The 103,635-nt window shown below is 69.2% G+C and carries 94 protein-coding genes and 1 riboswitch (1 of these 95 cut by a window edge); of the genes, 29 read left to right on the top strand and 65 right to left on the bottom strand.

All coding sequences use genetic code 11. The features are described from left to right. The 4 genes from Y710_RS11235 to Y710_RS11250 form a co-directional block, all read right to left on the bottom strand. Nucleotides 1-82: the 5' end (the start) of a DUF58 domain-containing protein gene (locus Y710_RS11235; protein WP_062367491.1), read on the bottom strand. The gene continues 857 nt to the left of window position 1, outside the view; the window shows 82 of its 939 coding nt (coding positions 1-82); its start codon is at nucleotides 80-82; its stop codon lies off the left edge, out of view. Then, nucleotides 69-1,208 (bottom strand): AAA family ATPase, encoded by a 1,140-nt coding sequence (locus Y710_RS11240; RefSeq protein WP_045539276.1) that lies wholly within the window; start codon nucleotides 1,206-1,208, stop codon nucleotides 69-71. The genes Y710_RS11235 and Y710_RS11240 overlap by 14 nt, the downstream gene beginning before the upstream one ends. A gap of 149 nt (nucleotides 1,209-1,357) precedes the next feature. Further along, entirely contained in the window at nucleotides 1,358-2,788 is a 1,431-nt protein-coding gene (locus Y710_RS11245) for an NlpC/P60 family protein (RefSeq protein ID WP_081598057.1), read from the bottom strand. Between the two features lie 313 nt (nucleotides 2,789-3,101). Continuing rightward, nucleotides 3,102-3,719, bottom strand: coding sequence for an Rv1476 family membrane protein (locus tag Y710_RS11250; protein WP_062367492.1), 618 nt, complete (start codon nucleotides 3,717-3,719; stop codon nucleotides 3,102-3,104). Between the two features lie 273 nt (nucleotides 3,720-3,992). Between Y710_RS11250 and acnA the strand changes: the two genes are divergently transcribed. The 6 genes from acnA to Y710_RS11280 all read left to right on the top strand — a co-directional run bounded on the left by acnA (nucleotide 3,993) and on the right by Y710_RS11280 (nucleotide 12,503). After that, a complete protein-coding gene (gene acnA, locus Y710_RS11255; RefSeq protein ID WP_006894881.1) occupies nucleotides 3,993-6,791 on the top strand; it encodes an aconitate hydratase AcnA in 2,799 nt (932 codons plus the stop codon). Between the two features lie 3 nt (nucleotides 6,792-6,794). Then, nucleotides 6,795-7,367 carry a TetR/AcrR family transcriptional regulator gene (locus Y710_RS11260; RefSeq protein ID WP_006894880.1) on the top strand — a complete coding sequence of 191 codons (573 nt, stop codon included), beginning with the start codon at nucleotides 6,795-6,797 and terminating at the stop codon, nucleotides 7,365-7,367. A gap of 200 nt (nucleotides 7,368-7,567) precedes the next feature. Further along, complete coding sequence (locus Y710_RS11265) at nucleotides 7,568-9,217, top strand: substrate-binding domain-containing protein (protein ID WP_006894879.1); 1,650 nt, start codon at nucleotides 7,568-7,570, stop codon at nucleotides 9,215-9,217. Nucleotides 9,218-9,290: 73 nt separating this feature from the next. After that, nucleotides 9,291-10,838, top strand: a complete 1,548-nt coding sequence (locus Y710_RS11270; protein ID WP_062367493.1) for an acyl-CoA synthetase — start codon at nucleotides 9,291-9,293, stop codon at nucleotides 10,836-10,838. A 115-nt stretch (nucleotides 10,839-10,953) separates the two neighbouring features. Continuing rightward, nucleotides 10,954-11,559 carry a class F sortase gene (locus Y710_RS11275; protein ID WP_006894877.1) on the top strand — a complete coding sequence of 202 codons (606 nt, stop codon included), beginning with the start codon at nucleotides 10,954-10,956 and terminating at the stop codon, nucleotides 11,557-11,559. 44 nt (nucleotides 11,560-11,603) lie between these two features. Continuing rightward, a complete protein-coding gene (locus Y710_RS11280; RefSeq protein ID WP_062367494.1) occupies nucleotides 11,604-12,503 on the top strand; it encodes an MSCRAMM family protein in 900 nt (299 codons plus the stop codon). A gap of 26 nt (nucleotides 12,504-12,529) precedes the next feature. Here the strand turns inward: Y710_RS11280 and Y710_RS11285 are convergent, their stop codons facing one another. Beyond that, nucleotides 12,530-14,158, bottom strand: coding sequence for an ABC-F family ATP-binding cassette domain-containing protein (locus tag Y710_RS11285; protein WP_045540187.1), 1,629 nt, complete (start codon nucleotides 14,156-14,158; stop codon nucleotides 12,530-12,532). A gap of 98 nt (nucleotides 14,159-14,256) precedes the next feature. Here Y710_RS11285 and Y710_RS11290 point away from each other — a divergent pair, with 98 nt between their 5' ends. Together Y710_RS11290 and Y710_RS11295 are read left to right on the top strand one after the other, a co-directional pair. Continuing rightward, on the top strand, nucleotides 14,257-15,030 hold the full coding sequence (locus tag Y710_RS11290; RefSeq protein WP_062367495.1) for an SDR family oxidoreductase: 774 nt from the start codon (nucleotides 14,257-14,259) through the stop codon (nucleotides 15,028-15,030). Continuing rightward, nucleotides 15,027-16,238, top strand: coding sequence for a lycopene cyclase family protein (locus Y710_RS11295; protein ID WP_062367496.1), 1,212 nt, complete (start codon nucleotides 15,027-15,029; stop codon nucleotides 16,236-16,238). Before Y710_RS11290 ends, Y710_RS11295 begins: the two co-directional genes overlap by 4 nt. Nucleotides 16,239-16,261: 23 nt before the next feature. On the opposite strand, the gene Y710_RS11300 is transcribed toward Y710_RS11295, so the two are convergent. The 3 genes from Y710_RS11300 to Y710_RS11310 form a co-directional block, all read right to left on the bottom strand. Continuing rightward, nucleotides 16,262-17,428, bottom strand: coding sequence for a DUF7373 family lipoprotein (locus tag Y710_RS11300; protein WP_062367497.1), 1,167 nt, complete (start codon nucleotides 17,426-17,428; stop codon nucleotides 16,262-16,264). A gap of 102 nt (nucleotides 17,429-17,530) precedes the next feature. Beyond that, nucleotides 17,531-17,887, bottom strand: a complete 357-nt coding sequence (gene trxA, locus Y710_RS11305) for a thioredoxin (RefSeq protein ID WP_062367498.1) — start codon at nucleotides 17,885-17,887, stop codon at nucleotides 17,531-17,533. Nucleotides 17,888-17,916: 29 nt separating this feature from the next. Then, the gene (locus Y710_RS11310) at nucleotides 17,917-18,894 is read right to left on the bottom strand and encodes an NAD(P)/FAD-dependent oxidoreductase (protein ID WP_062367499.1); all 978 of its coding nucleotides are present in this window, start codon (nucleotides 18,892-18,894) and stop codon (nucleotides 17,917-17,919) included. A gap of 48 nt (nucleotides 18,895-18,942) precedes the next feature. On the opposite strand from Y710_RS11310, the gene Y710_RS11315 reads away from it, so the two are divergent. Further along, complete coding sequence (locus tag Y710_RS11315; protein WP_045539139.1) at nucleotides 18,943-19,524, top strand: helix-turn-helix domain-containing protein; 582 nt, start codon at nucleotides 18,943-18,945, stop codon at nucleotides 19,522-19,524. Here the strand turns inward: Y710_RS11315 and Y710_RS11320 are convergent. The 8 genes from Y710_RS11320 to Y710_RS11355 are packed head-to-tail and all read right to left on the bottom strand — an operon-like array spanning nucleotide 19,509 to nucleotide 26,928. Then, nucleotides 19,509-20,603: an FUSC family protein gene (locus tag Y710_RS11320; RefSeq protein ID WP_062367500.1), complete on the bottom strand. Its 1,095-nt coding sequence runs from the start codon at nucleotides 20,601-20,603 to the stop codon at nucleotides 19,509-19,511. The genes Y710_RS11315 and Y710_RS11320 overlap by 16 nt on opposite strands. A 20-nt stretch (nucleotides 20,604-20,623) precedes the next feature. Then, a complete protein-coding gene (locus Y710_RS11325) occupies nucleotides 20,624-20,992 on the bottom strand; it encodes a metal-sulfur cluster assembly factor (RefSeq protein WP_006894867.1) in 369 nt (122 codons plus the stop codon). 9 nt (nucleotides 20,993-21,001) lie between these two features. Continuing rightward, nucleotides 21,002-21,457, bottom strand: coding sequence for a Fe-S cluster assembly sulfur transfer protein SufU (sufU, locus tag Y710_RS11330; RefSeq protein WP_006894866.1), 456 nt, complete (start codon nucleotides 21,455-21,457; stop codon nucleotides 21,002-21,004). After that, on the bottom strand, nucleotides 21,457-22,722 hold the full coding sequence (locus Y710_RS11335) for a cysteine desulfurase (RefSeq protein ID WP_062367501.1): 1,266 nt from the start codon (nucleotides 22,720-22,722) through the stop codon (nucleotides 21,457-21,459). Before Y710_RS11335 ends, sufU begins: the two co-directional genes overlap by 1 nt. Nucleotides 22,723-22,761: 39 nt before the next feature. After that, the gene (gene sufC / locus Y710_RS11340) at nucleotides 22,762-23,532 is read right to left on the bottom strand and encodes a Fe-S cluster assembly ATPase SufC (protein ID WP_006894864.1); all 771 of its coding nucleotides are present in this window, start codon (nucleotides 23,530-23,532) and stop codon (nucleotides 22,762-22,764) included. A 35-nt stretch (nucleotides 23,533-23,567) separates the two neighbouring features. Beyond that, the gene (sufD, locus tag Y710_RS11345; RefSeq protein WP_045539145.1) at nucleotides 23,568-24,743 is read right to left on the bottom strand and encodes a Fe-S cluster assembly protein SufD; all 1,176 of its coding nucleotides are present in this window, start codon (nucleotides 24,741-24,743) and stop codon (nucleotides 23,568-23,570) included. Beyond that, nucleotides 24,743-26,179 carry a Fe-S cluster assembly protein SufB gene (gene sufB / locus Y710_RS11350; RefSeq protein ID WP_006894862.1) on the bottom strand — a complete coding sequence of 479 codons (1,437 nt, stop codon included), beginning with the start codon at nucleotides 26,177-26,179 and terminating at the stop codon, nucleotides 24,743-24,745. The genes sufD and sufB overlap by 1 nt, the downstream gene beginning before the upstream one ends. Beyond that, a complete protein-coding gene (locus Y710_RS11355) occupies nucleotides 26,176-26,928 on the bottom strand; it encodes a helix-turn-helix transcriptional regulator (protein WP_006894861.1) in 753 nt (250 codons plus the stop codon). The genes sufB and Y710_RS11355 overlap by 4 nt, the downstream gene beginning before the upstream one ends. A 125-nt stretch (nucleotides 26,929-27,053) precedes the next feature. Here Y710_RS11355 and mptB point away from each other — a divergent pair, with 125 nt between their 5' ends. From mptB to Y710_RS11375, 4 genes are all read left to right on the top strand, one after another. Then, nucleotides 27,054-28,808, top strand: coding sequence for a polyprenol phosphomannose-dependent alpha 1,6 mannosyltransferase MptB (gene mptB, locus Y710_RS11360; RefSeq protein WP_062367502.1), 1,755 nt, complete (start codon nucleotides 27,054-27,056; stop codon nucleotides 28,806-28,808). A 98-nt stretch (nucleotides 28,809-28,906) separates the two neighbouring features. Then, complete coding sequence (locus tag Y710_RS11365; RefSeq protein ID WP_045539147.1) at nucleotides 28,907-29,887, top strand: ABC transporter ATP-binding protein; 981 nt, start codon at nucleotides 28,907-28,909, stop codon at nucleotides 29,885-29,887. Further along, complete coding sequence (locus Y710_RS11370; RefSeq protein ID WP_006894858.1) at nucleotides 29,884-30,687, top strand: ABC transporter permease; 804 nt, start codon at nucleotides 29,884-29,886, stop codon at nucleotides 30,685-30,687. Before Y710_RS11365 ends, Y710_RS11370 begins: the two co-directional genes overlap by 4 nt. Continuing rightward, nucleotides 30,684-31,604 carry a COX15/CtaA family protein gene (locus Y710_RS11375; protein WP_006894857.1) on the top strand — a complete coding sequence of 307 codons (921 nt, stop codon included), beginning with the start codon at nucleotides 30,684-30,686 and terminating at the stop codon, nucleotides 31,602-31,604. Before Y710_RS11370 ends, Y710_RS11375 begins: the two co-directional genes overlap by 4 nt. A gap of 87 nt (nucleotides 31,605-31,691) precedes the next feature. Here Y710_RS11375 and Y710_RS11380 read toward each other — a convergent pair whose 3' ends face one another. Further along, nucleotides 31,692-32,072, bottom strand: a complete 381-nt coding sequence (locus tag Y710_RS11380) for a hypothetical protein (RefSeq protein ID WP_006894856.1) — start codon at nucleotides 32,070-32,072, stop codon at nucleotides 31,692-31,694. 35 nt (nucleotides 32,073-32,107) lie between these two features. On the opposite strand from Y710_RS11380, the gene Y710_RS11385 reads away from it, so the two are divergent. Further along, nucleotides 32,108-33,085, top strand: a complete 978-nt coding sequence (locus Y710_RS11385) for a quinone oxidoreductase family protein (protein WP_006894855.1) — start codon at nucleotides 32,108-32,110, stop codon at nucleotides 33,083-33,085. Further along, nucleotides 33,078-33,794: a hypothetical protein gene (locus Y710_RS11390; RefSeq protein ID WP_006894854.1), complete on the top strand. Its 717-nt coding sequence runs from the start codon at nucleotides 33,078-33,080 to the stop codon at nucleotides 33,792-33,794. Before Y710_RS11385 ends, Y710_RS11390 begins: the two co-directional genes overlap by 8 nt. A gap of 36 nt (nucleotides 33,795-33,830) precedes the next feature. Here Y710_RS11390 and Y710_RS11395 read toward each other — a convergent pair whose 3' ends face one another. Both Y710_RS11395 and Y710_RS11400 read right to left on the bottom strand, forming a co-directional pair. Beyond that, on the bottom strand, nucleotides 33,831-35,075 hold the full coding sequence (locus Y710_RS11395) for a hypothetical protein (protein ID WP_231875728.1): 1,245 nt from the start codon (nucleotides 35,073-35,075) through the stop codon (nucleotides 33,831-33,833). 38 nt (nucleotides 35,076-35,113) lie between these two features. After that, nucleotides 35,114-36,070, bottom strand: a complete 957-nt coding sequence (locus tag Y710_RS11400; protein WP_006894852.1) for a heme o synthase — start codon at nucleotides 36,068-36,070, stop codon at nucleotides 35,114-35,116. Nucleotides 36,071-36,431: 361 nt separating this feature from the next. Here Y710_RS11400 and tkt point away from each other — a divergent pair, with 361 nt between their 5' ends. The 9 genes from tkt to ehuA all read left to right on the top strand — a co-directional run bounded on the left by tkt (nucleotide 36,432) and on the right by ehuA (nucleotide 46,276). Continuing rightward, nucleotides 36,432-38,507, top strand: a complete 2,076-nt coding sequence (gene tkt / locus Y710_RS11405; RefSeq protein WP_062367503.1) for a transketolase — start codon at nucleotides 36,432-36,434, stop codon at nucleotides 38,505-38,507. Between the two features lie 83 nt (nucleotides 38,508-38,590). Then, nucleotides 38,591-39,709: a transaldolase gene (gene tal, locus Y710_RS11410; RefSeq protein WP_062367504.1), complete on the top strand. Its 1,119-nt coding sequence runs from the start codon at nucleotides 38,591-38,593 to the stop codon at nucleotides 39,707-39,709. 39 nt (nucleotides 39,710-39,748) lie between these two features. Then, a complete protein-coding gene (zwf, locus tag Y710_RS11415) occupies nucleotides 39,749-41,290 on the top strand; it encodes a glucose-6-phosphate dehydrogenase (RefSeq protein ID WP_006894849.1) in 1,542 nt (513 codons plus the stop codon). Next, nucleotides 41,287-42,231 carry a glucose-6-phosphate dehydrogenase assembly protein OpcA gene (locus tag Y710_RS11420; protein ID WP_082781297.1) on the top strand — a complete coding sequence of 315 codons (945 nt, stop codon included), beginning with the start codon at nucleotides 41,287-41,289 and terminating at the stop codon, nucleotides 42,229-42,231. The genes zwf and Y710_RS11420 overlap by 4 nt, the downstream gene beginning before the upstream one ends. Further along, the gene (pgl, locus tag Y710_RS11425) at nucleotides 42,228-42,953 is read left to right on the top strand and encodes a 6-phosphogluconolactonase (protein WP_062367505.1); all 726 of its coding nucleotides are present in this window, start codon (nucleotides 42,228-42,230) and stop codon (nucleotides 42,951-42,953) included. Before Y710_RS11420 ends, pgl begins: the two co-directional genes overlap by 4 nt. 301 nt (nucleotides 42,954-43,254) lie before the next feature. Then, nucleotides 43,255-44,088, top strand: coding sequence for an ectoine/hydroxyectoine ABC transporter substrate-binding protein EhuB (gene ehuB / locus Y710_RS11430; RefSeq protein ID WP_085950733.1), 834 nt, complete (start codon nucleotides 43,255-43,257; stop codon nucleotides 44,086-44,088). A gap of 16 nt (nucleotides 44,089-44,104) precedes the next feature. Next, nucleotides 44,105-44,833: an ectoine/hydroxyectoine ABC transporter permease subunit EhuC gene (gene ehuC / locus Y710_RS11435; protein ID WP_006894845.1), complete on the top strand. Its 729-nt coding sequence runs from the start codon at nucleotides 44,105-44,107 to the stop codon at nucleotides 44,831-44,833. After that, a complete protein-coding gene (ehuD, locus tag Y710_RS11440) occupies nucleotides 44,830-45,471 on the top strand; it encodes an ectoine/hydroxyectoine ABC transporter permease subunit EhuD (RefSeq protein WP_062367506.1) in 642 nt (213 codons plus the stop codon). The genes ehuC and ehuD overlap by 4 nt, the downstream gene beginning before the upstream one ends. A gap of 49 nt (nucleotides 45,472-45,520) precedes the next feature. Then, the gene (gene ehuA, locus Y710_RS11445; protein ID WP_062367507.1) at nucleotides 45,521-46,276 is read left to right on the top strand and encodes an ectoine/hydroxyectoine ABC transporter ATP-binding protein EhuA; all 756 of its coding nucleotides are present in this window, start codon (nucleotides 45,521-45,523) and stop codon (nucleotides 46,274-46,276) included. A 4-nt stretch (nucleotides 46,277-46,280) separates the two neighbouring features. Here ehuA and ppc read toward each other — a convergent pair whose 3' ends face one another. From ppc to uvrC, 9 genes are all read right to left on the bottom strand, one after another. Further along, complete coding sequence (gene ppc, locus Y710_RS11450) at nucleotides 46,281-49,133, bottom strand: phosphoenolpyruvate carboxylase (RefSeq protein ID WP_062367532.1); 2,853 nt, start codon at nucleotides 49,131-49,133, stop codon at nucleotides 46,281-46,283. 50 nt (nucleotides 49,134-49,183) lie between these two features. After that, complete coding sequence (gene secG / locus Y710_RS11455) at nucleotides 49,184-49,417, bottom strand: preprotein translocase subunit SecG (protein ID WP_006894841.1); 234 nt, start codon at nucleotides 49,415-49,417, stop codon at nucleotides 49,184-49,186. Between the two features lie 123 nt (nucleotides 49,418-49,540). Beyond that, nucleotides 49,541-50,338, bottom strand: coding sequence for a triose-phosphate isomerase (gene tpiA, locus Y710_RS11460; RefSeq protein WP_006894840.1), 798 nt, complete (start codon nucleotides 50,336-50,338; stop codon nucleotides 49,541-49,543). Further along, a complete protein-coding gene (locus Y710_RS11465) occupies nucleotides 50,335-51,552 on the bottom strand; it encodes a phosphoglycerate kinase (RefSeq protein ID WP_006894839.1) in 1,218 nt (405 codons plus the stop codon). The genes tpiA and Y710_RS11465 overlap by 4 nt, the downstream gene beginning before the upstream one ends. Nucleotides 51,553-51,557: 5 nt before the next feature. Continuing rightward, nucleotides 51,558-52,577, bottom strand: a complete 1,020-nt coding sequence (gene gap / locus Y710_RS11470; protein ID WP_006894838.1) for a type I glyceraldehyde-3-phosphate dehydrogenase — start codon at nucleotides 52,575-52,577, stop codon at nucleotides 51,558-51,560. A 141-nt stretch (nucleotides 52,578-52,718) separates the two neighbouring features. Then, nucleotides 52,719-53,702: a DNA-binding protein WhiA gene (gene whiA / locus Y710_RS11475; protein WP_039866771.1), complete on the bottom strand. Its 984-nt coding sequence runs from the start codon at nucleotides 53,700-53,702 to the stop codon at nucleotides 52,719-52,721. A 110-nt stretch (nucleotides 53,703-53,812) separates the two neighbouring features. After that, nucleotides 53,813-54,841, bottom strand: coding sequence for a gluconeogenesis factor YvcK family protein (gene yvcK, locus Y710_RS11480; protein WP_006894834.1), 1,029 nt, complete (start codon nucleotides 54,839-54,841; stop codon nucleotides 53,813-53,815). After that, nucleotides 54,838-55,689, bottom strand: a complete 852-nt coding sequence (rapZ, locus tag Y710_RS11485) for an RNase adapter RapZ (protein ID WP_051999592.1) — start codon at nucleotides 55,687-55,689, stop codon at nucleotides 54,838-54,840. The genes yvcK and rapZ overlap by 4 nt, the downstream gene beginning before the upstream one ends. A gap of 41 nt (nucleotides 55,690-55,730) precedes the next feature. Beyond that, nucleotides 55,731-57,731 carry an excinuclease ABC subunit UvrC gene (uvrC, locus tag Y710_RS11490; protein WP_045540110.1) on the bottom strand — a complete coding sequence of 667 codons (2,001 nt, stop codon included), beginning with the start codon at nucleotides 57,729-57,731 and terminating at the stop codon, nucleotides 55,731-55,733. A gap of 108 nt (nucleotides 57,732-57,839) precedes the next feature. Here uvrC and Y710_RS11495 point away from each other — a divergent pair, with 108 nt between their 5' ends. Then, nucleotides 57,840-58,682, top strand: a complete 843-nt coding sequence (locus Y710_RS11495) for a hypothetical protein (RefSeq protein WP_062367508.1) — start codon at nucleotides 57,840-57,842, stop codon at nucleotides 58,680-58,682. Between the two features lie 42 nt (nucleotides 58,683-58,724). On the opposite strand, the gene Y710_RS11500 is transcribed toward Y710_RS11495, so the two are convergent. From Y710_RS11500 to mihF, 14 genes are all read right to left on the bottom strand, one after another. Further along, a complete protein-coding gene (locus Y710_RS11500; protein ID WP_006894825.1) occupies nucleotides 58,725-59,195 on the bottom strand; it encodes a PH domain-containing protein in 471 nt (156 codons plus the stop codon). Continuing rightward, nucleotides 59,192-59,662, bottom strand: a complete 471-nt coding sequence (gene ribH, locus Y710_RS11505) for a 6,7-dimethyl-8-ribityllumazine synthase (protein ID WP_006894824.1) — start codon at nucleotides 59,660-59,662, stop codon at nucleotides 59,192-59,194. The genes Y710_RS11500 and ribH overlap by 4 nt, the downstream gene beginning before the upstream one ends. Further along, complete coding sequence (locus tag Y710_RS11510; RefSeq protein WP_006894823.1) at nucleotides 59,659-60,996, bottom strand: bifunctional 3,4-dihydroxy-2-butanone-4-phosphate synthase/GTP cyclohydrolase II; 1,338 nt, start codon at nucleotides 60,994-60,996, stop codon at nucleotides 59,659-59,661. Before Y710_RS11510 ends, ribH begins: the two co-directional genes overlap by 4 nt. Further along, a complete protein-coding gene (locus tag Y710_RS11515) occupies nucleotides 60,989-61,636 on the bottom strand; it encodes a riboflavin synthase (protein ID WP_006894822.1) in 648 nt (215 codons plus the stop codon). Before Y710_RS11515 ends, Y710_RS11510 begins: the two co-directional genes overlap by 8 nt. Before the next feature lie 56 nt (nucleotides 61,637-61,692). Next, nucleotides 61,693-61,842: riboswitch (FMN riboswitch) on the bottom strand. Nucleotides 61,843-61,961: 119 nt separating this feature from the next. Next, the gene (gene ribD, locus Y710_RS11520; protein WP_062367533.1) at nucleotides 61,962-62,948 is read right to left on the bottom strand and encodes a bifunctional diaminohydroxyphosphoribosylaminopyrimidine deaminase/5-amino-6-(5-phosphoribosylamino)uracil reductase RibD; all 987 of its coding nucleotides are present in this window, start codon (nucleotides 62,946-62,948) and stop codon (nucleotides 61,962-61,964) included. Nucleotides 62,949-62,982: 34 nt separating this feature from the next. Continuing rightward, nucleotides 62,983-63,687 (bottom strand): ribulose-phosphate 3-epimerase, encoded by a 705-nt coding sequence (gene rpe, locus Y710_RS11525; protein ID WP_006894820.1) that lies wholly within the window; start codon nucleotides 63,685-63,687, stop codon nucleotides 62,983-62,985. 46 nt (nucleotides 63,688-63,733) lie between these two features. Further along, complete coding sequence (locus Y710_RS11530) at nucleotides 63,734-65,146, bottom strand: RsmB/NOP family class I SAM-dependent RNA methyltransferase (RefSeq protein WP_062367509.1); 1,413 nt, start codon at nucleotides 65,144-65,146, stop codon at nucleotides 63,734-63,736. Further along, nucleotides 65,143-66,084 carry a methionyl-tRNA formyltransferase gene (fmt, locus tag Y710_RS11535; protein WP_006894818.1) on the bottom strand — a complete coding sequence of 314 codons (942 nt, stop codon included), beginning with the start codon at nucleotides 66,082-66,084 and terminating at the stop codon, nucleotides 65,143-65,145. The genes Y710_RS11530 and fmt overlap by 4 nt, the downstream gene beginning before the upstream one ends. 1 nt (nucleotide 66,085) lies before the next feature. Beyond that, nucleotides 66,086-68,026 (bottom strand): primosomal protein N', encoded by a 1,941-nt coding sequence (locus tag Y710_RS11540; protein WP_039866785.1) that lies wholly within the window; start codon nucleotides 68,024-68,026, stop codon nucleotides 66,086-66,088. 161 nt (nucleotides 68,027-68,187) lie between these two features. Beyond that, nucleotides 68,188-69,402, bottom strand: coding sequence for a methionine adenosyltransferase (gene metK, locus Y710_RS11545; protein WP_006894816.1), 1,215 nt, complete (start codon nucleotides 69,400-69,402; stop codon nucleotides 68,188-68,190). Then, nucleotides 69,399-70,706 (bottom strand): bifunctional phosphopantothenoylcysteine decarboxylase/phosphopantothenate--cysteine ligase CoaBC, encoded by a 1,308-nt coding sequence (gene coaBC / locus Y710_RS11550; RefSeq protein WP_062367510.1) that lies wholly within the window; start codon nucleotides 70,704-70,706, stop codon nucleotides 69,399-69,401. Before coaBC ends, metK begins: the two co-directional genes overlap by 4 nt. Nucleotides 70,707-70,715: 9 nt before the next feature. Then, entirely contained in the window at nucleotides 70,716-71,015 is a 300-nt protein-coding gene (gene rpoZ, locus Y710_RS11555; protein ID WP_006894814.1) for a DNA-directed RNA polymerase subunit omega, read from the bottom strand. Further along, nucleotides 71,016-71,636, bottom strand: a complete 621-nt coding sequence (gene gmk / locus Y710_RS11560; RefSeq protein WP_082084000.1) for a guanylate kinase — start codon at nucleotides 71,634-71,636, stop codon at nucleotides 71,016-71,018. Nucleotides 71,637-71,638: 2 nt separating this feature from the next. Continuing rightward, complete coding sequence (gene mihF / locus Y710_RS11565) at nucleotides 71,639-71,953, bottom strand: integration host factor, actinobacterial type (RefSeq protein WP_006894812.1); 315 nt, start codon at nucleotides 71,951-71,953, stop codon at nucleotides 71,639-71,641. A 325-nt stretch (nucleotides 71,954-72,278) separates the two neighbouring features. Between mihF and Y710_RS11570 the strand changes: the two genes are divergently transcribed. Then, nucleotides 72,279-73,346: an alpha/beta hydrolase gene (locus Y710_RS11570; protein WP_062367511.1), complete on the top strand. Its 1,068-nt coding sequence runs from the start codon at nucleotides 72,279-72,281 to the stop codon at nucleotides 73,344-73,346. 123 nt (nucleotides 73,347-73,469) lie between these two features. Here the strand turns inward: Y710_RS11570 and pyrF are convergent, their stop codons facing one another. The 10 genes from pyrF to Y710_RS11620 all read right to left on the bottom strand — a co-directional run bounded on the left by pyrF (nucleotide 73,470) and on the right by Y710_RS11620 (nucleotide 84,697). Then, nucleotides 73,470-74,312 (bottom strand): orotidine-5'-phosphate decarboxylase, encoded by an 843-nt coding sequence (gene pyrF, locus Y710_RS11575; protein ID WP_062367512.1) that lies wholly within the window; start codon nucleotides 74,310-74,312, stop codon nucleotides 73,470-73,472. A 13-nt stretch (nucleotides 74,313-74,325) separates the two neighbouring features. Further along, on the bottom strand, nucleotides 74,326-77,655 hold the full coding sequence (gene carB / locus Y710_RS11580) for a carbamoyl-phosphate synthase large subunit (RefSeq protein WP_062367513.1): 3,330 nt from the start codon (nucleotides 77,653-77,655) through the stop codon (nucleotides 74,326-74,328). After that, nucleotides 77,655-78,848, bottom strand: coding sequence for a glutamine-hydrolyzing carbamoyl-phosphate synthase small subunit (gene carA, locus Y710_RS11585; RefSeq protein WP_006894808.1), 1,194 nt, complete (start codon nucleotides 78,846-78,848; stop codon nucleotides 77,655-77,657). Before carA ends, carB begins: the two co-directional genes overlap by 1 nt. Next, nucleotides 78,848-79,426 (bottom strand): PH-like domain-containing protein, encoded by a 579-nt coding sequence (locus tag Y710_RS11590; protein ID WP_062367534.1) that lies wholly within the window; start codon nucleotides 79,424-79,426, stop codon nucleotides 78,848-78,850. The genes carA and Y710_RS11590 overlap by 1 nt, the downstream gene beginning before the upstream one ends. Beyond that, nucleotides 79,423-80,778, bottom strand: a complete 1,356-nt coding sequence (locus Y710_RS11595; protein WP_062367514.1) for a dihydroorotase — start codon at nucleotides 80,776-80,778, stop codon at nucleotides 79,423-79,425. The genes Y710_RS11590 and Y710_RS11595 overlap by 4 nt, the downstream gene beginning before the upstream one ends. Then, nucleotides 80,778-81,812, bottom strand: coding sequence for an aspartate carbamoyltransferase catalytic subunit (locus Y710_RS11600; protein ID WP_062367515.1), 1,035 nt, complete (start codon nucleotides 81,810-81,812; stop codon nucleotides 80,778-80,780). Before Y710_RS11600 ends, Y710_RS11595 begins: the two co-directional genes overlap by 1 nt. Further along, nucleotides 81,809-82,372, bottom strand: coding sequence for a bifunctional pyr operon transcriptional regulator/uracil phosphoribosyltransferase PyrR (pyrR, locus tag Y710_RS11605; protein ID WP_006894804.1), 564 nt, complete (start codon nucleotides 82,370-82,372; stop codon nucleotides 81,809-81,811). Before pyrR ends, Y710_RS11600 begins: the two co-directional genes overlap by 4 nt. Nucleotides 82,373-82,455: 83 nt before the next feature. Then, the gene (gene nusB / locus Y710_RS11610; RefSeq protein ID WP_062367516.1) at nucleotides 82,456-82,905 is read right to left on the bottom strand and encodes a transcription antitermination factor NusB; all 450 of its coding nucleotides are present in this window, start codon (nucleotides 82,903-82,905) and stop codon (nucleotides 82,456-82,458) included. A 49-nt stretch (nucleotides 82,906-82,954) separates the two neighbouring features. Beyond that, nucleotides 82,955-83,521, bottom strand: a complete 567-nt coding sequence (gene efp / locus Y710_RS11615; protein WP_006894802.1) for an elongation factor P — start codon at nucleotides 83,519-83,521, stop codon at nucleotides 82,955-82,957. Nucleotides 83,522-83,542: 21 nt separating this feature from the next. Beyond that, on the bottom strand, nucleotides 83,543-84,697 hold the full coding sequence (locus Y710_RS11620) for an aminopeptidase P family protein (protein WP_231875729.1): 1,155 nt from the start codon (nucleotides 84,695-84,697) through the stop codon (nucleotides 83,543-83,545). A gap of 24 nt (nucleotides 84,698-84,721) precedes the next feature. On the opposite strand from Y710_RS11620, the gene Y710_RS11625 reads away from it, so the two are divergent. Next, nucleotides 84,722-85,213, top strand: a complete 492-nt coding sequence (locus tag Y710_RS11625; RefSeq protein ID WP_006894800.1) for a B-4DMT family transporter — start codon at nucleotides 84,722-84,724, stop codon at nucleotides 85,211-85,213. Between the two features lie 275 nt (nucleotides 85,214-85,488). On the opposite strand, the gene aroB is transcribed toward Y710_RS11625, so the two are convergent. The 11 genes from aroB to aspS form a co-directional block, all read right to left on the bottom strand. Continuing rightward, entirely contained in the window at nucleotides 85,489-86,598 is a 1,110-nt protein-coding gene (gene aroB / locus Y710_RS11630) for a 3-dehydroquinate synthase (RefSeq protein WP_045540468.1), read from the bottom strand. 30 nt (nucleotides 86,599-86,628) lie between these two features. Continuing rightward, entirely contained in the window at nucleotides 86,629-87,162 is a 534-nt protein-coding gene (locus tag Y710_RS11635) for a shikimate kinase (RefSeq protein ID WP_062367517.1), read from the bottom strand. Continuing rightward, nucleotides 87,159-88,373: a chorismate synthase gene (gene aroC, locus Y710_RS11640; protein ID WP_039866780.1), complete on the bottom strand. Its 1,215-nt coding sequence runs from the start codon at nucleotides 88,371-88,373 to the stop codon at nucleotides 87,159-87,161. The genes Y710_RS11635 and aroC overlap by 4 nt, the downstream gene beginning before the upstream one ends. 57 nt (nucleotides 88,374-88,430) lie before the next feature. Next, nucleotides 88,431-88,814: a prepilin peptidase gene (locus Y710_RS11645; RefSeq protein WP_006894794.1), complete on the bottom strand. Its 384-nt coding sequence runs from the start codon at nucleotides 88,812-88,814 to the stop codon at nucleotides 88,431-88,433. Nucleotides 88,815-88,889: 75 nt separating this feature from the next. Next, entirely contained in the window at nucleotides 88,890-89,735 is an 846-nt protein-coding gene (locus Y710_RS11650) for a shikimate dehydrogenase (RefSeq protein WP_062367518.1), read from the bottom strand. Further along, nucleotides 89,732-91,621, bottom strand: coding sequence for an endolytic transglycosylase MltG (gene mltG, locus Y710_RS11655; protein WP_062367519.1), 1,890 nt, complete (start codon nucleotides 91,619-91,621; stop codon nucleotides 89,732-89,734). The genes Y710_RS11650 and mltG overlap by 4 nt, the downstream gene beginning before the upstream one ends. 30 nt (nucleotides 91,622-91,651) lie before the next feature. Continuing rightward, nucleotides 91,652-92,080, bottom strand: coding sequence for a Holliday junction resolvase RuvX (ruvX, locus tag Y710_RS11660; RefSeq protein WP_006894791.1), 429 nt, complete (start codon nucleotides 92,078-92,080; stop codon nucleotides 91,652-91,654). Next, on the bottom strand, nucleotides 92,077-94,758 hold the full coding sequence (alaS, locus tag Y710_RS11665) for an alanine--tRNA ligase (RefSeq protein ID WP_045539257.1): 2,682 nt from the start codon (nucleotides 94,756-94,758) through the stop codon (nucleotides 92,077-92,079). The genes ruvX and alaS overlap by 4 nt, the downstream gene beginning before the upstream one ends. Nucleotides 94,759-94,824: 66 nt before the next feature. Further along, nucleotides 94,825-96,189 (bottom strand): replication-associated recombination protein A, encoded by a 1,365-nt coding sequence (locus Y710_RS11670; RefSeq protein ID WP_062367520.1) that lies wholly within the window; start codon nucleotides 96,187-96,189, stop codon nucleotides 94,825-94,827. A gap of 9 nt (nucleotides 96,190-96,198) precedes the next feature. Next, a complete protein-coding gene (locus tag Y710_RS11675) occupies nucleotides 96,199-97,344 on the bottom strand; it encodes a phosphotransferase (protein ID WP_006894787.1) in 1,146 nt (381 codons plus the stop codon). Nucleotides 97,345-97,351: 7 nt separating this feature from the next. Further along, complete coding sequence (gene aspS, locus Y710_RS11680; RefSeq protein WP_006894786.1) at nucleotides 97,352-99,187, bottom strand: aspartate--tRNA ligase; 1,836 nt, start codon at nucleotides 99,185-99,187, stop codon at nucleotides 97,352-97,354. A gap of 136 nt (nucleotides 99,188-99,323) precedes the next feature. Here aspS and Y710_RS11685 point away from each other — a divergent pair, with 136 nt between their 5' ends. Then, nucleotides 99,324-100,196, top strand: a complete 873-nt coding sequence (locus Y710_RS11685; protein WP_062367521.1) for a KPN_02809 family neutral zinc metallopeptidase — start codon at nucleotides 99,324-99,326, stop codon at nucleotides 100,194-100,196. Between the two features lie 10 nt (nucleotides 100,197-100,206). Here the strand turns inward: Y710_RS11685 and hisS are convergent, their stop codons facing one another. Then, on the bottom strand, nucleotides 100,207-101,472 hold the full coding sequence (gene hisS, locus Y710_RS11690) for a histidine--tRNA ligase (protein ID WP_062367522.1): 1,266 nt from the start codon (nucleotides 101,470-101,472) through the stop codon (nucleotides 100,207-100,209). Beyond that, on the bottom strand, nucleotides 101,469-102,152 hold the full coding sequence (locus tag Y710_RS11695) for an MBL fold metallo-hydrolase (protein ID WP_006894783.1): 684 nt from the start codon (nucleotides 102,150-102,152) through the stop codon (nucleotides 101,469-101,471). The genes hisS and Y710_RS11695 overlap by 4 nt, the downstream gene beginning before the upstream one ends. Nucleotides 102,153-102,303: 151 nt before the next feature. Here Y710_RS11695 and Y710_RS11700 point away from each other — a divergent pair, with 151 nt between their 5' ends. After that, a complete protein-coding gene (locus Y710_RS11700) occupies nucleotides 102,304-103,233 on the top strand; it encodes a peptidylprolyl isomerase (RefSeq protein WP_006894782.1) in 930 nt (309 codons plus the stop codon). The last annotated feature ends 402 nt before the right edge of the window (nucleotides 103,234-103,635 follow it).

Genomic DNA, 103,635 nt, shown 5'->3' on the forward strand with positions numbered 1-103,635 from the left:
CGAGAGACTTCAGCGCAGCCGTCAGCTCGGGGTCGGTCAGTGTTCCCGCCGCGAACGACGGCAGCCCGTCAGTGGCCGGCATTGCCCGGCTGAACCGTCGGCGACTGCTGGGCGGCCGGGGCCTGCGCCGCGGGAGCCTGCGGACCCGACTGCTGCTGGACGTGCGGCTGCTGCACGGGTTGCTGCGCCGCATGCGGCTGCTGGACCGGCGGGCTCTGGACCGGCTGGGCCGGCGCCGCGGAGACCTGCGGGAGACCGATGGTCTGCAGCACCCGAGTGATGATGTGATCGGGCGACACCTCGTCCGCCAGCGCGTCGTACGACAGCACGAGGCGATGCCGCAGGACGTCGGGAATCACCTCGACGACATCCTGCGGGATCACGTAGTCGCGCCCGTGGATCAGCGCGAGGGCGCGAGCGGCGGCGACGATGCCGAGCGTCGCGCGCGGGGACGCACCGTAGGCCAGCCACTGGTCGACCTCGCCGAGCCCGACCTCCGCGGGCCGCCGGGTGGCGTTGATGACCCGGACCACGTAGTCGACGAGCGCATGATGAACGAAGACGTTGGCCGCGAGCTGCTGCAGTCGGATGGTCGCCGCCGGGTCGAGGATCTGCGACGCCGTCGGCGGGACGTTGCCCATCCGATAGACGATCTCGCGCTCCTCCTCCACCGACGGGTAGTCGACGAGGACCTTGAACAGGAAGCGGTCGCGCTGCGCCTCCGGCAGCGGATAGACGCCCTCGTTCTCGATGGGGTTCTGCGTCGCCATCACCAGGAACGGATCGGGCATGGGGTAGGTGGAGCCGCCGATCGACACGTGCCGCTCGGCCATCACCTCGAGCAGCGCCGACTGCACCTTGGCCGGGGCGCGGTTGATCTCGTCGGCCAAGACGAAGTTGGCGTCCACCGGGCCGAGCTCGGTGTCGAACTCCTCGCGTCCCTGCCGGTAGATGCGAGTACCGATCAGGTCGGAGGGCACCAGGTCGGGAGTGAACTGCACGCGGGAGAAGCTGCCGCCGATCACCGTGGCGAAGGTCTCGACCGCCAGCGTCTTCGCGACGCCGGGCACCCCCTCGAGCAGGATGTGGCCGCGGGCCAGCAGACCGGTGAGGATGCGCTCGACCAGCTTGTCCTGGCCGACGATCACCCGCTTGACCTCGAACAGAGCGCGTTCGATCAGTTTCGCGTCTTCCGGGGTGAAAGACAGTGTCCCGGCGGCGGATCCCTCCGTCGCCGCGCCGCTGCGGTCCTGTCCGCTGCTGCCTGGTGAAGTCAAGCCGATGCTCCTACCGGTCGAGGCCTGCGATGTACCGACACCCACACTAGCGGGCGGGGAGTATCGGGACCGCGCACGTGTCAGAGGAGCCGGACCACGTACGGCATGGCGCCCGCGGTCCGCACCGGCGAGATCTTCACGACGTCGCCGGACTGCGGCGCCTCGATCATGGTCCCGTCACCGAGGATGAGCGCCACGTGCTGGCTGGCGTTGGGCCCGTAGAAGATCATGTCGCCGCGCCGCATCTGCGACAGCGGCACCTGCGGTCCCGAGGTGTACTGGTAGCCGGTGTAGTGCGGAAGGTCGATGCCCACTCCCGCGAAGCCGTAGATCATCAGACCCGAGCAGTCGAAGCCGACCTTGCGGTAATCGCCGTAGCTGTCGGCGACGCCGCCGTCGCGGATGCCGAGGGTGGGGCCGTTCGCGTCGCCGCCGCCCCAGGCGTACGTGACGCCCAGCTGCGACTTCATCCGGTTGACCACGAGTTCGACGGCCGCCGGGCCGCGCAGCCCGGGCTGCGAGGGCCCTCCGCCACCGCCGGGGACCCCGGACTCGGGATTGGTCAGCAGCGGACCGAGCGAGCCGTTCTGGAGTCGGCCGTAGGTGCTGTCCTGGCCCTCACCGAACGGATACGACCCGCCGATGCCGAGCAGGTCGAACAGTTCCGAATGCGGAATCTGGAGTTTGCCGATGGCGCCGGCCAACAGCGCCTGACCGGTCTCCATCGCGAGCTTCGCGGCCGCCTGGGCGGCCTGGGCCACCAGATCATCGCCCTCCACGGGCTTGGCCGGAATGCGGTCGAGCACCTTGCCCGCCACGTCGGCGACGGTGCCCGGCGAGGCCTGGGCGTCCACCTCGCTCTTGGGGGCCGACTTGCGCAGTTTCTCGAGCTTCGACGCCAGCGACGTGCGCTGGGAGACCAATTCGTTGCGTTTGGTCTGCTGAGTGCGGACCGCGTCCTGGGCGGCCTTGACCGCGGCGATCGCCTCATCGCGCCGGGCCGACGCGTCCTTGGCGGCCATCGCCGTCTGCTGGCGGGTGGCCTCGGTGGCCGCCACCCGGTTGGCCTGCTGGTTGCGTGCCACCTGGAGTTTGCGAATGGTCGCCTGCTGCTGTCGCGTGACCTGGTCGACGGCAGACATCTGGTCCAGGACCTTCTCCGGATCGTCGGACGCGACGTACTTGGTCATCGCCCCGCGATTGTTGCCCTGCCGGTACACCGACCGGACGAAGGCGTCGAAGTCCTTCTGCGCTGCCTCGACCTTCGCGCTCACCTCGCCGAGCGAGTCCTTGGCGCTTCGGCTGGCCGCGGCTGCGACCTGCTGAGCCGCGAGCGCGTTCTGGAAGTCCACCAGCGTGCGGTTGACGTTCTCCTGCTTCGCCGCGACCGCGCTCGCGAGGTCGGACAGATTCTGATCGACGTCGGCGATCTGGTTGATCAGCGATGCCACGGGATTGGCGTTGTTGGGGTCACCGAGGGCCGGACCGGCTCCGAGAACGCTCACGAGCATCACGGCACCCACGGTGGTACCTCGCGCCGCCCAACGTGCGCCGTTCTTAGCTGGCTTCAAGTCGAGAACTCCCTCGCAACATCTATCCCCCGTACACCATAAAGTGTCTTCTGCACCGTACGTCACATCAGTCTCTGTGAGAACCTGAAGCCCTGAATTACAAATAGGTGATTACCTGCGGAAACACGCGTCAGCAGCGCAAAGACGGAACCTTAGAGTCCTGTCACAGTTGGATAACGCACGAATCGTGACGCGTCAGAAGAAAGCGGCGTCCGCGACGAGCGCGGACGCCGGACGGCGGGACCCCGAGGGGTCAGTCAGTCCCGGCCGGACGGCGGCCGTCAGGATCCTCGTCGCCCTCCGCAGTCGCCGGGCCGGAGGCGTCGCCGTTCTGCCCGACCGCGGCCGGCTCGGCCGTCGTCCGCCGGCGCTTCATCCGCCAGCGGGCGATCACCGCGCCGATCACCACGAGGACGATGAGGCCGATGGTGACGCCGTTCCAGTTCACGTTGGGATCGACGGCCTTGTGGTACATCTGCGCGGCGGCCTGGGAGGCCGTGGCCCCCTTGGAGACGTCGTTCGAGGCGTCTTCGAGCTGAACTCGGCTGAACTCGTCGGACGCGGTGCCGCTGCCGGACGGGCCGAAGACCAGCACCGTCCCGCCGACCTCCGACTGCAGGTGGGTCGCGATGTCCCGGTAGGCGGTGAACTTCGGGTACGACTGGTCCAGTACCACCACGTGCAGGCTGTGCCCGTCGGCCGCCGCCTGCTTCACCAGCTGCTTGAGCGCGGGCTGCTGGTCGGCGGGGGCCCACACTCCGGAGCCGGTGAGCGCGTCGGTGATCGCAGCCATGTCGAGGTTCGACCACACGTCGGCCGGCGGCTGGGACGCGGGCTCGGCGAGAACGAACGCGGATGGGCCCGGATTCATCAGATGTGGCTCCCTGAACGGTTGCTGACTCGACATGGCGGGGTGCGCGCAGAAGCCGGCTGGCCGCTGGCGACGGGTGGCACTCGGCGCCCAGGATACGACAGCCGCACGCCGATACGGCCGAGCGACCCGTACCGCCCAACCAGTACGCGCGTACTGCTATGCTGGAGAGGTAGCACCGCGGCCGCAGCCCGCCGCATGCTGCGACGCTTCTGACGAACTCCCGTCGGCGCAGCCCGTCGGCGGAACTTGCACGAAACGAGTGGAGCACACGTGAGCATCAATTCCTTTGACTCCCGCGGCACCCTGCAGGTCGGTGAGAACTCCTACGAGATCTTCCGCCTGTCGGCAGTGCCCGGCACCGAGAAGCTGCCGTACGCGCTGAAGGTCCTCGCCGAGAACCTCCTGCGCACCGAAGACGGCGCCAACATCACCGAAGATCACATCAACGCCCTCGCGAACTGGGATCCGTCGGCCGACCCGAGCATCGAGATCCAGTTCACCCCGGCCCGCGTCCTGATGCAGGACTTCACCGGTGTGCCCTGCGTGGTCGACCTCGCCACCATGCGCGAGGCCATCACCGCCCTCGGCGGCGACCCCAACAAGGTGAACCCGCTCTCCCCCGCCGAGATGGTCATCGACCACTCGGTGATCCTCGACGTCTTCGGCCGCGCCGACGCCTTCGAGCGCAACGTGGAACTCGAGTACGAGCGCAACGGCGAGCGTTACCAGTTCCTCCGCTGGGGCCAGGGCGCCTTCGACGACTTCAAGGTGGTGCCCCCGGGCACCGGCATCGTGCACCAGGTCAACATCGAGTACCTCGCCCGCTCGATCATGGTCCGGAACGGCCAGGCGTACCCCGACACCTGCGTCGGCACCGACTCGCACACCACGATGGAGAACGGCCTGGGCGTCCTGGGCTGGGGCGTCGGCGGCATCGAGGCCGAGGCCGCGATGCTCGGCCAGCCGGTCTCCATGCTGATCCCGCGCGTCGTCGGCTTCAAGCTGACCGGCGAGATCAAGCCGGGTGTCACCGCCACCGACGTGGTGCTCACTGTGACCGACATGCTCCGTCAGCACGGTGTGGTCGGCAAGTTCGTCGAGTTCTACGGCAAGGGCGTCGCCGAGGTCCCCCTCGCCAACCGCGCCACCCTGGGCAACATGAGCCCCGAGTTCGGTTCCACCTGCGCGATCTTCCCGATCGACTCCGAGACCATCAACTACCTGCGCCTGACCGGCCGCGACGACGACCAGCTCGCGCTGGTCGAGGCCTACGCCAAGGAACAGGGCATGTGGCACGACCCGGACCACGAGCCGGCCTACTCCGAGTACCTGGAGTTGGACCTGGGCACCGTGGTCCCGTCGATCGCCGGCCCGAAGCGTCCGCAGGACCGCATCCTGCTGTCGGAGTCGAAGGTGGCCTTCCGCAAGGACATCCACAACTACGTCGAAGAGCAGCATCCCGCCGCGCACACGCAGCTCGACGAGGCCGTCGAGGAGTCGTTCCCGGCGTCCGATCCGGCCGCGCTGTCCTTCGCCGACGACGGAGCGGTGAAGGTCCAGTCGGCGGCCAACGGCGCCGAGGGACGCCCGAGCAAGCCGATCAAGATCGTCAGCGAGGAGCGCGGCGAGTTCGTCCTCGATCACGGCGCCGTCGCCGTCGCGGGCATCACCTCGTGCACCAACACCTCGAACCCGTCGGTCATGATCGGCGCCGGCCTCCTCGCCCGCAACGCGGTCGAGAAGGGTCTCACCAGCAAGCCGTGGGTCAAGACCAACATGGCCCCCGGTTCGCAGGTCGTCACCGACTACTACGAGAAGGCCGGCCTGTGGCCGTACCTCGAGAAGCTCGGCTTCTACCTCGGCGGTTACGGCTGCACCACGTGCATCGGCAACACCGGTCCGCTGCCGGAGGAGATCAGCAAGGCGGTCAACGACAACGATCTGACCGTCACCGCGGTCCTCTCGGGCAACCGCAACTTCGAGGGACGCATCTCCCCCGACGTGAAGATGAACTACCTGGCGTCGCCGCCGCTGGTCATCGCCTACGCGCTCGCGGGCACCATGGACTTCGACTTCGAGACCCAGCCGCTCGGCCAGGACACCGACGGCAACGACGTCTTCCTGAAGGACATCTGGCCGTCGGCCCAGGAGATCGACGACACCATCAAGACCGCCATCAGCCAGGACATGTTCCGCAAGTCCTACGCCGACGTCTTCGCGGGCGACGAGCGGTGGCGCGGACTGAGCACGCCGGAGGGCGACACCTTCGCGTGGGACGAGAAGTCCACCTACGTTCGCAAGGCACCGTACTTCGACGGCATGACCCCCGAGCCGGCGCCGGTCGAGGACATCAAGGGCGCCCGCGTCCTGGCGCTGCTGGGCGACTCGGTCACCACCGACCACATCAGCCCGGCCGGACCCATCAAGCCCGGCACCCCCGCCGCGCAGTACCTCGACGCCAACGGTGTGGCCCGCAAGGACTACAACTCGCTGGGCAGCCGTCGCGGCAACCACGAGGTGATGATCCGCGGCACCTTCGCGAACATCCGCCTGCAGAACCAGCTGCTGGACGGCGTCTCGGGCGGTTACACCCGTGACTTCACCCAGGAGGGCGGTCCGCAGTCGTTCATCTACGACGCCTCGGTCAACTACAAGAAGGCCGGCATCCCGCTGGTCGTCCTCGGCGGCAAGGAGTACGGCTCCGGCAGCTCGCGCGACTGGGCGGCGAAGGGCACGGTGCTGCTGGGTGTCAAGGCCGTCATCACCGAGTCGTTCGAGCGCATCCACCGCTCCAACCTCATCGGCATGGGCGTGGTCCCGCTGCAGTTCCCGGAGGGCGAGAGCGCCAAGACGCTGGGACTGGACGGCACCGAGGTCTTCGACATCGAGGGCATCACTGCGCTCAACGAGGGCGTGACCCCGAAGACGCTGAAGGTCACCGCGACCAAGGAGAACGGCGACAAGGTCGTCTTCGACGCCGTGGTGCGCATCGACACGCCCGGTGAGGCCGACTACTACCGCAACGGCGGCATCCTGCAGTACGTCCTGCGGAACATGATCAAGAGCTGATTCATGCCACGGGTCAGCGATGACCGTCTTGCCGCGCGTCGTCGAGAGATCCTCGACGGCGCGCGGCATTGTTTCGCCGAATACGGTTACGACGGAGCGACGGTCAAACGTCTCGAAGAGGCGACCGGCCTCTCCCGCGGTGCGATCTTCCACCACTTCAAGGACAAGGAAGCCCTGTTCTTGGCGCTGGCACGCGAAGACGCGGAGCGGATGGCCGAGGTCGCCTCGCACGAGGGTCTGGTCCAGGTGATGCGCGACATCCTCGCGCGGCCGAAGGACTTCGACTGGCTGAGCACGCGGCTGGAGATCGTGCGGAAGATCCGCACCGATCCCGGCTTCCGTGAGGCCTGGGAGGCGCAGAGCGCCGACCGCGAGGCCGCCACCCTCGCCCGCCTGGAGCGCAAGCGCCGTGCGGGCAGTCTCCGCAAGGACGTCCCCCCGGAGGTGCTCGTCACCTACCTGGACGTCATCCTCGACGGCCTGGTCACACGGTTGGCCTCGGGTCAGTCGACCGACGATCTGCATGCCGTCCTCGACCTCGTCGAGGCCTCGGTCCGCGTACCCGCGGGCGAGTGACCGGCGCAACGGGCCCGGACCTTCGACCGCCGAAGGTCCGGGCCCGTTGCTGTGCGCGGCCGTGGTGCTCATGACGTCCGTGCCCGTCGCGCCGACGGGCGTAATCGGCGGTACTCGGCACCCCCGACGTGTCCCATCTCACGCATGGGCTAGCCTTCTCTCGCACTCTCGAGGAATTCACAAGGAGGGGTCGACCCGACATGGGCCAACACCGAAACGCCGCGCGTCCCGCTTCCGATCCACCGCGGGAGTCCGCCGGGAGCCGCCGGCGACGGCGCCCCGGCACCCGCGCGCGGGTCGGGCTCTCCCTGGTGCTGGCCGCGCTGCTGGCGGGCGGAGTGTACGCGGTCTGGCGGGGCGGGCACGGCGGCTGTTCTCAGGTGCGACCGGTGTCGGTCATCGCCGACCAGGACGTCGCCGACTACGTCACCGCCCTGTCGAAGCAGACCGAGGCGGACAGCTGTTTCGACTTCACCGTGCAGGCCGTGCCGCCGAGCCACACCTCCGAACGCCTCACCGACCGGAACGCACCGCAGATCTGGATCGCTGAGTCGCAGGCGCGCGTCCGGCAGGTGCGCGCCGCACTCGGCCGGACGTGGGCCGACGTCGGACCGTCGCTCGGCGTCTCCCCGGTGGTGGTGGCCGGCCGTGAACTCCCGGCGATGCCCGCGTGGACCGACGTGCTCACCTCGCCCGGACTGCGAGTGGCTCCGCCGGCCCGCAGCGACGTCAGCAACGCCGCGGTGATCGGAGCGCTCTCCGAGGTGTCGTCGGGCTCGCTGACGCACCGGGAGCTGGTGGAGTTCCTGACCAAGCGGGCCCTGATGATGAACGACAACGACGCCTCCCCCGATCTCGCGCAGACCGCCGCCGCTCCCGCGCCGACGGCCACCCTCACCACCGAACGCGCCTACACCGAGTTCAAGCGCGCCCATCCCGCGTCCGATCTCGAGGTGGCCGTGCCGCGGTCCGGCACGGTGGCCCTGGACTATCGGGCCGCCAATGTCGCGCAACCCGACGATCAAGCGCTGGCCGGCGACGCGATCGACGCGCTGGTGGCCACCCTGCAGACCGACAGTGGTCGCCGGATCCGGGAGGAGATGGGCATCCGCTCTCCGGACGGCGAGCCGCCGGCCGACGGAACCGGCGTCCAGGACGTCACCGTGATCAAGCAGCCGGCCAGGGAACTCGTCGACAACATCCTGCGGAAGTGGACCGCACTCACCCAGCCGATCCGGGCGCTCGTGGTGCAGGACGTGTCCGGCTCGATGGCGCTCGACGCCGGAGGCCGTTCGCGCGCGGCCTTCCTCCGGGAGGCCTCGCTGTTCGGACTGGGCCGGTTCCCCAAGAACACCGCGCTGGGCTACTGGGAGTTCAGCATCGACCGCGGCGGCCCCGGCCAGGACTATCGGGAGGTGATGCCGATCGCGCCGATCTCCGAGATCGAGGGAGGCCGTACCAACCGCGACCGCCTCGCCGACTCCATCCGCGACACGCTGGGGCACGTCGGCGGCGGCACCGGTCTCTACGACACCGCGCTCGCGGCGTTCAAGACCGTGTACGACTCATACGACCCCGCTTACTCCAACAGCGTGATCATCATGACCGACGGCCGCAACGAGGATCGCGACAGCATCACGCTGGGGCATCTGGTGTCGGAGCTGAACATCATGAAGAACCCCGCGCGGCGCATCCCGATCATCGCGGTCGGCATCTCGGAGGACGCCGACGCCGGTGCGCTCAAGCAGATCGCCGAGGCCACCGGCGGCAGCTCGTTCATCGCACGCGACCCCAAGGATGTGGGCGCGATCCTGCTGCAGGCGGTCTCCTACCGCGTGGAAGCGGCGTGACGGCAAAGCACTCCTGAGCGAGCGATTACTCGGTACGGTCGTCGGTGAGACGTCCCTCACTTCAGGAGTGCCCGTGTACCCAGGAACCTTCGCCGCGACCACACCGGACAAGCCTGCGCTGATCCGCCCGTCGACGGGTGAGCGCGTCACCTATCGAGAGCTCACGGACAACTCCACCAGAATCGCCAATCACCTGCACGACCTGGGAATCGGTCGGGGCGACACCATAGCGATCGTCTCCGACAACGATCTGCGCGTCTTCGACGTGTACTGGGCCGCGGTCCGCTCCGGCATGTACGTCACCGCCGTGAACCACCACCTCACCCCGGCGGAGGTGAACTACATCCTCGACGACTGCGATGCGCGCGCGGTCTTCGCCTCGGCCGCGGTGGCGGGCGCCGTCTCCGAGGCCCACCGCATCGAGGCCCTGTCCGACGATTCCCGGCGGGTGGCCTGGGGCGGGCCGGTCGACGGTTTCCTCGACTACCCGGAGGTGCTGGCCGCTGCGTCGGACGCCCCGCTGACCGACCAGCCCCGCGGCGCCGACATGCTTTACTCCTCGGGAACCACCGGGCGGCCCAAGGGAATCAAGCCGTCGCTGCCCGGCGTCCAGGTCGACGAGGCCCCCGACCTCATATCGCAGGTGTTCGGCCCGGTGTACGGATTCGGCCCCGACACCGTCTACCTGTCGCCGGCGCCGCTGTACCACGCCGCTCCCCTTCGGTACTGCGCGATGACGAACGCTCTGGGCGGGACGGTGATCGTGATGGACCACTTCGAGCCGGAGACGGCCCTGCGGTACATCGACGAATACTCCGTGACGCACAGTCAGTGGGTGCCCACCATGTTCGTCCGGATGCTGAAGCTGCCGGACGAGGTCCGCGACCGGTACGACGTCTCGAGCATGAAGGTCGCCATTCACGCCGCCGCTCCGTGTCCGGCGGAGGTGAAGCGCAGAATGATCGACTGGTGGGGACCGGTGATCAACGAGTACTACGCGGCCACCGAAGCCGCGGGCGTCACGCTGATCGGATCGGCGGACTCGTCGACCCACCCCGGCTCGGTCGGCAGAGCCGTCCTCGGAGTGGTGCACATCTGTGGTCCCGACGGTGAACCGCTGCCCGCCGGAGAGGTCGGGACCGTCTATTTCGAGCGCGACGAGATGCCCTTCGTCTATCACAACGATCCGGCGAAGACGGCGCAGGCGCAGCACCCGGGGCGTGCGAACTGGGCGACCACCGGCGACCTCGGTTACGTGGACGACGAGGGCTTCCTCTACCTCACCGACCGCCAGGCCTTCACGATCATCTCCGGCGGCGTCAACATCTACCCGCAGGAGTCGGAGAACGTCCTCATCAACCACCCGGCGGTATACGACGTCGGCGTGATCGGCCTGCCCGACGACGATCTCGGAGAGCGACCGGTGGGCTTCGTCCAACTGGTCGACGGCGCCGAGGCCTCCGATCGCCTCGCCGCCGAACTCGTCGACTTCGCGAAGGCCGAACTCGCGTCGTTCAAGGTCCCCAAGGAGATCCGCTTCGTGGACGACCTGCCGCGGACCCCGACCGGCAAGCTGGTCAAGGGCGAACTCCGGAAGCGGGTACTGGAGTCATTCAGCTGAACGACTGACGTCTGATCCTCGTTAACGCCGCGTGCGCGGACCCGATCTCACCAGTGTCGGGGCACGCACAGCGGCCGCACAGCAGGTGCGGCCACGCGCACAGCGAGGAGCCCACATGAAGATCCATCGGGCGGCGGCCGCAGTCGCGGTCGCCGCCGCGCTCGCCCTCTCGTCCGGATGCTCGGCGACCTCCGACCGGCAGGCGCCCACATCCGGCAGTGCTCAGGCCAATCTGCCCGCTCCGGTGTCCGCCCGCTCGGACGAACCGTCGTCGCCGATCCGGGTCACCGTCGACGGTGCGACGGTGCCGACCGACGCGGTGGCCACCGACACGGCAGGGGTTCTCCTGCCTCCCCAGGACGTCCACCGCCTCGGCTGGTGGGTCGACTCGTCGCTGCCCGGGTCCGGCTCCGGGACCGTGGTGATGACCGGGCACGTCGACGACGTGAAGCAGGGAAAGGGCTTCGCCGCACGGTTCTCCGGCCTCAAAACCGGTGACGCCGTCGACGTCACCACCGCGGACGGACACCGGCACGTCTACCACGTCACCCGGTCGGTGCTCGCCGACAAGGAGTCCACCGGCCGCGACGGACTGCCGGTGGACGAACTCAATCGACGGACCGGCCCGGAGACTCTCGCACTCATCACCTGCGGCGGCCCGTTCATCGGCCCGCCCCTCGGTTACCGCGACAACGTCGTCGTCTTCGCCGCACCCGCGTGACGCGGACCGCTACCGACCATTCACACACTCGTCAGGAGACCACCATGAAGATCAACCGCCGCGGAGTACCCGCGATCCTCGCCGCCGCCGTGATGTGCGCGGCTCTCACCCCGGCCGCCGCCTGGGCGGACGTTCCCGCCACGGAGTCCGCGCCCACCACGGCGCAGACCACTGCCGAGACGGCCGCTCCGACCGAGGTGACGTCGAGCCCCACGGAGACCGCGACCCCCACCGGCAGCCCGACCGAGAGTACGACGCCGCCCTCGTCCGACACCGGGACGCCGCCCAGTGAGACGAGCACCGCGCCCCCGACCACCCGGCCCGAGAAGAAGACCGGGGTGCTGGTGGTCTGGGCCGACGACGTGCAGGCCGGACTGATGGTCCCGGGCGCCGTCATCCGGTTCGACGCCCCGCCGCACCATCCCGGCACCGTCACCACCCCCGCGCAGGTGACTCTGTCCGAGGGCTACTACCGGTTCACCGTCGTGGCGCCACCGGCCGGCTACCATCTGCTCGAGCCCGCCGACGACTTCGACGGCGTGATCGTCGCCGGTCGCAATCTGGAGCGCCGGATCCGCGTCGCCAAGGACCAGCAGGAACCGACCAACGGTGTCCTCGGGGTCACCAAGCGCGACCGCGTCACCGGGGAACCGTTGCAGGGAGCGAAGTTCCGGGTCGTCACGTGCAGCGGTAACTATGTCGCGGCACTCACCTCCGGCGATCAGGGAACAGCGTTCCGCGGTCTGGATCCCGGCTGCTACGACCTCCTCGAGGACGCGGCCCCCGCGGGATACCAGCTCGACCTGACACCGCACCGGGTGTGGATCAAGAAGGGCGAGGAGACCGACCTCACCGTGTACGACATCCCCGTCGACTATGTGGCACCGCGGAACCCCGCCGACCGGGTGCCCCTGCGGTCGGTCCCCTCGGGCCGCATCGACTGAACCCGGCGCACCGGGGGCGCGTCCGCTCAGGCGAGCTCGATGAGCTCCTGGTATTCGTCGGACCAGTGGTCCTCGGTGCCGTCGGGCAGGAGGATCACCCGCTGAGGCTCCAGAGCCTCCGCGGCACCGGGGTCGTGTGTCACCAGAACCACGGCCCCGGTGTAACTGCGCAGTGCCTCCAGCACCTGCTCTCGGGAGACCGGATCGAGGTTGTTCGTCGGCTCGTCGAGCAGCAGGACGTTGGCGGCCGAGGACACCAGCCCGGCGAGCGCCAGACGGGTCTTCTCACCGCCCGAGAGCGTCCCGGCCGGCTGGTCCAGCTGCGGACCGGTGAACATGAACGCTCCGAGCAGCCCCCGCAGATCCTGTTCACCGGCGTCGGGCGCCGCGTGCCGGATGTTCTCCCAGACCGTCGCGTCGTCGTCGAGGGTGTCGTGCTCCTGTGCGAAGTACCCGATCTTGAGGCCGCGACCCGGCTCCAGTTCACCGAGGTCGGGTTTCTCCACACCGGCGAGCAACTTGAGCAGCGTGGTCTTGCCCGCGCCGTTGAGGCCGAGGATCACCACCCGGCTCCCCTTGTCGATCGCGAGGTCGACGCCGGTGAAGATCTCCAGCGAGCCGTACACCTTGGTCAGATTCGACGCCATCAGCGGCGTCTTGCCGCACGCCGCCGGCTCCGGGAACCGGATGTGCGCGGTCTTGTCGGCCACCCGCACCTCGTCGAGCTCGTCCATCATGCGCTCGGCACGTTTGAGCATCTGCTGCGCCGCGGTGGCCTTGGTCGCCTTCGCCCCCAGCTTGGCCGCCTGCACGCGCAGCGCCCCGGCCTTCTTCTCGGCGTTGGCCCGCTCGCGCTTGCGGCGCTGCTCGTCGGTCGCGCGGGCGTCCAGGTACCGCTTCCAGCCCATGTTGTAGACGTCGGCCTCACCGCGGACCGCATCGAGGAACCACACACGGTTCACCACGTCGGCCAGCAGGTCGACGTCGTGGCTGATGACGACGAGGCCGCCCTCGTGGTTCTGCAGGAACGTCCGCAGCCAGGCGATCGAGTCGGCGTCGAGGTGGTTGGTCGGCTCGTCGAGGAGCAGCGTGGTATCCGACTTGCCCGAGCCGTCCGACGCCGCGAACAGGATGCGCGCCAACTCGATCCGGCGACGCTGACCGCCGGAGAGGGTACGCAGCGGTTGCCCGAGCACACGGTCGGGCAGACCGAGGCTGTTGCAGATGCGGGCGGCGTCGCTTTCGGCCTCGTAACCGCCGAGCGCCGAGAACCTCTCCTCGAGACGGGCGTACTTGGCGATCGCACGGTCGCGGACCCTGTCGTCCGCGGCCTCCTCCATCAGCGCCTGCTGCTTGCCCATCGAGGCGAGGATCTCGTCCAGTCCGCGCGCGGACAGCACGCGGTCCTTCGCGAGGACGTCGAGGTCGCCCTCCTTGGGATCCTGCGGCAGGTAACCGACCGGGCCGGAGGTGCGGACGGTTCCGGCGTACGGCTGCGTCTCGCCGGCGAGGATGCGCAGCGAGGTGGTCTTGCCCGCGCCGTTCCGGCCGACCAGCCCGATGCGGTCGCCCGGCTGAATGCGCAGGTGGTCTCCGGGCGCCGAAAGAAGAGTCCTCGCGCCCGCTCGTACTTCCAGGTCGGTCGCGGTGATCACGTCGATCCAGTCTACCGATGACGGGCCCGGTCCCCGAATCGGTTCTCGGCGCATGGACGGCCGCGGACTCGGACCCGCGCCCGGACTACCGTTGAGCCATGACTGATACAGCCTCCACCGATCTCACCGGCCGTTCCGCGCTCGTCACCGGCGGCAGCCGAGGCATCGGGTACGCCATCGCCCTCGAACTCGCGCGCCGAGGTGCCGCGGTGGTCGTCACCGGCCGCAAACCCGAGCCCCTCGACGAGGCTGCGGCAGCGCTGCGCGACGCGGTCCCCGGTTCGGTGGTCACCGCGGTCGCGGGCAACACCGGCGATCCCGAGCACCGCGCGGACGCGGTCGCGGCGGCCGTGGCGAACGGCGGTATCGACATCCTCGTCAACAACACGGGGATCAATCCGACCGCGGGTCCGCTCATGGACGCCGATCTCGGGGCGGTGCGCAAGACCTTCGACACCAACGTCGTCGCGGCTCTCGGCTATGTCCAGGAGGCGTACCGAGCGGGAATGAAGGACTCGGGCGGTGCCGTCGTCAACATCGCGTCGATCGCGGGCCTGCGGCCGACCGGGTTGATCGCGGCCTACGGCGCGTCCAAGGCCGCGCTGATCCACCTCACCGAGGAGCTCGCGTGGCAGCTCGGTCCGTCGATCCGGGTGAACGCCGTCGCCCCCGGCGTGGTGAAGACCAAGTTCGCCGACGTCCTTCTCGCGGCCGGTGAGGACGTCGTGGGGCAGACCTACCCGATGAACCGGGTGGGCACTCCCGAGGACATCGCGGCCACGGTGGCCTTCCTGGTGAGCGACGCGGCGTCGTGGATCACCGGTGAGACGATCCGCGTCGACGGCGGCAAGCTGGCCACCGGCGGGATGTGACCGCGCCCGTCGAGGGGCCCGCCGCCGACGTCATCGTCGTGGGCGCCGGGCCCGCGGGGCGCTCGCTCGCGTACCGCGCCGCCGCGGCGGGGCTGCGCGCGACGCTCGTCGACCCGGCGCCGCACCGAGTGTGGCGGCAGACCTTCGGCATGTACGCCGACGACGCACCGGCCTGGCTCGACCCCGGGACGGTGGCCGCCCGCAGCACTGAGTTCTGCGTCTTCACCCCGCAGCGGCGGGTGGTGGACCGCGGGTACCTGGTGCTCCACTCGGAGCGGTTCCAGCAGTCCCTGTCGCTGTCGGAGGTGACGGTCGTGGCCTCGTCGGCGACCGCTCTCACCGCGACGTCGGTCACGCTCGCCGACGGCTCCGTACTCGCCGGCCGACATGTGGTCGACGCCCGCGGCACCGCCGGGCACCGCCGAGCCGACACGCCGCGCCAGACCGCCGTCGGAATCCTCGCGGGCCGGGTCGGGGCGACGGACGGCGGCGACGACCCCGACGCCACCGTGCTGATGGACTGGCGGCCCGCCGATACCGGGCCGAACGCCGTCTCATCGAACCTCACCTCATCGGACCCGGCCTCGTTCAGCTACCGGATCGACACCGCTCGCGGACGCCTCGTCGAGGAGACCTGCCTGGCCGCCCGCCCGCCCCTGGGCATCTCCGAACTGGCCCGTCGAGCGCGCCTGCGCCTGCGTCTGTCCGCGCCGACCGGCGACGAGGAGGTTCAGCACGGCGGGATGGACGAGATCGTCGATTTTCCGATGTACCCGAACGCACGACCGTGGCGTGGCGACGGCGCCCTGGCGATCGGCGCGGTCGGCGGTCTGATGAATCCGGCGACCGGATACAGCGTCGCGCAGTCTCTGCGCGCCGCCGATCTGGTCGTCGAGGCTGTCGCCGGCCGTCGGGATCCACGCGCCGCGTTGTGGCCTCGCGCCGCTCGTATCGCGTTCGCGCTCCGACTGCTGGGACTGCTGGTCCTCATCCGGCTCAGACCGGCCGAACTCGTCGGCTTCTTCGACGCCTTCTTCGGCGTCCCGGTTCCGCTGCAGCGCGCCTATGTGTCGTCGCACGCCGACGCCCCCGGCGTGCTGCGCGCGATGGCGGCGGTGTTCCGGCGGTCCCCGCCGCGGCTGAAGGCCCGCGTCGCCGTCGCCTCGGCCCGCGCCGCCGTCGAAGTGGTCCGCCTCATGGTCGTCTGAGCGTCGGGGTCGGCTGAGGAGGGCTAGAGCTGTTTCAGCAGCAGGTACTGCGCCGAGATCTTCTGCTGCGCCTCATGCAGATCGGAGCCGTCCGCCTGGGCCGCGTAGCTGCCGTAGGCGACGAAGCAGGTCGCTTGATCGTCGCCGAACGAGGACTTGCTGGTCTGACACACCGCCGACGGCAGATCCTGCGGGCTGTCGGCCTTCTTGGCGGTCGGATCGTCGGAGTCGTCGGAGAGGGTTTTGAGCAGTTCTGCGGCCTGGTCGTCGCCGCCGGCGCGGAAGACCAGGGAGCCCCCGACCGCGGCCTCGGTGACGCCGGTCTTCTGCAAGTCGGCGAAGGTGGCGGTCGACTTGCTCGCCAGCTGCGAGATGGCCCGCGGTCCGGCGACCGAGCCGGAGAAGGCGGAACCGCCGTTCGACTCCGTCGGCAGCACGGCGCGCAACAGGCCGTCCGGGTCGATCCGCTTGTCGTCGCTGATCGGTTTCATCGCATCGAGCAGGGCTTTCTGCTTCGTGAAGGCAGACCGCACCGCGGCGAGAGTCCATCCGCCGTCGTCGGCGTCGGCCCAGGTGTAGACCACCTTCTCTGCCACCGGGGTGAACGCCACGGTGATCTGACCGCCGCCGCTCGACTTCCCCGTGAGCGCCACCGTCTCGGCGGGCATCCCCGGGACGTCGGTGCGCCGCATCGGTGAACCGTAGGTCTTCTTGAGCATCTGGCCGGACATCGCCGACACGGCCTCGCCGGCCGTCTCCGCATCGGGATACACCAGCACGGCATGATTGAGCCCCTGATGCAGGTTCTTACCGTCGCTGTCGTCCGGCGCCCCGCCGGCCATGGTGAAGCCGTAACGCAGCTTCTGCGAGACCGGCAGGTCGGCCGCATCGGAGAAGACGCCCCGCAGTCCGCTCGCGCCGGAGATCGGGTAGGTCGGCATGCTGAACTTGGTCAGCACCGGATCGACCTCGTCACGGAACGCGATGTCTTCGCCCAGCCGCATGGCCCGCAGCCGGTTCATCTCCGACTCCGTATCAGCGGTCCCCGCAGCAGGCTGCAGACTGGTCGCATACTTCCCCGTATCGAGCTGGATCGGTCCGCGCGTCGCGGTGCCGTCCACGGTGCACGCGGTGACCGCCGAGAGGCTTACGACTGCTCCGGCGGCCGCGGCCGCTCGTTTCCACTGCATAGGCAGATCCTAAAGGGCCCGGCCCGGACCCACGAACAGCACTACGCCCGGCGAATGACACCGTCACTCGCCGGGCGTGGCACCCGTGTCAGTCCCGACCGGTCACTCCTGGCCGCTCTCCTTGAGGGCCTGCTCGACGTCGAGTGCCTTCACCTGGTCGATCAGGCTGTCGAGCGCCTGGGGAGGCAGCGCACCGGCCTCGTTGAAGACCAACCGACCCTGCTTGAACGCCATGATGGTCGGGATGGAGCGGATGCTCGCGGCCGCCGCCAACTGCTGCTCGGCCTCGGTGTCGACCTTGCCGAAGACGATGTCGTCGTGCTTTTCGGAGGCCGCTTTGTACGTGGGTGCGAACTGCCGGCACGGGCCGCACCAGCTCGCCCAGAAGTCCACGAGGACGATGTCGTTGTCGACGATCGTCTGCTCGAAGTCGTCACCGGTCAGATCAATTGTTGCCATGTCTGTATCTAACCGGATCCGCCGCCGTGCTATTCCTGCACGCGGCACTTCTCCACGCGGGGTTCCGCGCCGACGGCCCGCCGGACCGCCTCGTCCACGAGGTCGGCGTTGATCGCCGCACCCGCCGCCACCCCGGACGCGGCGGCCGCGCCCACCATCGCCATCGGGTCGCGCGCGTTGCCCGCCGCCCACACTCCGTCGACTGCCGTCCGGCCCGTCGCATCGGTCTCGATGTACGTTCCGAACGGGTGGTCCGACACGCGGCCGCCCAGGGTCTGGAACAGCTCTCCCCGCGCGTGTACGCGGGTCGCCACCGCGACGGCGTCCACCTCGTACGCCGCACCCGCGACACGGACGGACCGGACTCGGTCGCCGTCGGTCAGCACCCGGTCGACGCGGCCGTCGACGACCGGGACGTCCATCGCCGTCAAGCGTTCACGCGCTTGCGCACCGAGGACGGACTCGTGATCGAAGACCGTCACATGCTCGCTGAGTTGCCGGAACAGCAGCGCCTGGTGTTCAGCCATCGGGCTCGTCGCGACCACGCCGATGCGCCGTCCGCGAACCTCCCAACCGTGGCAGTACGGACAGTGCAGCACTGTCCGCCCCCAACCAGCGGCCAGTCCCTCGATCGCGGGCAGTTCGTCCACCGCTCCGGTCGCCAGGAGCACCCGGCACGCACCGACCGTCTCCCCGGACGAGAGGCTCAGCGTGAACCCGCCGGAGATGCGCTCGGCACTGAGCACGGTTCCCTCGAATATCTCGGCGCCGTACCCGGCCGCCTCGGCTCGACCGGCCGCCAGCAGATCGGTGGGTGCCGTACCCTCGCGGCCCAGCACGTTGTGCGCAGCCTCGGCGGGCCGATTGCGCTGTTCACCCGCGTCCACCACGAGGACGGTCCGCAGTGAGCGGCCCAGGGTCACCGCGGCGCCGAGTCCCGCCGGTCCCCCGCCCGCGATGAGCACGTCGTACTGCCGGTTCGGGCCGGCCTCCCGTGAATTCGTCATGGATCGACCGTATGCGCGGTATTGCAGATAACGCATACACTCTTGCGCATGACGCAAGAACTCGATCGCCGTTCCGATCCCGACCTGGACGCCCTGGTGCGGAGCCGGATTCGGAGTCTTCGGCTCGCCCGCGGATGGACCCTCGACTCACTCGCCCGCCGATGCGACATGAGCGCGTCGACGCTCTCCCGGATCGAGACCGGCGGGCGCCGCGTAGCCCTCGACCAACTGGTGCCGATCGCCCGTGCGCTCGGGGTGTCTCTCGACCAGCTCGTCGAACCCGTCTCCGATGAAGACGTGGTCATCCGGCCGGAAGCCCACTCCTCCGGAGACGCGATCACGTGGCTCCTCTCGCGCGATCGCGCCGATGCCGGCGTCGTCGTCGCCAAGATGCGGCTCCAACCGCCGGCGGAGTGGCCCACACCTCGCGTGCATCCCGGTCATGAGTGGTTCACCGTGCTCTCCGGCAGCGTGCGGCTGGCTCTCGGTGAGCGGATCATCTACGTCCAGGCCGGCGAGGCGGCCGAGTTCTCGACGATGACGCCGCACGCCTTCGTCGCCCACGGGACCACCGCCGAGATTCTGACGATCTTCGACCGGGACGGCGAACGCGCTCACCTTCCCGAGTGACCGTCTCGCTCCGGCCGATCGAGCCCGACGGGATCGAGGAGGACGTCGAAGGCGGGCAGTCTGCTTCGTCGGTCGGGCAGGCGGATCACCAGGGCGACGAGAACGCCGACGGCCACGCCGATCAACGTGTCCACGGCGCGGAAGGTGAGCATCCGCAGCGGCGGCGACGGAGCGGTGAGCTCGGTCGTCAGCATGATGAGCGGCGTGAAGAACCCGATGGCGACCGCATAGTGGCGCGTCATGAACAACTCTGTCGGCCAGAGCAGAAGGACCGCGATCACCGCCACCGCACCGGCACCCAGATCCAGTGCCAGGAGCGCCGCCGCCAGCAGGAGTCCGGCCATCGTGCCGACTGTCCGATGCGCGGCCCGGGTGAGGACTCGGCGTACCTCCGCATCGCCCGGGCGGCCGGTGTCGATCACAGCGAGCGGAACGGCCGCGGCGGCCATCGCCCAATTCGCGTGCTCGAAGCCCATCGCCAATCCGATGGACCCGGCCGTCCCCACGGCCACGCCGTACCGGACCGCGTGCAGGCGCACCCCGGCAGGCGGACGGCGCACCACCGAGCGGACTCCGGCGAACCACCCGTGCCTGCCCCGCAACGGCGCCGGGGTACCGACCGTTCCGATCGCCACGGCGAGCAGTGCCGTGCCTGCGCAGATCGCCACGGCCGCCCCGGGAGCCACCAGCCCCGCCGGGACAGTCGCGGTGGCGCCCAGCGCGAAGATGAAGAAGAACGGGCCCGCCGGACGCAGCCGCACCGCGTCGGCGAGCAGCGAGCCCACGACCGCGAACGCCGTCTCGGCCACCACGAGTGCCCAGACGGGCGCGGAGACTGCGGAGAGACCGACGCCGATCGCACTGCCCGCCGTCAGGAGACCGGCCGCCTGCAGCTGATGCGTGATCCGGCGCCGACCGCCCTCTCCCCGGCCGTACATGCCTGCGAAGGCACCGAAGACGGCGTAGACCAACAGCTCCGGACGCCCGGCGACGAGAAGTGCGACAGTGGGAACGACCAGACCCACCAGCACGCGGAGCGCGTGCCGGTGATCGTCGCCGTTCGGGAGCACCGCGGTCACGGCGCTCGAGCGGCCTCCGGTCAGACCGTGAAGCCGAGGGCGCGCAGCTGCTCGCGTCCGTCGTCGGTGATCTTGTCGGGCCCCCACGCCGGGATCCACACCCAGTTGATGTCGACCTCGGTGCACAGACCGGAAGTCACCAGCACATTGCGCGTCTGGTCCTCGATGACGTCGGTGAGCGGGCACGCCGGCGAGGTGAGGGTCATATCGAGCTTCACCGCCGCGTCCTGGTCGATGGCGACGTCGTACACGAGCCCGAGGTCGACGACGTTGATGCCCAGCTCCGGGTCGACGACGTCGCGCATCGCCTCCTCGACGTCGTCGATCGACGGGAGCGAGGTGGCGACCGGCTCGGCCGGCGCAGTGGTTTCGGTGTTGGTCTCGGTCATTGGTCGCTCCTAGGCGGGATCGGGGACTTCGGTGGCGAGGCTCTGCGAGAGCGCGTCCTTGAACGCCATCCACCCGAGCAGAGCACACTTGACGCGCGCCGGATACTTGCTGACACCGGCGAGCGCGATGCCGTCGCCGATGACCTCCTCATCGCCGGGATCGGTCCCGCGCGAGGTCATCATGGCGTTGAACGAATCGACGGTGGCGAGCGCCTCGTCGACGGGCAGCCCGACCACCTGGTCGTAGAGCACCGAGGTCGAGGCCTGGGAGATCGAGCAGCCCTGGCCGTCGTATGAGATGTCGGCGACCGCGTCGTCGACCACCGACACCCGCAGCGTCACCTCGTCACCGCACGTCGGGTTCACGTGGTGCACCTCGGCGTCGTACGGATCCCGCAGACCACGGCCGTGCGGATGCTTGTAGTGGTCCAGGATCACCTCCTGGTACATCTGCTCCATCCGCATCAGCGACCCCCGAAGAACCGCTGGGCGACGCCGATCGCGTCGGCGAGCGCGTCCACCTCGTCGAGCGTGTTGTACACGGCGAACGATGCGCGCGCACTGGCCTGAACGCCGAAGGCCCGGTGCAGAGGCCAGGCGCAGTGGTGTCCGACGCGGATCGCGACCCCCTCGTCGTCGAGGATCTGGCCGAGGTCGTGGGCGTGGATGCCCTCGACGTCGAACGAGACCGCGCCGCCTCGCCGCTCGGCGGTGGTGGGACCGACGATGCGCAGACCGTCGATCGCCGTCAGCCGCTCCAGCGCGTGCGCGGTGAGCTCGTGCTCGTGCGCGGCGACGTTGTCCATACCGATCTTCTCGAGGTATTCCACGGCCGCGCCCAGACCGACGACCTGAGAGGTCATCGGGACGCCCGCCTCGAAACGCTGCGGCGGCGCGGCATACGTGGACACCTCCATGGTGACCGTCTCGATCATCGAACCGCCGGTGAGGAAGGGCGGCAGCTGAGCCAGCAGCGAAGCGCGGCCGTACAGCACGCCGACACCCGACGGACCCAGCATCTTGTGCCCGGAGAAGGCCGCGAAGTCGACCCCGAGAGCCGCGAAGTCGACGGGCATGTGAGGCACCGACTGGCAGGCGTCGAGCACCGCCAGCGCATCCACCTCGTGAGCGCGGCGCACCAGTTCGGCGACGTCGGCGACGGCGCCGGTGACATTCGACTGATGAGTGAACGCGACCACCTTCACCGACTCGTCGAGTAGCAGCGAGTCCATGTCGATGCGGCCCTCGGCCGTCACTCCGTACCAGCGCAGGGTGGCTCCGGTGCGGCGGCACAGCTCCTGCCACGGCACCAGATTCGCGTGGTGCTCCAGTTCGGTCACCACGATCGTGTCACCGGGGCCGAGGGCCCTGCCGCCGAAGACCGGCGCCGAACGGTCATCGCCCAGGGTGTACGCCACCAGGTTGAGCGCCTCGGTGGCGTTCTTGGTGAAGACCACCTCGTCGACGGCGACGCCGACGAAGCCGGCGATCGCCGCGCGCGCGTGCTCGTACGCGTCGGTCGCCTCTTCGGCCAGCTGGTGCGCACCGCGATGAACCGCGGCGTTGTGGTTCAGCAGGAAGTCTCGCTCGGCGTCGAGCACCTGCAGCGGCCGCTGCGACGTGGCCCCGGAGTCGAGGTACACGAGCGGCCTGTCGTCGCGGACGGTGCGGGACAGGATCGGGAAGTCCGCCCGCAGTGCCGTAACGTCGAGTGCGGCTGCGGTGGTCATGTCACTCCCCCTTCGTCGCGTTGATCGAGATGGCGGCCGTCACTTCGCGGCGGCCGCGGTGAACCGCACGTAGCCGTTCTCTTCGAGCTCGTCGGCCAACTCGGGTCCGGCGGACTCCACCACGCGGCCGTCGACGAAGACGTGGACGTAATCGGGCTTGATGTACCGCAGAATCCGCGTGTAGTGCGTGATGAGCAGGATCCCGCCGTTCTCGCGTTCCTTGTAGGCGTTCACGCCCTCGGAGACGATGCGCAGCGCGTCCACGTCCAGACCCGAGTCGGTCTCGTCGAGAATCGCGATCTTCGGCTTGAGCAGCCCGAGCTGCAGGATCTCGTGACGCTTCTTCTCACCGCCGGAGAAGCCCTCGTTGACGCTGCGCTCGCCGAACGCGGGGTCGATCTCGAGTTCGGCCATCGCCTGCTTGGTCTCCTTGACCCAGTGCCGCAGCTTCGGGGCCTCGCCGCGCACGGCGGTTGCCGCGCTGCGCAGGAAGTTCGACATCGAGACGCCGGGCACCTCCACCGGATACTGCATCGCCAGGAACAGTCCGGCGCGGGCACGCTCGTCGACGCTCATCTCCAGGACGTTCTCCCCGTCCAGGGTGATCGATCCCGAGGTGACCTCGTACTTGGGGTGACCGGCGATGGCGTACGAGAGGGTCGACTTGCCGGACCCGTTGGGGCCCATGATCGCGTGGGTCTCGCCCGAGCGCACCGTGAGGTTCACACCCTTGAGGATGTGGATCGGCTCGGCGTCGGCGTCGGACTGCGCGACGTCGACGTGCAGGTCGCGGATTTCCAGGGTCGTCATCTGTGGTGATTCCTTGTCGAAGTATGTGTGGATGGTCAGGCGCCGGCCGACTCGAGTTCGGCCTCGATCGCGGATTCGAGCCGCTCGCGCAGTTCCGGGACGGCGATCTTGGCGAGGACCTCGCCGAAGAAGCCCCGGACCACGAGGCGCCGCGCCTGATCTTCGGGGATGCCGCGCGCCTGGAGGTAGAACAACTGCTCGTCGTCGAACCGGCCGGTGGCGCTGGCGTGACCGGCGCCGACGATCTCACCGGTCTCGATCTCCAGGTTGGGGACCGAGTCGGCACGGGCGTTGTCGGTGAGCACCAGGTTCCGGTTGAGTTCGTAGGTGTCGGTGCCCTCGGCGGCCGGCCGGATCAGCACGTCGCCGATCCAGACGGTGTGGGCCTCCTTGCGCTTGTCGCCCGACGGGTCGCCCTGGAGAGCGCCCTTGTAGGTGACGTGCGAGCGGCAGTTGGGCTGCGAGTGGTCCACCAGGAGACGCTGCTCCAGGTGCTGCCCGCCGTCGGCGAAGTACAGTCCCCACAGCTCGACGTCGCCGCCGGGCGCGGTGTACTGCACGTGCGGCGAGAGCCGCACGGTGTGTCCACCGAGGCTGACCGCGAAGTGCTTGACGACCGCGTCACGTCCCAGCGACAGGTGGTGGGTGGCGACGTGGGTCGCGTCGTCCTCCCACTCGTGGACGTTCACGACGGTCAGATGCGCGCTGTCGGCGGCGAGGATCTCGACGTTCTCGCCGATCACGCCGCTGCCGCGCTGATCGAGAACCACGACCGCCTTCGAGAAGGCCTCGGCGCGGATCTGGATGTGCGAGTAGGCGACCTCGTCGGCTCCCGGACCGTCGACGGTGACGAACACCGGATCGGCGATCTGCGCCTCGCGGCCGATCGTGAGCACGGTGGCCTTCTCGAAGGACGAGTAAGCCTGGGCGGAGACCCTGTCGAAGGGCACCCCGGCCTCACCGAGACGGGGATCCTCGCGGCCGACGGTCTCGGCGGTGACGCCCTCGGCGTCGCCGCTGACCTGCACCGAGGTGGTGCCGGTGGCGAGCGCCGTGCCGTCGTGCAGACCGTGCAGCCGGCGGAACGGCGTGAAGCGCCACGCCTCTTCGCGCTGCGACGGCACCTCGAAGGCGTCGACGTCGTAGGAGGTGAAGAGTTCACCCTTGTTGACCACCACGGGCGAGGCGGTGGTCTGGGAAGCGTCCGCCATCAGCCGACCGATCCTTCCATCTGCAGTTCGATGAGCCGGTTGAGCTCGAGTGCGTATTCCATCGGGAGTTCCTTGGCGATCGGCTCCACGAATCCGCGGACCACCATCGCCATGGCCTCCTGCTCGGTCAGTCCGCGGCTCATCAGGTAGAAGAGCTGATCGTCGCTGACCTTCGAGACGGTGGCCTCGTGTCCCATCGTCACGTCGTCCTCGCGGATGTCGACGTACGGGTAGGTGTCGCTGCGGCTGATCTGATCGACGAGCAGGGCGTCGCACTGCACGGTGGACCGGCTGCCGTGGGCGCCGGGGTTGATCTTGATCAGGCCGCGGTACGACGACCGTCCGCCGCCGCGAGCGACGGACTTGCTGACGATGTTGCTCGAGGTGTTGGGCGCCAGGTGGACCATCTTGGATCCGGTGTCCTGGTGCTGGCCCTCGCCGGCGAACGCCACCGACAGGACCTCGCCCTTGGCGTGCTCACCGGTCAGCCACACGGCCGGGTACTTCATGGTGACCTTGGAACCGATGTTGCCGTCGATCCACTCCATGGTCGCGCCCTCTTCGGCCTTCGCACGCTTGGTGACCAGGTTGTAGACGTTGTTCGACCAGTTCTGGATGGTCGTGTAGCGGCAGCGGCCGCCCTTCTTCACGACGATCTCGACCACGGCCGAATGAAGCGAGTCGGACTTGTAGATCGGGGCCGTGCAGCCCTCGACGTAATGGACGTAGGCGTCCTCGTCGACGATGATCAACGTCCGCTCGAACTGCCCCATGTTCTCGGTGTTGATGCGGAAGTAGGCCTGCAGCGGGATGTCCACGTGGACACCCGGCGGAACGTAGATGAACGAGCCGCCCGACCACACCGCGGTGTTCAGCGCGGAGAACTTGTTGTCGCCTGCGGGGATGACGCTGCCGAAGTACTCCTGGAAGATCTCGGGGTGCTCACGCAGGCCGGTGTCCGTGTCGAGGAAGATCACGCCCTTCTCCTCCAGGTCCTCGCGGATCTGGTGGTACACGACCTCCGACTCGTACTGCGCGGCGACGCCGGCGACCAGACGCTGCTTCTCGGCCTCCGGGATGCCGAGGCGGTCGTAAGTGTTCTTGATGTCCTCGGGCAGGTCCTCCCACGACTCGGCCTGCTTCTCGGTCGAGCGCACGAAGTACTTGATGTTGTCGAAGTCGATGCCGTCGAGGTCGCCGCCCCAGCTGGGCATCGGCTTGCGGTCGAAGATGCGGAGCGCCTTGAGCCGTTGGTCGAGCATCCACTCGGGCTCGTTCTTCTTGTCCGAGATGTCGCGGACGACGGCCTCGGACAGACCGCGCTTGGCGGACGCACCTGCCTCATCGCTGTCGGACCAGCCGTAACCGTAGCGATCGAAGGAAGCAATGGTCTCTTCCTGCGTCAACTGGGTGGCGGCGGGATCGGTGACCGTCATCGGAGAACCTTTCCATCGGGGGTGTCGGAGGCTGCGGGCTGAGCGGCCTCCGGAGTCGTGAGATGCACGGGAACGTGCGTGGTGCACACGCAGTCGCCGTTGGCGATGGTCGCCAACCGCTGCACGTGCGTACCGAGGAGCTCGGTGAACATGGCCGTCTCGGCCTCACACAGCTCCGGGAACTCGGACGCCACATGGGCGACCGGGCAGTGGTGCTGGCAGATCTGGACGCCCGCGCCGACTTCGCGCGTGTCGGCCGAGTAGCCGCCCGCGGTGAGAGCGTCGGCGATCTGCTGAACCGTCGCGATCACCGAACCGGACTCGCGCGCCGGCTCGACGCCGGAGACGAGATCCGAGATCCGCTCATGAGCGAACTCGTCGACCGCCTGCTGACCGGCGACGTCGCGCAGCTTCCGCAGCACGGCACCGGCCAGATCGTCGTAGGCGTGCCGGAGCTTGCCCCGGCCGGCCGGCGTGAGCTGGAACCACTTGGCCGGGCGGCCCCGCGTACCCTTGCCGGGACCAGCCCTGGAGAAGCCGGACGGCGCCACCTCGATGTCCCCGTCGGCCGACAGGATCTCGAGATGACGGCGGACGCCCGCGGGCGAGATCCCCAACCGCTCGGCGATGTCGCCGGCGGTCATCGGCCCCTCGTCCACCAGCAGCGACACGACGGCGGCGCGGGTCTGGCCGTCGTGGCCGCCCGCCTCCGCATGCTGCTCGCGCAGCTGCCGCTCGTCACCGCTCATGCTTTTCACAACAATATTGTTACCTAAATACTTCCACCGGGCTAGCAAGGGTCGCCTAAATCTCCGGCCCGACGGGGCGGCGGACCCCACCCGTTAGAGTCTTCGATGTGCCAGAACTCCCCCTCATGCGCCGGACGCTCGACTACGTGGGCCTCGGCAAGCCGGCGGTCGAGCACGACGCCGACCGCATCGGCGACTTCGGCACCACTGTCGCGCGGATGCACGACGACGAACGCGAGGTGGGCCCGCTCAACCGCCTGGAGACGCTGCGGATGCGTCGGATCAGGCTGTTCGGCACCACCGGATCGATTCTGATCCTGATCGGTTCGCTCGGCACCGGCATGCTTCCGGTGCTGCAGAATCCGATCGTCGGCACCCGAGTCCTGTCGCTGCCCTCCCGGATGTACTCCACCGCTCTGACCATCTCCATCGGCGGCGCGATCATGCTGGTCGTCGCGTGGGTGATGCTCGGCAGATACGCCGTCGGGCGCTACCGGGTGGAGGTCGCCGAGGGCCGCAGCCCGGCACGCCGCATGACGCGCGGCCAGACCGACCGCACCCTGCTCATGTGGGTGGCGCCGCTGATCATCGCGCCGCCGCTGCTCAGCAAGGACGTCTACTCCTATCTGGCACAGAGCGCGATCGCGTACAAGGGCATGGACCCGTACACCTACAGTCCGATGCGCGGTCTGGGCGTCGACCACGCGCTCACCCTGTCGGTGCCGAACCTGTGGAAGGACACGCCGGCACCGTACGGGCCGCTGTTTCTGTGGATCGGCGAGCAGATCACCGCCATCACCGGCGAGAACATCACCGTCGCCGTGCTGCTGCACCGGCTGGTGGCGATCGCGGGTGTCCTGATGATCGTCTGGGCGCTGCCCCGGCTGGCACGGCGGTGCGGCGTCTCGGCCGTGGCAGCGCTGTGGCTCGGCGCGCTCAACCCGCTGCTCATCCTCCACCTCGTCGGCGGCATCCACAACGAGTCCCTGATGATCGGCATGATGCTCGTCGGCCTCGAATGGTCGTTCCGCGCCGTCTACGGCACGCAGCGTCTCCGCAGACCCGACCGTCCGCTGCCGTCACGGGCGGGATGGATCCTGCTCGCCGGTGTCGCCGTCATCGCGGCGTCGGCGATGATCAAGGTGACGTCGATGCTCGCCCTCGGCTTCGTCGGCGTGGCGCTGGCCCGGCGCTGGGGTGCCACGCTTCCGGCTCTGCGCCACGCGCCGGTGAGTCAATGGTGGCGACGGTCGCGGCGTTCGCTCGCCGCCCTGGCGGCGAGCGCGGGAGTGATGGGCGTGGTCGCCGGCGCGGTGGTCGTGGTGACCTGCCTTGGAACCGGCCTGGGCTTCGGATGGACCCACACTCTCAGCACCGGCGGCATCGTCCGCTCGTGGATGTCGATGCCGACCCTGCTCTCGGTGGTCGCCGGCCGCGTCGGACTGTGGCTCGGCCTCGGCGAGCAGACCCAGGCGATCCTGGACATCGCCCGGCCCATCGGGCAGCTCGTGGCGGCGGTCCTCGTGGTCCGCTGGCTGCTGGCATGCCTCGCGGGCCGCATCCATCCGATCGGCGGCCTCGGAATCGCGATGGCGAGCGTGGTGATCTTCTTCCCCTTCGTGCAGGCGTGGTACCTGCTGTGGGCCGTGATCCCGCTGGCCGCATGGGCCACCACCCGCTGGTTCCGCGTCGGCACCGTCGTCATCTCCGGAATCATCGCGATCGTCGTGATGCCGACGAGTTCGGACACCAGCCCCCTCGTGGTGGCCCAGGGCCTGGCCACCGGTGTGATCATGGTCGCAATCACGGCGATGGTCTTCTTCATCGACAGCCCGATCCGCATGTGGGTCAGGCAGCGTCACGACCGGAATCGCCAGTAAGGACCGTGTGCGGCCGGATCAGTCGGCGCGATGCGCACCGTTCGGCCGGCACCGCCCCACAGCCCGGTGACCTGCGTCGCTCGCCTAGGCTGTTGGGCGTGCATGAAGCTCTTTCGCCCGGTACCGGGCCGGATCACCGACCGGCTTCGGGCGACGCGGCGCTCCTGGTCCGGGGTCTGGTGAAGAAGTTCGGGGACAAGACCGCCGTCGACGGGCTCGATCTGAGGCTGCCACGCGGCGAACTGCTCGCGCTGCTCGGCCCGAACGGCGCCGGTAAGACCACCACCGTCGAGATCTGCGAGGGATTCACCCGGCCGGACGCGGGCGAGGTCCGAGTGCTCGGCCTCGATCCCATCGCCGACAACGACGCGCTGCGAACCCGGATCGGCGTGATGCTGCAGGGCGGCGGAGCGTATCCGGGGGCGAAGGCCAAGGAGATGCTTCGCCTCTGCGCCGCGTACAGCGCCGATCCCCTCGATCCCGAGTGGTTGATGGACGCCCTCGGCCTCACGGAGGTCGCGAACACGGGATTCCGCCGCCTCTCCGGCGGCCAGCAGCAGCGACTCTCGCTGGCGTGCGCGCTGGTCGGCCGGCCGGAACTGGTCTTCCTCGACGAGCCCACCGCCGGCCTCGACGCACACGCGCGAATCATGGTGTGGGAGTTGATCTCCCGACTCCGCGCCGACGGGGTGTCGATTCTGCTGACCACGCATCTGCTCGATGAGGCCGAGGAACTCGCCGACCAGATCGTCATCATCGACCGCGGGCGCGCCGTCGCCGCGGGCACACCGTCCGACCTCGTCCGGCGCGATGCCGAGCGCCGGCTGCGGCTCAGCGTCTCGGGGGTCGACGCGACCGAACTCCGGAACGGGCTCCAGGATGCACTCCCCGCCGGCTACCGCTGCACGCTCTCGCCGACCGGTGAGCATGTGGTGACCGGCGACATCACGCCCGCCGTGGTCTCGGCGATCGCACAGTTCTGCGCCGACCGCGGAATCCTGATCGACTCGCTCAACGTGGCCAGCAACAGCCTGCAGGACGTCTTCCTCAGCCTCACCGGACGGGAGGTGCGCGCATGAGCACCGAGGTACCCGCGACCAATCGCTTTCCGAGCGGAACGTTCACTCCGCGTCCGCGGCCCGCTCCGCTCACCCGGATGCTGGCGGCTCAGACTCGCATGGAGCTGGTTCTGCTGCTCCGCAACGGCGAACAGCTGCTGCTGACGATGTTCATCCCGATCACCATGCTGATCGGTCTGAGCCTGCTCCCCCTCGACACCGAGGCCGGCGACACGCCCGCCGCGCGCGCCGCCACTTTCGTGCCCGCGATCCTGGCGGTCGCGATCATGTCGACCGCCTTCACCGGGCAGGCGATCGCGGTCGGCTTCGACCGCCGCTACGGTGCGCTCAAGCGACTGGGCGCCACCCCGATACCGCGGTGGGGCATCATCGCCGGCAAGTCACTCGCGGTACTCATCGTGGTGGTCCTGCAGTCGATCATCATCGGTGGCATCGGCATGGCCTTCGGCTGGCGGCCGAGCATCGCGGGTCTGCTGCTCGGCGCGGTGGCGATCGCGGTCGGCACGGTCGCGTTCGCCAGCCTGGGACTGCTCCTCGGCGGCACGCTCAAAGCGGAGGTGGTACTCGCCCTCGGCAACCTGATCTGGTTCGTCCTGCTCGGTCTGGCCGGGCTCGTCGTCTTCGATCAGCATGTGCCCGACGCGGCGCGGACTGTCGCCCGCCTCTCCCCCTCCGGTGCTCTCACCGAGGCGCTCACCCGGGCCCTCGACTCGTCGTTCGACGTCTTCGGCTTCTGTGTCCTGATCGTGTGGGCCGCGATCGGCGGCGCGCTGGCAGTTAGGTGGTTCCGCTTCCAATGATCGACTCCTGGTTCGGCTTCAAGAGGCCGACCGCGACATACCTCTATTACTGGGCGATCGCCAACCTCGCCGCCAACGTGCTGCTGGTGGTGACCGGCGGCGCGGTGCGGGTCACCGACTCGGGCCTCGGCTGTCCCACGTGGCCCCAGTGCACCTCGGGCTCGGTGACACCGCACGCCGCGATGGGCATCCACGGGCTGATCGAGTTCGGCAACCGGATGCTCACCTGGGTGCTCGTGGTCATCGCGATCGCCACCTGGGTGGCCGCGATGCGGCGCGTCCCGGTCGACCGACTGTCGCGGCGGCTGGCCACCGGGGTCGCGATGGGTGTTCCGCTGCAGGCGATCATCGGCGGCATCACGGTGCTGACCAACCTGAACCCGTGGATCGTGGCCTTCCACTTCCTCGCGACGATGGTGATCATCTCGCTGGCCACCTGGATGGTGGTGCACACCGGGTCGGCCGCCCGTGGACCGGACGCCGGCGAGCCGGGGGCGACCGATGCCGAATCCGCGGTTCTCCGACGGTTCGGAGTCCTGCTCGCCTGGGCTCTGTACGCACTGACGTGGGTCACCATCTATCTCGGCACGGTGGTCACCGGTTCCGGACCGCACGCGGGCGACATCAAGGCGCACCGCAACGGTCTGGAGCCGACGCAGGCCACTCAGCTCCACGTGGACGCCGTCTGGACACTCGTGGGACTGACGGCCGCGCTCATCCTCCTGGCGGTGGCTGCGGTGCCGTCGCTGCGCCGCGCCGCACTGATCTTCGGCGGCGTGATCGTGGTACAGGGGATCATCGGCTACGTGCAGTACGCGGCCGGTCTTCCCGAGGTGCTCGTCATCCTCCACATGTTCGGCAGCGCTCTGCTCATGATCGGCGCGACGCAGCTCGTGCTCGCGACGACGCGCCGCTGATCCGCCGGATCTGACACGAGAACCCGGCGACCGCGTACGGTCGCCGGGTTCTGCGCTGTGCGCACGTGTCGCAGTGCGCGTACGTCGTCAGTCGAGGATCTTGCGGTTGCGCGCCTTGGGAAACCGCGACTGGTGGGCCACCCAACCGGCCATCTGGCGCCAGTGCGACGGCTTCACCTCGGTGACCGAGGTCAGATCCCGGTCCCACTCCGCGCGCTCGAGTCCGTCGACCGCTTCGATGACCGCGTCCGCGGTCCGCACGCTGTCGACCACCTGATCGCCCAGAATCCCGCCGGCCTCACCCACCAGGGTGATCCGCACTCCCGCGGCACCCGCAGGCTGGACCACGGCCTTGGCCGAACCGCCCTCGGCGGCGACGAACTTTCCGATCGCGGAGACTACGGCGCTCGGCGCGGCCGCGACGGATTCGGAAGCAGTGGCTGTGGACGCAGCGGTGTCATCGCTCATGACTGCCGAGTATAGCGGCGTGCGAAAATGGACCCATGCGTGCGATCCAAGTGTCCGCTCACGGCGGTCCGGAAGTCCTTCGACTCGTCGATCTCCCCGATCCCGAACCGGCGCCCGGCGAGGTGGTGGTCGCCGTCTCCGCGGCCGGGGTGAACTTCATCGACACGTACCTGCGCACCGGAATGTACCCGTCGCCCACCCCGTTCGTGCCGGGCAGCGAAGGCGCGGGCCGGATCGTCGCCGTCGGCGACGGCGTCGAGCACCGTGCCGTCGGCGACCGGGTGGCCTGGTGCGACGCCTCGGCCGGCTACGCCGAGTACGTCCGTATCCGCGCCGATCGGGCACTTCCGGTACCCGACGGCGTCTCCCTCGCCGCCGCGGGATCGTCGATGCTGCGCGGCAACACCGTCCACTATCTGCTCGACGGCAGCGCACATCCCGAGGCGGGCGACACCGTGCTGTTGCATGCCGGGGCCGGCGGCATCGGGCTGCTGCTGACCCAGTGGGCGAGCGCGCGGGGCATCCGGGTGATCACCACGGTCTCCTCCGACGAGAAGGAACAGCTCTCGCGCGCGGCCGGTGCCGCCGAGGTCCTGCGCTACGGCGACGACGTGGCCGCACGGGTCCGCGATCTCACCGACGGGCGCGGGGCGCGGGTGGTGTACGACGGCGTCGGAGCGGCGACCTTCGAGCAATCCCTGGCCGCGACCGCCGTCCGCGGCACCATCGTGCTCTTCGGCGCCGCCAGCGGACCGGTGCCCCCGTTCGACCTGCAACGACTCAATCCGGCCGGATCACTGTCGGTGACCCGGCCCACGCTGACCCACTTCATCGCCGACCCCGCCGAGTTCGCGTGGCGTTCCGGTCAGTTCTTCGACGCCGTCGCTAGCGGTGAGCTGACCGTGACCGTCGGACAGTCGTTCCCGCTGGAGCAGGCCGCCGAGGCCCACCGCGCACTCGAATCCCGAAGCACGGTCGGGTCGACGATGCTCGCTGTCGCCGACGATGACTGAGCCGGCAGCGAAGAGCGCCGGCGGGCCGGCCGCCGGTCTGCGCTGGGCCGTGGTCGCCGTCGCCGCGATCGCTCTGCTGGCGGCGTCTCGGCCCTTCGGTCCGGTGGCACTGATGGTGGCCCTCGCCGTCGCACTGGCCGTGGGTCTGCTGGCGGTCTCGGTGCCGATGCCGTCCCGGATCGCCGCCACCGCGCGTCCGGCTGCACCCTCGCCGGTCTCGGTGGAGGAGCGCTGGCGGCGCAGCGCGGCCCACCACGACGAGGTTCTCAGCGCGTACGGTTCCTTCGAACTCGATCCGGCCATGCTCCTGCGGTATCCGGGGCTCTGGGACCTGTCGGCGCCCGCGATCATCGCATTCCACGACAGTCTGGCCACGGCCGGTGAGCTCCGCACCGACCGCTTCCCCGGGGACGCCGCCGGTGAGCGCTACATCGCCGCCGTGACCGACCTGCGCAGCACCTGGGCCGCGGCCGACCGCTTCGCGCGGAGTACCGGGACCGACGACCTCGACCCCGCCGACGCCCGCGACTGCCGACGCGCGCTGAAGCTGCTCGCCCACGCGGACGGGGCCCGGAGCCAGGAACGCGCGGCCTATCTGCAGCAGGTGCTGACCACCGTCGATCGTCTCACCGAACGGGGTGTGGTTCCCCAGACCGAGCGCGTCCGGGCCGGGCTGACCGCGCAGCTCCGGCGCGCGATCGAGGCGTGAGCCCGTGCGGGCCGGCCTCTGCGGCGGCGTCCCTCGCTAGCGGCGTCCCTCGCGCAGAAACTTCCCGTTCGGCGAGTAGACGCCCGTCGCCCCGACCGCGTCGGGACCGACCTGCATCTGCACCGTGACCGGCAGCCGATCCGCCGCCGGATCGTCGTCGCCGGGCGCGACGCCGATCTTGAGTCCGACGGCATCGCGGTCGTAGGCCGCCACCCGATGTCTGCGCACCAGGTCGTCGCGGATCCGCACCATCGTCGCTCCGGTCAGTCCGGTCAGCGAGAAACCATCGGGGTCGGACGCCGAGTCGGTCTCGGACAGTTCCGGGAACCGACCGGGCTGCACCCAGATCCGGTAGATGCCGCCGCCGTCCAGTTCCAGCTCGACACCGGGGTGCGCCACGCCGATCCACGGCGCGGCCTCATCGACGGCCTTGTACGCGATCGAACGGAGCACGGCCCCATCGGGATCGATGCCCTCGTCCTTCAGCACGCGCTCGGCCACCGAGAGGAACTCAGTCAGGGACGCGGCGCCGACGGTGTCGGCGACCCGCCCGTGCAGATCCGTCTCGATGCTCTCCCCGCCGGACTGGCCGAATCGGGCCACCACCTTGTCGTCGACCGAGCGCGGGCCGATCTCGATGCCGCCGCTGGAGGTCGGCTCCGGATAGCCGATCTTCTGGCGCGCGGCGCTCACCCGGGCGGCCGCGGCGTTCAGGTCCAAGTGGGCGACATCGGCGCGGGTGAACACGGTGCGCTCGCCGGTGCGCGCCGGATCCGAGTCGCTCCACGATGTTCCCGATCGATACGAGGCGATCTCCCGCCCGGTCCGCGGATCGAGCACGCGCACCGTCTCCCGATCGTCGTCGATGCTGATCTGCCTGATCGAGGACGAGCCGCCGGGAACGAGGCGGTCAGCGCGGTCCAGAGCGCGCGCCAGCGCTGCCGAGGGATCGCCGCCGCCCTCGAGCACCGCGTCACCGTCGGCGGCATGCGAATCGCTCGCCGTCTCGGGATCGGCCAGCACCGCCACGGTGGGCAGACCGACGAGCAGAACCGTCGCCACGACCACCGCGGCACCGCGCAGGGCGGACTTCTGGCCGTATCGACGGAGCGAGCCGATCAGCCCGATGGCGACACCGGCGCCGGCGACCGCGAACAGAACCGAGGTGACGGGAAGATCGACGACGACCGCGACCACCAGGCACAGTGTCGCGACGACCGCCGCGAGCGCTGTCCTCGTGACGGCCGGGCCCGGCTGCTTCACGCCGCGTGCAGTCCTCACTCTTTCACCTGCGGGCGCCTTGAGACTGCGAGTGTCGGTCAGAAGTAGCCGGCGACGGTCGGCAGATTGATGACCGCGTCGACAGCGAGGCCGCAGAACAGCAGCGCCAGGTACTCGTTGGACGTCAGGAAGATCTTGAGCGGCTTCACCTCGACGCCCTTGCGGGTCTCGACGTAGAGCTTGGTGACCATGTAGATGAACCACACGCCGGAGGCGACCGCGACGACGAGGTAGATCCACGACGCGGCCGGGATGAGCACGAAGGACGTGATGACGGTCAGCCAGGTGTACACCACCATGTGCGTGGTGACGCGCTCGTCACTGGCGATGACCGGGAACATCGGCACGCCCGCGGCGCGGTAGTCCTCGCGATAGCGCATGGCGAGCGCCCAGGTGTGCGGAGGGGTCCAGAAGAACACCACCAGGAACAGCACGAAGGGCTGCCAGCTGAGCGAATGCGTCACCGCCGCCCATCCGACGAGTGCGGGCATGCAGCCGGCGGCGCCGCCCCAGATCACGTTCTGCCACGTGCGGCGCTTGAGCACCAGCGTGTAGACGAAGACGTAGAAGCCGATGGTGATCAAAACCAGGATCGACGGCAGGAACGACCGCTCCCCCGCGTCGTTCGCGGTACCGAAGTAGAGCACGACGAACGACACGACCGCCAGGACGATGCCGAAGATCAGCGCATTGCGCACCGGCACCGCGTGACGGGCCAGCGGCCGGCGCTGCGTCCGCTTCATCTTCTGATCGATGTCGGCGTCGGCCACCATGTTCAGGCTGTTGGCGCTCGCGGCACCGAGCCACCCGCCGACCACGGTGATCAGGATCAGGCCGATGTCGACCGTTCCGCGCTCCGCCTGGAGCATCACCGGAATGGTCGAGACCAGAAGCAACTCGATGACACGCGGCTTGGTCAGCGCGATGTACGCCAGGACCATGCCCCACGCACGCGCACCGAGGCCGGCGTTCCCGGCCGGGTTCTCGGTAGACATCGAGGTCGAGGAGGCGTCGGTGTCCGCGCTTTCCCCAATACTCACAGATGCTCCTCACATAAGACCCGGCGTCATCGCGCCGCGCGATCCGTCCACGACGGATCCGGGCGACGGTCTGTACGCGACACTGGGCACACCGACGGGCTACTACAACCGATGGTAGACCCGGAGGTCTCTCATAACAGAATCCGCACTGCCCAGATCACACTCGCACCCAATCCTTGCGACCGCGCCCGCCGAAGGTGGTCCATCACACCGGAAAGTCCCCAGCCAGTCGCGCGCGAGCGTGCGGCGGACCGCTAGGCTGGAAATCACCATTGCGTCCGAGCACCCACGACAAGGCACAGGAGACTCCACCACCGTGGCGATTACCGACGAGATCCGCGAGCTCACCCAGCAGGTTCACCCCGCCGACTGGAGCGACCTGGACACCAAGGCCGTGGACACGGCTCGCATTCTGGCCGCGGACGCGGTACAGAAGTGCGGCAGCGGCCACCCCGGCACGGCGATGAGTCTGGCACCGCTGGCGTACACCCTGTATCAGCGCGTGATGCGCCACGATCCGTCCGATCCGGCCTGGGTGGGACGCGACCGGTTCGTCCTCTCGTGCGGCCACTCGAGCCTCACCCAGTACATCCAGCTGTATCTCGGTGGTTTCGGCCTCGAACTGGGCGATCTGGAGGCGCTGCGCACCTGGGGCTCGCTGACGCCCGGCCACCCCGAGTTCCGCCACACCAAGGGTGTGGAGATCACCACCGGCCCGCTCGGACAGGGACTCGCGTCGGCGGTCGGCATGGCCATGGCGGCCCGGCGCGAGCGCGGCCTGTTCGATCCCGACGCACCGGCGGGCCAGAGCCCGTTCGATCATCACGTGTACGTGATCGCCTCGGACGGCGACATCGAAGAGGGCGTCACCTCCGAGGCCAGTTCCCTCGCGGGTACGCAGGAACTCGGGAACCTCGTCGTCTTCTACGACCAGAACCACATCTCGATCGAGGACGACACCAGCATCGCGCTCTCGGAGGACACCGCCAAGCGTTACGAGGCGTACGGCTGGCACGTCCAGATCGTCGAGGGCGGCGAGAACATCGTCGCGATCGAAGAGGCGATCGAGAACGCGAAGGCCGTCACCGACAAGCCGTCGATCATCTGCCTGCGCACCATCATCGCCTGGCCGGCCCCCAACAAGATGAACACCGGCGCCTCGCACGGCTCGGCCCTGGGCGCGGACGAGGTCGCCGCGACCAAGGAGATCCTCGGATTCGACCCGGCCAAGAGCTTCGACGTCGACCCGGCCGTGCTCGGGCACACCCGGTCGCTGCAGGCTCGGGCCGCCGCCGAGCGAGCCGCGTGGCAGGAGGGCTTCGACGTCTGGGCCGCCGAGAACCCCCAGCGCAAGGAGCTGTTCGACCGGCTGGCCGCGCATGCGCTGCCCGAGGGCTGGACCGACGTGCTGCCGTCCTGGGAGATCGGCGACAAGGATGTGGCGACCCGCTCGGCCTCGGGCAAGGTCCTCTCGGCGCTCGCGCCCGTCCTGCCCGAGCTGTGGGGCGGATCGGCCGACCTCGCCGGCTCCAACAACACCACGATGGACGGTGCCGTCTCGTTCGGTCCCGAAACCATCAGCACCGGGACCTGGAAGGCCGATCCGTACGGCCGGACCCTGCACTTCGGCATCCGCGAGCACGCGATGGGATCGATCCTGTCAGGCATCGTCCTGCACGGCCCGACGCGCGCGTACGGCGGAACCTTCCTGCAGTTCTCCGACTACATGCGGCCCGCGGTGCGTCTGGCCGCGCTGATGGAGATCGACCCGATCTACGTGTGGACCCACGACTCGATCGGCCTCGGCGAGGACGGTCCCACCCACCAGCCGGTGGAACATCTCGCCGCGCTGCGCGCGATTCCCCACCTGGACGTGGTCCGTCCCGCCGACGCCAATGAGACCGCTCACGCGTGGCGGCATCTGCTGACTCGCCGTCACCGGCCGGTCGGGCTGGCCCTGACCCGCCAGAACGTGCCGGTCCTGGAAGGCACCAGCTTCGAAGGAGTCGCCCGCGGCGGCTACGTCCTGTCCGACGCCGACGGGACCTTCGAGGTGGTGCTGATCGGCACCGGCTCGGAGGTGTCGCTGGCGGTGCAGGCGGCGCAGACGCTCGCCGCCGAGGGCATCGGCGCACGCGTGGTCTCGATGCCGTCGCTGGAGTGGTTCGCCGAGCAGGACGACGATTACCGCGAGTCGGTGCTGCCGACCGGCATTCCGCGCGTCGCCGTGGAAGCCGGCATCGCCATGCCGTGGCATGCGATCGTCGCGGGCGGCGAGATCGTCTCGCTGGAGCACTTCGGCGCTTCGGCTCCGTACCAGAAGCTGTACGACGAGTTCGGCATCACCGCCGACGCCGTCGCGGCCGCCGCCCGCCGCGTGCTCAACCGCTGACCTCCTGCGGTCGAGCGAGCGCAGCGAGTCGAAACCACCGCAACACGACATCCGACCCGATCCGGAGAACAGGAGTCATCCCCATGTCTCAGAACAAGAACCTCGCCGCCCTCTCGGAGGCCGGCGTGTCCGTCTGGCTCGACGACCTGTCCCGCGACCTGATCGCCTCGGGCGCTCTTCAGGATGAGATCGACACTCACTCGATCGTCGGCGTCACCACCAATCCCGCGATCTTCCAGAACTCGATCTCCAAATCCGAGAGCTACGCGGCTCAGGTCAAGGATCTCGCGTCGGTGGGCGCCGACGTCGATGCGGCCGTCACCGCCATCACCACCGACGACGTCCGTGCGGCGTGTGACGTCCTGCAGCAGGTCTTCGTCGACACCGACGGCCACGACGGCCGCGTCTCCATCGAGGTGGATCCGCGACTGGCGAACAAGACCGACGAGACCGTGGCGCAGGCGATCGAGCTGTGGAAGATCGTCGACCGCCCGAATCTGTTCATCAAGATCCCGGCCACCGAGGCCGGGCTGCCGGCGATCACCCGGGTGATCGCCGAGGGCATCAGCGTCAACGTGACCCTGATCTTCTCGGTGGACCGCTACCGCGCAGTGATGGACGCGTACCTCGACGGGCTCGACGCCGCACTCCGCAACGGCCACGACGCCGCCAAGATCGAGTCGGTCGCCTCGTTCTTCGTCTCCCGCGTCGACTCCGAGATCGACAAGCGCCTCGACGCCATCGGAACGCCCGAAGCGCTCGAGCTGCGAGGCAAGGCCGGTCTCGCGAACGCCCGCCTTGCCTACGCCGCCTACCGCGAAGTGTTCGAGACCGGGATCCGCTTCCCCGATCTCCAAGCGCACGGGGCGCTGCCCCAGCGCCCGCTGTGGGCGTCCACCGGGACCAAGAACGCCCAGTACCCGGACACCCTGTACGTGAGCGAACTGGTGGCGCCGAACACGGTCAACACGGTTCCGGTGAAGACTCTGAACGCCTTCGCCGACCACGGGTGGGTCGACACCGACTCGATCCTCGGCCGGGCCGAGGCGTCCCAGGAGGTGTTCGACTCACTCACTCGCGTGGGAGTCGATCTGCCCGACGTCTTCGTAGTATTGGAGGCCGAGGGGGTCAGCAAGTTCGAGGACGCCTGGAACGACCTCCTCGAGGCCACCCGGACGCAGCTCGACGCCGCGCAGCGCTAGCCGACACGACGCCCGGACGATACGAGAGGCCAGAGCGATATGGGACGTGCGGTCGACAAGCCGTGGAAGAACCCGCTTCGCGATCCGCATGACACGCGGCTGCCGAGGATCGCCGGGCCGTCCGCCCTGGTGATCTTCGGCGTCACCGGCGACCTCGCGCGCCGCAAGCTCATGCCGGCGATCTACGATCTCGCCAATCGGGGTCTGCTTCCGCCGAGCTTCGCGCTCGTCGGCTTCGCGAGGCGCGACTGGGAGCACGAAGACTTCGCCGACGTGGTTCGGGAGGCGGTGGAGGCGGGCAGCCGCACCGGCTTCCGACAGGAGGTGTGGGATCGGCTCGCCGAGGGCATCCGTTTCGTCGCGGGCACCTTCGAGGACGACGACGCCTTCGCCGCTCTGCAGCAGACGCTCGCCGATCTGGACCGGGAACGCGGGACCGACGGCAACCACGCCTACTATCTGTCGATCCCGCCGAAGGCGTTCCCTGTGGTCCTGAGCCAACTGCGGCGCACGGGGATGGCCGACCAGGACGGCGACAGCTGGCGGAGAGTCGTCATCGAGAAGCCCTTCGGCCACGACCTCGACAGCGCCCGGGAACTGAACGCCCTCGTGGGCAGCGTCTTCCCCGAGGAGTCGGTGTTCCGCATCGACCACTACCTCGGCAAGGAGACCGTTCAGAACATCCTGGCCCTGCGATTCGCCAACCAGCTGTTCGACCCGCTGTGGAGCTCGCACTACGTGGACCACGTGCAGATCACGATGGCCGAGGACATCGGACTCGGCGGCCGGGCCGGCTACTACGACGGCATCGGCGCGGCACGCGATGTGATCCAGAACCACCTCCTGCAACTGTTGGCGCTGGTCGCCATGGAGGAGCCGGTGTCGTTCTCGCCGCAGCATCTGCAATCGGAGAAGATCAAGGTCCTCTCGGCGACGCGCAACATCACCCCGATCGACGAGAACTCGGCGCGGGGACAGTACGGTCCGGGATGGCAGGGCTCCGAACCCGTGGTCGGGCTGAAGGACGAGGAGGGTTTCTCCCCCGACTCCACCACCGAGACCTTCGCCGCGATCGCGTTGGAGGTCGACACGCGGCGCTGGGCCGGCGTGCCCTTCTACCTCCGCACCGGCAAGCGGCTGGGAAGGCGGGTCACCGAGATCGCGATCGTCTTCAAGAGAGCGCCGCACCTGCCCTTCGACGACACGATGACCGCCGAACTCGGCCAGAACGCCCTGGTGATCCGAGTGCAGCCCGACGAAGGCGTCACCCTGCGATTCGGGTCCAAGGTGCCGGGCACGAGCATGGAGGTCCGCGACGTCAACATGGACTTCTCGTACGGCGGCGCGTTCACCGTGTCGTCGCCGGAGGCCTACGAACGGCTCCTGCTCGACGTGCTGCTCGGCGAACCGTCCCTGTTCCCGGTGGCGCAAGAGGTGGAGCTCAGCTGGCAGATCCTCGACCCCGTACTCGAGGACTGGGCCCGGTCCGGTACACCCGACGAATACGAGTCGGGCACCTGGGGGCCGGCCTCGGCCGACGAGATGATGAACCGCACCGGACGAGCCTGGAGGCGCCCGTGATCGTCGATCTCCCCGACACCTCGACCCTCGAGACCAGCAAGAAGCTCGTCCAGATGCGGCGCACCGGGGGCGCTGTGACGCTCGGTCGCGTCCTGACGCTCGTCATCGACCTCGACGCCGACGACGATGCGGAGGACGCCGTCGAGGCGTCGAACCGCGCCAGCCGCGAGCATCCGTGCCGCGTCATCATGGTGGTGCGCCACGACCGCTCGGGACCGACGCGGCTGGATGCGCAGATCCGCGTCGGCGGCGACGCCGGAGCGTCGGAGGTGGTGGTGCTCCACCTACACGGTTCGCTCGCCGATCATCCGCACGCCACCGTGACCCCCTTCCTGCTTCCCGACACCCCCGTCGTGACCTGGTGGCCGAGCCGGGCTCCCGCGCGGCCCGCCGACGACAAGCTGGGACGGCTCGCCTCGCGGCGGATCACCGACGGCCGCCTCACCGACGACCCCGGCGCATTTCTGGGCGCTCGCCGGATCGGCTACTCACCGGGCGACACCGATCTCGCGTGGTCGGCCATCACCCAGTGGCGGGCGATGCTCGTGTCCGCACTGGACCGTCCCCCGCACAACGAGATCCTCCGTGCCCGAGTGGTGGGACCGCACGATGTCACGGGACTCGATCTGTTCGCCGGGTGGCTCGCCGCCGAACTCGGCGTCCCGGTGGCGCGCGCCGTCGGCGACATGTCGGTGACCCTGGTCCACACCGGGGGAGAACTGTCGATGAGTCAGGGACCGGACGGAAGCATCATCCGCAGCTCCGGCCACCCGGACGGACGGTCGGCCTTCGCTCGCCGGACCACCGCCGAATGCCTGGCCGAGGAACTCCGCAGCCTGGACGCCGACGAGGTGTACGAGCTGGCGCTGCAGGGACTGTCCGGCGTCACCCATGAGGACCGGGCGACAGCGGGTGGCACGACGGCGGAGCCGGCCCGATGAGCGCCCCGGTGGAGCACCTGGTCTTCGATTCGTCGGCCGAACTCGTGGCGACGGCCGCCGCACGGTTCATCGCGACGGTGACCGCGGCGCAGGACGCCCGCGGGGTCGCGACGGTCGCGCTCACCGGCGGCAGCAACGGAATCGCACTGCTGCGCGAGCTCGCCCGCCACCCCCGCGCCCTCGACTGGTCCCGCATCGAACTGTACTGGGGTGACGAACGTTTCGTCCCCGCCGAGGATCCGGAGCGGAACTCGCTGCAGGCGCGTGAGGCACTGCTCGACCACGTGCCGGTCGAGGGCGCGCGGGTCCACGCGGCGGCGCCCTCCGACGGCGAGTTCGGCGACGACATCGACGCCGCGGCCGCCGACTACGCTCGCCGCCTGGGTTCCGGGACCGTCTTCGACATCCATCTGCTCGGCATGGGCGGTGAGGGGCACGTCAACTCCCTGTTCCCGCATAGCGCGGCGACCGCGGAGGACTCGCGTCCGGTCGTCGCGGTCACCGACTCCCCCAAGGCGCCGCCTCGCCGCATCACACTGACCTTCCCGGTCATCAACGCCTCCCGCGAGGTCTGGTTCCTCGTCTCGGGCGCCGAGAAGGCGGAGGCGGTCGCCGCGGCGGCGTCCGGCGCCGCGCGCGAGGACTGGCCGTGCGCCGGCGCTCACGGGGTCGAGAACACGGTGTGGTTCCTCGATCGCGCCGCGGCCTCGCAACTGTCCTGACCTCCGGTCCGCACTCCCGCGCCCGCCGACGATGATGCGATGGGCTTCTCAAAGCGCTCATCAGAAGTGATCCACCTTGCTACGGTCGATTCACCCGATAGTCAAGAGTGCGATCATACGAAACCAAGGGCCGCCGTACGTCACTCGCCGTTGAGAGCTCCTCCGCCATCGGCTCCGTCCGGACCGGGCCCGGCGGGAGAACACAGTGGCAAAGAAGATCAAGCAGACACACACGACCAAGCGACGGATCGCCGGCGACCGACGACATGTGTTCCGCACGGCGGCGGCCGTGGCGGCCACGATGATCGTGACCGCGACAGCGCTGACCGCGTGCACCAAGACCGACACCGGCAGCGAGACCACACTCGACGATCTGCGGAAGGCCGGAACCGTCACCGTGGCCTACGCCAATGAAGCGCCGTATTCGTTCGACGCCGACGGGCAGCTCACCGGCGGCACCATCGCACTCCACCGCGAAGTGTTCCGGCGGCTCGGCGTCAACGAACTCAAGGGCGTGAAGACCGACTGGGGCGGCCTCATCCCCGGACTCAACGCCAAACGATACGACCTGGTCAGCGCCGGAATGTCGATCACGCCGGAGCGGTGCGGCCAAGCCGCGTTCAGCGTTCCCGAGATCAACTACACCACCGCGCTGATGGTGCAGCCGGGCAATCCGAAGCACCTCACGGACATGGATTCGATCAAACGCTCCGGCGCGAAGATGGCGGCCATGACCGGTGCCATCGAGGCCGACTACGCCTCCGAACTGGACATCCCCGATCCGATGCTCGTCAAGGACCAGCAGTCCGGGATCGATGCCGTGAACTCCGGCCGGGTGGACGCCTTCGCTCTGACGGCGGTATCCCTGAACTACGCCAAGACGCACACGCCCGGCCTCAACGTCGAAGTCACGCAGCCGTTCATCGCGGTCATCGACGGCAAACCCCAGAACCCGGCGGGTGCGACGGTGTTCCGGAAGGAGGACACCTCCCTGCGCGACGCGTACAACGCCGAGGTGAAGAAGATCCTCGCCGACCGCACCGAGTACATGAAGATCCTCGGCCCGTTCGGCTTCACCGAGGAGAACATCCCCGATCCGTCACTCACCACCGACCGGTTGTGCCGCGGCGAGTGACCGGGTTCCGATCGAGATGAGCCACGATCTCGACGCGCTCGTCGACGCCCTGCCCGCCCTCGGGCGCGGCATCGTCGTCACGCTGGAACTGACGGCCGGCGGCGGTCTGCTCGCCTTCGCACTCGCACTCACCCTCGGCACGCTCGTACGGGTGAGGTCGCTTCCCATCCGGTTCGTGGCCCGCGTGCTCATCGAGTTCTTCCGCGGGACATCCCTCGTCGTGCAGCTGTTCTGGCTGTTCTACGTGCTCCCCCTGCTCGGCTATCAACTCGATCCGGTGTTCTGCGGCGTCCTCGCACTGGGACTCAACTACGGCGCCTACGGGGCCGAAGTGGTCCGCGGTGCCCTCAACGCGGTACCACCGGCCCAGGTGGAGGCCGCCGTCGCGTTGAACTTCACCGCCCGGCAGCGCCTCACCCGAGTGGTCTTCCCCCAGGCCTGGGCGATGATGATCCCGTCGCTGGGCAACCTGCTGATCCATCTGCTCAAAGGCACCGCGTTCGCGTCCTTCATCACCCTGCAGGACCTCACGGCCGGCATCGTCGACCTGCAGAAGACCACCGGCGACACGCTGTTCTCCTTCGGAGTCGGGCTGGTCATCTATCTCGTGCTCGCCTACGTGGTCACGTTGTTCATCAACCTGGCCGAGGCGCGGGCCAAGCACCGTCTCGGCCGCGGTCCCACGCTTCGGGAGATCCTCAGCCTCCGTCCGCAGTCCCAGGACGCTCCCGGGGGTGCGCTGTGATCGAGTGGAGTTGGCAACGCGCACAGGACGCGCTCCCGGTGCTGTGGGACGGATTCCAGATCACCCTGCTGGCCACGGTGATCGGCTTCTTCATCGCCGCTGCGCTGGGGCTCGTGATCGCCGTCATCAGACGGTCGGCGCCGCGTTGGCTGTCCGCGCCGGTGTACGCGGTGGCCGAGTTCATCCGTCTCACCCCGATCGTGGTGCAACTGCTCTTCGTATTCGCCCTGTTCCCGCAGTTCACGCCGCTGTCCATCGGTGTCACGGTCCTCGGAGTGCACTACTCGAGCTACATGGCGGAGGTGTACCGGGCCGGCATCGAGGAGGTTCCCATCGGACAGTGGGAGGCGGCACGTGCGCTGTCGCTGCCGGCCGGCCGGACCTGGCGAGCGGTGATCCTGCCCCAGGTACTGCGGAACTCGCTGCCCGCACTCGGCAACAACGCCGTGTCGATGTTCAAAGACACCCCCTACCTGTTCACGATCTCGGTGGTCGAACTGGTCACCGCCGCACAGACCTACGGCGCCGCCCACTTCGCCTACCTCGAGGCGTTCACCCTCGCCGGCACCTTCTTCCTGGTGGCGAGCTACCCGACCTCGGTCCTGATCCGACGACTGGAGAAACGCCTTGCCCGCTGACGACCGGAACCCTCCGAACGCCCCCGACGCAGCCGAATCCGCGGATGCCATGATCCGCTTCGTCGGCGTCGTGAAACGCTTCGGCGACCACCTGGTTCTCGACCATCTCGACTTCACCGTCGACCGCGGCGAGAAGGTCACCCTGATCGGCCCCAGCGGCTCGGGGAAGACGACGATTCTCCGGCTGCTCATGACCCTGGAGAAGGTCACCGACGGCGTCATCTGGGTGGGCGGCCGACCGCTGAGCCATCAGCTGCGCGGGGACCGGCTGGTCCCCGCGAAGGAGAAGTACCTTCGCGAGGTCCGCAAGAACATCGGGATGGTCTTCCAGCAATTCAACCTCTTCCCCAATATGACGGTGCTGCAGAACATCACCGAGGCTCCGATCCACGTCCTCGGCCGGAGTCGAGACGAGGCGGTCGAGCATGCGCGGAGCCTGCTCGACACCGTCGGACTCAGCGACAAGGAGTCGGCGCATCCCACGCAGTTGTCGGGCGGTCAGCAGCAGCGCGTCGCCATCGCCCGCTGCCTCGCGATGAGTCCGTCGGTGATGCTGCTGGACGAGGTGACCTCCGCACTCGACCCCGAACTCGTCGACGGCGTCCTGTCGGTGCTGCGCGACATCGCGGTCACCACCGACATCACGATGCTGATCGTGACGCACGAGATGCGTTTCGCCCGCGAGGTCTCCGACCGCGTGATGATGTTCGACGACGGCAGAATCGCCGAGGAGGGTCCGCCCGAGCAGATCTTCGGCGACCCGCGGGAGGAACGCACACGAGAGTTCCTCAAGGCGATCCGCTGACGCCCTACCCGCTGTTGCGCAACGCCGTCGCCAGACCGTTCATCGTCAGCTGAATACCGCGGCGAATGAGCGGCGAGTCCTCGCCCGACCGGAACCGCTGCAGCAACTCCACCTGCAACAGGTTGAGCGGCTCCAGATACGGGAACCGGTTGTAGACCGACCGTTTCAGCGCGTCGTTGTCGGCCAGCAGATCCGTGGTGCCGGTGATCGCGGTGTACATCTCGAGAGTCCGCTCGTGCTCTTCGACGATCATCGAGAAGACGCGGCGGCGCAGTTCCTCATCCGGCACGAGTTCGGCGTACCGGGACGCCAGACCCATGTCCGACTTCGCCAGCACCTGCGCCATATTCGACATCACCGAGCGGAAGAACGGCCAGTTCTCGTAGTACCGTCGCAAGTCGGCAATCCGCGCGTCGTCCCCGCCGGTCCACTGTGCGAACGCGCTGCCGACTCCGTACCAGCCCGGGAGCATGACGCGGCACTGCGTCCACGAGAGCACCCACGGGATGGCGCGGAGGTCGGAGATGGCGGTGGTCTGCTTGCGTGAGGTCGGCCGGCTGCCGATGTTCAGCGCCCCGATCTCCGACAGCGGCGTCGACGCGGTGAAGTACTCCACGAAGCCGGGAGTCTCGTGCACCAGCGCGCTGTACGCCCGCCGCGCGGACTCGGCGAGTTCGTCGAAGTCGGCGTACGCTCGCTCGGGATCGTCGAGGCCTTCCACGTCGAGTAGCGACGACTCGATGGTGGCGGCGAGCAACGACTCCAGATTCCGCCGCGCGCTGACGGGCTCGGCGTACTTCGCCGCGATGATCTCGCCCTGTTCCGTGAGGCGCAGCGAGCCGGTGACGGCACCGGGCGGCTGAGCCAGGATCGCGTCGTAACTGGGTCCGCCGCCGCGTCCGACGGTCCCTCCGCGGCCGTGGAACAGTCGCAGCCGCACCTCCGCCGCGCGGGACGCGGACACCAGGTCGAGTTCGGCGCGATACAGCGCCCAGTTGGCCGCCAGGTAGCCGCCGTCCTTGTTGGAGTCCGAGTAGCCCAGCATCACCTCCTGGATGTCGCCCTGCGCGCGGACCAATGCCCGGTAGAAGCCCAGGTTCAGCGCCGCGGTCAGTGTGGCCGCGCCGCCGCGCAGATCCTCGATCGTCTCGAACAGCGGCACCACGCGCACCGAGCACGACGGCCCGGCGTCGCCCGGTCCGGCGGCATGGTAGATCCCCGCCTCCTTCAACAGGATCAGCACCTCCAGCAGATCCGATACGGACGAGCACATGCTGATGACGTAGTTCGGGACGGCGCGGGGGCCGAACCGCTCGATCGCACCCGCCGCGGCGTGCACCACCCCCAGCTCCTTCATCGCGAGCTCGCTCAGTTCGGCGTCGGGAGTCGTGAGCGGGCGGCGCGAGGCCAGCTCCGCCGTCAGCAGGCCGATCCGGTCCGCCTCCGGCAGCGCCGGGTAGTCGGCGCACACCCCGGCCCACGAGAGGAGTTCGGCTACCACCTGCTCATGTGTCTCGGAGTTCTGCCGCATGTCGAGTCCGGACAAGTGAAAACCGAAGGTGCGCACCGCTTCCCGGAGCGTCGCGAGGCGGTCGTCGGCGATCGAGTCGTCATGAGCGGCGCGCAGCGCCCGGTCGATCACGTCGAGGTCGGCGAGGAATTCGTCGGCGTCGCCGTAAGGTGCCGCCGCACGCGCGGTGTCCAGTTCCGCCGGGTCGACGGCATCCTCGCCGAGCGTGTGCAGCGCACGGGTGAGAACGCGCGAACGCACCGCTGAGACCGCCGAACGGAAGGGTTCGTCGTCGGTGTCCCCTGGTTCGTCGGGCGGGGCGAACCCGGAGCCGAGTGCCGACAGTGCGGGTGAGACCGGCGAGAACAGCCGTGCGGACAGGCTCAACTCCTGATGCAGCGCAGCGAGCTCGTCCAGGTGATGGCGCATCGCGGTGCGTGCGGCACTCGTGGCCGCCTCATCGACCACCTCTGCCGAGACGAACGGATTGCCGTCACGGTCGCCGCCGATCCACGAACCCATGCTGATCATCGACAGGCCGTCGAGACCGGCGTCGGGATAGGCCTCGACCAGGGCCGCGCGGACGTCCTTGTTCAGGGCGGGCACCACGTCGAAGAAGGACGCCCCGTAGTAGCGGAGCCCGGTGGTGATCTCGTCGGAGATGGTCAGCCTGCGCAACCGGATCAGGGCGGTCTGCCACAGCACCAGGATCTGCCTGCGGATGTCCTCCGTCAACCGGGCGTCCTCCTCCGGAGTCAGCTCGGTCCGCGCCCGCACGCGCATCAGTTCGGTGATCCGGTTCTGCGCGTCGAAGACGCTGCGCCGCCGAGTCTCCGTCGGGTGTGCGGTGATCACCGGGACCACCTCCGCCGACCGCAGCGCGGCGGCGACGTCGGCGTCCGTGCGACCTGCGTCGGCGAGCTTGCCGAATGTGGCCGCCAACGACGACGGCGGAGCCGGGTCGCCCGCGCGCTGGTGGATGCGCCGTCGGCGTTCGCGGTGAAGGTCCTCGGCGAGATTGGCGAGCAGGGCGAAATTGGTGAACGCCCGGATGACGGGCATCAGATCGGCGACCGCCCGTCCGTCGTACCGCCCAGCCAGCTGATCACGCGTCACCTCGGCGTAGCGGATGCCGAAGGCGTCGCGGCGGGAACTCTCGACGAGCTCGAAGGTCGCCTCTCCCGCGTGGGAGCGGATCACCTCGCCCAGCAGTCCACCGAGGAAGCGGATGTCTTCGCGCAGCGGTTCGGTGAGGGCGCGCCCGGTGTCGTCGACGCTGATGCGATCGACCATCGGAGTGGCGATGGCGCGGGCGAGGGTCTCGGGAGTCAGCGAATCGGAGGCCATGCGCACAAAACTACGCGCCGCGCCGCCTCACGGCTCACCGAGCGAGCGGACTACGAGAACTTGATGTCGAGGCCGACGCCGATGATCAGGATGACCCAGACGAGACCGACGAAGACGGTGAGCCGGTCGAGATTCTTCTCGACCACCGATGAGCCGGACAGACTTGACTGCACGCCGCCGCCGAACAGCGAGGACAGGCCACCACCCTTGGCGCGATGCAGCAGAACCAGAACGATCAGCAGCACGCTGGTGATGATCAAGCCGATGTCGAGCGCGATAGTCACGGGTCGGTGGTCCTGTTCGTCGAATCTTGCGAAAACGCCTGTGGCAGGTCGCGTCCTTCTCGGATGCAACCTGCCACAGTCTACGCGATGGTGGTCGTGACTAGTGAAACCACCTGCAGCGCGTCACAGCAATGGACCGCCCGCGGCGATGGCCGACAGCTGCGCGAACTCGTCGGCCTTGAGCGAGGCCCCGCCCACCAGAGCACCGTCGACGTCGGACTGCGCGACGATCTCTCCGACGTTCTTGGCGTTGACCGAACCGCCGTAGAGAACGCGGACCGAATCGGCGGTGGCCTGGTCGGCGATCTCGGCGAGCGCGCCGCGCACCGCACCGCAGACCTCCTGAGCGTCGGCCGCACTCGCGACCCGGCCGGTGCCGATGGCCCACACCGGCTCGTAGGCGACGACGACCTTCGCGATGTCGGCGGCCGACAGCCCGGCCAGCGACGCCTTGATCTGCGCCACGTTGTACGCGACGTGATCACCGGCCTCGCGAACCTCGAGTCCTTCGCCGATGCAGACGATCGGCGTGAGCCCGTGGCGCAGCGCGGCCTTGGTCTTGGCCAGCACCACCTCGTCGGTCTCCGAGTGCAGGGTGCGACGTTCCGAATGTCCGACGACGACGAACGTGCAGCCGAGCTTCGCCAGGAACGCGCCACTGATCTCACCGGTGTACGCACCCGAGTCGTGCTCGGACAGATCCTGCGCACCGTAGGTCAGCAGCAGCTTGTCGCCGTCGACGATGGTCTGCACGCTGCGGATGTCGGTGAACGGCGGGATCACCGTCACGTCGACCTTCTCGAAGTACTTCTCGGGAAGAGCGAAGGAGATCTTCTGGACGAGTGCGATGGCCTCGTAGTGGTTGAGGTTGCACTTCCAGTTTCCGGCGATGAGCGGCTTGCGCGCGCCCGCCCCGCTCACTGCTGCACTCCCAGCACGGCCAGGCCCGGCAGTTCCTTGCCCTCGAGGTACTCCAGGGAGGCGCCGCCGCCGGTCGAGATGTGCGAGAACGCCTCGTCCGGAATGCCGAGCGCGCGCACTGCCGCGGCGGAGTCGCCACCGCCGACGACGCTGTACGCGCCGTCGCGGGTGGCCTCGACGATCGCTTCGGCCACCCCGCGGGTGCCCTCGGCGAACTTCTCGAACTCGAACACGCCCGACGGGCCGTTCCAGAAGATCGTCTTGGCACCGCGCAGCACCGCGGCGAATCGCTCGACCGTCCCCGGACCGATGTCCAGGCCCATGCCCTGCTCGAAGCCGTCCGCCGTCATCGCGATGCTGGTGTCCGCGTCGGCGGCGAACTTGTCCGCGACGACGATGTCGTGCGGCAGGTGGATCACGTCGCCGTACTTCTCGAGCAGGTCCTTGCAGGTGTCGATCATGTCTTCCTGCATCAGCGAATCGCCGACCGGGCTGCCCTGCGCCTTGATGAACGTGAAGGCCATGCCGCCGCCGATCACCAGGGTGTCGACCTTGGGCGCGAGCGCCTCGATCACGCCCAGCTTGTCCGACACCTTCGAACCGCCGAGGACGACGGCGTAGGGACGCTCGACGTCGGAGGTGAGCTTGCGCAGCACCTCCACCTCGGTGGCCACGAGGTCGCCGGCGTACGCCGGGAGCAGCCGGGCGACGTCGTACACCGACGCCTGCTTGCGGTGGACCACGCCGAATCCGTCGGAGACGAACGCGCCGTCGTCGCCGACGAGCTCGACGAGCGCCTTCGCGAGCTTGTTGCGCTCGGCATCGTCCTTGCTGGTCTCGCGCGGATCGAAGCGGATGTTCTCCAGCAGGAGGACGTCACCGTCGGTGAGTCCTTCGGCGCGCGCGAGCGCATCCGAGCCCACCACGTCGCCGGCGAGCTGGACGTTGCGGCCCAGTTCCTCCGACAGCCGGGCGGCCACCGGCGCCAGCGACAGCGCGGGATCCGGCGCCCCCTTGGGGCGGCCCAGGTGCGCGGTCACGATGACCTTGGCACCCGCCTCGACGAGTTTGGCGATGGTCGGAGCCGACGCGACGATGCGCCCCGGATCGGTGATCGCGCCGCCGTCGAGCGGCACGTTCAGATCCGAGCGCACCAGCACGCCGCGGCCCTCGACTCCTTCGGCCAGCAGGTCTTCCAGAGTTCGGACTGCCATGGTGACTACAGCGACTTCCCGACGAGACCGATGAGGTCGACGAGGCGGTTGGAGTAGCCCCACTCGTTGTCGTACCAGGAGACGGTCTTGGCCTGGTTGCCGATGACCTTGGTCAGACCCGAGTCGAACAGCGACGAGTGCGGATCGGTGACGATGTCGCTCGAGACGATCGGCGCGTCGTAGTACTTGAGGATGCCCTTCAGCGGGCCCTCGGCGGCGGCCTTCATGGCGGCGTTGATGTCCTCGGCGCTGGCGGTCTTCTTCAGCTCCGCGGTGAGGTCGGTGACCGAGCCGGTCGGGATCGGCACGCGCAGCGCGTAACCGTCGAGCTTGCCCTGCAGTTCGGGCAGGACCAGGCCGATGGCCTTGGCCGCACCGGTGCCGGTCGGAACGATGTTGATCGCGGCGGCACGCGCACGGCGCAGATCCTTGTGCGGGCCGTCCTGCAGGTTCTGGTCCTGCGTGTAGGCGTGAATGGTGGTCATCAGACCCTGCTCGATGCCGAACTCGTCGTTCAGCACCTTGGCCATCGGGCCGAGGCAGTTGGTGGTGCACGAGGCGTTCGAGATGATGTTCTGGCTGCCGTCGTACTTGTCGTCGTTGACGCCCATCACGATGGTGATGTCCTCGTCCGAGGCCGGCGCGGAGATGATGACCTTCTTGGCGCCGGCGTCCAGGTGACCCTGGGCCTTCGCGCGCGCGGTGAAGATGCCCGTCGACTCGACGACGACGTCGACGCCCAGATCGCCCCACGGAAGGGCTGCGGGGCCCTCCTTGACCTCGAGGGCCTTGATCTTCATGTCGCCGACGACGATGGTGTCGTCGCCCTCCAGGCGGACGTCCTGGGGCAGACGGCCGAGGATGCTGTCGAACTTCAGCAGGTGAGCCAGTGTGGCGTTGTCCGTCAGGTCGTTGACGGCGACGATCTCGATGTCGGTGGTTCCGAGCGCCTTCTGCGCCTCGACGGCACGGAAGAAGTTGCGGCCGATGCGGCCGAAGCCGTTGACGCCTACCCGAACAGTCACAAGTTGCTCCTTAAGCGGTGGTGTTGAGCCGGCGGTTCGTTACCGGCCCGCTCCCACCAGCCTAATAGCCGCCGCTCGCGAGGTCACCGGAAGGTCACTTGTGAGCGATGGGGTGTTCGTCACCACGCCGGGCGGGCGCCCCTACGCCTCGTCGAGGAGTTCGGCGGTGACCGCCGACTCGGTGTCCGGGATGCCGTCGGTCCGGGCCCGCTTGTCGGCCATCGACAGCAGGCGACGGATGCGGCCGGCCACCGCGTCCTTGGTCATCGGCGGATCCGCCAGTTGGCCGAGTTCCTCCAGCGAGGCCTGACGGTGTTCCACGCGGAGCCGGCCGGCGGCCAGCAGATGGTCGGGCACGTCGTCGCCCAGGATCTCGAGCGCACGTTCCACGCGGGCGGCCGCGGCCACGGCGGCCCGCGCCGAGCGGCGCAGGTTCGCGTCGTCGAAGTTGGCCAGACGGTTCGCGGTGGCGCGCACCTCGCGCCGCATCCGGCGTTCCTCCCACACCAGGCGGGTGTCGTGCGCGCCCATCCGGGTGAGCAGCGCGCCGATCGCCTCGCCGTCACGGATGACGACCCGATCGCTGCCGCGGACCTCGCGGGCCTTGGCCGAGATGCCGAGCCGCCGCGCCGCGCCGACGAGCGCCAGAGCGGCCTCCGGGCCGGGGCAACTGACCTCCAGGGACGACGACCGGCCCGGCTCGGTCAACGAGCCGTGCGCCAGAAACGCTCCGCGCCAGGCGGCTTCGGCGTCGCCGACACTCCCGCCGACCACCTGCGCGGGCAGGCCGCGCACCGGCCGACCGCGCATGTCGAGCAGTCCGGTCTGGCGCGCCAGGGCCTCGCCGTCCTTCGTGACGCGCACGATGTAGCGCGCGCCCTTCCGCATTCCGCCCGAGCGGAGCACGTGGACGTCGGCGTTGTAGCCGAACAGACCGTGGATCTCGTGCCGCAGCCGCCGCGCCACGTTGCCGAGGTCCACCTCGGCCTCCACCACGACGCGGCCGCCCACGATGTGAATCCCCCCGGCGAATCGCAGCAGCGCCGACACCTCTGCCTTGCGGCAGCTGATCTGCGTCACCGACAACCGGCTCAGCTCGTCCTTGACCGCCCCAGTCATAGCCACGGTTCAAAGCCTCCTGTCCCCTGATATCCCCCGTTGCCCGACAGCCGCGCCGAGCGTCTCGAGTCCGGAAGCATGCCAGATGTGCTGGTCCAACCTTACCGGCGATCATTTCAGTCGATCAGCCCGACCACCGTCGCGGCGGTTTTCGCCGGATCGTGCACCGCGGTTCCCGGAACCGCGAGATCCGCCACCCGCAGACGGGCCCCGAACCGGCCCGCCGCGCGTTCGAGATACTCGCGTTCGGCGCCCTCCGGCACCGACGCGGAATCGACGACGACGTCGTCCACCCGAAGGGTGGGAGCGTGCGCGTGCAGCACATGCAGGTGCCGCTCCACCGAGTATCCGGTGGTCTCCCCCGCCTCGGCTGCGAGATTGACGAACAGGATCTTGCGCGCCGACGTCTCGCTCAGCGCATCGAGCTGATCGGGCACCAGCACATGCGGAATCACGCTGGAGAACCACGATCCCGGACCGAGGGTCACCACGTCCGCCTCCCGGATCGCCGCCGCGGCCTGCGCACAACCGGCCGGAGCGTCGGGGATCAGCCGCACCCGCCGCGGCTTTCCCGGTGTGGTCGCGACCGCCACCTGGCCGCGGATCACGCGACTCACCCGGGGGTCCTTCTCCAGTCCGGACACGTCGGCCTCGATCACCAGGGGGACGTCGGCCATCGGCAGCACCCGGCCGTCGACGTCGAAGAGGTCGGTGAGGTCGTCCAACGCTTTCACCACGTCGCCGGTCACCTCGTTGAGCCCGCTGAGGAGCAGGTTGCCGATCGGGTGGCCGGCGAGCGCGCCGTAGCCGCCGAAGCGGTGCTGCAGCACGCGCGCCCAGCGCTGGTGCCGGTCCGCGGAGGCCGGGTCCACGCGCCGTCGCGCCTCGAGCGCGGCCGGGGCCGCCATCAGCGCCGCCAGCGCCATGCGCAGATCGCCCGGCGGAATCAGGCCGAGTTCGGCGCGCAGGCGGCCCGACGATCCTCCGTCGTCGGCGACCGTCACGACGGCCGTGACGTCGGCGGTGAGGTAGCGCAGCGCGGTGAGCGTGTTGAACAGACCGTGGCCGCCGCCGAGCGCCACCACCTTGAGCCCCTCGATCAGGTCGGGTACGGCGATCTCGGGTGCGCCTTCGCCGGCGCTCATTCGTTGCCCAGGTCGCGGTGGGTCACTTCGACGTCGTAGAGCCGGTGGCCGTCGGCGTCGACCACCTCCGACAGTCGTCGCGCCAGATCCTCGGACATCGCGACGCTGCGGTGCTTCCCGCCCGTGCAGCCGATGCCGAGGGTCATGTATCCCTTGCCCTCGCGCAGGTAGCCGCGGCCGACGATGCCCACGATGTCGACGTACCGGTCGAGGAACTCCGCGGCGTCCTCCTGTCCCAGCACATAGTCGCGGACCTGCGGTTCGCGGCCGTTGTGCTCGCGCAGTTCCGGGATCCAGAACGGGTTCGGCAGGAACCGCACGTCAGCGACGAGATCGCAGTCGATCGGCAGTCCGTACTTGAACCCGAACGACTGCACCGCGATGGCGAGCCGGCGGCCCGCGACGTTGGGGAAGACGTTCTCCACGATCGACCGCAGTCGGGTGGAACTCAGGTTGGAGGTGTCGATCACGGTGTCGGCTCCGGCCGCGAGCGGTGCCATGACCGCACGTTCGGCGGCGATCCCCTCTCCCAGAGTGCCGTTGCCCTGCAACGGGTGCCGCCTGCGGACCTGCTCGAACCGGCGGACCAGCACCTCGTCGGAGGCGTCGACGAAGATCATCGACGTGGTGGCGCCGCCGTCCTCCAGATCGCGGCGCAGCGCCGCCATCTCGGCCGCGAAGGAGGGATCGCCGCCCCGGACCACCATCGCGATCCGCTGCGCACCCACCTCGCTGCTCCGCACCATCTGCACGAGCTGCGAGATCAACGAGATCGGCACGTTGTCGCTGACATACCAGCCGTCGTCCTCGAGGACGTTGGCCACCGACGTGCGGCCGGCACCGGACATGCCGGTGACGAACAGCACCGTCGTACGGCTATCCGTTTCAGTCAACTCTGCGATTCCTCCATGTCGGGGACGGTCGTCTCGGGGCTTTCGCGGTCGGAGTCGTGGAGCGCGTCGTGGACGGCCTGCGCGGTGGCCGGGCCGATGCCCTTCACTTCGCCGATCTCCGCCACGGTCGCCTTCTTCAGATTGGCCACGGAACCGAAATGAGTCACCAGCGCCGTCCGCCGCCCCGCACCCAGGCCGGCGATCCCGTCGAGCGCCGAGGCGGTCATCCGTTTGCTGCGCTTGCTGCGGTGGAAGGTGATGGCGAACCGGTGCGCCTCGTCGCGCACGCGCTGCAACAGGAACAGGGCTTCGCTGTTGCGGGGCAGGATCACCGGCTCATCATCACCCGGAATCCACACCTCTTCCAGTCGTTTGGCCAGACCCACGACGGCCACGTCGGTGACGCCGAGCTCGTCGAGGACCGAGGCGGCGGCGTGCGCCTGGGGCGCGCCGCCGTCGACGACGAACAGATTCGGCGGATATGCGAATTTCCTCGGTCGGCGCGAAGTGGCCTCGTCGTCGGCCGCCGTCTGCCCCGATGCGCCCGCCTGATCCGAGGCGGACTCTTCCGGCGGCGGGGTGATGGCCCCGTCGCGGTGTCGGGCGAAGCGGCGCCGGGTGACCTCGGCGATCGACGCGACGTCGTCGGAGCGCCCGTCGCCGGCCGCCTCCTTGATCGAGTAATGCCGGTAGTCCGACTTCCGTGCCAGACCGTCCTCGAAGACGACGAGCGAGGCCACGACGTCCGTGCCCTGGACGTGCGAGATGTCGATGCACTCGATCCGCAGCGGCGCCGTGTCGAGCCCCAGTGCCTCCTGCAGCTCGGTCAGCGCCGCCGACCGAGTGGTCAGATCCCCCGCACGCTGCAGCTTGTGCCGCGCGAGGGCCTCGGTGGCGTTGCGTTCCACCGTCGTCATCAGCGTGCGCTTGTCGCCGCGCTGCGGAACGCGCAGACTCACGTGCGCCCCGCGTCGCTCGGCGAGCCACTTCTCGACATCCGCGGCGTCGTCGGGCAGTGCGGGAACCAGCACCTCGCGCGGGATGCCCGAACTCATGTCCGTCTCGGCGCCGTAGAACTGGGTCAGGAAGGTGCCGACCTGATCGGCGAGCGAGGCGTTCTCCTGGACCTCGACCACCCATCCGCGCTGACCGCGCACCCGTCCGTCCCGGACGTGGAAGACCTGCACGGACGACTCGAGTTCGTCGCCGACCAGAGCGATCACGTCGGCATCTGTCCCCGACCCCAGCACCACGGCCTGCTTCTCCATCGCGCGCCGCAGCGCGGAGACGTCGTCGCGCAGCCGGGCCGCCCGCTCGAAGTCGAGTTCCTCCGCCGCGCTGTTCATCTCGCGTTCGAGGTTTCGGATCAGACTGTCCGTGCGCCCGCCGAGGAAGTCGCAGAAGTCCTCGACGATCTCCCGGTGCTCGGCGGCCGACACACGGCCGACGCAGGGTGCCGAGCACTTGTCGATGTAGCCGAGCAGGCACGGCCGACCCATCTGCTCGCTGCGGCGGAATACTCCTTTGGAGCACGTCCGGACGCCGAAGACGCGGGTCAGCAGATCGACCGTCTCGCGAATGGCCCAGGCGTGCGAGTACGGGCCGAAGTACCGGACGCCGGGCCGGCGCGCCCCGCGGTAGACGAAGACGCGCGGATACTCCTCGTTGAGGGTGACCGCGAGCATCGGGTAGCTCTTGTCGTCGCGGTAGCGGACGTTGAACCGCGGGTCGAACTCCTTGATCCAGTTGTATTCGAGCTGCAGCGCCTCCACCTCGGTGGTGACGACGGTCCACTCCACTGAGGCGGCGGTGGTGACCATCTGCCGGGTGCGCGGATGCAGGCCGGTGATGTCGGCGAAGTACGACGTGAGCCGTTGCCGCAGATTCTTGGCCTTGCCGACATAGATGACCCGGCCGTGCTGATCGCGGAACTTGTAGACGCCGGGATCGGTCGGGATGGTGCCCGGCGCCGGTCGGTAAGTCGATGGATCAGCCACGCCCCCAGGTTAGTCGCCGCCGGTGACACGGGTTCGGCCCGGACGCGGTCACGACACCGCGCGGTGGTACCGCTGCGGCGAGACGCCCGCCGCGCCTAGCCTTGTCGCATGACCGGTCGGCACCGCAGACACCGGCGGCCGGCGGCGTTCGCGCTCGCCGGCGCGCTGATGAGCGCGGTGGCTCTCGGGGCCTGCGCCACCGACTCCGCCGACTCCTTCGCCGAGGACTACACCGCCTATCTGCGCGGCCGGTCCGACGTGACCTCGTTTCGCGTGCACCCCAACAATGCGGTCCTGAGCCGCGGTTCGGTGGACACCGTCGTCTCACTGCGCGCCGGACTGCCGGACGAGGACGTCGCGCGCGCGGCGCGTGAGCTCGCCGCCCACCGCGGCGGCGCCGTCATCGACGAGCACCGCATCCGCGTCGAGTTCTCGGCACGCGACTCCTCCGGCGGACCCGTCGCGGCCGAGATCTACCTGGTACCCGGTTCCGACAACCCGCGCCTCGGCGATCCGGCGAGGTATCTGGACTGGGTCCGGCGGACCCGGCAGTTCACCGCGTCGAACCCCGGGGTCACTGCGGTGCGCGCCTGGCGCACGGCGATCGCCGCCGAGTCGTCGCGGGACGCGTACCCGCTGGCGGAGAGCCTCGACCGGTTCATCGCCGACGATTCCGGGGGCATTCGCGAACTCTCGGTGACCGGTTCGGACTGCGTGTTGCAGTGGGACGCCGGAGACACGCCGGCCGATCTCGGGCGGTACCGGGACCTGCTCGCACTGCTGCCGGCCGGCACCTCCCCCGTGCACTGCCGGGCCACCTCGCAGCGGCCCGAACCCGCGGCGGCGGTCTATCTCACGGTGTCCCGGACCACGCCGGACACGGTCGTGGAATCGATACGGGCGCGAGCCGCCGAGATCGGTCTGCCCGCGCAGATCGCGGTCGCCGCATGAGGCGACGACGATGTCGGACGGCCGCGCGCTCCGGCTTCCGGCTCACTCGGCGTTCTGTGCCACCCCGTATCGAGTCTGGAACTCGCGATAGCGCTCCATCGCGTCCACCGCGAGGTCGCCGTCGCGCGCCTGCACGGCCATCACCGGGATGTGCTCGTCGCCGGGGAACAGCAACCGCGCACAGAACCCCTTCTCCGGGTACTCCAGGCCGAGCACCTGATCCCACGGGAATACCCGCTCGGAGACGAGGTTGAGAACTCCGACGCCCTCGGGCCCGAGCCGCAGCCGCGCGCGGGTCAGGAAGAGGATCGCGCCGCTGATCACGACGCCGACGCCGATCAACGCCACCTTGTCCGACCATCCGACGTTGACGCCCGTGTATGAGATGTCCAGGAGCAGCCCGAAGGTCAGGTGGATGATCATCACCACCGCGACCGCCACCCACGCGGCGATCCGCATCCACCGCGGCCGGTAGACGTACTCCCACGTGTCGTCGGTCGCGGCGTCGGTCATTCCAGTCCCCGGAGGATGAGCGCGGAGGCCAGGGCCGCGGTCATCGCCTGCGCGCCCTTGTCCTCGGCCGAATCCGGCAGGCCCGCGCGATTGAGGGCCTGCGCCTCGTTCAAAGTGGTCAGGACACCGTTGCCCACCGGTGTCGACTCGTCGAGCGAGACACGCGTGAGGCCCGCGGTGACCGCGTCGCAGACGTACTCGAAGTGCGGGGTCTCGCCCTTGATGACGACGCCGAGCGCGACGACCGCGTCGTGGGTGCGCGCGAGCGCCTGAACGATCACCGGCAGCTCGATGGCACCGGCGACCTGCACCACCGTCGGCTCGGTGACGCCGTTGGCCGCCGCGGCGCGCAGTGCGCCTTCCAGCAGCGCGGTGCAGATCGTCTCATGCCACTGCGAGGCGACGATCGCGACCTTCAGTCCGCTCGCGTCCGCGAGATCGAGGGTGGGTTCACCGACGCCGCTCATGCACCTTCTCCAGTTCCCTCTGCCGCCTCGGGCAGGATGTCGTCCAGACCGTCGAGCACATGGCCCATGCGGTCGCGCTTGGTACGCAGGTAGCGCAGGTTCTCGGCGTTCGCGCGCACCGGCATCGGCACGCGGTCCACGATCTCCAGCCCGTACCCGTCGAGGCCGACGCGCTTGGCCGGGTTGTTGGTCAGCAGGCGCATCGATCGCACGCCCAGGTCTACCAGAATCTGCGCGCCGAGACCGTAGTCGCGGGCGTCGGCGGGCAGACCGAGTTCCAGATTCGCATCGACGGTGTCGGCACCGCTGTCCTGCAGCTGGTACGCCTGCAGCTTGTGCATCAGACCGATGCCGCGGCCCTCGTGCCCGCGCATGTACAGCACCACGCCGCGGCCCTCGCGGCCCACCATCTCCATGGCCGCCTGCAGCTGCGGCCCGCAGTCGCACCGCAGTGAGCCGAAGACGTCGCCGGTGAGGCACTCGGAGTGCACGCGCACCAGGACGTCCTCGCCGTTCTCGGCGATGTCGCCCATCACCAGCGCGATGTGCTCGGCGTCGTCGTAGGGGCTCTGGTACCCGACGGCGCGGAAGGTCCCGTACTCGGTGGGAATGCGCGCGTCGGCGACCTTCTCGACGTGCTTCTCGTGATGCCTGCGCCACGAGATCAGGTCGGCGATCGAGATCAGGGCCAGTTCGTGCTCATCGGCGAAGACCCGGAGCTCGTCGGTGCGGGCCATGTGTCCCGGATCCTTCTGGCTGACGATCTCGCAGATCACGCCCGCGGGCGCCAGACCCGCGGCGGTGGCCAGATCGACGGCCGCCTCGGTGTGGCCCGGGCGGCGGAGCACGCCGCCCTCTTTGGCGCGCAACGGCACCACGTGCCCGGGACGGGTGAAGTCGTGGGCGTCCGACGTCGGGTCGGCCAGCTTGCGCATGGTGGTCGCCCGGTCGGCCGCGCTGATGCCGGTCCCGATGCCTTCGCGGGCGTCGACGGTGACGGTGTACGCGGTGCCGTGCTTGTCCTGGTTCACCGAGTACATCGGCGGCAGCCCGAGCCGGTCGCAGTCGTCGCCCGCGAGGGGCACGCACAGGTAGCCCGACGTATAACGCACCATGAACGCCACCAGCTCCGGAGTCGCCTTCTCGGCGGCGAAGATGAGGTCGCCCTCGTTCTCGCGGTCCTCGTCGTCCACGACCACGACGGCCTTGCCCGCGGCGATGTCGGCGATGGCGCGCTCCACGCTGTCGAGGACCACGCGTCCCGTCTCACCGCCGACTGTCGACCCGCTGCCCTCGGCGCTCTCGCGCACCCCGCCGGTCCCGATCTCACTCATTCGGCTCACTGCCTTCCACACCACTGGTCGCGAGCCGGCCGGCGCCGGTGAGACGCTCGACGTACTTCGCGATGACATCGACTTCCAAGTTCACGCGCACCCCGGCTCGGGCGCCGGAGAGGTTCGTCTCACTCAGAGTCGTCGGAATCAACGACACCTCGAACCAGTCCCCGTATTCCCGGTCGACACCGACGGACGAGACCGTCAACGAGATGCCGTCGACGGTGATCGACCCCTTCTCGACGATGTAGCGTGCGAGCTGCTCGGGAATGCCGATCCGTACCACGGTCCAGTTCTCGCTCGGCGACACCGAGACGATGACGCCGACCCCGTCGACGTGTCCCTGAACGATGTGCCCGCCGAAACGGCCGCCCGCGGCCATCGCGCGTTCGAGGTTGACGCTCGCGCCCGGACCCAGGCGGTCGAGTGAACTGCGCCGCAGCGTCTCGGCCATCACGTCGACGGTGAACTCGTCGTCGGTCAGCTCGGTGACTGTGAGACAGACGCCGTTGACGGCGATCGAATCTCCGAATGAGGCATCGCTGGTGACCAGCGGCCCACGAATACGAAAACGCGCGGCCTCAGTGAGGTCGTCGCGAGCGGTGATTTCGCCGCGTTCCTCCACGATTCCCGTGAACACCGTCTCTCCTTTGCCAGGTGTGCTCGGGAGAGACAGATCGCGGCACGGCGCCGCACTGCCATTCTCTCGTATCCGGACTCTGACCGTCGGCCCCGGAATCGCACCGGAGTCTGCTCGTCCCCTCGCTGTCGCGAGGGCGCTCGCGGGCTCATCCCTTGGAGGGCATCACCGCCGGTGGGGAATTTCACCCCGCCCCGAGAACTCAATATTGAAATTAGCACGCAGCCGGGCCCAGCCGCGTACCCGCTCTCCCGTACACCGGGTCCGGGCACGTCAGAGGGCCTCGCACCGTTAAGCGCGCAGTGCGCGAAACGCCGGCCTGTGCTCAGTCGCGGCGCTCGAGGGTGACCAGCAGGTCGTCGCCGAGTCCACGCGTGCCGGTCCGGATGAAGCGGTGCGCATCCGCGAGTGTTCCGACCGTGCCGTCGTCCACCGCTGCGCGGCCCGCTCCCAGCACAGTGGGTGCCAGGTAGCAGTGCAGTTCGTCGACGAGACCTGCTGCGAGGAACGCTCCGATGATCGCCGGGCCCCCCTCCACCAGGACGTGCAGTGCGTCCGGCAGCGCGGCCACCACCTCGCGCGGGTCACGGCTCGCGACGTGCAGCAGCGGGGACGGTCCACTGCGCACCCGTGCCGTCGGGGGCACGTCGCGCAGCCCGAGGACGACGCGGGTGGGCTGGTGGCTGTACAGCGTCCCGTCCGGCCGCCGGGCGGTGAGCGCCGGGTCGTCGGCGATCACCGTTCCGGTCCCGACCACGATGGCGTCGATCCGCGCGCGCTGCGCATGCGCATGCTCGCGTGCGGCGGCGCCGGTGATCCACTGGCTGGTGCCGTCGGGTGCCGCGACGCGGCCGTCGAGAGTCGCCGCGATCTTCGCCGTGACGAACGGACGCCCCCGCTCACGCTGGAAGAGCCACTGCCGCAGCGGACCTCGGCGAGCCTCGTGCTCGAGCACCGACTCATGGACGTCGACGCCCGCGGCCCGGAGCGTGGCGGCGCCGCCCGCCGCCGCCGGATTGGGATCGCCGACGGCGAAGTGCACCGCCGAGACGCCGGCGGCGAGCAGCGCCTGCGAGCACGGGCCGGTGCGACCGGTGTGATCGCAGGGTTCGAGGGTCACGACGGCCGTGCCGCCCCGCGCCCGGTCCCCCGCCTCGCGCAGGGCCATCACTTCGGCGTGCGGTCCGCCCGGCGGCTGGGTCCGGCCCACTCCCGCCACCTCGCCGAGCTCGTCGAGGATCACCGCGCCGACGGGCGGATTCGGTGAGCTGAGTCCCTGCGAGTCCGCAGACTCGGCGATCGCACGCCGCATCGCGGCGGCGACGGTGGCCGCATCGACCACCGCGCTACCGACCGTCGCGGACGAGGGTGGCTTTGCGGCGCAACTGCGCCACGCGGGCGGCGGGATCGTCGCCGCCGTACACGGCCGACCCCGCGACGAAGCAGTCCACCCCGGCCTCGGCGGCCTGCTCGATGGTGGAATCGCTGATCCCGCCGTCGATCTCGATCAGCAGGCGCAGGTCGCCGCTGTCGACCCGGCTCCGGATGGTGCGGACTTTGTCGAGCACCTCGGGCATGAACTTCTGCCCACCGAAGCCCGGCTCCACGCTCATCACCAACAGCGTGTCGAAGTCCCGCAGGATCTCCAGGTACGGCTCCAGCGGCGTGCCGGGCTTGATGGCCAGGCCGGCCTTGCCTCCGGCCGCGCGGATGTCGCGGGCCACGGCCGACGGATCGTCGGCGGCCTCGGCGTGGAAGGTCACGTTGTAGGCGCCGGCCTCCGCGTACGGCGGCGCCCAGCGGCCCGGGTCCTCGATCATCAGGTGGCAGTCGAGCGGAATGTCGGTGGCCTTGAGCAGGCTCTCGACCACCGGCAGGCCGAGCGTCAGATTCGGCACGAAATGGTTGTCCATCACGTCGACGTGAACCCAGTCGACGCCGGGATCGACGTCGGACGGGCCGACCGCCGCGATCTCCGCGGCGAGATTGGCGAAGTCGGCGGACAGGATGGACGGGGCGATCATCGGTGCCGGGCGGCCGGGGTTGCACATGGCGCTGATTCTACGAGAACGCGGCCGGCGCTCTCGCGGCAGCGCGTCAGTCCTTCCGCAGTGCGGCCAGGAACATGGCGTCGGTGTCGTGGCGGTGCGGCCAGAGCTGAACGTACGGCCCGTCTCGCAGCGACTCCGGATCGAAGACATCGCCCGCGACCAGCGGGCGAGCGTCGAGGCGGCTCACCCCGGCCACCTCCGTGAGCACCGTGTCGACCACCTCGACGGTCTCGGCCGGATGCGGCGAGCACGTCGAGTACACGACCACACCGCCCGGCTTCACCAGATGCAGGGCTTCGGCGAGCAGCTCCCTCTGCAGGGTCACCAGCTCCGGGAGGTCTTCGGGCCGCCGACGCCAGCGGGCCTCCGGGCGCCGTCGCAGCGACCCCAGTCCCGAACAGGGGGCGTCCACCAGAATCCGGTCGAAGCCCGGCTCCAGTCCCGATGACCGGCCGTCGGCGACGTGAACGGTCACCGGCAGCGAGTCGACCACCTTCTCGATCAGCTCGGCACGATGCGCAGAGATCTCGACGGCGTCCAGATGAGCGCCCGACACCTCGGCGAGCGACCCCAGCAGCGCGGCCTTGCCGCCCGGACCGGCGCAGAGGTCGAGCCACCGGCCGCCGTCGTCGCCGACGTCGGCACGTGCCAGCGCGACCGCGACCAGCTGGCTCCCCTCGTCCTGGACTCCGGCGAAGCCCTCCCGCACCGCGTCGAGCTCGCCCGGATCACCGCCCTCGGGCAGGTACACGCAGTACGGCGAATAGCGTCCCTCGTCGCCGCCGCTGATCAACGCGAGTTCCTCGGCGGTGATCTGTCCCGGCCGTGCGACGAGATGCACGATCGGCCGCTCGTCGTCGGCGGCGAGCGCCGCCTGCAGCTCACCCGTCGACCCGCCGAGCGCCCGGTGGAAGACCTCGCCGATCCACCGCGGATGCGCATACGTGAACGACAGGTTGCCGATGCGATCGTCCATCATCGACGGCGCGAGTTCCTCGATCCAGAGCTGCTCGTCGCGCTGACTCACCTTGCGCAGGACCGCGTTGACGAATCCGGACGGTCCCATCCCGTTCTCGCTGCGCGCGATGTCGACGGAGGTCGACACCGCCGCGTGCGACCCGATCCGCGTCCGCAACAGCTGATAGGTCCCCAGCCGCAGTACGTCGAGCAGGCTTCCGTCGATCTCGTCGACGGGGCGGCCCGCCGCGGCGGCGATCACGGCGTCGAGCAGGCCGAGAGACCGAGCCGAACCATAGGTCAGCTCCGTGGCCAGCGCGGCGTCCCGGCCGGTGATCCTCCGCTCGCGAAGCAGTCTGGGCAGCAGTAGATTCGCGTACGCGTCGCGTTCGCGCACCGCCCGCAGCACATCGCGCGCCACGATGCGTGCCGGGTCGAGATCCTTCTCGCGGTACTTGCGCTCCGGGCGCCGATCGCCGCTCCGATGCTCCGCAGGGCTCATCCGAAGTGCTCCGTTCCGTCGAGCCGGCTGCCACGTGCCCAGTCGGCGGCGTTCATCGATTTCTTTCCCGGCGCCTGCACCGTCGTCAGCCGCACCGCACCGGACGCCGTGCCGACGAAGACCGCCTTCTTGGTGACCGCGAGCGCTCCGCACTCCATAGCTCCCGGGACATCGGCGTCGCCGTCGACCGGGATCACCGGGCCGAGTTTGATACGTGCGTCGCCGAGCATCGTCCACGCGCCCGGTGCCGGGGTGTGGGCGCGCACCGTGCGCCCGATGATGTGCGACGGCAGGTCCCAGCGCACGCGCGCATCGTCGGTCGTGATCTTCCCGGCGTGCGAGACGCCTTCGGCGTCCTGGGGCACCGGAGCCAGTTCGCCCGCCGCGATCCCGTCCACGACGGCGCGGAGCAGGCCCGAGCCCGACACCGAGAGCCGCTCGAGGAGATCGCCCGCGGTGTCGGTGTCGCGGATCCGCTCGGTGAGCGTGCCGTAGACGGGTCCGGTGTCGAGTCCGGCTTCGAGAGCGAAGACGCTCGCCCCGGTGAACTCGTCGCCCGCGGCGATGGCCGCCTGCACCGGAGCGGCTCCCCGCCACGCGGGCAGTACCGAGAAGTGCAGGTTCACCCAGCCGCGAGGCAGCATGTCCAGCACGCTCTGCGGGATCAGTCCGCCGTATGCGACGACGACCCCGAGGTCGGCGTTCCACCGGACCAGCGCCTGGGACACCTCCGGATCGGACATCCGGCGGGGCGTCAGGACCTCGATCCCGTGGCTGTCGGCGAGCGTCCCGACCTCCGACCGGATCATCCGGCGTCCGCGGCCGGCCGTGGTGTCCGGTCTGGTGATGACGCCGACCACCTCGTGGTCGGGCGAATCGAGCAGTTCCTGCAGGGTCGGCACCGCCACCTCGGGCGTGCCGGCGAACACCAGCCTCATGTCAACCAATCGTAGGGGGATCGACTTGGACCCTGATGCCCGCGGTGTCGTCATGCCGGGCGTTCCGGAGCGCCTGGGCGTTACGCAGTGCCTCGGCCAGTGACCGCCCGGCGCTGCGCGGTGTGCGCAACAGCATGCGATCCACCGGCCCCGACTCGTCCAGGCCGGCGGGACGGCGCACCCCCGCGGGCAGCGGCACCGGCCCCAGCGTCTCGGCCTCCGGCGGCATGGTGAGCAGGTCGAGGAACGCCGACACGGCCGCGGGCGGTCCGTCCACCGACGCCATCGTCACCGCGGGCGGGAACTTCAACTCCAGCCGTTGCCGCAGCTCGGCGGTGGCGAATCCCACCGGATCCCACCGGATGAGCGCCTGTACCGGCAACGCGGCCGCGTCGGCAACCACCACCACGCGGCCGCCCTCGGCACGGGGCCGCACCAGCGTCGCCACCGCCATCCAGGCGCGGACCGCCTCCTCGGCGGCACGCAGATCCTCCCGGTCCAGCTGCGCCCAGGTGTCGAGCAGCACCGCGGCCCCGTAGCCGCCCGGCGCGCGCGGCGCCGCGCCCGGCGTGGCGATCACCACCCGCGGCCCGGCCGGCACCTCGTCCACGATCTTGTCGCCGGAGGAGGTGACGATCGGGACGCCGCGGAAGGCGCGTCCGAGTTCTTCGGCGGTGCGCCGATCCCCGATCATCAACGCGCGCACCGCGGTGCCCGCGCACACCGGACAGACGAAGCGGTTCTCCGGTCGTCCGCACCACCGGCAGGCGAGGTCGCCGCGTTCGCTCATCTGCAGCGGACCGTTGCAGGCTCGGCACCGGGCGTGCGCGCGGCACCGGGCGCACGCCACCGACGGCAGGTAACCGCGCCGAGGCACGCTGAACAGCACCGCCTGGTCGGCGGCGAGGGCTCGCCGGGCCGCGTCGAAGGCGATCGCCGGTATCCGCGCGGTCCGCGCCATCGGATCGCCCGCCACGCGGCGATCCTCGTCGGAGAGTCCGTCGACGCGCGGCATCGCCTCCCGGACCGCGGCCCGCGGGGCGACGACGTCGAACGCCCAGCTCGACTCCACCAATGCCTGCGCGTCGGTGGTGCGGGAGTGTCCGCCGATCAGCAGCGCCGCCCCGCTGCCGTGGGCGCGGAGAACGGCCACCTCGCGCGGGTGCGGATAGGGCGACCGCGGCTCGTCGAGACTGTCGTCCCCGTCGTCGAAGACCACCACCAGGCCGAGATCGACGACGGGTGCGAAGACGGCGCTGCGCGTGCCGATCACCACCCGTGCCCGTCCGCGCAGCGCCGACAGCCAGCGCCGGTACCTCGCGGTGGGACCGAGGCCCGCGGCGAGAGTCACGCAGGCGTCGCCGAGCAGCGGTTCGCACGCCGCTTCGAGACGATCGAGATCCCGCTGGTCGGGCACCACGATCACCACCCCGCGCCCGGATGCCGCGACCGACGCCGCGAGTTCGGCCAGCCGGGCGGCCACGTCCTCGCCGGGCAGCGCCTGCCAGCAGGCGTGCGGATGCCCTCCGGCGACCGCCTGTTCGATGAACGACCGCCCCGAGTCGTAGACGTCCCAGCCGGCTGCGGCCGGCTCGGCGATCGGCCGCGCCACGTCGTGACTGGCCGCCTCCTTCTCCACCCGTGCGTGCCGCGGCGGGATCGCCAGCCGCAGGACGTCGGCCATCGTGCCCGCGTACCGGTCGGCGACCGCACGGCACAGCGCGGCCAGTTCGGGGGTGAGGACGGGTTCGGGCGAGACGACGCGATCGAGCCACGACAGCGCGCCCTCGTGTTCGCTGCGGTCGAGCCGTTCCAAGAGGTAGCCGTCCACCAACCGGCCGGCGAAACGCACACGGACGCGGACGCCCGGCTGGGCGTCCGCGTCCGTCTTGGCGTCCACGAGGTAATCGAAGGGCCGGTCCAGGTGAGCCAGCCCGAGCATCGGCAGCACACGGGCCACCGGTCGCTGCGGTGCGGCGACCCGCTGATTGCGCGGAGGCTTCGCGGCCACGCGCTCGGTCTCGGCTGTCACACGTCGAGATTAGCGATCGCCTGAGACCGCGCCGCGGCGGACCGCTCCCCGACCTGCAGCCTCGCGCACTCTTACAGGCCTGCGGCCTCGCGGAGTGCGGCGACGCGGTCGGTGCGCTCCCACGGCAGATCCACATCGGTCCGGCCGAAGTGTCCGTACGCGGCGGTCGGTGCGTAGATCGGCCGCAGCAGGTCCAGATCGCGGATGATGGCCCCGGGACGAAGGTCGAAGACCTGCGAGATCGCCTTCTGAATGGTGCCGGGGTCCACCTTCTCGGTGTCGAAGGTCTCGACGAACAGACCGACGGGCGCGGCCTTGCCGATGGCGTAGGCCACCTGGACCTCGATGCGGCTGGCCAGGCCCGCCGCAACGGCGTTCTTCGCCACCCAGCGCATCGCGTAGGCGGCGCTGCGGTCGACCTTCGACGGGTCCTTGCCCGAGAACGCACCGCCGCCGTGACGCGCCATGCCGCCGTAGGTGTCGACGATGATCTTGCGGCCGGTGAGACCGGCGTCGCCCATCGGTCCGCCGAGCACGAAGCTGCCGGTGGGGTTCACCAGCAGACGCGGGTCGGAGGTGTCGAGCTTCACCGGGAGGTCGAGTTCGGCGAAGACCGGCTCGAGGACGTGCTTGCGGATATCGGGGGCGAGCATGCCCTCGATGTCGATGTCGGCGGCGTGCTGCGTGGAGACCACCACGGTGTCGAGACGGACCGGGGTGTCGCCCGCGTACTCGATGGTGACCTGAGTCTTGCCGTCGGGACGCAGGTACGGCAGGACGCCGTCCTTGCGGACCTGGGTCAGCCGGCGCGAGAGCCGGTGGGCCAGCGCGATCGGGAGCGGCATCAGCTCGGGCGTCTCGTCGGTGGCGTAACCGAACATCAGGCCCTGGTCGCCTGCACCCTGCTGGTCGATGTCGTCGTCGTGGGTGCCGGTGCGCTTCTCGTGCGAGTGGGTCAGGCCCTGGGCGATCTCCGGCGACTGCGCGCCGATCGCGATGTTGACGCCGCACGACGTGCCGTCGAAGCCCTTGGTGGACGAGTCGTAGCCGATCTCGAGGATCTTCTCGCGCACGATGGTCGGGATGTCGACGTAGGCGGTGGTGCTGACCTCGCCCGCGACATGCACCTGACCGGTGGTGACCAGGGTCTCCACGGCCACCTTGGCCTTCGGATCCTTCGCGAGCATCGCGTCCAGGATCGAGTCGCTGATCGCGTCACAGATCTTGTCCGGATGACCCTCGGTGACGGATTCGCTCGTGAATAGACGGGACGCTGAGGCGCTCATCGGTTCCTCTCGGGGTTGTGTGTCAGTTCGTTGCCCTCTCGTTCGCCGGTGCCGGCGCGCGAGGGCACCTGTCCATCTGGCACGAGAGCGGCCACTTCGTCAAGGATTCTGCTCGCCATCAAAGTTTTTGAGCCGAATGGCAGTCCGGTCTCGCGGCCGTCCGCGGTCAGCAGCCAGCCGGTGTTGTCCTCGGTGCCGAACGCCTTGCCGCCGCCGACGGCGTTGACGACCAGCAGGTCGCAGCCCTTTCTGCGGAGCTTGGCGCGGCCGTGGTCGAGGACTCCGCCGTCGGCGTCACCGGTCTCTGCGGCGAATCCGACGATCACGGTACTCCGGGGAATCCGGCCCTGCGCACGGTCGGCGACCAGCCCGGCGAGAATATCGGGGTTGGTGTCCAAGTGGATGGGAGCGGGTCCGTCGTCGCCCTTCTTGATCTTGGCGCCGGCCACCGCCGTGGGCCGGAAGTCGGCGACGGCGGCCGCCATGATCACCACGTCGGCATCCGCGGCCCGCGTGGTCATCTCCGACTGCATCTCGCGTGCGGAGTCCACGTGAACGATCTCGACCGATGCCGGCTCACCCGGATCCGAGGTGGCGCCGGAGACCAGCGTCACCCGGGCTCCGCGCTGCGAGGCCGCCCGGGCCAGGGCGTACCCCTGTTTGCCGGAACTGTGGTTGCCCAGGTATCGCACCGGGTCGAGGGCCTCGCGGGTGCCGCCGGCGCTGATCACCATGCGCACACCCGACAGGTCGTAGGGCAGAGCGTCGGCGCGGGTCAGCAGGAGATCCCCCAGCGCCGCGATCTCGGCGGGCTCGGGCATGCGCCCGGCACCGCTGTCGGTGCCGGTGAGACGCCCCACGGCCGGAGTCATGACAGTCACGCCGCGACTCCGGAGGGTCGCGACATTGGCGACGGTAGCCGGATGCTCCCACATCTCGGTGTGCATCGCCGGGACGAACAGCACCGGACAGCTCACCGTGAGCAGCGATGCGGTCAGCAGGTCGTCGGCGCGGCCCGCGACCGCGCGGGCCATCAGGTCCGCCGTCGCCGGCGCGACGATCACCAGGTCGGCGCGGCGTCCCAGCGCCACATGAGCCACCTCGTCGACGTCGTCGAAGACCTCGGTGCTGACCGGGTTGCCCGACAGCGCCTCGAAGGTGGCGGCCCCGACGAAGTTGAGGGCGGCCCTGGTCGGCATCACTCGGACGTCGTGCCCCGCCTCGGTGTAGTGCCGGATGACCGAACACACCTTGTACGCGGCGATACCGCCGCCCACACCGATCAGGATGTGCGCTTTGGACACCTGTGGGGCCTACTCGCCCTCGGTGTGCTCGAGCAGGTCCGAGTGGATCTCACGCATCGCGATCGAGAGCGGCTTCTCCTGGACGCCCGGCTCCACGAGGGGGCCGACGTACTCGAGGATGCCCTCGGCGAGCTGGTTGTAGTAGTCGTTGATCTGCCGGGCGCGCTTGGCCGCGTAGATCACCAGGGCGTACTTCGACGAGGTGCGCTCGAGCAGTTCGTCGATCGGCGGATTGGTGATACCCAGCGGGGCGTCGTAGACGGGCTCGTCCACAACCACGGTTGATTCGGTCTCGGTCTGAGTGCTCACTCAATTCTCCTGCGAAGTCTCTGCTTGGGCCTGCTCCTCTAACGGCGGCCCAACCAGCAAGTTTACCAATTGTTCGGCGGCCGCGTCGACATCGTCGTTCACCACGACGTGTTGGAACTCCTCGCGGGCGGCCATCTCCGACCGCGCCGTCTCCAGTCGACGGTCGATCACCTCCTGGGATTCAGTGCCGCGGCCGGTCAGCCGCTCCACCAGAGTCTCCCAGCTCGGCGGCGCCAGGAACACCGTCGTCGCCTCCGGCATCGCCGTCACCACGTTGCGGCATCCCACCAGGTCGACCTCCAGCAGCACGGGCGAGCCGGATTCGAGGGCCTCGCGCACCGGAGCCGCGGGTGTTCCCGAACGTTGCAGTCCTCCGTGGATGTCGGCCCATTCGAGGAGTTCGCCGTTCTCGATCATCGAGTCGAACTTCTCTCGGCTCACGAAGTGGTAGTCGTGACCGTCCACCTCACCCGGCCGCGGATCGCGGGTCGTCGCCGACACGCTGAACCACAGATCGGGAACGAGCTCGCGCAGCCGTGCGACGACGGTCGACTTTCCGACAGCCGAGGGGCCGACCAGTACAACCAGTCGGCCCCTCCGTCGGGTGTGCTCCCGGGTCACGCTCAGGAGCTGAACTTCTCGAGAAGCGCCTTGCGCTGGCGGTCACCGAGACCGCGGACACGGCGAGTCGGAGCGATCTCCAGCTCGGTCATGATCTCCTGCGCCTTCACCTTGCCCACCTTCGGCAGGGCCTCGAGAAGGGCCGAGACCTTCATCTTGCCGAGGATCTCGTCGTTCTCTGCGTCGGCCAGCACCTGCTGCAGGTTGGTGCCGCCGCTCTTCAGGCGGTTCTTGAGCTCCGCGCGCACCCGGCGAGCGGCAGCCGCCTTCTCGAGCGCTGCAGCGCGCTGCTCATCGGTCAACTGGGGAAGAGCCACGGTTCCTCCGTCTTTCGTGTCTACAGTTCGGTTTGTCCACGCGACGCTATACGAACATCTCGTGTTTTTCCGCTTCGGGGCCGTGCGGCCCCTACGAGCGAATCGGATCCAGCCTAACGCTCGACGCCTTGTCCCATGCAATCGGAGTCCCATGCAATCGGACCAGCACAAACGGTACCCGCTCCGCCGCCGTTTCCGGTGAAGCGCACCGGGCGCGCCCGCACTCGGTGTCGCAGGAGAGCGCCGATCACCTCGGAACCACATCGATCGTCCGGGAACAACACGGCGTGCGACGGCGGATGCGGCACAAGGTACCGTGCCCTCCATGCTCAGTGACCTTCGAACCCTTGCTCGTGTCCTGACCGACGACCTCGCCCCGTCCAGCGCCAGCGAGTCGGTGGTGCTCTCGGAACGTCCGCACGCCAAGCTGATCCGCTTCGGTTCAGCGGACCAACTCCGGGCGGCTCGGGAGTCCGGTCAGGTCCCGGTGCTGCTGGTCCCGCCGCTGGCGGTGCCCGCCCATTGCTACGACCTGGCACCCGGCGCCCAGCCGGGCAACTCGGTGGTCGAGTTCCTGCTCGGCACCGGTACCGTTCCGTACGTCATCGACTTCGGCGACGTGGGCTACGCCGACCGCCGGCTCGGTTTCGAGGACTACTTCGGCACCTTCATCCCCCGCGCGATCGGCGAGGTGATCGACGATTTCCGGGCCGGGCCGGACGCGGTCGACCTCATGGGCTGGAGCCTCGGCGGCACCCTGTCGCTGATGACCGCGGCCGCACAGCGCGACCTGCCGATCCGCTCGGTCATCACCGTCGGCACACCGCTCAACTACCAGAAGATCGAGCCCTATCCCCTGCTCCGGAGGTTGCTCGGCCCCACGCAGGGCAAGCCGGTCACCTATCTGCTCCGCGCGCTGGGCGGCATCCCGTCGATCGCCGTACAACTCGCCTACCGAGCGAGCTCGTGGGATCGCGAACTGCGCAAGCCGCAGTACATTCTGGCGAACCTCCGAGACACCGACGCGCTGGTCGGCATGCAGGTGATCGACCGCTTCCAGAACTCGCTGCCCGGCTACCCGGGAAAGGTCAGCGAGCAGATGCTGGTGAATCTCATCCTGCGCGATGAGATCGCACGCGGCGAACTGCACTTCGGATCGGTCACCGTCGATCTCACGTCCATCACGGCGCCGGTCTTCATGGCCGGCTCGCACCGTGACGCGATCGTCAGCCACGCGGCGGCCGAGCACGGACTGAGCCTGTTCACCGACTCCGTCCACGCCGAGTTCCACACCGTCGAGACCAGCCACCTCGGACTGCTGACCGGGGCCGTCGCCGAACAGGAGACCTGGCCCGCGATCGCCGCTTTCCGCGAGGAGATCGGCCGCTACTGAACGGCCCCGTGGCTCCGCGCCATCCGCGAAACCCGCAGACCCCGCACAGCCGCGACGTTCGACGACGGAACCCCCGTCCGGGACGGGGGTTCCGTCGTCGAGTGTCGCGTCAGTGGTGAGCGGCTACCGCAGCGCCGCCTCGACCTCGTCTCTGGTCGCGGACGCCGCGGCCGCGAGGGCCGCCGGATCGGGTCCCGCGCGCAGGATGCTGCGGCTGGCCGCCGGCAGCAGCCACGACGGATCCGAACCGTCGAAGATCCGGGCCAGATCGGCCGCGGTGGCGCCCTGGGCGCCCAATCCCGGCGACAGCACGGGACCGGCCAGGCGGCTCAGATCCAATCCGTGTTCGCGTGTCGCGCCGACCACCACGCCGACCGTTCCGGAGCCATCGGCGTTCACCTCCGCGGCGGCGTCGACGATCGACTGTCCGACGGTCCGACCGCCGGCGTCGGCCGTCTGCACCGAGCCGCCCTCGGGATTGGAGGTGCGGGCGAGGGCGAAGACGCCGCGCGCGGTGGTCCGCGCCTTGTGAACAGCCGGTTCGAGCGATCCGAAACCCAGGTACGGTGAGAGGGTCACCGCATCGGAGCACAGGGGCGACGCGTCGTCGAGCCATGCCGCGGTGTACGCCGCCATGGTGGAGCCGATGTCGCCGCGCTTGGCGTCGGCGAGGACCACCGCCCCCGCCTCTCGGCAGCCGGCGATCACATCCTCCAGGACCGCGAAGCCCGCGGCGCCGAAGACCTCGAAGAAGGCGACCTGCGGTTTGATGACGGCGGCGGTGGGACCGAGGCCCTCGACGCAGGCGTCGGCGAAGGCGCGCAGCCCGTCGACGGTCACCGGCAGACCCCACTGCTCGAGCAGCGCCCCGTGCGGGTCGATTCCCGCGCACAGCCGTCCGCGCTCGGCGACGACCGCCCGGTATCGCGCCGCGAAACCGGACGATCGTGCCGTCGCTTCTATCACTTTCCGGCCTCTATCACTTGCCCGCCTGCATCTCCGCGTGGCGGCGCTGCAGTGATCGCACGCTCATCGTGGCGTTCAGCGTCGCCTCGATGCCGAGCACCGCAGCGCCCGCACCCTGCACGGTGGTGATGAACGGCACCGTCGCGGCGATCGCGGCGGCACGGATCTCGTACCCGTCGACGCGCGGTCCGGCGGTGCCGAACGGCGTGTTGATGATGAGGTCCACCTTGCGCTCTCTGATGGCGTCGATGACGGTCCGCTCACCCTCCTTGGCCTCGAAGTACTTGCGCACGGTCTCCACCTGGATACCGTTGCGGCGCAGCACGTCCGCGGTACCGCCGGTGGCGAGAACGGTGAAGCCCAGGTCGGCGAGGCGCTTCATCGGGGAGATGATCGAGGCCTTGTCGCGATCGGCCACCGACACGAAGACCGTGCCCGAGCGAGGGAGCGCTCCCCCGGCCGCCTCCTGCGACTTGGCGAAGGCCCGGCCGAAATCGTCGTCGAGTCCCATGACCTCACCGGTCGACTTCATCTCGGGACTCAGCAGCGAGTCGACGCCGGTCCCGTCCTCCCGCCGGAAGCGGTTGAACGGCAGCACGGCCTCCTTGACCGCCACCGGGGCGTTCGCCGGGGTGACCGAACCGTCGCCCTCCGCGGGCAGGATGCCCTGGGTGCGCAGTTCGGCGATCGACATGCCCAGCATGACTCGCGCGCACGCCTTCGCCAGCGGCACCGCGGTGGCCTTCGAGACGAAGGGCACCGTGCGGCTCGCCCGCGGGTTGGCCTCGAGCACGTACAGCACGTCGCCGGCGAGCGCGTACTGAACGTTCATCAGGCCGCGCACGCCCAGACCCCTGGCCAGCGCCGCGGTCGAGGTCCGCACCCGCTCCACCACATCGGCGCCGAGCGTGATCGGGGGCAGCGCGCACGCCGAGTCGCCGGAGTGGATGCCGGCCTCCTCGATGTGCTCCATGATGCCGCCGATGTAGACCTCGTCACCGTCGCACAGCGCGTCGACGTCGATCTCGACGGCGCCCTCCAGGAACCGGTCGACCAGCACCGGGCGGTCGTCGGAGATCTCGGTGGCGTTCGCGATGTAGTCGGCCAGCCCCTGCTCGTCGTAGACGATCTGCATGCCGCGGCCGCCGAGCACGTACGACGGGCGGACCAGCACCGGGTAGCCGATTCCGGCCGCGATGTCCTTGGCGCCCTCGAAGGTGGTGGCGGTCCCGAACTGCGGTGCGGGCAGGCCCGCCTCGACGAGCACCTTGCCGAACTCGCCGCGGTCCTCCGCCAGATCGATGGCGGCCGGGCTGGTGCCGACGATCGGCACGCCTGCGGCCTCGAGCCGTGCGGCGAGCCCCAGCGGAGTCTGCCCGCCGAGCTGGACGATGACGCCCGCGACGGTGCCCGACTGCGATTCGGCGCGGTACACCTCCAGGACGTCCTCGAAGGTCAGCGGCTCGAAGTACAGGCGGTCGGCGGTGTCGTAGTCGGTGGAGACCGTCTCCGGGTTGCAGTTCACCATGACCGTCTCGTATCCGGCCTCCGACAGCGTGAGCGCGGCGTGGACGCAGGAGTAGTCGAACTCGATGCCCTGGCCGATTCGGTTGGGTCCCGAGCCCAGGATCAGCACCTTGGGCCGCTCGGTCTGCGCGGCGATCTCGGTGGTCGCCGCCGGATCGAGCTCGTAGGAGCTGTAGTGGTACGGGGTCTTCGCTTCGAACTCGGCGGCGCACGTGTCGACCGTCTTGTAGACCGGGCGCACGCCCATGCCCGTCCGCAGTTCGCGGATCGCGTCCTCGTCGGTACCGCGGAGGACTGCGATCTGGCGATCCGAGAGTCCGTTGCTCTTGGCGACCCGCAGGGTGAACTCGTCGAGGCTCTCGGCGTCGCGGACCTCGTGACCGATCTGTCGGATGCCGTCGATCTCGGCCAGGAACCACGGGTCGATCGAGGTCGCCTCGTAGATCCGGTCGATGCCGACGCCCGCCTCCAGCAGCAGCATGATCTTGTACATGCGGCCGTCCCTGCCGACCGACACCTCCGACAGCAGCGCCTCGGTGTCGATGGTCGCCGGGTCGGGCCGGTCGGCCTCGGTCCAGAAGCCCGCCGCCTTGGTCTCCAGTGATCGCATCACCTTGCCGAAGGCCTCGGCGAAACTGCGGCCCAGGCTCATCGCCTCGCCCACCGACTTCATCGTGGTGGTGAGTGTGTCGTCGGCGCCCGGGAACTTCTCGAACGCGAAACGCGGAGCCTTGACGACCACGTAGTCGAGCGCCGGCTCGAAGCACGCGGGCGTGACCCGGGTGATGTCGTTCATGATCTCGTCGAGCGAATAGCCGATGGCCAGCTTGGCCGCCATCTTGGCGATCGGGTAACCGGTCGCCTTCGACGCCAGCGCCGACGAGCGCGACACTCGCGGGTTCATCTCGATGACGACCAGGCGGCCGTCGCGCGGGTTCTGGGCGAACTGGATGTTGCAACCGCCGGTGTCGACGCCCACCTTGCGGAGGATGGCGATCGACTGATCGCGCATGATCTGGTACTCGCGGTCGGTCAGCGTCATCGCGGGTGCGACGGTGATCGAGTCGCCGGTGTGCACACCGACCGGATCGACGTTCTCGATCGAGCAGATCACGACGACGTTGTCCTTGTTGTCGCGCATCAGCTCGAGCTCGTACTCCTTCCAGCCGAGGATGGACTCCTCGATCAGGACGTTCGCCGTGGGCGAGGCCGCCAGGCCGCCGCCGGCGATCCGGTCCAGATCGGCTTCGTCGTAGGCCATGCCGGAGCCGAGTCCGCCCATGGTGAACGACGGCCGCACCACCACCGGGTAGCCGAGCTCCTCGACGGTCGCGTACACCTCCTCCATGGTGTGGCAGACCCGCGAGCGGGCGCTCTCGCCGCCGATCTCGGTGACGATGTCCTTGAACATCTGGCGGTCCTCGCCGCGCTGGATGGCGTCGAAGTCGGCGCCGATCAGCTCGATGTCGTGTTTGGCGAGAATGCCCTTCTCATGCAGGCCGACCGCCGCGTTGAGCGCGGTCTGACCGCCCAGGGTCGCGAGCACGGCGTCGATCGGGTGGCCGCCGGCGGCCTCGGTCTCGATGACCTTCTCGATGTACTCCGGAGTGATCGGCTCCACGTACGTGGCGTCGGCGAACTCGGGATCGGTCATGATCGTGGCCGGATTGGAGTTGACCAGCGACACGCGCAGGCCCTCGGCCTTGAGCACCCGGCAGGCCTGGGTGCCCGAGTAGTCGAACTCGCAGGCCTGGCCGATGACGATCGGGCCGGACCCGATCACCAGAACGTGGGAGATGTCTGTACGGCGAGGCATTACGCGCGGGTTCCTTTCATGGCGGAGTTCTCCATCACGTTGACGAACTTGTCGAAGAGATTGGCGGCGTCGTGCGGTCCGGACGCGGCCTCCGGGTGGTACTGCACGGAGAACGCCTGGCCGGACAGCAGCTCCACACCCTCCACGACGCCGTCGTTGGCGCAGACGTGGGAGACGCGGGCACGGCCGAGGTCGGTGTCGAACTCCTCGCCCGCTTCGCCCTCGAGGGCGAAGCCGTGGTTCTGCGAGGTGATGGCGACCCGGCCGGTGGTGGTGTCGAGGACCGGGATGTTGATGCCCCGGTGACCGAACTTGAGCTTGTAGGTACTGCGGCCGAAGGCCCGTCCCAGGATCTGGTTCCCGAAGCAGATGCCGAACGTCGGCAGTCCCGCGTCGATCACCTCGCTGGTCAGCGCGACGGCCGCGTCGGCGGTCGCCGGGTCGCCCGGCCCGTTCGAGAGGAAGAAACCGTCCGGGTTCAGAGCGCGGATGTCGGCGTAGGTGGCGTCTGACGGGAGCACGTGCACCTCCACTCCGCGGGCGGCGAGCATGCGCGGGGTGTTGGCCTTGATGCCCATGTCGAGTGCGGCGACGGTGAACTTCGCCTCCCCGCCGGCCGCCTCGACGATGTACGGCTCGGACGTGCTGACCTGCGCCGCGAGATCGGCACCGGCCATCGACGGCTGGGCGCGGACCGCGTCGAGCATCTCCTCGGTGCTGCCGATCGCATCGCCGGAGAAGATCCCGGCGCGCATCGATCCGCTGTCCCGGAGCACGCGCACCAGTGCGCGGGTGTCGATGCCCGCGATGCCGACCACTCCCTGACCGATCAGCTCGTCTTCGAGCGACGAGCCGGCTCGCCAGTTGGAGACGCGTCGCGTGGGGTTGCGGACCGCGTATCCGGCCACCCAGATCTTCCCCGGATCCTGGTGGTCGATGAAGTCCGCCGACCACCGGACCGACGAACGCTTGCCGAGCAGGCTCTCACTGTCCTCGGTGTTCCAGCCGGTGTTACCGATCTGCGGCGCCGTCGCGACGACGATCTGCCGGTGGTAACTCGGGTCGGTCAACGTCTCCTGGTACCCGGTCATCGCGGTGCAGAAGACCGCTTCGCCCAGAGTGCGTCCCGTGGCGCCGAACGCCTGACCGGTGAAAACCTGGCCGTTCTCCAGCACCATCACCGCTTTGTTCATCACTTGTCTCTCTTCTTCGTCTTCTTGGTGCCAGATTCATGTTCGTCCGTGAGTTCGAGCTCGCGGAAAGCCTTCTCGGTGATCTCCTCGTAGGCCGCCACCCACTCCGGATAGACCGACTTGTCGTCGGCGCGCAGCCCGGAGTCCACCTGGATCCCCGTCGGCAGCGCCCAGCGGATCACCAGCACACCGTCGCGGCTCATCGCCTTGCCCGCGAGCCCGCGTTCGGTGCGGACCGCCACGATCGACTCCTCGGGGATCCAGATCTGCGAGGCGCCCGAGCGCTCGATGAGCAATCCGGCCGGGAACGCCGACAGCTGAGCGTTGGCGCGGTCTCCGAAGTCGCCGACCGCGATGCGGTTCTGCCAGCTCGGAGCCATCGTGCTGCCGAGGTACAGGCCGGTGTGCGGGCCGCGGATGAGCTCTCCCGGGTCGGCGGGCGCCACCGGCAGTTCTCCTACGGTCTCCGCCTGCCTGCGGCCCCGGTTGCGCCAGCCGCGCACCACCATCGCCACCAGCGTCAGCCACACCGCGAGGGCGACGACGGTGACCACCACGTAGTACAGGACCTCGTTCACCGCCACTCACCCGCCGTCTCGCCGAACGCCGGGTCGCAGACCGTGTCGTCGAGCGCCGCGGGTCCCCGCGCCGCCGTGACCCGACCGCGCAGGACCGTCGCCTGCACGACGCCCGGCAGCCGCATCGACTCGTAGGGGGTGTTGCCGGACTTGCTGGCCAGTGTCTGGCCGCGGACCTCCCACGAACCGTCCGGATCGATGATCGTCAGATTCGCCGGCTCACCGACGGCGATCGGCCGCCCCTGGTCGTCGAGGCCGACGATCTGCGCCGGCCGTTCGCTCATCACTCGCGCGACGCCGCGCCAGTCGAGCAGTCCGGGCCGGACCATCGTCTCCACCACGATCGACAGCGCCGTCTCCAGACCCAGCATCCCCGGTCGCGCCTGCGAGAACTCGCAGCACTTCTCCTGCGCCGCATGCGGTGCGTGGTCGGTGGCGACGCAGTCGATGACCCCGTCGGCGAGTGCCGCCCGCAACGCCGTCTTGTCGGTCTCCTCGCGCAGCGGCGGGTTGACACGGTTGACGCCGTCGTAGGTCTCCAGCCGCGAGTCGTCCAGCAGCAGGTGGTGCGGAGTGACCTCCGCGGTGATCTCGATCCCCTGGCCGCGGGCCCAGCGGATCAGCTCGACCGTGCCCGCCGTGGAGGCGTGCGCGATGTGCACCCGGGCCCCGGCGTCTCGCGCCAGCAGCGCGTCGCGCGCGACGATCGACTCCTCGGCGGCACGCGGCCAGCCGGTCAGACCCAGCCGCGCGGCGGTCGGACCGTCGTGCGCGACGGCTCCCACAGTCAGCCGCGGATCCTCGGAGTGCTGCGAGATCAACACTCCGAGCCCCTTCGAGTACTCGAGCGCCCTCTTCATGATGACCGGATCGTGCACGCACTTCCCGTCGTCGCTGAACAGCTTCACCGCAGCGTCGCCGTCGGCCATCATGCCCATCTCGGCGAGTTGCTCGCCGGCGAGTCCGACCGTGACCGCACCCACCGGGTGCACGTCCACCAGACCGATCTCCCGGCCGAGGCGCCACACGTGATCGGTGATCGAGGCGTTGTCGGCCACCGGGTCCGTGTTCGCCATCGCGAAGACCGCCGTGTAGCCGCCGCGCGCCGCCGCTCGCGAGCCCGATTCGACGGTCTCGGTGTCCTCGCGGCCGGGCTGGCGCAGATGTGTGTGCAGATCGACGAAGCCGGGAAGCAGTACGCCGCCTCCGCCGTCGATCGTGTCCGCCCCATCGGGAGCCGGCAGGCCGGCGCCGATCGCGGTGATCTCGCCGTCGACGACGGCGACATCCACCGGGTCGCCGTCACCGTAGGGCCGGACGTTGGTGATCAGGACCGAACCGGTGACGGACACTACTTCACTCCTCGGGAATCGTCGGGGGCGCTGCTGTCGGGTGTTCTGCTGTCCGCTGTTCTGCTGTCGGGTCCGCCGATGGACTCCTCGGCTCCCGCGATGAGGCGGAACAGCACCGCCATGCGGACGTGGACGCCGTTGCGGACCTGTTCGAGGACGGTGGCCTGCGGGGTGTCGGCGACGTTGAAGCCGATCTCCATGCCGCGCAGCATCGGGCCGGGGTGCAGCACCACGGCGTCGTCGCGCAGCATCGCCATGCGGGTGTCCGAGAGCCCGTAGCGCACCGCGTACTCGCGCGCGCTCGGGAAGAATCCGCCGTTCATGCGTTCGGCCTGGACCCGGAGCATCATCACCGCGTCCGCGGCCGGAAGCTCGGCGTCCAGATCGGTGGCGACCCGGACCGGCCACGTCTGCACGCCCGTCGGCAGCAGGGTCGGCGGTGCCACGAGGACCACCTCGGCACCGAGGGTCGCGAGCAGCCGGGCGTTCGACCGCGCCACGCGCGAGTGCAGGATGTCGCCGACGATCGCCACGCGGCGACCTTCGAAACCGCCCAGACGCTGGCGAATCGTGTAGGCGTCGAGGAGCGCCTGCGTGGGGTGTTCATGCGTGCCGTCGCCGGCGTTGATGACCGACGGACCGGTGGTCGGCAGGCCAGTGACGTCGCTGCCGTCGTTGGTCCACCGCGCCACCTGGGCGGCGGCGCCGGATGCCGGGTGCCGCACCACCAGGGCGTCCGCGCCGAGGGCGCGCAGCGTCTTGGCGGTGTCGCGCAGCGACTCGCCCTTGTTGACCGACGAACTCGATGCGCTGACGTTGATCGCATCGGCGCTCATCCACTTGGCGGCGACCTCGAACGAGACGCGGGTGCGCGTCGAGTTCTCGTAGAAGACGGTCATCACCGTCCGGCCGCGGAGGGTGGGGAGTTTGCGGACCTCACGGCCGGCAAGCGCCTGCTCGAACCGCTGGGCCTCGTCGAGGATGTCGAGCGCGTCGTCGCGGGACAGGTCGGCGGCGGAGAGCAGGTGCTTCATCGGAGCACCACCTCGTCGATCCCGTCGTGCTCCACCAGGTGGACTTCGACGTCCTCGTCCCGGGAGGTCGGGACGTTCTTGCCGACGTAGTCGGCGCGCAGGGGCAACTCCCGGTGGCCGCGATCGACCAGCACCGCGAGTTGCACCGCGGACGGACGGCCGAGATCGCGCAGCGCGTCGAGCGCGGCGCGCACGGTGCGGCCGGAGAAGAGGACGTCGTCGACGAGGATCACCAGCGCGCCGTCGACGCCGCCCTCGGGGACGAGCGTCCGTTCGAGCGGGCGATGGGGCTTGTCGCGAAGGTCGTCGCGGTAGAGCGTGATGTCGAGGTAGCCGGTCGGCACCCGGACGCCGGAGAACTCGGCGATCCGCTCGGCCAGCCGCACTGCCAGCGAGGTGCCCCGCGTGGGGATACCGATGAGCAGGACCCGACGGGCGTCGGGAGCGTCCAGAGCGGTCTTCTCGATCACTTGATGTGCCATGCGTGCCACCGTGCGCCCGACGTCAGAAGCGTCGAGTAACACACGCTGAGGGCGCGCACGATCGACCGGCGGAGCCAAGTCGACCTCCTTCTCCGCCTCACTGGACGGGTCGTTAAAGGAAATTCTCTTGTCGAGCCAGAACTTGCTCTCGAGCAGCCAGTCTACTCCGCCGAGGCCGCCGCCCTGACCTGAGGGGCCAGTTCGGCGACCTTGCCGAGGACGCCGTTGACGAACGACGGGGAATCGTCGGTCGAGAGCTCCTTGGCGAGCTCGACGGCCTCGTCGAGCACGACGTCGATGTCGACGTCGGTCGCGTACAGCAGCTCCCAGACGGCCAGCCGCAGAATGGCGCGGTCGACCGCCGGGAGCCGGTGCAGCTTCCAGTTCTCCAGATGCGACTCGATCACGGCGTCCACCTGGGAGGCGTCCGTGGTGACACCCTCGACGACGCGCACGGTGTGCTCGTACATCGTTCCGACGCTGTCGTCGGTGGGGTAGATCTCGCGCCGCTCAGCGATCAGCTGGGTGGCCTTCACGCCCTTGGCTTCCGCCTCGAACAGAAGGTCCACCGCGCGCTTGCGCGCCTTGTGGCGGGTACCGGGTTTCTTCACGTGAGTCGCAGTGCCTGTCTTGCTCGGGGAACGTCGGTGGTGCGGTGTGTCAGCTGTTGACGCGGCCGAGGTAGCTGCCGTCGCGGGAATCGATCTTCAGCTTGTCGCCGGTGTTGATGAACAGCGGCACCTGGACCTCGGCGCCGGTCTCCAGCGTGGCGGGCTTGGAGCCGCCGGTCGATCGATCGCCCTGCAGACCCGGGTCGGTGTGCTGGACCTCGAGTTCGACGGTGACCGGGAGCTCCACCGACAGCGGCGCGCCCTCGTGGGTCGAGACCTGGACGGTCATGTTCTCCAGCAGGAAGCGCGCACCGTCGCCGATGACCTCGGGGGCGATGGTGATCTGGTCGAAGGTCTCGCCGTCCATGAACACGTAGTCGGTGCCGTCGTTGTACAGGTAGGTCATGTCGCGACGGTCGACGGTCGCCGTCTCCACCTTGACTCCGGCGTTGAAGGTCTTGTCGACGATCTTGCCCGACAGGACGTTCTTGATCTTGGTGCGCACGAACGCGGGGCCCTTGCCCGGCTTCACGTGCTGGAATTCCAGAATCTGCCAGAGCTGGTCGCCCTCCATCTTGAGGACGAGGCCGTTCTTGAAGTCGGCGGTCGACGCCATATGTGTTGTCTCCTCGGAAAGTCACAGGGCGCGGAGCGCCCTCGGGGTGGTCGTCAGCAATCGCGGTCCGGCATCGGTGACCACCAGGGTGTCTTCGATCCGCACGCCGCCGCGCCCGGGCAGGTAGATCCCGGGTTCAACGGTGACCGTTGCGCCGACAGGCAGTGTACCGCTCGCGGCGGCCCCGATTCCCGGACCTTCGTGGATCTCCAACCCCACCCCGTGCCCCAGACCGTGCACGTAGTACTCGCCGTACCCCGCGTCCGCGATCACCTCGCGGGCGACGGCGTCGACCCCCGCCAGGTCGGCGCCGGGAACGAGGGCCTCGCGGCCGGCGAGCTGCGCGGCCTCGACGATCTCGTAGATCTCGCGTTGCCACGCCGCCGCGGCCCCCAGTACGTAGGTGCGGGTCATGTCCGAGTGATAGCCGCCGGCGACCGCGCCGAAATCCATCTTGACCAGGTCGCCGTCGGCGAGCACCGCATCGGTGGGGCGATGGTGCGGGATCGCCGAGTTCGGCCCGGCGGCGACGATCGTCTCGAAGGCGATGGCGTCGGCGCCGCGCACGTACATCTCCCACTCGAGGTCGCGCGCCACGGCGCGCTCGGTGCGGCCCGGGACGATCGCGTCGCGTTCGATCAGAGCGGCGAGGGCCTCGTCGCCGATCCGGCACGCTGACGTGATCAATTCCACTTCACCGGCGTCCTTGACCGCGCGCAGCGCTTCCACAGTTCCGCGCAGCGGGACCAGTTCCGCGCCGGCGTGCTGCGACAGGTCGGTGAACGCCGCCACCGACATCGCGTCCGCCTCGATGCCGATCCGAACGCGCGGGCGCAGGCCGGCGGCGTGCTCGACGAGGGCGCGCGGGCAGTCGCGGGCGATCAGCGCCGGCAGGTCGGGTACCTGTGCGGCCACCTGCGACACATATCTGCCGTCCGTCGAGATCGTGTCCTCGGGCCGCTCCGGCCGCTCGGCCCAGACGAGGACCGCCGCGTTGCTGCCGGTGAAACCTGTGAGGTAACGCACGTTGACCAGGTTCGACACGACGATCGCGTCCACCTGGTCCCCCGCCGCGTCGTCTCCCAATGCCCGGGACAATCGAGCGCGCCTGGCCGCGATCGTCGCGCCGGCCTCGGCGTGCGCCGGTTCTTTCCGCATGTCAGCGTTGTTGAACATGTTCCTCCCCGGTATGGTGCATCCATGAGTTCGTGGCTACTGCGTGGCGCCGTGATGTCGATTGTGCACATCGCCGCCCGAATCATTCTCGGTGTCGTCGTCATCACGGCACCTCTGTCCTCGCCACTCGGACGCTGGCTCGCGGTGATCGCCGTGGTGCTGATCGCGGTGATCTGGGGCGGATACGACGGCATCAGGGACGCCCGCGCGCACAGCGACCCCGACGACTACGAGGATCTCACGATGCGCTGGCTCAAGGTCGGCCTCGTGGCCGCCGTCGTGTCGTGCCTCGTGTGCTGGATCCTCGGAACCTTCTGGCTGAACGGTATCGGCCAGGCCTCCTTCTGGATCGAGATGACCGCCGGCGTCTCGTTCATCACCCTCATCGTCTACCTGCCGGCGTTCTTCGGCGTCAGCCTCGGGCGCTTCTTCGTCCGCCGCGACCAGCGGAAGGCCGAGTTGAAGGCGCAGGAAGCAGCAGAAGCGCAGACCGCTCAGCTGGCGACCACTGCCTGAGCATCGTCTCCACGACGGCGGGCCGGGAACCTTCGAGGTTCCCGGCCCGCTGTTGTTTGTGCTGTGAGGGGGTTTCGACTCGCTTCGCTCGCTCAGCCAGCCTGAGGAGCAGCGCGCGCAATCAGCCTGCCGGGCGGCCCGCTCAACCAGCCTGCCGGGCGGCCCGCTCAACCAGCCTGCCGGGCAGCCAGCTCAGCCGGCCTGCCGGTGGGCACTTCACATCCAGGGTGGTTGAGCGAGCGGAGCGAGTCGAAATCATCCCACCCTCGAACCGCTCACAGCATGATCGGGGCGGGGCCCGAGGCTCCGCCGGAGGCGACGGCCGAGTAGGCGGCCGCGATCAGCGACGGGTCCGGAGCCTCCAGACGGCCGGGCTTCGCCAGACCGTCGAGCACCACGAATCGGAGCATGCCCGACCGGTTCTTCTTGTCGCCGGCCATCGTCTTGAGGAGTTCGCCGAGCGCGTCCTCGTCGTAGGTCGTGGGCAGACCCACGAGTTCGAGGATCCGGCGATGGCGGTCGGCGGTCTCGTCGTCGAGCCGGCCCGCGAGCCGCCCGAGTTCGGCGGCGAAGACCATGCCGACGGAGATCGCGGCACCGTGGCGCCACTTGTAGCGTTCACGGCGTTCGATCGCGTGACCGAGCGTGTGACCGTAGTTGAGGATCTCCCGCAGTGAGGACTCCTTCAGATCCGCGGACACGACGTCGGCCTTCACCTGGACCGACCGGCGGATCAGCTCCGGCAGGACCGTCCCCTTCGGGTCGAGGGCGGCACCGGGGTCGGCTTCGATCATGTCGAGGATCACCGGATCGGCGATGAATCCGGTCTTGATGACCTCGGCGAGCCCGGCGACGACCTCGTTGTGCGGGACCGTCTCCAGCGTCGCGAGATCGATGAGCACGGCGTCGGGCTCGTGGAACGACCCGACGAGGTTCTTTCCGGCATCGGTGTTGATGCCGGTCTTGCCGCCCACCGCGGCGTCGACCATCGCCAGCAGCGTGGTCGGCACGTGGATGACGCCGATGCCCCGCATCCACGTCGCGGCCACGAAACCGGCGAGGTCGGTGGCGGCACCGCCGCCCAGGCTGATGACCTTGTCGTTGCGCATCATGCCGATGCGTCCGAAGACCTCCCAGCAGAAGGAGGCGACGGAGAGGTCCTTGCCATCCTCGGCGTCCGGGATCTCGACGCGATGCGCATCGAAGCCCTGTTCGGCCAGATACTCGCGGATCTGCTCGGCGGTGGCCTTGAGGGTCGGCTGATAGACGATCGTCACGCGATCGGCGCCCTGCGCCGCTTCGGCGACGTCGGAGAGCAGACCCCGGCCGATCGTCACGTCGTAGGGACTCGCCGCGCGGACGGCGACCTTCACCGGTTCGGTCATGCCTGATCTCCCATGTTCATTGGTCGGCGTTCATTGGTCGGCCCGCACCGCCTGCAGTCGGGCCCGGATGTCGTCGACGACAGTCTGCGGGTTCCGGGCCGCGTCCACCTCGACGGCCGCGACGGCGCGATAGGTCGGTTCTCGGCGCGACAGCAGGTCCGCATAGCGCCGACGTGGGTCGGGGTCGGCGAGCAACGGTCGGTCGGACGCAGCGACGCGCGCGAACCCGGTGTCGGCGCCGACCCTGAGATACACCACGGCGTGGCCGGCGAGCGCTTCGCGGATCGTGTCGGTCATCACCGCTCCTCCACCCAGCGAGACCACACCGTCGAACCGGCCCAGAACGTCGATGACGACCTCGGACTCCAGCCGGCGGAAGGCCGGTTCGCCGTCGGCGGCGAAGATGTCCGGGATGCTCCTGCCGGAGCGGCGTTCGAGTTCGTCGTCGGTGTCGCAGAAGGCGACGCCGAGAGCGTGGGCCAGTGCGCGGCCGACGGTCGACTTGCCCGCTCCCATCGGGCCGACGAGAACCGCGGCCGGACGGCCGGTGGCCTGTGCCGTCACGACTGCGGGTGCGGCGGACGGCTCTCGATCACGTCGAGGTAGCTGCGCAGGTTGGCGGCGGTCTCGGAGACCGAGTCGCCGCCGAACTTCTCCAGCGCCGCCTGTGCCAGCACCAGCGCGACCATCGCCTCGGCGACCACACCCGCGGCGGGCACGGCGCACACGTCGCTGCGCTGGTGGATGGCGGTGGCGGGCTCGCCCGTGGTCATGTCGACGGTCGACAGCGCCCGAGGGACCGTCGAGATCGGCTTCATCGCGGCCCGGACACGGACCGACTCGCCGTTGGTCATCCCGCCTTCCAGCCCGCCCGCACGATTGGTGGAGCGAAGCACCCCATCGGCTCCGGGGACCATCTCGTCGTGCGCCTGGCTGCCGCGACGCCGCGCCGTCTCGAAGCCGTCACCGACCTCGACGCCCTTGATGGCCTGGATGCCCATCAGGGCCGCGGCCAGCCGAGCATCGAGCCTGGTCTCGCCGCTGACGTGCGAGCCGAGTCCGATCGGGACACCGGTGGCGATCACCTCGACGACGCCGCCGAGCGTGTCACCGTCGCGCTTGGCGGCCTCGATCTCGTCGATCATCGACTGCTCGGCGTCCTTGCCGAAGGCGCGGACCGGGCTCTCGTCGATCGCCGACAGATCGGCGGCGGTCGGCGCGGGACCGTCGTACGGCGTACTCGCACCGATCGAGACGACGTGCGAGACGATCTCGATGCCGAAGACCTGCCGCAGGAAGTTCCGGGCCACCGTGCCCGCGGTGACGCGCGCCGCCGTCTCCCGTGCGCTCGCCCGCTCCAGCACCGGACGGGCGTCGTCGAAGCCGTACTTCAGCATGCCGGAGTAGTCGGCGTGCCCGGGTCGCGGACGGGTCAGCGCCGCATTGCGCGCGCTGCCCTCGAGTTCCTCGGCGTCGACCGGATCGGCCGACATCACCTGTTCCCACTTGGGCCACTCGGTGTTGCCGATCTCGACGGCCACCGGGCCGCCCATCGTCAGCCCGTGGCGGACTCCGCCGATCATCGTGACCTTGTCGGCCTCGAACTTCATACGGGCGCCGCGGCCGTAGCCCAGCCGGCGGCGGGCCAGTTGTTCGGCGATGTCGGACGAGGTGATCTCCACTCCGGCGACCATCCCCTCGACGAGGGCCACCAGGGCCGGGCCATGGGATTCTCCGGCAGTTATCCAGCGCAACACAATGGTCAATTGTTCCAGAAGGGTCCACCGGCGGCACAGGCAGGCACTCCGGACGGTTTCGCCGCCGCGCACCGGTCATGTCAGCAGCAGGAAGAGGATGGTCGACGCCGCGAGGGCGGGCCCGTGCGGCAGGCTGGTCTTTCTGGCGACACCGCAGGTCACGAGGGAGATCACCGCCGCCGCCACCACGACGAGGCCGCTCACGATCGGTTCACCGACCAACGCGCCGCACGGCACGGCGAGCTTGACGTCGCCGCCACCGCAGTGTCCGCGCGCGAAGGCCAGCACATACGGCACGACGGCGACCGCCGCCGATGCTCCGACGACGGGCAGACACACCGCCACGGCGGCGGTGCCCACCATCGCAGGAACGACCAGGGAGTTCGGGATGCGCCCGGTCCGGCGGTCGATCGCGGCGACGAGCAGAAGCCAGGCGGCTGCCAGGAGTTCGGGGACCATCGCTCGAGCGTCCTCGTCCCTGTGGACCGCGACAATCACCCGATCCACAGGCCCCGGCGCCCGACGGGGGTCGACTCAGAGCGCCAGACCGACCGCCGCAGCCATGGCGGCCTTCGGGGCAGGTCTGCCGGTGAACTGCTCCACCTGGCTGTAGGCCTGGTTCAACAACATCACCAGTCCCCCGACCACGGTGCCGCCGGCGGCGGCCGTCGCGGCGGCGAGCGGCGTCGGCCACGGGTCGTAGATCACGTCGATCAGGCGCGGCGTGGCGGTCACCGCCGGAATCAGCGCCTCGGCGGCCGGCGCCGGCACTGTCGACACGGTGACGTCGGCGGCCGCGCACGCCTGACGCACCGTCGCGCCGCCGTCGAAGGGCACCACCTCCACCGACAGGCCGAGTTGCTCGGCGAGGTCGCACGCGCCGCGCGCCCGCTGGGCACTGCGTGCGACGATAGACACCGCTGAGACGCCGGCGTCGGCCAGCGCCGCTAGCGTCGGCAGAGCGGTTCCGCCCGCGCCTATCACCACGGCTCGCGATGCCCCGGCCGGGAGTCCGGCCGCTGCCAGCGCGCCGGTCATCCCGTCCACGTCGGTGCAGTCGGCCCGCCACCCCGCGTCGGTGCGCACCAGGGTGTTGGCCGATCCGATCAATTCGGCTCGGCGCGTCCGCTCGTCGGCGAAGGCCAGCGCCGCGAGCTTTCCCGGCATCGTCACCGAGAAACCGATCCATTCGGCACCCGCGCGGGAAACGCGGTCGGGAAGCTGCTCCGCCGTGGTGTCGATGGCCTCGTACGTCCAGCCTCGCAGACCCAGCGCCCGGTAGGCCGCACGGTGCAGCGCCGGAGACTTGGAGTGCGCCACCGGCGAGCCGAGCACCGCGGCCTTGCGTGGTACGGGGTCCACGGGATCCTCGCCCGTCATTCGCAGCCGGTGGTCAGGAGCTTGTTCTTGCACGCCACCTGACGGTTCTTCTTGTGCTGGTCGAAGGTCTTCGAGAACAGCGTGGTGCCCTGCTTGTCGACGGTGACGAAGTACAGCCAGTCGCCGCTGGCGGGATTCAGCGTGGCGTGCAGCGCACGCTCACCGACCGCACCGATCGGTGTGATCGGCAAGCCCTCGTGCTGGTAGGTGTTCCAGGCGTTCTCGTCCTTGTAGACGTCACCGCGCACATCGACGTCCGTGACGGCCGCGGTGTAGTTGATCGTCGAATCCATCTCCAGCCGCTGTCCGGCCTTGAGCCGGTTCAAGATCACGCGGGCGACCTTGGGGAAGTCCTCGTCCTTGTTCGCCTCGCGTTCGACGATCGACGCCGTCACCAGGTTCTGGTAGGGCGTGAGTCCGGTGTTGTTGTCGGACTGCAGGCCCCATGCCGTGAAGCGCTTGTCGGAGTTGGTGATCAGGGTGTGCAGTATCTCCACGGCGGACATCCGCGGGTCGAGATCCTCCCACGCACCCGAGGCGATGAGCCCCTCGATCCGGCGATGGTCGTTGCCGAGCCGGTTGAACGCCTCGAGCGCCCACGACGGGATGCCGAGTTCGGTGGCGCTGGCGGTCGCGGCGGCCTCCATCAGCTGATCGACGGTGACCCCGTACGTCTGATCGTCGGTCTTCACCGTCGTCGCGTCGGCGATCCGCTGGAAGATGCCCGGCGTCGTCTTGCCGTCGACGCCCTTCTTGGTGTCGAGCTGCAGACCTTCGGGCACCACCATGAAACCGACGCGATTGTCGCTGCCCTGCATCTTCTGCACCGCCGCCTCGGCCGAGATGCCCTTGGGCAGTTTGTAGAAGCCCGCGGCGACGGTGTCGTTGCCGGTGGCGTTGACGAAGGCCTTGCGGCTGCCGACCACCCCGGCGTCGGTGAGAGTGTCGCCGATGTCACGCACCGTCGCATCGCTCTGGATCTCCACGAGCGCCGACCCGTGCCCGGTGCTGCTGTCGTAGTCGGTGCTGGAGTCGAAGACGCCGAGCGCCTTCAGCGCGATGCCCGCCAGGACCAGGATGACCACGAGGAGGATCGCCAGAACGGCGACGACCACCTTGCGGTTGCGCTTGCGGGCGGGCATCGGACGATCGACGAGATCGGCGTCCTCATCGGCGCCGCCGGCCGGCGCATAGCCCGCCGCCGCGACGTCCTGGCCCACGGTGCCCGCCGCTCGAGGGTCCGCGGACGCGTACTCGGCAGGTGCATGGTCGGCCGGCGCATACTCAGCCGATGAATAGTCGGTCGGCGCATAGCCGGTGGCGGCGTACTCCGCCGGCGGCGCGTCGTACCGGGCATGCGATCCGGTGGTCTCGCCCGGGGTGACGTCGTCCTGCGTGACATCCAGGATGTCGAAGAGACCGGTCGGCTCGGGTTGTTGCACCGGCTGAGCCTGTGGGACCTGAGTCTGTGGGACCTCGGTCTGGGGCACCTGAGTCTGCGGGACCTGAGTCTGCTGCTCCTGCGCGTGACGTGCCGGCGGGTTCACGATCGTCGGCGGTTCCGTCGAGTGCGGCGAGGTCCGCGGTTCGGTGAAGCTCAGCCCCTCCACCTCGGTCGGGCGGTACTGGACCTGGAAGTACGGCGACGGCTCGCCGGCAGGCGGCTCCGGGGTCCGGTACTCGATCGTCGGATCCGGCAGTGAATCCCCCACCCGGACGATCGGAATGCTGCCCGTCGTCGTCGGATCACCGGGCGCACGCCGGCGGCGATGCCGGTTGCCCGACTGTCCGGCGCCCATCGACTCCGCGAAGTAGCGGCGCCGGTCTCCGTCAGACGGCAATCGTCCGCCGGATCCTTCGCTGCGCGGGTCGTCCTGGTCAGACACTTGAGAGATTCCTCCTCGTCGGCTGGCGGCTCATCGTTGCGCGTCGAGCCATCCCTGAAGGATAGCGACAGCCGCAGCCTGATCCACGACGGCACGCGCGTCTTTCGCTTTCACTCCCGACGCACGCAGCGCAGCAGTCGCAGTGACTGTGGTGAGCCTCTCGTCGTAGAACTCGATCGCGACTCCGTCGGCTTCGGCCGCCAGTTGACGTCCGAAATACCGCGCGGCACGGACCGCCGGTCCCTCTTCGCCGCGCAGTGTCCGCGGCAGGCCGATCACCACGCCGATCGCCTCGTACTCGGCGATGATCTCCACGATCCGCGCCACGTCGGAACCGTCCTTGGCGCGCCGGACCGTCTCGACCGGGGTCGCCAGGATTCCGTCGGGGTCGCACACCGCGACCCCGACGCGCACGCTTCCCACGTCGATGGCGATGCGGCGTCCGCGAGGTGAGATCACCGGCCGCCGACGACCTCGCGCAGCCGCGCCAGAGCGGCGTCGATGCCCGCGGCGTCGGTGCCCGAGCCCTGTGCCAGGTCCGGCTTGCCGCCGCCCCGGCCCGACACCAGCGGTGCCAGTTCCTTCACGAGGTCGCCCGCCTTGACACCGGCCGCGCGCGCGGCGTCGGTGGTGCCGATCGCGAACGGGACCTTGCCGTCGGCCGACGAGAAGAGTGCGACAACCGCATTGCGGTCGGCGACGCGGCCACGGAGGTCGGTCACCAGTCCGCGCAGGCCGTTCGCGTCCACACCGTCCGCGACGCGGGCCGCCACGAGCAGCGTGTCACCGACGGTGACGGCCTCGTCGATCAGGCCCGCGACCGCTGCCCGGGACTGCTCCGCCCGCAGTGCCGCGACGGTCTTCTCGGCCTCCTTGAGCTTCAGGACCAACTGCTCGACCCGATCGGGCACCTCCTCGGAGGGCACCTTGAGGGACGCGGCCAGGCCGGCCATCAGGGCACGCTCCCGCGAGAGGTAGCGGAAGGAGTCCATGCCGACGTATGCCTCGACGCGGCGGGTGCCCGACCCGACCGACGACTCGCCGATCACCGTGATCGGACCGATCTGCGCCGAGCTCGCCACATGGGTGCCGCCGCAGAGTTCCATCGAGAACGGTCCGCCGATCTCGACCACCCGGACGCGGTCACCGTAGTTCTCGCCGAACAGCGCCATGGCACCCATCGCCTTGGCCTTCGCCAGATCGGTCTCGAAGGTGTTCACCGCGTAGTTGGCTTCCACCGCTTGGTTGGCGATCCGCTCGATCTCCTCGCGCTGAGCGTCCGTGAGCCCACTGCCTGCATGGAAGTCGAAACGCAGGTAACCCGGACGGTTCAGCGAACCGGCCTGGGTGGCGGTGGGGCCGAGGACCTCCCGCAGCGCGGCGTGCACCATGTGCGTCCCCGAATGCCCCTGAGTGGCGCCGTGACGCCAGCCCGCGTCCACCGCGGCGAGCACCTCGTCGCCCTCGACGATCTCGCCCTCGTCGACCACCACCCGGTGCAGCCACACCTTCTTGCCGACCTTCTGGACGTCTCGGACGGCCAGCCGCACACCGTCTCCGGTGGTGATCGTTCCCCGGTCGGCCATCTGGCCGCCCGACTCGGCGTAGAGGGGGCTGCGGTCGAGGATCAGTTCCAGTTCGGTGCCGGGGGCGGCGGACCGGACACGCTGTCCGTCGGCCACCAGGCCCAGCACGCGAGCCTCCGACACCAGTTCGTCGAAACCGGTGAACTCGGTGGGTCCGCGGTCGAGGAACTCGCGGTACACCGACTGGTCGGCGTGCGACGACTTGCGCGCACTCGCATCGGCCTTCGCGCGGCGGCGCTGCTCGCCCATCAGCTCGGAGAAGCCCTCGCGGTCCACCTCCAGACCCGCTTCGGCCGCCATCTCCAGGGTCAGGTCGATCGGGAAGCCGTAGGTGTCGTGGAGGGTGAAGGCGTCGCTGCCGCTGATCGAGGTGCTTCCGGCCCTCTTGGTGGCGTCGGCCGCCTCCGAGAACAGCTTGGAGCCCGCTGCCAGCGTCCGGGCGAAGGTGGTCTCCTCGGCCACCGCGACCGACAGGATGTGGGCCCGCTGCTGCTCCAATTCGGGGTACGACGGGCTCATCACATCGATCACTTCGGCGATGATCCGCTCCATCGTGGCCTCGCCGGCGCCGGTGGTGCCCGACCCCAGCAGCCGCATGGACCGCACGATGCGGCGCAGCAGTCGGCGCAGCACGTACCCGCGACCGTCGTTCGCGGGAACCACACCGTCGCCGATCAGCATCGCCGCGGTGCGGGCGTGGTCGGCGACCACGCGGAAGCGGACGTCGTCCTCGTGCTTGCCCGCTCCGTACTCGCGGCCGGTGAGGCGGGACGCGAGGTCGATGATCGGCTTGAGCAGGTCGGTCTCGTAAACGTTGTCGACGCCCTGCAGCAGGCAGGCGACCCGCTCGATGCCCATGCCGGTGTCGATGTTCTTCTTCGGCAGCGGGCCGAGGATCTCGTAGTCGTCCTTGCTGGTGCCCTCACCGCGTTCGTTCTGCATGAAGACGAGATTCCAGATCTCGATGTACCGGTCCTCGTCGGCCTCGGGACCGCCTTCGACGCCGTACTCGGGGCCGCGGTCGTAGAAGATCTCCGAACACGGACCGCACGGTCCGGGCACGCCCATCGACCAGTAGTTGTCGGCCATGCCGCGCCGCTGGATCCGTTCGGACGGCACGCCGATCTCGTCGCGCCAGATGCTCTCGGCCTCGTCGTCGTCGAGGTACACCGTCGGCCACAGCCTCGTCGGGTCGATGCCGTATCCGCCGTCCTCGACCGAATTGGTCAGCAGTTCCCAAGCGAACCGGATCGCCTCGCGCTTGAAGTAGTCGCCGAAGGAGAAGTTGCCCGCCATCTGGAAGAAGGTGTTGTGGCGGGTGGTGATCCCGACCTCTTCGATGTCGAGGGTGCGCACGCACTTCTGCACGCTCGTCGCGCGGGTGTACGGCGGTGTCTGGTCGCCGAGGAAGAAGGGCTTGAAAGGCACCATGCCGGCGTTGACGAACAGAAGGTTCGGATCGTCCAGGATCAGCGAGGCGCTCGGCACCTCGGTGTGTCCGGCGCGGATGAAGTGATCCAGGAATCGCTTCCGGATTTCATGCGTCTGCACTGCGGCGGTGTCCTTCGTAGAAGTCGGGCAGAGAATCAACAGTCGAGTTTACGCCCCACCGGCGCGTCACCTGCGGGAGCGCCCCCGGGAAGTGAGCCCGCGCACGATGGAGCGCAGACGACCCACGCGCGGGGCGAGTTCCCGTTCGAATCCGTGGTCGGTCGGCTCGTAGTAGTCGACGCCGACGAGCGCGTCCGGTGCGTACTGCTGCGCCAGCACCCCGTCGGGGTCGTCGTGCGGGAACCGGTATCCGATCGCGTTGCCCAACTTCTTGGCTCCCGCGTAATGACCGTCGCGCAGATGCGGCGGGACGGCGCCGGCCTTGCCCGCCGCCACATCGGTCATCGCCTTGCCCAGCGCCGAAGTCACCGCACCGGACTTCGGCGCGGTCGCCAGATGGATGGTGGCCTGGGCCAACGCGAGCTGCGCCTCGGGCATCCCGACCATCTGAACGACCTGCGCGGCGGCGACGGCCGCCTGCAGCGCCGTCGGGTCGGCCATGCCGATGTCCTCACTGGCGTGGATCATCAATCGCCGCGCGATGAACCGGGGATCCTCCCCCGCGGTGATCATTCTCGCCAGATAGTGCAGCGCGGCGTCGACATCCGATCCGCGGATCGACTTGATGAAGGCACTCGTGACGTCGTAGTGCTGATCGCCGTCGCGGTCGTAGCGGACCGCGGCCCGGTCGATGGCGGCTTCCACGTCGGCGACCTCGATCACATCGCCGGCCTCGGCCGCGTCCGCGCTCGCCTCCAGTGCGGTCAGCGCGCGCCGCGCGTCACCGCCCGCCACCGCGACCAGGTGGTCGAGCGCCTCGTCAGACAGTTCCACCGAGCCGTCGAGGCCGCGCGGATCGGCGACGGCCCGGCGCAGCACGGTCTTGACGTCGTCGTCGGTCAGCGATCGCAACTGGAGCACCAGAGACCGCGACAGCAGCGGCGCGACCACCGAGAACGACGGATTCTCCGTGGTCGCCGCCACCAGCAGCACGATCCGGTTCTCCACGGCGTCCAGGAGCGCGTCCTGCTGAGTCTTCGAGAACCGGTGGACCTCGTCGATGAACAGCACCGTCTGCTGTCCGTGCGCCAGCCGTCGCCGGGCCATGTCGATGACGGCACGGACTTCCTTGACACCCGACGAGAGTGCCGAGAGCGCCTCGAAACGACCGCCGGTGGCCTGGCTGATGAGCGAGGCCATCGTGGTCTTGCCGGTGCCGGGCGGACCGTAGAGCAGTACCGACGCGGCACCCGAACCGGCGATCAGCCGCCGCAGCGGCGAACGCCCGCCGAGCAGATGTTCCTGGCCGACGATCTCATCGAGCGACGCCGGACGCATCCGGACGGCGAGCGGCGGCGCGGGCCGACCGGCCGCACCGGACTCGACCGCGTCACCGGAATCGTCCGGTGTCCCGAACAGACCCTCGTCCACAGCTCCCGATCACCCGAACCAGTAGATCCGCAGGGCCTCTTGCATCCGGTCCGCGGCGTCGATGAACTCGCCGCCGACATCGTACGAGTCCCCCGAATCGGCGAGGTCGGCCCACCGGGACAGCACCACGCGCGCGTCCGTGGTGTGCAACGCCCAGTCGTGTCCGCTGGAGTCGCCGCGGATGAGCCAGTAGGTGGACAGCCACACCCACAGCGCACGCGCGTGGAAGATCCGTTCGGCGAGGCCGCGATCGCTGATCGACGGCCACAGCGGCTTCACCTCGCCGCGCCAGGCGTCCGCGAGGGACTTCTCCAACTCGAGCCGCTCGGGCACCACATCGACGGCGAGCCGGGCCGGGAAGGTCGCGAGCGCGTACGCCACATCGAGTGCCGCATCGCGGAACTCGCCCCACTCGTAATCCATGAACTGGACGCCGTCACCGTTGATGAGAATGTTCTCCGGGCCGACGTCGGCCGGGCTGAACGCCCGGAAGTCCCCTTCGTCGAACAGCCGCAGGCTGTTCTCGAGCGTCTCGCGGGCGCCTGCCGGCAACTCGACGTCGATGCGTTCGAGAATCTGCTCATACGCGTCCACCGAGGCCGCGGCCTCGTCGACGATGCCGCCGTCGGAGGCGAAGATGCGCGAGGCGGTGCCGCCGCGGTCCTTGCCGCTGATGTGCATCAGGGTGCGGAAGTCCTCTTCGCCCCCGAGAGTGGCGGCGTGCATCCGGCCGAGCGCCTGCCCCCACGCGCTCACACCCCGTTCCACCTCGTCGGCGTCGTTGGAGCCGAGCAGTTCCACCATCGGCCGGCCGTGGCCGAGGTCGGTGAGCACCAGAATGCGCGCCTCCAGTTCGGAGGCGAGGAGCTGGGGCCCGGGCCGCGAACGGGTGGGCAGCGCCGTGGCATAACGGTAGGACGCGATCTCGCGGAGCACCTGCGACGCGGGAGTCTGCTGGTCGAAGGCCTTGACGACGACGGTTCGGTCCAGCGACACCGGGTTGTCGAGCACGCGGGCCCGGATGACGGTGGACCGCCCGGTCCCGCCGAGGTCCTCGGGTCCGTCGAGCCGCACCGCGGTGCCCGCGCGCTTGGCGAGGACGCCTTCGGCGGCCTCCAGAACTGACGTGATCCGTTCGTCAGCGATTACAGTCATGGCTTCCTCAGGCTTCGGACGCCTTCGTTCCGGCGGCCGCACCGGCCTCGTCCACCTTCTTCTTGTCCGAGTTGTTCTCCGGCTTCTGCGGCTTCGCGTCGATGCCGGTCTCCTTGCGCTGCTCGGGAGTGATCGGCGCCGGAGCGTCGGTCAGCGGGTCGATGCCGCCTCCCGACTTCGGGAAGGCGATCACCTCGCGGATCGACGGCTCGCCGGCGAGCAGTGCGGTGATCCGGTCCCAGCCGAAGGCGATGCCGCCGTGCGGCGGCGCACCGTACGAGAAGGCGTCGAGCAGGAAGCCGAACTTCTCCTGCGCGTCCTCCTCGCTGATGCCCATGATCTTGAAGACACGCTCCTGCACATCGCGACGATGGATGCGGATCGAACCGCCGCCGATCTCGTTGCCGTTGCAGACGATGTCGTAGGCGTAGGCCAGCGCCTCGCCGGGGTTCGATTCGAGCAGATCCATCGACTCGGGCTTCGGCGAGGTGAAGGCGTGGTGGACGGCAGTCCACGCGCCCGTCCCCACCGCGACGTCGCCGGCGGCCGTGGCGTCGTCGGCCGGCTCGAACAGCGGGGCGTCGACGACCCAGGTGAACGCCCAGTCGCCGTCCTTGATGAGTCCGAGCTTCTCGGCGATCTCACCGCGGGCCGCGCCCAGCAGCGCCCGCGAGCTCTTGACCGCACCGGCGGCGAAGAAGACGCAGTCGCCCGGCTGGGCTCCGACGTGAGCCGCCAGACCTTCGCGCTCGGCGTCGGAGATGTTCTTCGAGACCGGCCCCGTGAGGCTGCCGTCCTCCTGGACCAGCACGTACGCCAGGCCGCGGGCGCCGCGCTGCTTGGCCCACTCCTGCCAGGCGTCGAGCTGCCTGCGCGGCTGCGACGCGCCGCCGGGCATCACCACGGCGCCGACGTACGGCGCCTGGAAGACGCGGAACGGGGTGTCGGCGAAGAACTCGGTGCACTCGACGAGTTCGATGTCGAAGCGCAGATCGGGCTTGTCGCTGCCGAAGCGCCGCATGGCGTCCGCGTACGTCATCCGCGGGATCGGCGTGGTGATCTCGACGCCGATCAGCTTCCACAGCGCCGCGAGGATCTCCTCGGCGAGGGCGATCACGTCGTCCTCGTCGACGAAGCTCATCTCGATGTCGAGCTGGGTGAACTCCGGCTGCCGGTCGGCGCGGAAGTCCTCGTCCCGGTAGCAGCGTGCGATCTGGTAGTACCGCTCCATGCCTGCGACCATCAGCAACTGCTTGAACAGCTGCGGGCTCTGCGGCAGTGCGTAGAACGATCCCGGCTGCAGTCGCGCGGGCACGAGGAAGTCGCGGGCGCCCTCGGGTGTCGACCGGGTCAGCGTCGGCGTCTCGATCTCGACGAAGTCGTGCGCACCCAGCACCGACCGCGCCGCCGCACTCACCTGCGAGCGCAGCCGGATGGCCTTCGCCGGTCCCTCGCGGCGCAGATCGAGGTAGCGGTGGCGCAGTCGCGCCTCCTCGCCGGGCTGCTCGTCGAGCTGGAACGGGAGCGGAGCCGACTCGTTGAGGACCACGAGTTCGCGGGCGTTGATCTCGATCGCACCGGAGGCGAGCGAGGCGTTCTCGCTGCCTTCCGGCCGGACCTCCACCTCGCCGGTGACCTGGACGCAGTACTCGGCGCGCAGCCGATGAGCCGCTTCGGCGACCTGTTCGTCGCGGAAGACCACCTGCACCAGACCGGACGAGTCACGCAGATCGATGAAGACGACTCCACCGTGGTCGCGCCGGCGCGCCACCCATCCGACGACGGTGACGGTCTGCGAGGCGTCCTCACGACGCAACGATCCGGCGAAATGAGTGCGGAGCACTGGGTTCCTTCCTTCTGCGCAGCACAGAGCTGCCAGGGTTCACGGTGTTCCAGCCGATTCTACGGACCCCCACCGACAAAGCGACAGTCGCATCGACGTCACGGCCGGCCGCCGATGTCGCGGCTACTGTAAGCCCATGACGTTTCGAGGGAGCGGCCCGCTCGAGGGCGGGAGTGTCAGCGCCGGCGGCTCGGGAGGAGGCGGCGGGCGCATGGTCGTCGGGGGCGCGGCCGGCATCGTCGTGGCGATCGTGGCGCTGCTGTTCGGTATCAACCCCGGGGACATTCTCGGCGGAGGCTCGGACTCGTCGTCGAACCAGCAGGTCGCCGGTTCGGGCGCCGGTTCGAACAACGCCGAGATGCAGCGCCATCTCGACAGTTGCACCGTCGAGATGGCCAACACCGACGACGCGTGCCGCATCAAAGCCACGACGATCAGCCTCGACAAAGTGTGGTCGAACCTGATGCGGGGCTACACCCAGCCCAAGACGGTGGTCTTCAGCGGCAGCGTGAACACGGCGTGCGGCGCCGCGTCGTCGGCGATGGGGCCGTTCTACTGTCCGGGCGACGAGACCGCCTACTTCGATCCGTCGTTCTTCGCCGACCTCAAGAGGATGGGCGGGTCCGACGGTCCGCTGGCCCAGGAGTACGTCGTCGCGCACGAGTTCGGCCATCACGTCGAGAACCTGACCGGCGTGCTGGCGAAGGGGCAACGCATGGGCAACGCCGGCTCGGTGCGCATCGAACTCCAGGCCGACTGCCTCGCGGGCGTGTGGGCACATCATGCCGACAAGGGTCCCGACGCGATGCTGGAACCGCTGTCCGACGAGCAGATCCAGACCGTGATCCAGAGCGCCAAGGCCATTGGCGACGACACCATCCAGGGCTCGCGCTCCAACCCGGAGAGCTGGACGCACGGTTCGGCGGCGCAGCGCGTCCGCTGGTTCAAGATCGGCTACGACGGCGGCGACGCCCGCCGGTGCGACACCTTCGCGACCAACGACCTCTGATCGCGCCGGCTCAGGCCAGCGCGGCGACCACCGACGCGACCGCGTCGTCCAGGCCGATCCGGCGCTGTTCGCCGTTCGAAAGATCCTTGAGCTCGATCGTGCGCTCCTCGAGTTCGCGATCACCGAGAACCAGGGCGAGGCGGGCACCCGAGCGGTCGGCCGCCTTCATCGCGCCCTTCAGTCCGCGATCACCGTAGGCGAGGTCGACGCTGACGCCCGCGGCACGCAACTGCGCTGCGAGCGAGACCAGCTCACTCTTGGCCGCGCTTCCGAGGGGAACACCGAATACCTGAACCCGGCCTTCGCCGGCCACCGAGACGCCCTCGGCCTCCAGCGCCAGCACCGTCCGGTCCACGCCGATCCCGAAACCGATGCCCGAGAGATCCTGCTTGCCTCCCACCTGACGCATCAGACCGTCGTAGCGCCCACCGCCGCCGATCCCCGACTGCGCGCCGAGACCGTCGTGGACGAACTCGAAGGTGGTCTTGGTGTAGTAGTCCAGCCCGCGCACCAGGCGCGGATTGATCACGTACTCGACGCCCAGCCGGTCGAGGTGACCCCGGACCTGCTCGAAGTGATCGCGTGCCGAGTCGCTCAGGTGGTCGAGCATCAGCGGCGCGCTCGCGGTCGCCTCCTTGATCTCCGGCCGCTTGTCGTCGAGCACGCGCAACGGATTGATCTCCGCTCTCGCGCGCGTCGCCTCGTCGAGGTCGAGACCGAACAGGAACTGCTGCAACGCTTCCCGGTACTGCGGGCGGCAGGTGTCGTCGCCCAGCGAAGTGAGTTCGAGTCGGTAGCCGGACAGACCGAGACGCTTGTATCCCTCGTCGGCCACCGCGATCACCTCGGCGTCGAGCGCGGGGTCGTCGACGCCGATGGCCTCGATCCCGACCTGCTGGAGCTGGCGGTAGCGGCCGGCCTGCGGCCGCTCATACCGGAAGAAGGGGCCCGCGTAGCAGAGCTTGACCGGGAGCTGGCCGCGATCGAGACCGTGCTGGATCACCGCGCGCATGACGCCCGCCGTGCCCTCCGGACGCAGCGTCACCGAGCGGCCGCCGCGATCGGCGAAGGTGTACATCTCCTTGCTGACGACGTCAGTCGACTCGCCGACGCCGCGGGCGAAGAGCGCGGTGTCCTCGAAGATCGGCAGTTCGATGTGCCCGTAGCCCGCGCGGTGCGCCGCGCCGGTCAGTGCGTTCCGTACCGCGAGGAAGTCCGCCGAGGCCGGCGGGAAGTAGTCGGGGATGCCTTTCGGCGCCGCAAATTCTCCACTCACAGTCCGAAACGTCCTTTCTTGTTCGCATCGGGAAGATCGAGCAGGAACGGGTTGGAGGCCCGCTCGGCTCCGATCGTGGTCTGGGGTCCGTGACCCGGGAGGATCACGACGTCGTCGCCGCGCACCATCAGCTTGTCCGCGATCGACTCGAGCAGCGTGCGGTGGCTGCCGCCGGGCAGGTCGGTCCGGCCGATCGACCCATTGAACAGTACGTCGCCGGAGAAGCAGACCTCACCCGAGTCCGGCGTCAGCAGCACACTGCCCAGCGAGTGCCCGGGCGCGTGGTCCACCGACCATCGGATTCCCGCCGCGTCCACGTCCTCGCCGTCGACGAACTCGATGACCTTCTCCGGTTCGTCGAAGGTCATGTCGCCGATCATCGACGAGAGCGCGCTGCCCAGGCCCATGCCGGGATCGGTCAGCATCGGGCGGTCGTCGGCGTGGATGTACACCGGGATCGAATACTCGTCGGCGAGTTCGGCGGCATTCCAGGTGTGGTCGAGATGACCGTGGGTCAGGAAGACGGCCACCGGCGTCAGGTCGTATTCGGCGAGCGCCGCGCGAACCTGGGGCGCCGCGTCCTGGCCCGGATCGATGATGACCGCGTCGCTGCCCCGGTCCTCGGCGACCAGATAGCAGTTGGTCTGGAACATGCCCGCGGGGAATCCGGCGATCAGCACGGTGGCACACCTCCTCGTCAACGCCCGGCGATCTGCAGGGCGACACGTCGGAGTCCATTGTCTCATCGGCCCCGAAGACCGCTGCGATAGCATGGGGCGCGCTGCCGTGACAGTGCTCAGTCCCACATGCCGCACAGGAGGTTCCACCAGCGTGTCGTCCAACGAAGAGCGTCGCGACGCTGCCCGCCGCAAGCTGGAAGAGCGGCTCGAGAGCGAGCGCCGTGCCGCACGGCAGCGGCGGATCACGATCATCTCAGTGTGCAGCGTGGTGGTGCTGGCCGCGGTCGCCGTCGGCGGCTACTTCTACTACCGGCATTGGGACGACCAGCGGCACACCGAATGCACGTACACCAAGACGCCCAACGATCTGGACCAGCAGCTCAAGTCGCTCGAAGAGCAGCTCAAGACCGCGCCGGCCGATCAGAAGGCCAAGGGCGAGCAGTACATCGCATTCATGCGCGAGGGTGCAGGCAAGCTGCGCACCTCCCCGATGCCGGAGAGCCGGACACTCAACACCGGCACCGTCGGATGGACGCTGGACACCAACCTCGGACAGGTGCCGATCACCCTGGACCGCTCCGAGGCGCCGTGCAATGTGAACGCGATCGTCTCGCTCTCCGACAACCACTACTACGACGGCACCGACTGCCACCGGCTCGCGCAGAGCGATCAGCTCCACATCCTGCAGTGCGGCGACCCGACGCGCACCGGCGCCGGCGCCCCCGGCTGGAGCAGTCCCGACGAGAACCCCACGAACCTCAAAGAGGGCGAGATCAGCCCGCAGATGTTGCAGATGGGCATGACTCCCCCGGTGGTCTACCCGCGCGGCACCGTCGCGATCGCGAACCGGAACGACGAACAGAACGGCGTCGCCAACACCGGCAGCGCCCAGTTCTTCATCGTGACCAAGGACACCCAGCTCACCCCGACCCTCGCCGTGGTCGGCAAGGTCGACGACGCCGGCATGAAGATCATCGACAAGGTGGTCGCGGGCGGCATCGATCCGGGTCCAATCGGCACCGACACCAACGGTTTCCCGAAGACCCCGCTGCAGATCAAGTCGACCTCGATCACCGAGTAGCCCGAGCAGAGTGCCCCTGCTCCCCGGCTCGTCGAGCCAAGAGAGCGAAGCGACACGGCGCATCGAGACACACACGCAATCTCGACACGCTCCGTCGCTACGCTCCTCCGCTACTCGAAAACCCTGTTATCCAGGCCCGTCGAGAAAGCCGAGGGAAGCAAAGCGACACGGGCACATCGAGACCCACCCGCAATCTCGATACGCTCCGTCGCTCCGCTGCTACCCAGGCCAGTCGAGAAAGCCAAGAGAGCGAAGCGACACGGGCACATCGAGACACACCCGCAATCTCGACACGCTCCGTCGCTGCCCTGCTACCCAGGCCAGTCGAGAAAGCCAAGAGAGCGAAGCGACACGGCGCATCGAGACACACGCACAACCTCGATACGCTCCGTCGCTCCGCTG

It is taken from the genome of Gordonia sp. QH-12 (assembly GCF_001578675.1).
Taxonomy (GTDB): domain Bacteria; phylum Actinomycetota; class Actinomycetes; order Mycobacteriales; family Mycobacteriaceae; genus Gordonia; species Gordonia sihwensis.

What these genes read in the sequence shown, in the direction of transcription:
- Y710_RS11400 (WP_006894852.1), bottom strand. Translation starts at nt 36,070, where the DNA reads ATGTCTACCGAGAACCCGGCCGGGAACGCCGGCCTCGGTGCGCGTGCG.
- Y710_RS11385 (WP_006894855.1), top strand. Translation starts at nt 32,108, where the DNA reads ATGCGTGCGATCCAAGTGTCCGCTCACGGCGGTCCGGAAGTCCTTCGA.
- sufC (WP_006894864.1), bottom strand. Translation starts at nt 23,532, where the DNA reads ATGACGACCCTGGAAATCCGCGACCTGCACGTCGACGTCGCGCAGTCC.
- yvcK (WP_006894834.1), bottom strand. Translation starts at nt 54,841, where the DNA reads ATGAGCGCCGGCGAAGGCGCACCCGAGATCGCCGTACCCGACCTGATC.
- zwf (WP_006894849.1), top strand. Translation starts at nt 39,749, where the DNA reads ATGGGACGTGCGGTCGACAAGCCGTGGAAGAACCCGCTTCGCGATCCG.
- Y710_RS11325 (WP_006894867.1), bottom strand. Translation starts at nt 20,992, where the DNA reads ATGACCGAGACCAACACCGAAACCACTGCGCCGGCCGAGCCGGTCGCC.
- Y710_RS11495 (WP_062367508.1), top strand. Translation starts at nt 57,840, where the DNA reads ATGACCGGTCGGCACCGCAGACACCGGCGGCCGGCGGCGTTCGCGCTC.
- Y710_RS11600 (WP_062367515.1), bottom strand. Translation starts at nt 81,812, where the DNA reads ATGAAGCACCTGCTCTCCGCCGCCGACCTGTCCCGCGACGACGCGCTC.
- Y710_RS11645 (WP_006894794.1), bottom strand. Translation starts at nt 88,814, where the DNA reads ATGGTCCCCGAACTCCTGGCAGCCGCCTGGCTTCTGCTCGTCGCCGCG.
- Y710_RS11570 (WP_062367511.1), top strand. Translation starts at nt 72,279, where the DNA reads ATGCTCAGTGACCTTCGAACCCTTGCTCGTGTCCTGACCGACGACCTC.
- Y710_RS11355 (WP_006894861.1), bottom strand. Translation starts at nt 26,928, where the DNA reads ATGAGCGGTGACGAGCGGCAGCTGCGCGAGCAGCATGCGGAGGCGGGC.
- Y710_RS11280 (WP_062367494.1), top strand. Translation starts at nt 11,604, where the DNA reads ATGAAGATCAACCGCCGCGGAGTACCCGCGATCCTCGCCGCCGCCGTG.
- sufB (WP_006894862.1), bottom strand. Translation starts at nt 26,179, where the DNA reads ATGACGGTCACCGATCCCGCCGCCACCCAGTTGACGCAGGAAGAGACC.
- Y710_RS11540 (WP_039866785.1), bottom strand. Translation starts at nt 68,026, where the DNA reads ATGCTCGGGCTGGCTCACCTGGACCGGCCCTTCGATTACCTCGTGGAC.
- pgl (WP_062367505.1), top strand. Translation starts at nt 42,228, where the DNA reads ATGAGCGCCCCGGTGGAGCACCTGGTCTTCGATTCGTCGGCCGAACTC.
- Y710_RS11380 (WP_006894856.1), bottom strand. Translation starts at nt 32,072, where the DNA reads ATGAGCGATGACACCGCTGCGTCCACAGCCACTGCTTCCGAATCCGTC.
- sufD (WP_045539145.1), bottom strand. Translation starts at nt 24,743, where the DNA reads ATGGCGGACGCTTCCCAGACCACCGCCTCGCCCGTGGTGGTCAACAAG.
- Y710_RS11370 (WP_006894858.1), top strand. Translation starts at nt 29,884, where the DNA reads ATGAGCACCGAGGTACCCGCGACCAATCGCTTTCCGAGCGGAACGTTC.
- Y710_RS11530 (WP_062367509.1), bottom strand. Translation starts at nt 65,146, where the DNA reads ATGAGCCCTGCGGAGCATCGGAGCGGCGATCGGCGCCCGGAGCGCAAG.
- Y710_RS11675 (WP_006894787.1), bottom strand. Translation starts at nt 97,344, where the DNA reads ATGACTGTAATCGCTGACGAACGGATCACGTCAGTTCTGGAGGCCGCC.
- sufU (WP_006894866.1), bottom strand. Translation starts at nt 21,457, where the DNA reads ATGCGGATGGAGCAGATGTACCAGGAGGTGATCCTGGACCACTACAAG.
- Y710_RS11500 (WP_006894825.1), bottom strand. Translation starts at nt 59,195, where the DNA reads ATGACCGACGCCGCGACCGACGACACGTGGGAGTACGTCTACCGGCCG.
- Y710_RS11375 (WP_006894857.1), top strand. Translation starts at nt 30,684, where the DNA reads ATGATCGACTCCTGGTTCGGCTTCAAGAGGCCGACCGCGACATACCTC.
- mptB (WP_062367502.1), top strand. Translation starts at nt 27,054, where the DNA reads ATGCGCCGGACGCTCGACTACGTGGGCCTCGGCAAGCCGGCGGTCGAG.
- Y710_RS11260 (WP_006894880.1), top strand. Translation starts at nt 6,795, where the DNA reads ATGCCACGGGTCAGCGATGACCGTCTTGCCGCGCGTCGTCGAGAGATC.
- Y710_RS11250 (WP_062367492.1), bottom strand. Translation starts at nt 3,719, where the DNA reads ATGAATCCGGGCCCATCCGCGTTCGTTCTCGCCGAGCCCGCGTCCCAG.
- ehuB (WP_085950733.1), top strand. Translation starts at nt 43,255, where the DNA reads ATGATCGTGACCGCGACAGCGCTGACCGCGTGCACCAAGACCGACACC.
- trxA (WP_062367498.1), bottom strand. Translation starts at nt 17,887, where the DNA reads ATGGCAACAATTGATCTGACCGGTGACGACTTCGAGCAGACGATCGTC.
- ribD (WP_062367533.1), bottom strand. Translation starts at nt 62,948, where the DNA reads ATGCGGCGTGCGATCGCCGAGTCTGCGGACTCGCAGGGACTCAGCTCA.
- rpe (WP_006894820.1), bottom strand. Translation starts at nt 63,687, where the DNA reads ATGTGCAACCCCGGCCGCCCGGCACCGATGATCGCCCCGTCCATCCTG.
- Y710_RS11625 (WP_006894800.1), top strand. Translation starts at nt 84,722, where the DNA reads ATGAGTTCGTGGCTACTGCGTGGCGCCGTGATGTCGATTGTGCACATC.
- Y710_RS11650 (WP_062367518.1), bottom strand. Translation starts at nt 89,735, where the DNA reads ATGACGGGCGAGGATCCCGTGGACCCCGTACCACGCAAGGCCGCGGTG.
- carA (WP_006894808.1), bottom strand. Translation starts at nt 78,848, where the DNA reads ATGAACAAAGCGGTGATGGTGCTGGAGAACGGCCAGGTTTTCACCGGT.
- Y710_RS11465 (WP_006894839.1), bottom strand. Translation starts at nt 51,552, where the DNA reads ATGGCAGTCCGAACTCTGGAAGACCTGCTGGCCGAAGGAGTCGAGGGC.
- ribH (WP_006894824.1), bottom strand. Translation starts at nt 59,662, where the DNA reads ATGAGCGGCGTCGGTGAACCCACCCTCGATCTCGCGGACGCGAGCGGA.
- Y710_RS11620 (WP_231875729.1), bottom strand. Translation starts at nt 84,697, where the DNA reads ATGTTCAACAACGCTGACATGCGGAAAGAACCGGCGCACGCCGAGGCC.
- Y710_RS11685 (WP_062367521.1), top strand. Translation starts at nt 99,324, where the DNA reads ATGACGTTTCGAGGGAGCGGCCCGCTCGAGGGCGGGAGTGTCAGCGCC.
- Y710_RS11335 (WP_062367501.1), bottom strand. Translation starts at nt 22,722, where the DNA reads ATGACCACCGCAGCCGCACTCGACGTTACGGCACTGCGGGCGGACTTC.
- ehuA (WP_062367507.1), top strand. Translation starts at nt 45,521, where the DNA reads ATGATCCGCTTCGTCGGCGTCGTGAAACGCTTCGGCGACCACCTGGTT.
- rapZ (WP_051999592.1), bottom strand. Translation starts at nt 55,689, where the DNA reads ATGTCCGGTGCCGGCCGCACGTCGGTGGCCAACGTCCTCGAGGACGAC.
- Y710_RS11275 (WP_006894877.1), top strand. Translation starts at nt 10,954, where the DNA reads ATGAAGATCCATCGGGCGGCGGCCGCAGTCGCGGTCGCCGCCGCGCTC.
- metK (WP_006894816.1), bottom strand. Translation starts at nt 69,402, where the DNA reads ATGAGCGCCTCAGCGTCCCGTCTATTCACGAGCGAATCCGTCACCGAG.
- carB (WP_062367513.1), bottom strand. Translation starts at nt 77,655, where the DNA reads ATGCCTCGCCGTACAGACATCTCCCACGTTCTGGTGATCGGGTCCGGC.
- ppc (WP_062367532.1), bottom strand. Translation starts at nt 49,133, where the DNA reads ATGGCCTCCGATTCGCTGACTCCCGAGACCCTCGCCCGCGCCATCGCC.
- tal (WP_062367504.1), top strand. Translation starts at nt 38,591, where the DNA reads ATGTCTCAGAACAAGAACCTCGCCGCCCTCTCGGAGGCCGGCGTGTCC.
- Y710_RS11315 (WP_045539139.1), top strand. Translation starts at nt 18,943, where the DNA reads ATGACGCAAGAACTCGATCGCCGTTCCGATCCCGACCTGGACGCCCTG.
- fmt (WP_006894818.1), bottom strand. Translation starts at nt 66,084, where the DNA reads ATGAGGCTGGTGTTCGCCGGCACGCCCGAGGTGGCGGTGCCGACCCTG.
- Y710_RS11245 (WP_081598057.1), bottom strand. Translation starts at nt 2,788, where the DNA reads ATGCTCGTGAGCGTTCTCGGAGCCGGTCCGGCCCTCGGTGACCCCAAC.
- Y710_RS11390 (WP_006894854.1), top strand. Translation starts at nt 33,078, where the DNA reads ATGACTGAGCCGGCAGCGAAGAGCGCCGGCGGGCCGGCCGCCGGTCTG.
- Y710_RS11290 (WP_062367495.1), top strand. Translation starts at nt 14,257, where the DNA reads ATGACTGATACAGCCTCCACCGATCTCACCGGCCGTTCCGCGCTCGTC.
- Y710_RS11265 (WP_006894879.1), top strand. Translation starts at nt 7,568, where the DNA reads ATGGGCCAACACCGAAACGCCGCGCGTCCCGCTTCCGATCCACCGCGG.
- Y710_RS11300 (WP_062367497.1), bottom strand. Translation starts at nt 17,428, where the DNA reads ATGCAGTGGAAACGAGCGGCCGCGGCCGCCGGAGCAGTCGTAAGCCTC.
- Y710_RS11510 (WP_006894823.1), bottom strand. Translation starts at nt 60,996, where the DNA reads ATGAGTGAGATCGGGACCGGCGGGGTGCGCGAGAGCGCCGAGGGCAGC.
- Y710_RS11310 (WP_062367499.1), bottom strand. Translation starts at nt 18,894, where the DNA reads ATGACGAATTCACGGGAGGCCGGCCCGAACCGGCAGTACGACGTGCTC.
- aroB (WP_045540468.1), bottom strand. Translation starts at nt 86,598, where the DNA reads ATGACCGAACCGGTGAAGGTCGCCGTCCGCGCGGCGAGTCCCTACGAC.
- ehuC (WP_006894845.1), top strand. Translation starts at nt 44,105, where the DNA reads ATGAGCCACGATCTCGACGCGCTCGTCGACGCCCTGCCCGCCCTCGGG.
- efp (WP_006894802.1), bottom strand. Translation starts at nt 83,521, where the DNA reads ATGGCGTCGACCGCCGACTTCAAGAACGGCCTCGTCCTCAAGATGGAG.